We start from the raw sequence: 112,841 nt of genomic DNA, 5'->3' as shown, positions 1-112,841 counted from the left end.
CATGTCAGCTTCCCGCCGGGAACGCCGGAAGAGATCCGCATCCTGGAGATCCTGTCCGAGCAGTTCGGGCGTGTCTCCAACGAGCGGCTGATCTGCGGCCCCGGCCTGGTCAACATCCATCGCGCAATCTGCGAGATGGCGGGTATCGACCCGGGCCAACTGCAACCGGTGGACGTGACCGCCCGCGCCCTGCACGGCGATCCACAGGCGATGCGTACCGTGGATGTGTTCTGCGCGGTGTTCGGCGCCATTGCCGGTGATCTGGTGCTGACCCAGGGCGCCTGGGATGGTGTGTTCCTGACCGGTGGGCTGACTCCGAAGATGCTCGATTCATTGCAGCACTCCGGTTTCCGCCAGCGCTTCGAACACAAGGGCCGGTTCTCTTCGATCATGGCGCGGGTGCCATCGCTGGCCGTGATGCATCCCCACGCCGGACTGCTGGGCGCCGCTGCCTATGCTGCCGACGCCGAACGTGACGCACCAGGAGTTGCCGCATGACCCCCATCTTCCAGGACGACCGTATCGACTTCATCAACCATGGCGATGCCGATGGCTGGATCGAAGCGGTTGCAGCCGAAATGGCGCAGGCGATCAACCACGACATCACCGAACTGGGCCGCGCACGCATCCTGCTGTCCGGCGGTACTACGCCGGCCCCGGTATACCAGGCGCTGGCCGAGCTGGACGTGCATTGGGACCGCGTTGAAGTGAGCCTGGCCGACGAGCGCTGGTTGTCGCCGCAGGATCGCGACAGCAATGCATGGCTGGTGCGCGAGAACCTGCTCACACGTGCCGAAGGTGCGCACTTCGATCCGCTGGTGCGGATCGGCAAGCCGCTGCCCGAATGCGTGTACACCGCCAACCTGCAGGCCCAGCACAGCCAGGCGCCAAGCCTGGTCGCACTGGGCATGGGCAACGACGGCCATACCGCCTCGCTGTTCCCGGGCTCGAAGGACCTGACCCGCGCGCTGGAAAGCACCCTGCCGTACGCCGCGCTGGATGCCACCGGATGCCCCGGTGCCAACCAGTGGCCGCTGCGCATCACCCTGACCCCGCGCGGCCTGGCCCAGTGCCGCCAGCGTCTGCTGCTGCTGCGCGGCAAGCAGAAGCTGCAGGTGCTGCGCCAGGCATTGGACAGCAACGACCCGCAGCAGTATCCGATCCTCAACGCGATCAACCTGGAAGGCGCGCGCCTGCGCGTCCACTGGGCTGATTGATGTCGGCGGCGGCGCCTTGCTGCCGCTTGCCTCTCGCCACCTCGAACGCCGGTAGCCAATGAGCCTCCATCCGCAACTGCAAGCCATCACTGAGCGCGTCATCCGCCGCAGCGCCGCTTCGCGCGCCGCCTATCTGGCAGCGATCGACGCCTCCCTGCGCGATGGCCCGTTCCGCAGCCGCCTCAGCTGCGGCAACCTCGCCCACGGTTTCGCCGCCTGTGGTGGCACCGACAAGAGCCGCCTGCGCGGCGGCGTGACGGCCAACCTGGGCATCATCACCGCCTACAACGACATGCTGTCGGCGCACCAGCCGTTCGAGACCTATCCCGAACAGATCCGTGCGGTGGCCCGCGAACTGGGCGCGACGGCACAGGTTGCCGGCGCTGTGCCGGCGATGTGCGACGGCGTCACCCAGGGCCGTGGCGGCATGGAGCTGTCGCTGTTCTCGCGCGATGTCATTGCCCAGGCCACTGCGATCGGGCTCAGCCACGACATGTTCGATACCACCGTGTACCTCGGTGTGTGCGACAAGATCGTGCCGGGCCTGCTGATCGGCGCCCTCGCCTTCGGCCATCTTCCGGCGGTGTTCGTGCCGGCCGGCCCGATGACGCCGGGCATTCCCAACAAGCAGAAGGCCGAAGTGCGCGAGCGCTACGCCGCCGGCGAAGCCACCCGCGAAGAACTGCTGGAAGCCGAATCGGCGTCCTACCACGGCGCAGGCACCTGCACCTTCTACGGCACCGCCAATTCCAACCAGGTGCTGCTGGAAGCGATGGGCGTGCAGCTGCCGGGCGCATCGTTCGTCAATCCGGACACAGCGCTTCGCGATGCACTGACCCGCGAAGCCACCGAGCGCGCACTGGACATCACCGCGCTGGGCGACGACTTCCGTCCGCTGGGCCGGATCATCGACGAGCGCGCGATCATCAACGCGATCATCGCGCTGATGGCCACCGGCGGCTCGACCAACCACACCATCCACTGGATCGCGGTGGCACGTGCGGCCGGCATCGTGCTGACCTGGGACGACTTCGACGAGCTGTCGCAGCTGATCCCGCTGCTGGCGCGCGTCTATCCGAACGGCGAAGCCGACGTGAACCGCTTCGCTGCAGCGGGTGGCCCGGCGTTCGTGTTCGGTGAACTGATCAAGGCCGGCCTGATGCATGGCGACCTGGTCAGCGTTGCCCGTGGCGGCATGGCCGACTACGCGCGCGAGCCGCAGCTGCGCGATGGCAAGCTGGTGTACCTGCCGGGCCTGGAACGCAGCGCCGATGAAGAAGTGGTGCGCGGTGTCGACAACCCGTTCGAGAGCCAGGGCGGCCTGCGCCTGCTGCGCGGCAACCTCGGCAAGTCGCTGATCAAATTGTCGGCAGTGAAGCCGCAGTACCGCACCATCGAAGCGCCGGCCGTGGTGGTTGATGCGCCGCAGGTGCTGAACAAGCTGCACGCCGGCGGCCTGCTGCCCGAGCATTTCGTGGCGGTGGTGCGTTACCAGGGGCCGCGTGCGAACGGCATGCCGGAACTGCATTCGCTGGCGCCGCTGCTGGGCCTGCTGCAGAACCAGGGCCGGCGTGTGGCGCTGGTCACCGATGGTCGCCTGTCTGGTGCGTCGGGCAAGATTCCCGCCGCCATCCACGTGACGCCGGAAGCTGCACGCGGTGGTCCGCTGGGCAAGGTGCGCGAGGGCGACATCATCCGCCTGGATGGTGAGGCCGGCACGCTTGAAGTGCTGGTGGACGCAGCCGAATGGGCCGCGCGTACACATGCGCCGAATACGGCGCCGGCCGCCAATGACCTGGGCCGCAACCTGTTCGCGATCAACCGGCGCGTGGTGGGTCCGGCCGATCAGGGCGCGATCTCGATTTCGTGTGGTCCGGCGGCGGCTGACGGTGGGCCGTGGGACTACGACGCGGAGTATGAGCTGGGGCACGATGCTGCTGCGGCGGCGGCGCCGCATGAGACGAAGGACGCCTGAGGGATTGAAGCGCGTTGCGGGTATGTGGCGGCGGTTGGTTTCCAGGGGGCGGCGAAGGGCAGGCCGTCGCCAGGACACGCCGTAAATACATCCCTGTAGGCTCGATCGCGCCATCCATGGCGCGAACGGTCCTGGCGACGCCCTGCCCTCCGCCGCATCACAGTTTCCGGCGCCGATACGCCGCGAAGTGATCATTGAAAGCACAACTAGAGCGAAAGCAAAGGCAGAAGCAGAGCTATGGGTATCGAACAACATCAGGTGCGGGCGGCGGAGCTGTTGCATGCGGCCGGCATCCTGCCGGTGGTGACGATTCATACGCTGGACCAGGCACGTGCGGTCAGCGCGGCGCTGCTGGAAGGCGGATTGCCGGCGATCGAGCTGACGCTGCGTACGCCGGTGGCGATGGAAGCGCTGGCGATGCTCAAGCGTGAGCTGCCGGATGTGGTGGTCGGCGCCGGTACGGTGCTGACGGTGGAGCAGATGCAGCAGTCGATCGATGCGGGCGCCGATTTCCTGGTGACCCCGGGCACGCCGCCGGGGCTGGCCGATGCGTTGGCTGCGGCACCGCTGCCGGTGGTACCGGGTGCGGCGACGCCGACCGAACTGCTGGCGCTCTACGCGCGCGGTTTCCGCGTGTGCAAGCTGTTCCCGGCCACGGCCGTGGGCGGCCTGGCGATGATCAAGGGCGTAGCCGGCCCGATCGCCGACCTCAAGCTGTGCCCGACCGGTGGCATCACCGAGAACACCGCCGCCGAGTACCTGGAGCAGAAGAACGTGGTCTGCATCGGTGGCTCGTGGATGGTGCCGGGCAGCTGGATCGAGGCCGGCCAGTGGGACAAGGTGCGCGAAAGCGCCGCGCAGGCCGCGAAGATCGTCAAGCGCGTACGCGGCAACTGACGCACTGCGGGGTCAGAGCCCTTTCCCGCCGGGAAAGGGATCCGCCCCAAGCGCGCAAAGCGCGCGACCCGCTCCTTCCGTTCCCTTCTTCATTCTGCGGTGGCAGCGCACGGAACCTGTCCGTGGCCCTGCGGAGGGATCGCGCAGGGGCGTAAGCGCCATGGATGGCGCGCCCGAGCCTCCAGGGATGGATTCACGGCGTCCCCTGCGCGATCCCTCCGCAGGGCCAACCCCACGAACTCCGTCCCACCACCGCGAGGGGCTCAGCCGTTGGCTGAAATCCTTACAGCGGCCGTGCCGGATCCACCAGCCCGTACTGGCTGGCCATCCGCGCCAACGCGATGTTGTCGTGGATTCCCATCTTCTCGAACAACCGCGCCTTGTGCGTGTTGACCGTCTTCGCGCTCAGGCTCAGACGACGGGCGATATCTTCCTGGCGCAGGCCCTGGGTCAGCAGCAATGCCACTTCCAGCTCACGCGGCGACAGGTTGTCGAACGGCGAGCCGTTGCCTTCCACGGTGGACAACGCCAGGTTCTGCGCGATGCTCGTGCCCAGGTAGCGCCGTCCGGCAGCTACGTCGCGCACCGCACGCAGCAGTTCCTGCGCATCGCAGCCCTTGCCGATGTAACCGGCGGCGCCGGCCTCGAGCAGGCGCTTGGGCAGCGGACCGTCTTCCAGCACCGACACGATCACCACCCGCGTGCTGCGGTGGCCACGGACGATGCGCTCGGTTACTTCCATCCCGCTCACGCCGGGCAGGTGCAGATCACACAGCACCACGTCCGGTTGCAGCTGGCGGATCGCGGGCAGCGCGTCTTCGCCCGTTTCGGCCTCGCCCACCACTTCAATGTCGGTTTCACTCGACAGTATCATTTTCATCCCGGTGCGGACCAACGCATGGTCATCCACCAGGTAGACTCGAATCGTCATTCACGTACCTCTTCGAATGCGGCCAATACGGGTCAACCTAGGCAGGAGCACCTGACCACTGCAAGCGCGGATGTTGCGCAATTCCGGCGTTCTGCCTTGCGCATCACATTCTTCACGCACTGATCGTGCCCCTTGCCCTGCAGAACCCGTTACAACGAAACAACCCGTCCCTCAGGTAGACGCCCTTGGGAGGGCATCCACGTCACTCCCCTTGCGTGATCGCTTCGCTGGCCGTCGCTGGCGGCGAACCGTGCCGTCGCCATGGATGACGGCGGCTGAACATGACCAGATAGCACCCTACCACCCAAACCAGCGCGGCACACCACCCGGCGAGGATGTCGGAGGGGTAATGCACCCCCAGATAGACCCGGGAAACGCTTACCAGCAGGCTGAACGACGGCGCCAGCAGCAGTACCGGCCAGCGCCAGCGGGTATTCCAGGCCAGCAGCACCAGGGTGACCGCCAGGGTCATCGAGCCCATCGCGTGGCCACTGGGGAAACTGAACGTGGATTCCGGCGCGATCGATTCCCACAGGCTGGGCCGGTCACGCTGGAAGAAGTGCTTGCTGCCCATGTTGAGCAGCGCCGACCCTACGAAGCTCACGGCCACGAAGGTCGCTTCACGCCAACGCCGGTGCCAGGCCAGTGCACCGACAATCAGCACATCGGCCGGGATCAGGAACCACTCGTAGCCCAGCTTCGACAGCAGCACGAACACATGGTCCAGCCACGGCGAATGCAGGCCGTGCATCTGCCACAGCAGCGGCGCATCGAAATGGAAGGATTCGAACTCGTGCACCTCGTCGGCCAGGGCGACGAATCCGGCCAGCGGCAGCAGCACGCCGGCAAACAGCAGCAGCAGCCGCCAAGCATTGCGCGCCATCCAGTGGCGGAAGCCGGAGGCGGGCTCCGGTGCAGCGAGGATCGTCGGCTTACCCGGCGCTTCGGACATAGGTGCGTTCAACGTAATCATCGATCAGGGCGACGAATTCCTGGGCGATGTTCTCGCCACGCAGGGTCACCTTCTTCTCGCCATCGACGAACACCGGTGCCGACGGTGCTTCACCGGTGCCCGGCAGCGAGATGCCGATGTTGGCATGCCGCGACTCACCCGGCCCGTTAACCACGCAGCCCATCACCGCCAGGGTCATGTTCTCCGCACCCGGGTGCTGGATCTTCCACAGCGGCATCTTTTCGCGCACGTGGTTCTGCACCACCTTGGCCAGCTCCTGGAAGAATTCCGAGGTGGTACGGCCGCAGCCCGGGCACGCCGTGACCAGCGGAGTGAAGGCGCGCTGGCCGGTGGTCTGCAGCAGTTCCTGGGCGACGATCACTTCCTGCGTGCGCGACTGGCCCGGTTCGGGCGTCAGCGAAATGCGGATGGTGTCGCCGATGCCTTCCTGCAGCAGCACGCTGAGCGCCGCCGCCGAGGCGACGATGCCCTTGCTGCCGATACCGGCTTCGGTCAGACCCAGATGCAGGGCGAAGTCCGAACGCTGGGCCAGGTCGCGGTAGACCGCGATCAGCTCCTGCACGCCGCTGACCTTGGCCGACAGGATGATGCGATCGCGCGGCAACCCCAGCTCGACGGCCTGCTCGGCCGAATCCAGTGCCGAACGGATCAGCGCCTCGCGCAGCACGCGGCCGGCGTCCCAGGGCTGTTCGCGGTGGTTGTTCTCGTCCATCAGCTTGGCCGCCAGGGCCTGGTCCAGCGAGCCCCAGTTGGCGCCGATGCGCACCGGCTTGTTGTAGCGGATGGCGAACTCGATCAGCTGCGCGAACTGCAGGTCCTTCTTCTTGCCGAAGCCTACGTTGCCCGGGTTGATGCGGTACTTGGCCAGTGCTTCGGCGCAGGCCGGCTCGGCCGTCAGCAGCTGGTGGCCGTTGTAGTGGAAGTCGCCGATCAGCGGTACGTCGATGCCCATCATCGCCAGCTTGTCGACGATGCGCGGGATCGCCGCGGCCGCTTCGACCGTGTTGACGGTCAGGCGCACCATTTCCGAGCCGGCACGCCAGAGCTCAGCGACCTGCTTGACGCTGGACGCCACATCGGACGTGTCGGTATTGGTCATCGACTGCACCACGACCGGCTTGCCACCGCCCACGGTGACTCCACCGATCTGGACCGCTTGGGTCAGGCGACGGGGCCAGGAAGTGGCATCGGAGGGGGCTGTAGGGCGGGTGACGGCGTCATGCATGCGGGCATTCTAACGCCCGCCCCGACCTTCCGGGTGTGTCGCATTCAGGCGACAGTCCGGCTGCGGCCGATTGTCGCAGGCAGCCGTCCCCGCGAACGCATACGATGGGCGCGAATGACCGGTCCCGACGCCCCGTTTCTCCGAACCCTGTGCAGCCTGCGCTGGTTGGCCGTGGCTGGCCAGGCGGCCACCATCCTGGTTGCGACCTGGGTGCTGGGACTGCCCTTGCCGCAACTGCCGCTGTGGTCGGGCGTTGCCGTGCTCGCCGTATTCAACCTGTATACGCAGCTGCGCCCGGAGCCGGCCGATACCGCGCCGCTGACCGCCTTCGGCCACATCCTGGTGGACGTGATCATCCTCACATGGATGGTCAGCTGGAGCGGCGGCATCGCCAATCCGTTCGGCTCGCTGTTCCTGATCCTGATCGCCCTGGCGGCCTTCGCCCTGCCCCTGCGCTGGGCCCTGGCCGTGGCCAGCGCCTGCCTGCTGGGCTACGCCGCCAGCGGACTGTTCGGGCAACCGCTGCCGGCGGGCTATTTCAACGCACTGGACCTCAATCGCTGGGGCGTGATCGCCACCTTCCTGCTGTCCGCTGCGGTCGTACTGATCTTCTCTACCCGGCTGGCGATCGCGCTGCGCGAGCGCGAGCTGGAACTGTCGGCACTGCGCGAACGCTTCGCGCGCAACGAGGGCATCGTCGCCCTGGCCACGCATGCAGCCTCGGTGGCGCATGAACTGAACACGCCGCTGGCGACGATGACCCTGCTCGCCGACGACGTGGCCGAACGCAGCGAAGAACCGGAAGTGCGCGAGGACATGGAAACCCTGCGCGAACTGCTGGTGCAGTGCCGGGAGCGCGTGCTGGCCCTGGCCGCCCCGGCCTCCAATGACGGCCCCGGGCGCGCCCACTCCACGGCCCAGCAGGTGCTGGAGCAATGGCGGCTGGTGCGCCCGACCATCGACCTGCATCGCAACGACGACGCACCCCTGCGCCTGCCGCTGGACCCGGGCGTCGGCCACCTGCTGATGGTGCTGCTGAACAACGCGGCCGATGCCGGCGAGCAGGCCGGCCGACCGCGCGTCGATCTCAGCCTGCGCATCGAAGGCGACGACCTGATCGGCGAAGTGCGCGACTACGGCCATGGCTTCAACGCCCGCGCCGCCGTGCTGCCGGGCAAGCTGTTCGGCAGCAGCAAGAGTGAAGGCATGGGCGTCGGTCTTGCCCTGTCCCATGCCACCATCGAACGCCTGGACGGCGAGATGTGGATGCGCCCGGCCCAAGGGGCCGGTAGCCGCGTCGGCTTCCGCCTGCCGTTGGCCCCCCGCGAGGAATGACCATGACTGCTTCCACCCTTGGCCTGCTGGTCGACGACGACGAACTCTACCTGCGCACCCTGCAGCGCAGCCTGGCCCGCAAAGGGCTGGAGACGCAGACCGCACAGGATGCCGCCAGCGCGCTGGCACTGGCCCGCCAGCATCCGCCGGCGTTCGCGCTGATCGACCTGAAGCTGGGCAGCGATTCCGGGCTGGCCCTGATACAGCCGTTGCGCGCGCTGCGCGCAGACATGCGGATCCTGCTGGTGACCGGCTATGCCAGCATCGCCACCGCAGTGGAGGCGATCAAGCTGGGCGCCGACGACTACCTGCCGAAGCCATCGACGGTGCCGATGATCCTGCGTGCGCTGGGCGAGGAAGACGATGGCCCCGCCGATGACGGCGAGATGGAAGTGCCTGATGCGATGACCCCGATCAGCCGCCTGCAGTGGGAACACATCCAGCAGGCGATGCATGAAACCGGCGGCAATGTGTCGGCGGCCGCGCGGCTGCTCGGCATGCACCGGCGTTCGCTGCAGCGCAAGCTGGCCAAGCGGCCGAGCCCGGAACGCGATCCGAGCCGGTGATGCGTCGTCGTATTCGCCGGGCATGGCCCGGCGCTACCGGCATGACGAAGGGTAGCGCCGGGCAATGCCCGGCGGCATTCCCCGCCCGCGTCAGCCCCTCAGCTGCGCCAGCAGCTCACGGGTCAGCGGATCATTGATCTGGACATCCTCGCCCTGCCTGGCCTCGGCGTCCACTTCTGCAACCCATTGATCCACCCCACCACGCATCAGATCTGCCCGACTGGGCAGGACGTCGCGCGCAGGGCTATACAGATCGAGCAGCAGTCGGTTGCGGGCCTCGACTGTCATGTCCGCGCCGCCAGACCGCTCGACGATGATGTCAGCCCGCGCCAGGCCCTGCTCATCCACGCACCGCTCGCCATGACGCAGCAGAACCAGCACCGGCACATCTGCGCCCTCCTGCACGGCGGCCTGCAGCCGGTCGTGTCCGTCCAGCACCACGTGTGCCTGCAGGCCACTGATCCACATCAGCAGCACCGGTGGCAGTGATCCTGCCCGGGCCTGCCTGGCCCAGGCCTTGACCCGCCCATCCGTGGCCAGTGACGGTGCCCGCAGCAGGACAGGAGGCAGGCATTCGCCGTGCGTCACGCTCGACCAGTCCAAGGTATCGACCGCCGGTCGGGCCAGCGCATCTGACGCGAGCGTGAGCGGCATCCGCGCACGCTCCAGGCCATGCAGCGTCGGCTGCAGCAGCCATTCGCCCTGTGCCAGCGGAGATCGATCCGAACGGGTAAGGGCCCGTGCGAAATGACGTGCCCACGCTGCGGCAGTCCGCACCGGATCATCCGAATGCAACGCCCGCGCCTCGGCAGCCGTGATCGGTGGAATGATCGCCGGCGAGGCCGGGGAGGCGCTGCGAAGCAGGTCCACGCCGAAGTAGTCGGGCTCCACCCTCGCCCACAACATGGGGCGTTCCTCGGTACCCACCCGTATGCGGTCCGGCGGGCAGACCGAAACCACAAGCGCAGGGCGCACGGGGGCCTGCACGGTCAGGTGCAGACCCGCCCACACCTCGGGCTGCCTTCGTCGAACGAGGTCGCGCCAGTGCATCGACGCACGCATCCGGCGCGCCGCGCTCAGCCCTTCAGCTGAGCCAGCAACTCACGGGTCAGCGGATCATTGATCTGGACATCCTCGCCCTGCAGGGCCGGCAGCAGGCCACTGGCCAGCTGCTTGCCCAGTTCGACACCGAACTGGTCGAAAGCGTTGATGTTCCAGATCACCGACTGCACGTACACCGCGTGCTCGTACATCGCGATCAAGGCGCCCAGCGCCTGCGGGGTGAGCGCGTCGAGCAGGATCATCGTGCTCGGGCGGCCGCCCGGGTAATCGCGGTGCGGATCGTCGCTGCCCTGGCCGTTGGCCAGTGCTTCGGTCTGCGCCAGCAGGTTGGCCATCAGCGCCTGGTGGTTGACCGTATACGGATCATCGTTGTGCACGCAGCCGATGAAATCGGCTGGGATGATGCTGGTGCCCTGGTGCAGCGCCTGGAAGAAGCTGTGCTGCACATCGGTGCCCGCACCGCCCCACCACACCGGCACGGTGTCGGTGGTGACCGGCTGGCCATCGCGCTGCACGCGCTTGCCCAGGCTTTCCATCACCAGCTGCTGCAGGTAGGCCGGCAGCAGCGCCAGGCGCTGGTCGTAGGTCATCACCGCATGCGTGGCGTAGCCCAGCAGATTGCGGTTCCAGATGTCGGTCAGGCCGTGCAGCACCGGCAGGTTGCGCTCCAACGGTGCGTCCAGCGCATGCGCATCCATCTGCGCGGCACCTTCCAGCAGCTGCTCGAAGCGCTCGAAGCCGATGGCCAGTGCGATCGGGAAACCGACGGCCGACCACAGCGAATAGCGGCCGCCCACCCAGTCCCACATCGGCAGCACGCGCTCGGCGGCAATGGCGAAGGCCTTGGCGGCGCGTTCCGGATTGGCGCTGACCGCGTACAGACGGTCGCTGCCGCCCAGCCAGTCATGCAGGATCTGGCCGTTGAGCAGGGTTTCCTGGGTACCAAAGGTCTTGGAAATGAGGATGCCGGCGGTCTTCGCCGGATCCAGCGTGGCCAGCGTGCGCTGCATGGCGGCGCCGTCCACGTTCGACACGAAATGCACGCGCAGGCGTGCGCCTGTGACCGGGCGCAGCGCATCGGCGACCAGTCGCGGGCCGAGATCGGAACCGCCAATGCCGACGCTGACCACATCGGTCACGCCGCTGTCTTCCAGCGCGCGCACCAGCACGCCCATGCGCTGGCGGATGCCGCGCGCGGTGGCATAGGCCTCGGCCGCCACCGGCGCATCGACTACATCACCGCGCAACGCGGTATGCAGCGCAGCGCGGCCTTCGGTCAGGTTGACCTGCTCGCCACGGAACAGGCGCGTGATGGCGCCGCCGACATCACGTTCGGCAGCCAGCGCCAACAGCGCCTGCAACGCTGCGGCATCGTATTTCTGCCGGGCGAAGTTGACATACAACGGACCGACCCGCAGCGCCAGGTCCTGTACACGGCCGGGTTCGGCGGCGAGCAGGCCGGGAATGCTTGCGCCCTTCAGGCGCTGGGCGTGGGAATGCAGCGAGTCGAATCCGTTGTTCGTTGTCATGCGGCCTGGGTCGGGATCGTGTCGTTGGTGTGGGAAATCTGGTTGTTGCCATCCACGTACACCAGCTTCGGCTTGAAGCTGTCGGCTTCCTGCTCGGTCATGCTGGCGAAGGCGGCAATGATGATGATGTCACCGACCTGCACGTGGCGCGCGGCGCCACCATTGAGCGAGACGACGCCGCTGCCGGCTTCGGCGCGGATCGCATAGGTCGAGAAGCGCGCACCGTTGGTCACGTCCCAGATGTGCACCTGCTCGAACTCACGGATGCCGGTGGCAGCCAGCAGGTTGTCATCGATGGCGATGGAGCCTTCGTAGTTCAGCTCGGAATGGGTGACGGTGGCGCGGTGGATCTTGGTCTTGAGCAGGGACAGGTGCATGGGGGCGCTGCAACGGCAAAGGAAAGAGCGGATTCTAGCACCCACGCGGCAACCGTCAGGTAGCGGCCGCAGGATGCTGAAGACCGTTCAGCCGGTGCGCTGCTGTGCGCCCGGCGATGGCGCCGCGGCACCGGCCAGCACGGCCCGGAACACGGCATGGAACGCCAGTCCGGCCATCAGGCCGAATCCGGCCGCCACCAGTACCGAGAAGGCATAGCTGGCCCAGTCGAAGTTGCCCGCAGAGGACAGCGGGCTCATCAGAGCGCCGCCAGAGCCGTCGGGCCAGGCACAAGTGGCCATGGCCAGCGCGCCCAGCCCTGCCCCGACCAGCGCGAACCACACCCAGCGCAGGCGGCCGGAAGACAGCAGGATCAGGCCCATCGGCAGCAGCACCGCCACGGCGTGGGCGAAGGCCAGCACGAACATCAATGCGGCCGCCAGCGCGGCCGTGGCCACTTCCTGGCCGAGACTGAGACCGGCGATCAGGCCACCGATCACCAGCGAAGGCAGCAGCGCGGCGGCGAACACCGCCAGGATCGCCGCCACGGCGCGGCGGCCGGGGCTGGCTGGAAACGAGGTCATATCGGCAGGTCATCCTTGCCCGGCGAACACGGGCGCCCACTGCGGGCGCCCTGCACAACCGCGCGGGGCGGTTCAGAACTCCAGGTTGTCGATCAACCGGGTGGTGCCCAGGCGCGCGGCGATCAGGGCCACGCGGCCGCCGCCATCGAAACTCGGCTCGGCCAGCTCCGGAGTGCGCAGTACCGCGTAATCCACCTGGAAGCCCGCTGCCTGCAGCGCAGCGACGGCGTCGGCCTCGATGCGTTCACGCGCATGCCCGGCCACATAGCCTTCGCGCATGCCCAGCAGGGTGCGGTGAAGGGTGGTCGCCAAGGGGCGCTGCTCGGCGCTGAGGTACTGGTTGCGCGAGCTCTTGGCCAGGCCATCCTCATCACGCACGATCTCGGCACCGACGATCTGGATCGGGAACGACAGCTCGGCCACCATCTGCTTGATGACCGCCAGCTGCTGGTAGTCCTTGCGGCCGAACACGGCCACATCCGGCTGTACCTGCAGGAACAGCCGCGCCACCACCGTGCACACGCCATCGAAATGGCCCGGGCGGCTGGCGCCTTCCAGTACCTCGCTGACGCCAGGCGCATGCATCTGCGTGGTCTTGTCCACGCCCAGCGGGTACATCGCTTCGACGCTGGGCAGCCACACCGCATCGCAGCCCACCTGCTCCAGCCCGGCTACATCGGCTTCGGGGGTGCGCGGATAGCGGCTGAAATCCTCGTTCGGCCCGAACTGTGTCGGGTTGACGAAGATGCTGGCCACCACCTTGTCGGCGTACTGCTTTGCCAGGGTGACCAGCGCGTGGTGCCCGCCGTGCAGGTTGCCCATGGTCGGCACCAGCGCCACGCGCAGGCCCTCGCCCTTCCACTGCGCGATCTGCGCGCGCAGCGCACCGAGTTCGTTGAAGGTCTGGATCATTGGGCGTACGCGTGTTCTTCGTCGGGGAAGCTGCCATCGCGCACGGCATCGGCGTAGGCACGGGTGGCGCCGGCCACCGAACCGCCTTCAGCCAGGAAGTCCTTGACGAACTTCGGGCGACGGTGGCCGCTGTCCAGACCGAGGAAATCGTGCAGCACCAGCACCTGGCCGTCGCACTGCGGACCGGCACCGATACCGATGGTCGGCACAGGCACTGCGGCGGTGACGGCGGCGGCAACCGGGGTCGGCACGCATTCGAGCACCATGATGCTGGCACCGGCTTCAGCCACGGCCTTGGCATCGTCCACCAGCTGGCGCGCGGCATCACCACGACCCTGGATCTTGAAGCCACCCAGGCGCAGCACCGACTGCGGGGTCAGGCCCAGGTGCGAACAGACCGGGATCTCGCGCTCGACCAGGTAGCGGATGATGTCGACCTTGAAGCCGGCGCCTTCGATCTTGACCATCTCCGCACCCGCCTGCAGCAGCTGCAGCGAAGCATCCAGCGCGCGTTCCGGGGTGGCATCGGCGCCGAACGGCAGGTCGGCGATCAGCAGCGCACGCTGCAGCACGCGGGCGACTGCGCGGGTGTGATAGACCATGTCGGCGACGGTCACCGGCAGGGTCGAATCGTGCCCCTGCACGACCATGCCCAGCGAATCGCCGATCAGGATCAGGTCGACGCCATTGGCATCGAAGGTGCGGGCGAAGCCTGCGTCGTAGGCGGTCAACATGACCAGCTTCTGGCCATTGCGCTTGGCCTCGGCCAGGGCGGGAACGGTCCAGGGCTTGCTGTCTGCGTGGGTGCTCATGTGCTGATAACCGGGGGAGATAACCCGGGCATTATCACCCTAACGGCGCGATCCCGCAGGCATCCACCCGCATCACTGCATCCCGTACGCGACCGTGGCCGGGAATGGCCAGATCGGCGGCGATTTCGGCCAATGGCACCAACACGAACGCACGCTCGTGCAGGTAGGGATGCGGCACCTTCAGCTCGGGCAGGTCCAGCACCTGCTCGCCGAACAGCAGCAGATCCAGATCCAGCGCACGCGGCCCCCAGTGCACGGCGGGATCACGTACGCGGCCGAAGCGCTGCTCCAGCGCGAGCATGGCCTGCAGCAGCTCGACGGCGGGCAGATCGGTGTCGACCGAGGCCACTGCGTTGACGAACGGTGGCTGGTCCTCGTTGCCCCATGCCGGCGTCGCGTACAACCGCGAGGCCTGCCTCAGCCGGGTTCCGGGCAGCTCGTCCAGCGCGGCAATGGCCGCGCGGACGGTGTTGGCTGCGTCGCCAAGATTGGCGCCCAGCCCGATCCAGGCACCGGTCATGGATTACTCGGCAGCACCGGCAGCTGCGCCATCGGGACGACGACGGCGACGACGACGCTTGCGCGGCGCTCCACCCTCCTCATCGCCGGCATCGCTGTGCAGGGAATCCAGCGACGAATCCAGCTCATGCCCGGACTGCGCCTGCGCTTCGCGCCAGAACGCGACGTCGGCTTCGTGCTCTGCCGATGCCACCTGGCGCAGGGCCAGGAAATCGAAGGCGGCACGGAAACGGGGGTGGCTGAGCGTGCGCATCACGCGCTTGCGCTGGCGCGAACTGAAGCGCGCCTGCAGCAGCCAGATCTCCTGCATCGGCAGCGAGAAACGGCGCGGCAATGCAATGGTGCTCAGCTGCTGCACGGTGACACGGTCGGCGGCACGACGCTGTGCCTCTTCCGGTGCCACGCCCTGCTTGAGCAGCGTTGCCTGTGCGCGGCAATACGCCGGCCACAGGAGCAGCGCGAACAGGAACGCCGGCGACACGGGCTCGTCATTGGCCACGCGTGCATCGGTGTTGGCCAGGCCCTCGACCAGCATGCGACGCAGCGCGCCGGTGCGGTTCGACTTCAGCGCCTTGGCGCTTTCCGGGAACAGCACGTCGAACAGGCCGTAGCGTTCCAGTCCTTCGAAGCTGGCAACGCCATGCCCGGACAGGAACAGCTTCAGGACTTCCTCGAACAGACGCGCCGGTGCGGCTTCGTTGAGCAGGCCGGCCAGCTGCGGGATCGGTGCGGCGGTTCCCTCTTCGATCTGGAAGCCGAGCTTGGCCGCCAGGCGGACCGCACGCAGCATGCGCACCGGGTCTTCCTGGTAACGCTGCACCGGGTCGCCGATGAGCTTCATCAGGCGTGCCTGCACGTCTTCGAAGCCGCCGGTGTAGTCACGCACCGAGAAGTCCTCGATGGCGTAATACAGGGCATTGCAGGTGAAGTCGCGGCGGATGGCGTCGTCTTCGATGCTGCCGTACACGTTGTCGCGCACGAGCATGCCGTTTTCCATCTCGCGGTCGCCGCTGCCGTCATCGATGTTGGCACGGAAGGTGGCGACTTCGATGATCTCGCGGCCGAACACAACATGGGCCAGGCGGAAACGGCGGCCGATCAGGCGGCAGTTGCGGAACAACTGCTTGACCTGTTCGGGCGTGGCATCGGTGGCCACGTCGAAATCCTTGGGTTGGCCATTGACCAGCAGATCGCGCACCGCGCCGCCGACAAGGTAGGCGCCGAAGCCGGCATCGCGCAGTCGATAAAGCACGCGCAAAGCGTTCGGGCTGATGTCCTTGCGGGAGATCGTGTGCTGGTCGCGCGGGATGACGCGCAGGCTGAACGGTGATGTAGCAGAGGAAATGATGTTGGCGCTTCCGGTTGAAGTTTCGGGATTGCCCAATGGCATCGAGGTGCATATACTAGCGCTCCTGCACCGGCAGCGACACACTGCTCCCTTCGTCTAGTGGTTAGGACGTGGCCCTCTCAAGGCTAAAACAGGGGTTCGAGTCCCCTAGGGAGCACCAGTCGCCGCAGCAGGAACCGAAAAAGCCCGCCTTGTGCGGGCTTTTCTGTTTTCCGGAATCGTGTCGCCGACTGGGCTGGTCGCTTGAGCGCCTCCTTGTTCCTGCGAGGGAGGGGGCGGGCCACCCTGTCCTGGACACGCAAAAGCCCATCCATGGTGCTCGATGGCGCCATCCATGGCGCCAACGGTCCAGGACAGGGTGGCCCGCCCCCTCCTGACAATTCCCGCGCCGGCGGCAAGATCAAGAACAGCCTCGCTCCTCCGAAGCAGATCAGCCCGGACGCGCTTGCGTGTGTCCGCCACCCGCGATCTGTCGAAAGGCGGCAGGCCAGCCGCTCCAGGGCCGTTGGCGCCATGGATGGCGCCATCGAGCCCCCATGGATGGGTATACGGCGTGTCCTGGAGCGGCTGGCCTGCCGCCTCCCCTCGGAACAGGGAGGCGCTGAAATTCAGGCCAAGCCATCAGCCTTCCATCTGCTCCAGCTCTTTGCCCTTGGTCTCGCGCACGTAGCGGACGACGAAGATGATCGAGAGGATCGCGGCCACGGTGTAGATGCCGTACGCACCGGCCAGGCCGATGCCGGCCAGCAGCATCGGGAAGGTCACGGTGATCGCGAAATTCGACGTCCACTGCGCCGCACCGGCCACGGCCAACGCCGGGCCGCGGATCTGGTTCGGGAACATCTCGCCCAGCATCACCCACATCACCGGGCCCCACGACATGTTGAAGAACACCACATAGACGTTGGCCGCTACCAGCGCCAGCCGCCCCATGCCGTCGGACAGCTGCAGGCGCCCCTCGGCCAGGCTGCCGCTGGCGAAGGCCACCACCATCAGCACCAGGGCCACCGACATACCGACCGAACCGACCCACAGCAGCGGCTTGCGGCCGATGCGATCGATCAGCATCACCGTCAGCAGGCAGGCGCCGATGCTCAGCGCACCGGACAGGACGTTGATCAGCAGCGCATCGCTTTCCGAGAAACCCACCGCCTGCCACAGCACCGCGCCGTAATAGAACACCACATTGATGCCGACCAGCTGCTGGAACATCGCCAGGCCGATGCCGACCCAGACGATGGGGCGCAGCTTGCCGGTGGCCTTGTTGAGCAGGTCGCCGAATCGCGGCTTGTGCTGGTCCTGGGACAGGCTGGCTTCGATCTCGGCCTGCTTGTTCACCGCGGCACGTTCGCCGTACAACCGGCCAAGCACCGCCCTCGCCTGCGCCTGCCGGCCCTTCATCACCAGGAAGCGCGGGCTTTCCGGGATCACCAGCAACAACAGCAGGAACAGCAGCGACGGCAGTGCCTGCATCCAGAACATCCAGCGCCAGGCTTCCTGCCCCAGCCAGAGCGGCTCGGTCGACGCACCCGCCGCACGGGCCAGCAGATAGTTGCTGAGGAACGCTGCGAACAGGCCGCAGATGATCGCCATCTGCTGCACGGTCGCCAGCCGGCCGCGATAGCGCGCAGAGGCGACTTCGGCGATGTAGGCCGGCGACATCACGCTGGCCGCACCGACAGCGAACCCGCCGAGCACGCGTGCGCAGACGAACAACCAGGAGGCATGTGCAGCGCCGGCGCCCAGCGCCGACACCAGGAACATCACGGCCGCCACGATCAGCACGCCGCGACGTCCCAGCCGATCGCCAAGCCAACCGGCCACGAACGCCCCGATCGCGCACCCCAGCAGCATCGAGGCGACCTCGAAGCCGAGCGCGGCCTCGCTGGAGTTGAAGGCCTGGCGCAGGCCATCGACGGTGCCATTGATGACGCCACTATCGAAGCCGAACAGGAACCCGCCGAGGGTGGCGGCGCAACTGATCAGGACGATGAAGGCAGTGTTCTCACCGCCGTTGGAGGCGGCACCGGGCTGGACTGGCGACATGAAGGATCCTGCAGGGAAGGGAGCCGACCGAAGCGGGCCGGCGGCCCTGGCAGCGTCGCACAGGGCGGGCACGCCGCCAAATGGGCCTCCGGGCCGCCCATCCGCCCCACTTTCACACGGCAACCGACACCGGGGGCCAACCTGTTCTAGAATTGGCAGGTTCAGAAAGCGATTCGCCCTCTACCCATGCCATTTGTCGTCACCGAAAACTGCATCAAGTGCAAACACACCGATTGCGTGGAAGTGTGTCCCGTGGATTGCTTCCACGAAGGCCCGAACTTCCTGGTGATCGACCCGGACGAGTGCATTGACTGCACCCTCTGCGAACCCGAGTGCCCGGTCAACGCGATCTTCCCGGAAGACGATGTTCCCGCCGGCCAGGAAGGTTTCGTCGCCCTCAATGCAGAACTGGCGAAGGAATGGCCGGTGCTGACCGTGCGCAAGGACCCGCCGGCCGACGCCGGTGAGTGGGATGGCAAGCCGGACAAGCTGAAGCTGCTGGAGCGCTGAGGCGCAGGCACCATGGCCGTGGTAGCTGCCAACCTTGGTTGGCGCAAAGGCGCGACCAAGGTCGGCCCCTACCACAACGGGTACCAACCAGCAGGCAATGAAAAGGGCGCCCAGGGCGCCCTTTTCCGTTCTGGCCCTGGTAGCTGCCAACCTTGGTTGGCACAAAAGCGCCGACCAAGGTCGGCCTCCACCACGGCAGGTGCGAACCAGCGGGCAATGAAAAGGGCGCCCAAGGCGCCCTTTCCTGTTCTGGCCCTGGTAGCTGCCAACCTTGGTTGGCACAAAAGCGCCGACCAAGGTCGGCCTCCACCACGGCAGGTGCGAACCAGCGGGCAATGAAAAGGGCGCCCAAGGCGCCCTTTTCTGTTCTGGCCCTGGTAGCTGCCAACCTTGGTTGGGACAAAGTCGCCGACCAGGGTCGGCCTCTACCACGGCAGGTGCGAACCAGCAGGGTCCGCACCCGCCCAACCGGCCATTACGGGGCCAGCTTGGCCTTCAGCGCGGCAATCAGCTTCACCGGGGCTTCGGCGGTGGCCGGCAGGCCACGCGGGTCGACCGCGGAGATGTAGGCGCCGGCGTCGACGGCGACCACGCGGACCAGGAAGTTGCTGCCTTCATAGGCCACGTCGTACGAACCCAGCAGCTGCGCGCGGGTAGCGATGGTCAGGCCTTCCACGCCTTCCAGCGCGGTACCGACCTTGGCGAAGGCTTCATCCTTGCTGCCGGCAATGGTGAAACCGGTGGCGCTGACGGCGGGGGCAGCGGCGGCCGGGGTGGCCGGCTTGGTCGCCGAGCTCAGGGTCGGCACCTGGTTGTTGCCGGCGCCTGCCGGCAGGTTCAGGTCCGGCGGCACTTCCAGCGGACGCACTTCCGGGGCCAGAGCGTAGTCGCCCTTGACGCCACGCTTGAAGCAACCGGTGGTGCCGGCTGCGGTGGCCACGGCAAGGAGCGCGAAGGACAGCACGCGGACGGCGGAAACGGATTGGCGCATGTGAATCTCCTGGATCAGACCAAGACGGAAGGTCAGTGGCTGGAAAGGGCTTCGAGGGCGGCGATATCGCCGGCGAGATGGTCGGCGGCAGGCGCGTGTGCGGCCGAAAGCGGCAGCAGCGGCAGGCGCAGATCGTGACCGATGCCGATCCGACGCAACAGCGCCTTGACCGGAATCGGGTTGGATTCGACACCGCAGAAGTCATGGAACGGCTGCAGGCGAGCGTCCCAGGATTCAACGGCTTCGTGGTCGCGGGCAGCGGCCAGGTCGCACATCCGGCGATAGGCGCCGGGCAGCACGTTGGAACCGACCGAGATCAGACCGTCCATGCCGGCCTGGATCGAACGTGCGGCCGTGCCGTCATCGCCGGTGAGCACGGCAAAGGTCGAGCTGCGCAGGTCCAGCAGTGCCCGCACGCGGCCGGTGTCGCCCACCGCTTCCTTGATGCCGACGATGTTCGGATGGCTGGCGAGCTCGGCCACGGTCTCCGGCAGCATGTCGCAGCCGGTGCGGCCAGGCACGTTGTACAGCACCACCGGCACTCCGGCCTGGTCGGCGACCGCGCGGTAATGCGCGATCAGGCCAGCCTGGGTCGGCCGCACGTACGGCGGGGTGACCACCAGCGCGTGGGTGGCGCCAAGCGCGGCAGCACGGCGGGTCTGTTCGATGGTTTTGGCGGTGCCGGACAGGCCGGTACCGGCCAGGACCGGAACGCGGCCGGCAATGCGTTCGACCGCGCTGGCCAGCAGCTGGTCGTACTCCGCATCGGACAGGGTGGCTGCCTCGCCGGTGGAGCCGGCAACGACAACGCCTTGGACGCCGCCCTCCAGCTGCAGGTGCAGCAGGCGCTGCCAACCGTCGGGGTCGAGTGCGCCGTCGGCCCGGAAGGGGGTCGCCAGCGCGGTGATGAGGCCGGAAAGGGACAAGGACGTGCTGCTCTTGGCTGGGGAGGGAAAACGTCCGCCACGGAAGGGCGCGGGCGTTCTGAATGTTACTTGCGGCGCGAAAGCACGGGCAAGTATGCTGGACACCGGTGGATCCCCGCCTCTGGCGGGCATTCAGACTAACGCATGCATTACCCGGAATCGCCTTGACCGACACCACCCCGCGCCCAGCGCCGAGCGAAAACCACCTCCTGATCAACGCCTATACGACGCATCCGGAGTCCCCCCTGTTGTCCGTCACCCGCCGCATCGCCGACAGCGGGTGCAATCTGGTGGATGCACGCCTGGCCACCGTGGGCCGCGATGTCTCGGTGACCGCGCTGGCCACCGGCTCCTGGGATTCGGTCGCCAAGCTGGAAGCGATGCTGACCCGGCTCGAGCGCGAGGAAGGCCTGAAGCTGGTGTGGTATCGCACCGAAGCCAAGCAGGCGCAGTCCAACCTGCTGCCGTACATCGTCGAGGTGATCGCCGCCGACAAGCCGGGCATCCTGTTCCAGCTGGCCGATTTCTTCGACCGCCAGGGCATCACCATCGAGACCCTGCAGAGCACGCGCTACCGCGCCATGCAGACCGGTGCGGAAATGTTCAGCGCACAGGTCACCATCGGCGTGCCGGCCAACATGCATATCGCCGCCCTGCGCGATGATTTCCTCGAGTTCTGCGACCACTTGAACCTGGACGCGATCATGGACCCGATGAAGTTCTGATTGAAACCCTGATTCTTCGCGCGCTCCTCACGGGCGCGTGGCGTTTCATGCAATTGTCGTAGAAAGAACCCAGGCTCGACAGAAGGACCTCATGAACAACGGCGATACCCTGGACAGCACCACCCTCTCCCTGCCGCTGGCGCTGTCCGGCGGCGCCCAGGCCACCCTCGGCGATTACGCCGGCCAGTGGCTGGTGCTGTACTTCTACCCCAAGGACAGCACCCCGGGCTGCACCACCGAGGGCATCGACTTCAACGCACTGTTGCCCGACTTCAGGAAAGCGGGCGCGGTCGTGCTTGGCGTCTCGCGCGACTCGGTGAAGTCCCACGACAACTTCTGTGCCAAGCAGGGCTTCGCGTTCCCGCTGGTCAGTGATGCCGACGAAGCGCTGTGCAGCGCCTTCGACGTGATCAAGATGAAGAACATGTACGGCAAGCAGGTACGTGGCATCGAGCGCAGCACCTTCCTGATTTCCCCCGACAGCCGCATCGTGCAGTCATGGCGCAAGGTCAAGGTCGCCGGCCATGCCGACGCCGTCCTCGCCGAACTGAAGGCCAATCAGTCCAAGTGAGTCCCATCGCCCACTTTGTCCGCCACCACCCTGCCCTGCAGCAGGCCGTGGTGGTTTTTCCCTGTCCGTAACCAGGAACCGATGATGACCCGAGGCAAGCGCATCTACGTGCTGGATACCAACGTGCTGATGCACGATCCCACCGCGCTGTTCAAATTCGAGGAGCACGATGTCTACCTGCCCATGCAGGTGATCGAGGAGCTGGACAACGGCAAGAAGGGCACGACCGAAGCGAGCCGCAATGCCCGCCAGGTCAGCCGCTTCCTCAACGAGCTGGTGCAGGCTTCGGGCCTGGACAACCTGGCCGAGGGCATTCCGCTGCAGCGGCCGCAGGGCCTGCAGCTGCGCGGCAAGCAGAGCGTGGGCCTGCTGCGCTTCCAGACCAGCCATTTCGACGCGGGCAAGAGCTTTGGCAAGGTCATCCCGGACAACGCCATCCTCGGCGCGATCCTGGCGCTGAAGGAAGAAACGCCGGAGATCCCGGTGGTGTTCGTTTCCAAGGACATCAACCTGCGCATCAAGGCGGCCATCGCCGGCATCGTCTCGGAAGACTACGAGAACGACCGCGCGCTGGACGATTTCAGCCTGCTCTACACCGGCGCCACCGAGCTGCCGGAAGACTTCTGGAAGCGCCACGGCGAGGATCTGCGCAGCTGGAGCGACAAGGGCCGCACGCACTACGAAATCCTCGCCCAGGACGGCGAAGAGTGGTACCCGAACCAGTACGTGTACCTGCCGGGCGAAGACGAAGTCGAGCTGCGCGTCAGCAGGATCGTCGGCGATGGCAAGGTGGTGTTGTCGCTGGTCGATGACTTCCGCCACGGCAGCCATGCCGTGTGGGGCATCAGCGCGCGCAACCGCGAGCAGAACTTCGCACTCAACGCACTGATGGATCCGGAGATCGACTTCGTCACCCTGCTCGGTACCGCCGGCACCGGCAAGACCCTGCTGGCACTGGCCGCCGGCCTGGCGCAGACGATGGACCAACAGCGCTACCGCGAGATCATCATGACCCGCGCCACCGTCAGCGTCGGCGAGGACATCGGCTTCCTGCCCGGTACCGAGGAAGAGAAGATGACGCCGTGGATGGGCGCGCTGACCGACAACCTGGAAGTGCTGACGCACAACCAGGAAGGCGGCACCTGGGGCCGCCAGGCCACCAATGACCTGCTCGCCAGCCGCATCAAGATCCGCTCGATGAACTTCATGCGCGGCCGTACGTTCCTGTCGCGTTACCTGATCCTGGACGAGGCGCAGAACCTGACCCCCAAGCAGATGAAGACGCTGATCACCCGTGCCGGCCCCGGCACCAAGATCGTCTGCCTGGGCAACGTCGAACAGATCGACACCCCGTACCTGACCGAAACCACGTCGGGCCTGACCTACGCCGTGGACCGCTTCAAGAACTGGCCGCACAGCGCGCACATCACGCTGCGTCGCGGTGAACGCTCGCGGCTGGCCGATTACGCCTCGGAGGTGTTGTGAACCGCTGCACCCGTCTGCTGCTGCCATCGCTGGCGGTCGCCATTGCCACGCTGCTCGGTGCCTGCGCGACCACGCAGGGACCGGCCAGCGTGCCGACCACAGAACGCAGTGGCCAGTCCTGGGTGGTCACCCGCCCGATCATCGCCGCGCAGGTGCTCGACACCTGCTCGCGCCCCAGCCCCGGCCGCGAGGCCGGGCGGGTCAGCGGCTACTGGGCACCGAGCCGGCAGCAGGTGGACCAGCTGGAAGCGAAGCTGGCATCGCTGGAAGCGCAGGTGCCACACGTGCTGGATTTCGATCGCCAGTACGTCGGCATCGAGCTGGACGGAAAGCAGGTGATCTACATCAACGCGTTCCATCTGCCTGAAGACAACAGCCTGCGGCCCGCCCGCGAGGCGGTGCGGGTCTGCGATGGCGGCGCGCAGTTCTGGGGCGCGGTCTTCGACCCGACCAGCGGGACCTTCAGCGAGCTGCAGTTCAACGGCGGCTTCGGCGGGCCCTGAGGGGCCTGCCATGGGAATCCGCCTGCCCACCTGGGTCTGGATCGGCGCGGTCGCCCTGTCGTGCGTGGCCGGCATGGTCAATGTGGTTGGCTTCCTCGGTTTTGAACACCAGGCGGTCAGCCACATGACCGGCAGCACCAGCCAGCTCGGCATGGCACTGGCGCAAGGTGACTGGCGCGCGGTCGGCCATTTGTGGGGTCTGCTGATCGCGTTTTCGCTGGGCGCGATGGTCAGCGGACTGCTGATCCAGGACAGCGCACTGCAGCTCGGCCGGCACTACGGCGTGGCGCTGGCATTGGAATCGCTGTTGCTGCTGGCGGCCATTCCGCTGTTCAAGCAGCATCAGATATGGGGCGCATTGGCGGCCGCGATGGCCTGCGGACTGCAGAATGCGATGGCCACCACCTTCAGTGGTGCCGTCGTACGCACCACTCATCTCAGCGGCATGTTCACCGATCTCGGCATCGGCCTGGGCCACCTGCTGCGCGGACTGCCGCTGCAGGTACGACGCCTGACCCTGAGCGGCCTGATCATCAGCGGCTTCCTTGCTGGCGGCGTGATCGGCGCCTGGCTGTTCGTGCGCTGGCAGTACGACGCCCTGCTGGCCCCTGCCCTGCTGACCGGCCTGACCGGCCTGGGCTATGTGTCCTACCAGCAGTGGGCACGCTGGCGGCGTTGAGCATGGCGTCATCCACGCATGGCGTGGATCTACGTTGTCCATCCGATCTTTTCCGCGATATCCACGCATGGCGTGGATCTACTGACCGTCACCAGGAAGCTATCGAAGGCGGGGCGGTGTCGGATTGCGGGGTGTCCGCGCCATGGATGGCGCGGCCAAGCCTACAAGGACGTACTTGCGGCGTCCCCGCAATCCGACACCGCCCCGCCTCCCCCGCAGAAATCCAGAGCCGCTGTTGCTGTTGCCCCGGCTTCTGCCGGTGCCGGGCGCAGCCCGGCAGGCACTACCCCCTGGCAAGGCAGCACGGCACAATCGCTGCATGAGCCCGACCACCCCTGTTTCCGCCCTGACCATCGCTGGCTCCGACTCCGGCGGCGGCGCCGGCATCCAGGCTGACCTGAAGGCCTTCGCCGCGCATCGCGTGCATGGGCTGTCGGTGATTGCCGCACTGACCGCGCAGAACACCCGCGGCGTCCGCGCCGTGCACGTGCCACCGATCGACTTCCTGCGCGCGCAGATCGAAGCCTGCTTCGACGACTTCGACATCCACGCGGTGAAGCTGGGCATGCTGGCCAACGCCGAGGTGATCCACGCGGTGGCCGATGCACTGGAACGCCATCGACCACCGCACGTGGTGCTCGACCCGGTGATGGTGGCCACCAGCGGTGCGCGCCTGCTGGAGGACAGCGCGCTGCAGGCAATGCGCCAACGGCTGCTGCCACTGGCCACCCTGGCCACCCCCAATGCACCCGAAGCGGAGCTGCTGGTCGGCCGCAGCATCGCCAATGGCAACGACGCAGAGCGGGCCGCCGCCTCGCTCCTTGATCTGGGCGCCGGTGCAGTGCTGCTGAAGGGCGGGCACCTGCACGAAGGCAACCGCGTGGTCGACCGCTACTTCGACGGCGTCAGCAGCGAAGAATTCATCCATGCCCGCCTGCCACTGGATGCGCATGGCACGGGCTGCACGCTGGCCTCGGCCATCGCCGCGCAGCTCTGCAACGGGCTGAGCCTGGCCAATGCCTGCGAAGCCGGCATCGACTACGTAGCGCGCGGATTGCAGCAGGGCTATGCGCCCGGTCGCAGCGAGGTGCTGGTACTGGACCACTTCGGCGCGGCGCCCCACGCATGAGCGATTCGCTACGCGCGCTCACTGTGAACAGCGGCGATGGCCACCGTTTCGACGTGATCGCCTGCGTGCCCGCACAGCCGCTGGCACGGCTGTTGTGGCTGCCGGCGCTGGGCGTGGCCGCGCGCCACTACGTACCACTGGCGCAGGCACTTGCAGCCAGGGGCGTGGCGGTCTACCTGCACGAATGGCGTGGCAATGGCAGCAGTTCGCTGCGCCCGTCGCGCAGCCAGGATTGGGGCTACCGGCAGATTCTCGACCACGATCTGCCGGCCAGCCAGGCCCTGCTCGCCGATGCCGATGACGCGCAGGAGGTACTGCCATGGATCATCGGTGGCCACAGCCTGGGCGGGCAGCTGGCCTGCGTGCACGCCGGACGACGGCCACAGGCGTTCGATCGATTGTGGCTGGCCGCCAGCGGCACACCGTTCTGGCGCACGTTCCCGCCACCACGCGGTTGGCTGCTGCCACTGATCTATCGCTTCCTGCCGTGGATCGCGCGGCGCCAGGGCGTGCTGCACGGGCGCCGGCTGGGTTTCGGCGGCACCGAAGCACGCGGACTGATCGCCGACTGGGCACGCGTAGGGCTGAGCAATCACTATGCCGCCGCAGGCATGGACGAGGACCTGGATGCGCAGATGGCGCGCGTGCACGGCAGTGCGCAGGCGGTGCTGATGGAAGACGATTGGCTGGCGCCAAGCGGATCAATGCAGGCGCTGCTGGCGAAACTGCCGAATGTCGCCTCGGAATTACGCGTGCTTTCTGCGCAGGAGCTGGGTACGCAGGCCGATCACTTCGCGTGGATGAAACACCCGGAGGCTGTCGCAGAGGCGTTTTTCATTCAGTTGGGTGAAAATTTTCACAAAAGCGTTGACGACTCGCGCCGACATCCGCATAATTCCGCTCCTGTCGCAGGGCGCCCGTAGCTCAGTTGGATAGAGTACCTGGCTACGAACCAGGCGGTCGGGAGTTCGAATCTCTCCGGGCGCACCACTCGACAGACCTTCAGCATCCGCCGCTGGAAGTGCAGTAAAATTTGATTGTGTACCGCGCGCCCGTAGCTCAGTTGGATAGAGTACCTGGCTACGAACCAGGCGGTCGGGAGTTCGAATCTCTCCGGGCGCACCACACACGATCAACACAACAAGTTTATGTAATTGGCGCCCGTAGCTCAGTTGGATAGAGTACCTGGCTACGAACCAGGCGGTCGGGAGTTCGAATCTCTCCGGGCGCACCATTACACCGAAACAGCAGGCCTCGGCCTGCTGTTTTTTTATGTGTGTTTTTCGGCAGGGCTGCGCCCTGCACCTGCAGAAGCCACTGCGCAAGCGACAGCAACAGCTGGCATTCCGTGGGATGGCGGGGCGGTATGGATAGGCAGGACACGCCGTAAACCCATCCATGGGGGCTCGATGGCGCCATCCATGGCGCCAACGGTCCTGCCTACCCATACCGCCCCGCCCCTGACAGATCACCGCGATCTGCGGTAGATCCACGCCGTGCGTGGATGACTCCTTTGAATTCGAATATTTCGACAGTTGAACGAAGGACATCCATGCCTGGCGTGGATCTACGTGTCGACCAAGGTCGACACCCACCAAGAGCAGGCCAAGCCATTCCGGCAGATCGCGAAAATCTGTCGAAGGCGGGGGGGGGCCGGTTGCGGGAGTGTCCGCGGCATGGATGCCGCGGCCAAGCCCCCATGGACGGGTTTACGGCGTCTCCCGCAACCGGACCCACCCCGCCTCCCCACAGGAAACCAGCTTCTGCTGTTGCTGTTGCTGTTGCTGTTGCTGTTGAGGTTGCCGGCCAGCGGCCGGCACTACTGCAGGTGCAGGGCGCAGCCCTGCCGAACCCTACCCCTCTGCCATCGCCTGCCACCATTGCGCCAGCAGCTCCGGCCGCCGCAGACGCTCGCGCCACCAGCGCAGGGCCGCGCCATCCTCGCCGGTGCGCCAGGCCAACCAGAAGGTCTCTTCCGGCTTGTGCTCCTCGACCTCGCGGATCACCAGCTGGCCGCGCGCCACCGCCGCGCGCGCGCAGGGCTCGGGCAGGAAGCCGAATCCCAGCCCCTGACACTGCAGCTTCAACTTGCTGGCCATGTCCGGCACGGTCAACGTCTCCTGGCCCATCAACAGGCCCACCGTTCGTGGCAGCAGCCGCCGCGCCGAGTCGGACACGGCGATCGCGCAATACGGCGCCAACTGCTCGCGGCCCAGCACACCCGGTACGGACGCCAGCGGATGCCCGGGCGCCACCGCAAACACAAAATCAACGCTGCCCAGTGGCTCGACCACGTAGCCCCCGCCACTGGGACCCTCACCGGGAGCCGCGACCAACAGGTCGGCGCGCCGGTCCAGCAGCGCTTCCCAGGTACCGGACAGTGCTTCGCCAAACAGGCGCAGCCGGGTAGGCGCCGCCACCTCGCGGAACGCGGCGATATCCGGCCCCAGCAGCCAGGTCGGGAACACCGAATCCACCGCCAGGGTCAATTCCGCCTCCCAGCCCGAGGCCACCCGCCGCACCCGCAGCTCGAGCTCCCGGGCCGCACGCAGCAGGTGCCTGCCCTCCTCCAGCAGCGCGCGCCCGGCCTCGGTCGGCTCCGCCCGCGGGCCGATCCGGTCGAACAGCTGCACCCCCAGATCCTCTTCCAGCTTGGCCACGGTGTAGGAAATGGTCGAAGGCACCTTGTGCAGGGCCTTGCCGGCGCCGGCAAAGGAGCCTCGGCGGTCGATCGCATCCAGGATCTGCAGGGCATCGAGGCTGAGCTTGAGCATTCGAAATTTTCGATGATGGCTGTCAAAACTATCCGTTTTTCAAACCCAAGGTGCAAGCGGATACTTCTCTTCAACGGGGAAACACAGCGGCTACCCGCCCACCCCGCCCCATCGAAACCATCGAACAAGGAGATTCCATCATGCTGCAGATCCGCAAGAGCGCTACCCGTGGCCTGGCCGAGCATGGCTGGCTGTCCTCGCGCCATACCTTCTCGTTCGCCAGCTACTACGACCCCCGCTATGTGAGCTTCGGCCCGCTGCGGGTCATCAACGAAGACAAGGTGATCGGCGGCCAGGGTTTCGGCACCCACAGCCACAGCAACATGGAGATCGTCTCCTACGTGCTGGGCGGCGCGCTGGAACACAAGGACTCGATGGGCACCGGTTCGGTGCTGCGCTACGGCGACGTGCAGCGCATGAGCGCAGGCAGCGGCGTCAGCCACAGCGAGTTCAATCATTCGGCCAGCGATCCGGTGCATTTCCTGCAGATCTGGATCTTCCCGGAGGCCGAGAACATCGCGCCGTCGTATGAGGAGACCCACTTCACGCCGGAGAGCAAGCGCGGCCAGCTGCGCCTGATCGCCTCGCCGGATGGCGCCGATGGTTCGCTGCACATCCATCAGGATGCGCGCATCTTCGCCACCATCCTCGATGGCGAGCAGAAGCTGCACCACGCCCTGGCTGCCGGCCGCGGCGCGTATGTGCAGGTGGCGCGTGGCCAGCTGCAGGTCAATGGCATCACCCTGGAAGCGGGTGACGCACTGCAGGTCAGCGACGAGGCACAGCTGACCCTGGAAAACGGCAACGACGCCGAAGTGCTGGTGTTCGACCTGAAGCTGTAACCAGCATGCCCGCGATGCCATCCGGCATCGCGGGCATGTCCTGTTGCAACGCGATCAGAACTTGTACGTCACTGCCAGCCGCACGTTGCGCGGCTCGCCCCAGGTGTAGGTGCTGTACCAGCTGAAGATCGTGTAATAGCGCTTGTCCAGCAGGTTGTTGACGTTGACCGTGGCCGACAGGCGATCGTTGAACTGGTACCGGGCCATGGCATCCAGCAGCCAGTACGGCTGGGTGCGATGAACCACCGACGTGCCACTGGCCGGGTTGGTGATGTCGCCGAACGTGGAGTCCTGCCAGCGCGCACCGCCACCGACAGTCAGGCCCTGCCAGTCGCCGCGCAGGCGGTAGCTGGTGTGCAGGCTGAACTGGTTTTCCGGCTCCAGCGTGGTCACCTTGCTGCCGGCCTGGCGGGCGATCTTGTGCGCAAAGCCGCCCTGCACCTGCCAGCCCTCGGCCAACTGCCCGGACATCTCCAGTTCGTAGCCCTTGGTGCGTACGCCCATCAGTGCGCGATAGGCATCTTCTCCGTTGGGCGTTTTGCCGCCTGTAGGCTGGGCGAAATTGTCCTGGTCGAGCTGGAACAGTGCCGCGCTGGCATTGAAGCGGCCATCGAGGAACTCCGCCTTCAGGCCCATTTCATAGCTGCGGCCTTCCAGCGGATCCAGTGCCTTGCCCTGTTCGTCGCGTTCGCTGTGCGGCTTGAAGATGGTGCTGTAGCTGGCGTAGACCGAATAGTGCTGGCCAAGGTCGTAGACCACGCCGGCATAAGGCACGAACACGCCGGTCTCGCGCGTCTGCGGCGAACGGTAGCTGGCCAGGCGGCTGCCGACGATCACCTTCAACGGGTCGGCCACGTCGAAGCGACCGACCACGTACAGGCCGTTCTCGCGGGTCACCTCATTGTTGCCATAACCGCGCTGCCATTCCGGCTCCGGGATGTCGCCCTTCCAGCTGTTGTAGTCGGCAACGGCGGTCGGGTACCCGGGCTGCGGCGAATAGCCGGTGTTGGTCCAGCGCTTGCGCGAGGCACTGCCGCCGACCACCAGTTCATGCTGGCGACCGAACAGGCCGAAATTGCCGCTCAGATAGAAGTCGGCCGCGTTGCTGACCGTCTTGCCGACGTACTTGCCCAGCCACAACGAGACGCCTTCGCCGGTGACCGGATCGGGATTGCCACCGGCCGCACCGGCCAGTGCCGCATCGTAGCCGTTGACCTGATGGTTGAGCTGCAGCTTGGCTACCCAGTCGTTGTCGAAGGTATGTTCCAGCGTGGCAAAGCCGGTGCGCACGTATTGGCGCCAACCGCTCCAGTGGGTGCCGTTGTTGAACGAGCGCGGCATGTCGTTGAAATTGCCCTGGCTGTCCAGCAGCGGAATACCGCCCCAGGTCGAGCCCTTGGGATCGCTCTCCAGCACGTCGCCACCGACTGTCAGCAGCGTGCGTTCGCCCAGATCGGCTTCCAGCACGGCATAGCCGACCTTGCTGGTGCGCTGGTAGAAATCCAGATTGGAATGCTTGTCCTGCCAGGCACCTACCGCGCGCCCGCGCACGCGGCCATCGGCGGTCAACGGTCCGCCGACATCGACTTCGGCACGGTAGTCGTCCCAGCGGCCGACCCCCAGCGTCGCACTGCCAGCAAATTCCTTGCCCGGCTTCTTGCGCACCAGGTTGATGGTCGCGCCGGGGTCGCCCATGCCGGTCAGCAGGCCGGTGGCGCCCTTGAGCACTTCGATGCGGTCGTAGATCGCGGTATCGCTGAGCGTATTGCCGGCCGAGTACGCCGAGTCGCGTGACATCGGAATGCCGTCGTACTGGAAGTTCTGCACGGCAAAACCACGTGCGTAGTACTCGGTGCGCTCACTGTCGTAGGTGACGATGCTGATGCCCGGGGTCACCCGCATCACGTCATCGATGCCATCCAGACCGAAGTCGTCCATCTGCGCACGGGTGATCACGCTGATGGTCTGCGGGGTCTGCCGAGGGGTCAGCACCAGGCGGGTGGCGGTGGCGATGGTACCCGGCGTGTACGCGCCGCTGCCCTCGGTGATGGTGCCCAGCTGGTTGGCGGTGACCTGTACGGTCTGCAGCGTCTGCGAGGGCGTCTTGCCCTCTTCTTCAGCCGGCGCCGATTGCGCCGAGGCGGCGCCGGCAGTGGCCAGTGTGGTCAGCAGAAGACCATTGGCAAGGGCCTTCGCCAATGGGCGGCGACGCAGGGACAGCACGGAAAAACGAACAGGCACAGACGACACGACGGGACCTCCACGAAGGGGTGGGATCCTCTGGCGGCGGCTCGAGGGGAAGGGGGAAATGCGGCCAAGGGCGGCCGGCGCAGGAGTTTACTCTCCTGCGCCCCCGCTGTCGTGGGGTGGCGCCAGTGCCTGACCTGGGACTGCTGCCTGGCGATAGTCAGCCGTCGACGGCAGCCACGGCCTCCAGGATCAGTGCTGCCACTTCGGAGGGATGCGAGGCCAGCGAGGCATGGCTTGCCTCCAGCTGCAGCAGGCGCTTGGGCTGCATGCGTTCGGCCATGGCCTTCTGGTTCTGTGGCGCGATCATCCGGTCCTGGCTGGAAAGCTGGTACCAGCTCGGCTTGTGCTTCCACGCCGGATCGCTGATCGCATCGCCGAAGGTGCTGGCCAGCGGCGCCTTCTGGGTCACCGCCATCACCCAGCCTTCGTCGGCGCTGAGGTCCTGGCAGAAGCTCTCATGGAACTTGTCGGCACGCAGCCACAGATAGCCATCGCTGTCCGGGGCGAGGTTCGGCGCCGCTTCGGGCAGGTGCTGCTGGGTGATGCCACCGGGGCTCTCACCACTGTCCGGCGCAAATGCGGCGATGTAGACCAGCGCCTGCACATTCGGCTGGTTGCCGGCTTCGGTGATCACCGCGCCCCCGTAGGAGTGCCCGACCAGTACGACCGGGCCATCGATCTGGCGGATCATCCTGCGCGTCCGCTCTGCGTCGTTGACCAGCGAGGTCAGCGGCAGTTCGACCGCCTTCACCTGGTCGTGGCCCTTGCGGTGCAGCTCCAGGATGACCTTGCCCCAGTGTGCGGCCCCGCCCCAGAACCCATGGACGAGGAGGATGGTCGGTGTGGTGCTCATGCGCTGATCTCCGGCGGCGGCCGGGCGGAATGCCGACCGTCGGGCTACTCTCCACTGATGGCGTTAATCAACGGTGACGCATCCGGACCACTGCATTCGTATGCGTCGCCCGATGTCATCCATGGCACTTGCCGATGGCTTCTGAAAACGTTTTCATGAAGGCGATCCTCTGGAGCCTTCCTCGCGCATGACGCCCTCTTCTCCCCGCGCCCAGCAGCACGCGACCCGCGCTGCGTTCTTCATTCCCGGCTTTGCCACCGCTGCCTGGGCACCGATGGTGCCCTTCGCCAAGGCCAAGGCCGGGTTGTCCGACGCCAGCCTGGGCGGGCTGCTGCTGTGCCTTGGCCTCGGCTCGCTGCTGGCGATGCCACTGGCCGGTGCGTTGACCGCGCGCCTGGGCTCGCGCCGCTTGATGATCGCGACCACGGCCTTGATCCTGCTCGCCCTGCCACTGCTGACGCTCGCCCCCACGCCGCTGGCACTGGGAGCAACGCTGTTCGTCTTCGGTGCGGGTGTGGGGGCGATGGACTGCACGATGAACATGCAGGCGGTGGCCGTCGAGCGCGATGCAGGGCGGCCGATGATGTCCGGCTTCCACGCGTTCTACAGCATCGGCGGCTTCATCGGCGCCGGCTGCATGACCGGCCTGCTGGTTCTCGGCACGCCCCTGTGGCTGGCGTCATTGGTTGCCGTGGCGGCGATGCTGCTGGTGGCCCTGTTGTCGGCACCGCACTGGCGCCCGCAGCGCATTCTGCATGACGGCCCGATGCTGGCCCTGCCGCACGGCGTGGTGCTGTTCATCAGCGTGCTCGCCTTCGTGGTGTTCCTGGCCGAGGGTTCGATGCTGGACTGGAGCGCGGTGTTCCTGGCCGAAATACGCCACGTGCCGCGCGACCAGGCCGGTGCCGGTTTTGCCGTGTTCACGCTGGCGATGACGGCGATGCGCCTGTTCGGCGATGGCATCGTCGAGCGCCTCGGCCGAACCCGTACCATCGTCATTGGCGGCATCACCGCTGCGGCCGGTTTCGCGCTGGCCACGCTGGTGCCCTCCTTCGCCATGGCGCTGGTTGGCTACGTGCTGGTGGGCCTGGGCTGCGCCAACATCGTGCCCGCCCTGTTCTCGATGGCGGGCCAGCAGCGCGCGATGCCGGAGAGCATTGCGATCACCGCAGTCACCACGCTGGGCTATGCCGGCATTCTTGCAGGCCCCGCAGCGATCGGCGCGCTCGCCCATGCCACCAGCCTGGGCTTTGCCTTCCTGTGCGTGGCAGCGATGCTGCTGGGTGTAGCGGCATCTGCACGTTCGCTGGCCCGCCGCCTGCCCTGAAGCTCAGCCGCGTGCTGGGGTTTTTGCGGGTGTGTCGACGCCATGCACCAGCCATTCGGCCTGGTCCGGCAACTGCGGTGCCGGACACGCGGCTTTCGGATGGTGCTCGTCGCGCGCCATCCAGTCATCGACCACCCCGGCCAGCAGGTCCAGCCGCAGCGGCAGGGTGATGTGATCTTCGCCGCGCATCTCGATGTAGTGCGCACGCGGATTGGCCTGCGCCAACGCGCGGCCTTGGCTGACCGGAATGTGCTGGTCGCCCTGCCCGTGCAGCAGCAGCACGCAGGCGCGGGTATCGGCCAGCGCGCGGGCAACATCCACCTTGTCCAGATCCACGTCGATGCGGCGGCTGGCGGCGGCCACCACCTGGTTGATGTCCTGGCTGCCGTAGCGCCAGCGTGCATACGAAGCGATGGCCTGTGCCTTCAACCCTTCCGGCTGCAGGGCCATCAGATGCGGAATCATGGTGCGGATCGCAACCCCGGCATTGGCGAACGATTCCATCGCCACCACGCCGGCGACCTGGTCGCCCAGCTTGTCGGCGGTGAACAATGCGGTGGCAGCGCCGTAGGAAACACCGAACAGGTACAGCGGGCCGGTCACTTCGCCGCGCGCGCGCAGTTCGGCGATGACATCCACAACATCGTCCGACTCGTAGGTGCCGTAGCCGGAGGGACCGGCGCCGGACTGGCCATGGTTGCGCAGGTCCAGGGTGATCACGCGGTAGCCCGACTCGGCCAGCTGCAGCGACCATGGCAGCATCGAATCACCGTTCATCATCCAGCCGTGCAGCAGCACCACGGTGCCGCGTGGTGCCTGCGCGCGGAACGGCTGCGGTACGGACAGGCTCAACCCGGTATCCAGCGGCAGGCCGTTCTGGTGCTGCTGCGGCAGGTAGTGGTAGCGCGCACCGTAGTCGCCCGCATCGAAAGCACGCCAGAAGATCGGCACGCCATCACGGCCCGCGGCGAAGCCATGCCGGTTCGGCAGCGCGGCCACAGCTGCGGCGATACGCGGTTGATCAAGCAGGGTCGAGACGCCACCGGGCGCGATCAGGCGGTCGCTGAGCGAGGTGGACGAGGCCGTCATCGAGGAAGAGCATGCAGCCAGCCACAGGCCGGCGCACGCCAGCAAAAGCAGCAGCAGGCGCTTCATGGGCAGTCAGGGGAAAAGTGCGACAGCGTGGCAGGTTAGCGGCCACGCCCAGCGCTATCTATCGCAGCTGGATGACGGGTTGATGACAGCGCAGGATCGATTCAGCTTGTCACAATGTCGCGACCGGCCAAAGCATTGATCCGGATCAATGAACGCCATCGCACGAATGGCCACAGTGCCGGCATGCGCACCCCGTTCAAGCTCGCCATTGCCCTGGCCGCCACCTTGGCCGCCGCTTACGGCATCGCCCGCAGTACACCGTACTGGTTCGCCCCACCGCAACACGCCGAGGTCGACATCCACGACCCGGCCCTGATCGAACAGGGCCGGTACCTGTCGCGTGCTGCCGACTGCGCCGCCTGCCATACCGCACCGGGCGGCAGGCCGTTCGCCGGTGGCCTTGGCATGCAGACCCCGATGGGCACGCTGTACTCGACCAACATCACACCGGACACGGAGACCGGCATCGGCGCATACGACTACGCCGATTTCGAGCGCGCGGTGCGGCGTGGCATCCGCCATGACGGCCAGCCGCTGTATCCGGCCATGCCCTACGCCTCGTACGTGATCGCCAGCGATGCCGAGATCAAGGCGCTGTATGCCTACTTCATGGGTGCGGTGCAGCCGGTCCGGCAGGACAACGCCGACAGCACGATTCCGTGGCCGGCAAACATGCGCTGGCCGCTTGCCTGGTGGCAGCTGTTGTTCGCACGCCCGCGCAGCTTCAGCCCTGATCCCACCCTGGATGCCGGCCAGCAGCGCGGCGCCGAACTGGTTGAAGGCCTGGCCCATTGCGGCGCGTGCCATACCCCGCGCGGGCTGGCCTTCCAGGAAAAGGCGATGGCCGACGATGGCAGCCGCCAGTTCCTGTCCGGCTCGGTGCTGGAAGGCTGGTACGCGAAGAACCTGCGCAATGAACAGACCGGCCTGGCCAACTGGAGCGAAGCCGAAATCGTCGAGTTCCTGCGTACCGGCCGCACCGATCGCTCCGCAGCTTTTGGCGGCATGGCCGATGTGGTCGAGCACAGCACGCAGTACCTGTCCGACGCCGATCTGCTGGCGATGGCGCGGTACCTGAAGCAGCTGCCGGCCCGCGAAGGGCGCAGCGCGCAGTGGACGCCGGGCACCGACACCACTACCGCCGCACTGCGCGGCGGCGACTACCGGGTGGCCGGTTCGCTGGCCTACGCCGAACACTGCCAGGCCTGCCATCGCACAGATGGCCGCGGCATGCCACGGGTCTACCCAGCCCTGGCGGGCAACTCCATCGTCTTCGCCGATGATCCCAGCTCGCTGGTGCAGGTAACCCTGACCGGCGGGCGCACGCCACATACCGCGCACGACCGCATGGCATTCACCATGCCGGGCTTCGAGCAGCTGCCCAATGCGCAGCTCGCCGACATCCTCACCTTCATCCGCAACAGCTGGGGCAACCAGGCCAGCGCGGTCACTGAACTGGACGTAGCGCGCATGCGCCGGGTGGTGCGTGACAAGCCGGCGCATGTGGTCCCGCAGGAGACGGCGCAATGAGGCGTTCGAAGAAGCGTTCGACAGCGTTGATCGCCAGCGCGGTCGTTGTGGTGCTGCTGGCCGGTGCTGGCACGCTGCTGTACCAGCACCTGTACCCGGACCTGGACGCGGAAGTCGCGAGGACCCTGGACATCCTCGACAGCCACGGCCAGGTGGTGGGCCAGTACCACGTGCCCAGTGCCGAGGAGATCGCCAGCCTCGGCAACGCCGACGCGGTGATGTTCGGCCGTCGCCTGCTCAACGAGACCGCACGCCTTCTGCCGGACAACGTCGGCAATGATCTGAACTGCAATTCGTGCCACATGGCCGAGGGCAAGCGACCGTTCGGCAACCACTACTTGAACACCGGAGGCGGCAGCTACCCGCGCTACATGCCGCGACCGGGCAGGGAAATCGGCCTGGCCGAGCGCATCAACGGTTGCCTGCAGCGTTCGATGAACGGCAAGCCGCTGGCCAAGGACGCGCCGGAGATGCGTGCGATGCTGGAATACATGGCGTGGCTGAGCCGCCCGGTACCGGAGGGTGCGCGCGTGGCCGCGCCCAGCGAAGGGCCGATCGACAGCACGCTGACACCGGACCCGATACGTGGACAGGCGCTGTATGCCGCGCAGTGCGCCGCCTGCCACGGCGACAACGGCGAAGGCCGGCGCGACGCCAGCGGCGATATCGCGTTCCCGCCGTTGTGGGGCGAGCGCAGCTTCAACATCGGTGCCGGCATGGCGCGTCTGTACAAGGCCGCAGGCTTCGTCAAGCACAACATGCCGCCGGCAACGACCCGTGAACCGCCACTGGGCCAGCAGGTGATGCCCGACCAGGACGCGGTGGATATCGCCAGCTACTTCATCAACCAGCCGCGCCCGGACTTCGCCGGCAAGGCCAAGGACTGGCCGCGCGATCCGAAACCGAAGGACGCGCGCTACTGAGCAACGCCCCGGTCTTGCCGGCCGTCACACAACACACTCCCTGCATCTGCGCGTCACCGCCATGTCATCGGCGCTGCCGACACTCCCGGACTTTCCTCCCTTGAAGGTCCGGTTTCGATGCGAACGATTGCGCGCTTTCCCCGTATCTCGCTGCTTGCCCTGCTGATTGCTCCCGCACTGGATGCCCTGGCTGAAGCACCGCAGGGCGATGTGGCCGATACGCGAAGCGCCGACGCGCGGACCCTGGACCAGGTACAGGTGATCGGCCAGGCCACCAGTTATGCCAAGACCTCGGTGCGCCAGGAAACGTTGAACCGGCAGACCGTGTTGAGCAGCGTCAATGGCGCGCTCAACGAAGTGCCCGGCGTGGTCGTCAGCGAAGCCGATGCCACCGGTTCCTCGGTGTGGGGCACGCAGATCAGCATGCGCGGCTTTGTCACCAACCGCGACACCCAGCAGATCGGCACCACCATCGATGGCCTGCCCAATGGTGGTTCCGGTTATGGCGGCGGCTCGCTGGCCAACCGCTACATCGACACGCTCGACCTGGAAACGGTGGAAGTGAGCCAGGGCACGGCCGATATCTCCTCGCGCTCGAACGAAGCACTCGGTGGCACCCTGAACTTCCTCACCAGCGACCCGCTGCAGGAGCAGCGACTGCGCATGGTGGTGGGTGCCGGTGACAATGAAGCGCGCAAGTATTACGTGCGCTACGACACCGGCCTGCTTGCAGGACACACCCGCGCGTGGATCAGCGCATCGTCGGCGCGCGTGCATGACTGGATCGATGGCACCGGCCACACCAGCAACGACAACATCGCCGGCAAGTTCATCACCGAGCTGGACCGCTGGACCCTGACTGGCTACCTGTCCTACAACGATGCCGACGAGCCGGAGTACACCAGTGTTTCGCCGAAGGGGTTCGCCACCAACCCCGACCGCGACGGCCTGGTCGGCACCCTGACCGGCATTCCGTACCTGGACCAGAACTACCGCTCCGGTTCGCGCGCACTGCGCGAGAACACGTTCGGCTACCTGCGCGCAGCCTTCGATGGCGGCAACGGTTTCAAGGCCTCGATGGCCGCCTACGGGCACCGCATGCAGGGCCGCGGTGACTGGCTGCCGCCGTACCTGGCCGACGTCAACGACGACGGTGCCGGTCGCCCGCAGTCGGAGTACCTCGGCGGCAGGACGGTCTACGGTGGCAGCAACCGCGGCCAGATCTACTTCGTGAACCCCGACGGCAGTTCCGCCCAGCGCCTGGCCAGCTGCACGCCGCGACTCGGCTTCAGCGCCGAGTACGACCCCAACTGCTACGCCGGCAACGTGCAGGGCGCGCAGTCCTACCGCCATTCCCACTACGACAACGATCGCGTGGGCGTGACCGCCGACGTCGAATGGCGGCAGACCTTCGGCGCCATCGACAACACCGTACGCGGCGGGCTGTGGGTGGAGAAGCTGGACCGTTCCGTGCGCCGCGATTGGCACCGCCTGCTCAACGTCGGCCAGGACATCGCCTTCGACCACCAGCCCTACTGGGTGCAGTTCGAGGACAAGTACAAGGTCGATGAGCAGATGTACTACGTCGAGGACGTGGCCCGCTTCGGCCCGTTCAGCGCGCGCCTGGGCGTAAAGCAGTTCTTCGTCGACCAGTCCCGCCGCCGCGTGATCGGCGCCGCCGAGAATGTGAAGTCCGACTCGAAGTCCGATCCGCTGCTGTCCACCGGCTTCACCTGGGCCCCGGGCGTGGGGGGCTTGGAACTGTTCGCCGGCTACTCGCAGAACTTCGCCGCGATCCCGTCCGGGGTGCTGGGTGAAACCGATCCCCAGCGCTTCCGCAACGTCGAACCGGAGACCGCCGACAACATCGAACTGGGCATGCGCATCAGCCGGTGGCCGCTGACCGCCTCGGTCACCCTGTACAACATCAAGTTCGACAACCGCATCGTCTACCTGCCGGCCGGCCTGGTCAGCGGCATCGACTACCTCGGCGAGACCGATGGCGTCTACGAGAACTTCGGCGGCGTGGAGAGCAACGGCCTGGAAGCGGCCTTCGGCTACGGCTGGGACAATGGCTGGCGCATCAATGCGGCCTATACCTACAACCGTTCCAAGTACCTGGGCAGCGGCAACGACGCGCGCGACACGCAGCTGGGCATCGTCGATGGCGCCAAGGTGATCGGCCAGCCGGAGCAGATCCTGGTGGTATCGGCCGACTGGCAGGGTGAGAACTGGAACTTCGGCCTGTCCGGCCGCTACCTGGGCGAACGCTACCTGGATGCGGCCAACGTCAACAAGCTGCCCTCGGCCACCGTGTTCAACGCCAACATCGGCTTCGACCTGCAGGGCCTGTCGCCGCGCCTGAAGGGCATGGGCGCCAACCTGGTGGTGAGCAACCTGACCGACAAGCGTTATCTTGCAGGGGTGGACGGCCGCGACAACGCCTTCATCGGCGCCCCGCGCACCGTCGGCATCTCCTTCCGCGTGGACCTGTGAGTGTGACCCTGTGACTGATACCGGCCGACGCCGACTGTTGCAGGCCGGCGTCGCCGCCGGCCTTTCGCCGCTGCTGCCCAGCATCGCCCGGGCAGCAGCGATCGCCCCTGCTTCGCGCACGCGCAGCCTGCAGGACCTGCAGCACATCGTGGTGTTCATGCAGGAGAACCGCTCGTTCGACCACTACTTCGGCACGTTGCCGGGCGTGCGTGGCTTCGGTGACCGTTTCGTTGCCCCGGCATCGCCGCTGCCCGGTGGCGACCGCCCGCGCAGCCTGTGGCTGCAGCCCGACGCCAGCGGACAACGCGCCATCGCCCCCTTTCCGTTGGATACCGCTGCGCACTTCGGCTACATGCGGGTGGAAGGCACGCCCCACACCTGGCCTGATGCACAGCAGGCATGGGACCACGGGCGCATGGCGCACTGGCCCAAGGCCAAGCAGAACCATTCGATGGGCTACTTCCAGCGCAGCGACATGCCGTTCCAGTTCGCCCTGGCCGATGCGTTCACGCTGTGCGATGCCTACCACTGCGCGATGCAGGCCGGCACCAACCCGAACCGCGTGTTCCTGTGGACCGGCCACAACGACGCCCAGGGCCAGGCAGGCGGCCCGGTGATCGCCAATTCGCACGACAATTTCCCCGAGCTGGGCGGCCATCCGGACTCGTACCGCTGGGCCAGCTATGTCGAGCGGCTGCAGCAGGCCGGCGTGTCCTGGCAGATCTACCAGGACATGGCCGACAACTTCACCGACAACCCGCTTGCCGGGTTCGAGACCTTCCGCCAGGCGTACCGCGGCGCCCCGGGGCATGACCCGGAGCTGCGCGCGCGCGGCGTCAGTACCCGTGGCCTGGCGCAGCTGCGCGAGGACGCGATCAGCGGGCGCCTGCCGCAGGTCAGTTTCATCATTGCCGACGCAGCCGGCAGCGAGCACCCCGGTCCGTCCAGCCCCGCGCAGGGCGCCGCCTATACTGCGCGCCTGCTGGATGCACTGACCGCCGATCCAGAGGTGTGGAGCCGTACCGCCCTGCTGCTGATGTTCGATGAGAACGATGGCTTCTTCGACCATGTGCCGCCACCGGCACCGCCCTCCCCGCTTGGTGCCGGCTGGGCCGGTGCGTCGGCGGTCAGTACCGAAGGCGAGTACCACCGCCACCCGGCACCAGGCGACCAGAAATACGATGCCGCCGAGCTGCGTGGGCGCCCCTATGGGCTTGGCCCGCGCGTACCGTTGTATGTGATTTCACCGTGGAGCCGCGGCGGCTGGGTCGACTCGCAGGTGTACGACCACACGTCGGTGCTGCGTCTGATCGAGCGCCGCTTCGGCGTCGCCGCGCCGGACATCTCGCCGTGGCGGCGTGCGGTCTGCGGTGATCTGAGCAACGCCTTCGACTTCGCCCAGCGCGACACCCGCCCCTTTGCCAAGGCGCTGCCCGATGTCACCGCTGTCGCCGCGCGCGCCGCCGCCCTGCCCGGCCGTACCGTGCCCGCGCTGCCCGATGGCCTGCATCCGGCCCGCCAGGAGCCCGGCGTACGTCCTGCACGGGCACTGCCCTATCGGCCGCACGTGCAGGCCACATCGGTGGATGGCGCTGGTCTCACCCTGCAGCTGGCCAGCGATGGCGCCGCGGCCGTGCTGCATGTCTACGACCGCCTGCGCCTGGACGCCGTTCCGCGCCGTTACACCGTGGTACCAGGTGCCCCGCTGCAGGATCGCTGGCCGCTGGATGCGCAGGGTCGTTACGATCTCTGGCTGCTGGGACCGAATGGATTCCATCGCCATTATCGCGGCGATGGCACGCTCGCGCCGCTGCACGCGCACGTGGAGCGCGCGGACGGCCAGATGCGCCTGACACTGCGCAATCCATCGCCTTCAGCGCGGAAGGTCCAAGTGCAGGCCGGCGCCTACGCCGGCCACATGCCCACCCGCGAACTGCAGCTGGTGGCCGGCGCGGAAACCGTACTGGCCTGGGATCCCGCACCAACCGCAGGCTGGTACGACCTGATCGTGCGCTCGCAGGGCGTCGAGCAACGCCTCGCCGGACGTGCCGAAGACGGCCGGCCTGGCACCAGCGACCCTGCCATGGGCAGCGAACCGCTGCGCTTCGATCACGGCTGAAAGTGATTCTGTGGAGCCGGGCGCGTGCTCGGCTCCACAGGGTGGAACATCCCGCTCAGGCCTCCTGCAACCCCGGCCGACCGTGCTCCACGGCATAGCGCTTCCAGCTCTGCAGCGCGCCGTTCGGCTGCATGACCGTATCGAGCGTCTTCATGTCACCGATCCAGGCATCACGGGTGACGTCGCACAGCACATAACCACGCTTGTCCGTCGTCGCCTTCAGGTGCGGACTGTGCCGCAGCTGGTTCTCTGCATAGGCATCCACGCCCTGCCCGTCCGCGCCCGACGTGATCGAAGTGGCCAGGAACTCACTGGAAATCACCCCGGAATCGGCATTGTCCTGCACCAGGTCGCTGGCATAGTGGCGGTGCGCATCGCCACAGGCGGTTACCACGTTGCCGAAGCCCACCTTCTGGATGTGATCGAGCAGGCGGCGGCGGCTGGATAGATAACCGGACCACTGGTCGTCGGAGGCCTGCACCACGCCGTCCTTCTCGCGCAGGTAGTTGCCCAGCGAAACCTGGTGGGCGATGGTGTGCCAGCGCGGCGCGGCGTCGGCCAGGCCGTCGAACAGCCATTGCTCCTGCTTTGCGCCAACAATGCTTCGTTCGGGAGATTCCACCTGCCCGCGCTGCGCGATGTCCACCTGCTTGCTGCGGTACTGGCGGGTATCGAGCAGGTGCAGGTCCAGCAGCGTGCCATAGCGCGCGCGCCGGTACATCTGCATATGGCCGTCGCGCGGGAACGACGAAGCACGCAGCGGCATGTTCTCGTAGTACGCCTGGAATGCCTGTGCGCGGCGCAGCAGGAACACTTCACTGGGCGTGCCGTCCTGGTCCTCGGCGCCGGCCCAGTTGTTGTCCACTTCGTGGTCATCGAACGTGACGAACCACGGCGACGCGGCGTGCGCGGCCTGCAGGTCCGTATCGGTCCTGTACTGCGCGTAGCGCCGGCGATAGTCGTCGAGCGTGTAGGTCTGCGGGCCAACATGGTTGCGCAGGTTGGTGAACGGCTGGCCGTTCATCCTGCGCACGCCAGGCTGGCTTTCGCCCTCGTAGATGTAATCGCCGTAATGGAACACGAAGTCGAGCGGCTCCTCGGCAATGTGCCGCCATGCACTGTAGTGCCCCTCCTCGTAGTGCTGGCAACCGGCCACCGCGAAGCGCACGCGGTCGACCCGCGCGTTGGCCGCAGGCAGGGTGCGGGTGCGGCCAATCGCACTGGCATGGCCTCCCACGGTGAAGCGGTACCAGTACGGCCGCCCCGGCAGCAGGCCGTCCAGTTCCACGTGCAGCGCGTGGCCGAGCTCGGGGTGGGCCAGGGCGGTGCCCTGCCGCACCACGGTGCGCATGCTCTCGTCGGCGGCCAGCTGCCATGCCACCGCCATCGGCCGGGTTGGCATGCCGCCGCCGAACACCAGTGGCTCGGTGGCCAGCCGCGTCCACAGCACCACGCCGTCGGCCGACGGATCACCCGACGCCACGCCGAGAGTGAACGGTGTACTGGCAAAGCGCGGCGATGCGAGCAGATTGCGCGGATTCAGCGCTGCCACATCGTTCTGCGCGGCCAGCGCGCGGGCCGTTCCGGCCCACGCACCCAATGCGGAAAGTCCGGACAGGGCAAGGAAACGCCTGCGATTGATCGTATCCAAGACGGTCGCCTTCAGTTGTAGATGATGTGGAAGTAGAAGAAGCGGCCGTAGTCATCGATCTCGGTGCGGAAGCGCCCGTTCGGACCGGTGCTGTAGGTCGGCTGGGTGTTGAACAGGTTCTTGGCCTCGTACTTCAGCGTCACGTGCTTGCTGACCTTGTGGCTGAAGGCCAGGTTGAAGGTCATGTACGGGTCGTAGTACGAATCCAGCCACTGGGTATCGCCGAAGTCGACCAGCATCCGGCTGCGGTAGGTGCCGGATACGCGCAGCTGCGAGCTCTTCCATGGCATGCGCCAGATCACCGAGCCGTTCACCGACCAGTCCGGCTGGTACAGCAGGCGGTCCAGGCGGCGCTCGCTGCCGTCGCTGATGCGGTAGTTGGTCTGCCCGTCCAGGCGGGTGGCATTGAGGTACATGTCGAAGCGGTGGCGGCCCCACTGCAGGTTGCGGTTGGCTACCGCGAACTCGACACCGCGCAGCGTCGACTCATCGGTGTTCATCGGCTGGGTGATCCGGTAGCGGATGTCGCCGACGTTCTCGAACGTGGTCAGGGTGTAGATGTCGTCCTTGATGACCTTGTCGAACAACGCCACCGAGACCAGGCCGTTGTTGCCGTTGAAGTACAGGTCCCAGGCAAGATCGAGGTTGGTCGAGCGGCGCGGCTGCAGCGAGGCATTGCCCTGCTTGATGGTGCAGAAGCCTCCGCCCAGCTCGTCGTCGCCGCAGCTGGTGCTGGTGGCCTGGGCGATGTTGCTGGGCGTCGGCCGGCCCAGCGTGCGGCTGGCGGAGAACCTCAGGCGCTGGTCTTCGCTCAGCTTGAAGGTGGCGTTCAGCGACGGCAGCAGGTTGTTGTAGCCGCCACTGCTCTTGCGGAATGCCGATGTGTAGGTGGTGCCACCATCCTCACTGAACGGGCTGAGCGCATCGAAGGTGGTGTGGTCGTAGCGCAGGCCGCCGATCAGCAGCAGCCGATCCCAGGCGTAATGCGCCGACACGTAGGCGTTGGCAATGTCTTCCACGTACTTGTAATCGCTGGTGAAGTCGGCATTCGGGTACGCCGCATCGTTGTTGCCCAGCTTCGGGTAAAGCTCGTCATGCCACTTGCGGTTGTCGATCAACGGGAAACCGGGAACGCTGCCAAGCAGGGTCGAACCCGGGTACAGATAGTCATTCAAGGTCGCGCTGGTCTTGTAGTAATCGAAATCGATGTCCTGCCAGATCTTCAGGTGGCGATACTCGGCACCGGCAGCCAGACCGAAACCGCGTGCATCGGCATCGATGTTGTAGCTGAAGTCGGCGCGCAGGTTGTCGATGCTTTCCTTGGCGTCGCGCGGCGAGATATAGGCCTGCGCCGGATTGAGCTTGAACGCCGAGCTGGTCAGCAGGCTGGAATCGGAAACACCCACGGCGTTCGGAAAACCATGGCTGTCGTTGGCATAGTCAACGAACAGGTTGCTCGGGTAGGCGCGCACGCCCCAGTAGACCTGGTTGTTGTGGAAGGTCTCTTCGGTGTGGCCGGCACGCAGGGTCAGCCGCGAGAGGTCACCGATATCCCAGTTGAAACTGGCGATCGCGCCGCGGTTGCTGCGGTCCCAGCGGTCGTGGCGGTTCTTGATGTAGATGCTGTTGATCTGGGTGGTGCCGCCGTCCTCGCTCTGGTTGCGTACCGGGAACTTGGCGTTGCCATACAGATCGGTCTTGTTCATCGTCGAGTTCTCGTAGAACCGGTACGAGTACAGCAGGAGAGAGGCATAGAACGGGTCGTCCGATGGCTTCCATTCCAGCTTGGCCGAGCCACCGAAGTTGGTGATGTAGTTGGTGTAGGTGCCGGTGCTGAAGTTGCCCGGCGCGCGCAGGCCGTTCCAGCCTTTCGCCTCGTCGGGGCCGGTGGTTCCATCGGTGAGGTACTTGCCGGCATCGTTGTAGTAGTAGTTCGATTCCACCCAGCGCTTGACGCTGTTGCGCGAGCGCTGTTCATAGCGCGCGACCGCGACGATGCCGAACTGATCATCGCCGCCGAACTGATTGGAGAAAACCGCTTTGGCGCTCTTGCCGAAGTGGCCCAGGGTCTTGTGGTCGCCCCCCGCGCTGCGCCCCACATTGGTCTCGGCCGTGGAATGGATGCCGGCCACATCGGCGAACACGTACTTGCCGGAGCGGTCAAAGGCGCTGCGGCTGATGATGTCGATCACACCACCGATGGCGTCCGGTGCCTGCTCGGCGCTGAAGCTCTTGTAGATGTCGGTGCGGGTGCCGATGTCGCTGGGAATCAGCTGCAGGTTGTTCATGCGCTCGCCGGAGCCACTGCCGCCCACGCTTGCGATCGCGATGCCGTCGATGGTCGTGTAGTTGAGATTGGCCTGCACGCCGCGCACGGTCACGTAACGCGGTTCGCCCGCATCTTCCACCGCACTCAGGCCGGGCGCGGCCATCAGGCTCTCGGCCAGCGTCTCATCGCCATAGCTGTCCATCTCGTCGTAGATCACCGAATCCTTGATCACCGGCGAGGTCTTCTTCTGGTCGATGACCTCATGGGCGGCGATCACCTTGACCGTGCCCAGGGTCGGGGCCACCACCGCTTCCGGTGGGCGCGATGCCGGTGCGGCCTGCCGGCTTTCCCGCGAGACCGGTGCCGCGTCGATGGCGATCACGTTGCCGTCCACCACCGTGTAGCGCAGGCCGGTGCCGGCCAGAAGCGTGTCCAGCGCCTGCTTGACGGTGGCTCCTCGCGGTACCGCGCCCGCCATGGGTGCAGCGCCCGCGCCGGCATACAGGAACTGCACGCCCGAACTGCGTGACAGCTGCTCCAGCGCCTGGCTCAGCGGCTGCGCGGCGATCGCTGCGGTGACCCGGGTCTCAAGCCCATTGGCCGATGCCGCCTGTGCATGCGCACCCAGACAGGGAGACAAGGCCAGTACCACCGACAGATAGAGCTTCTTGCGCATCACGGTTCCTTGGAGGAGAGAGGACTGCTGGTACCGCATCGGCATGCGACGGCGGCTTCTCCCAAGTAAGAGCCGGCATCGGCGGAAGTGGAGAACGCCGATTCGATGAATTTTTTCTGACAACCGTTCGCCGAACCGCGATCAACGGCTGGACACCCATACCGTGTCCGCTTCGCGGCGGATGACGAAGCCTTCGTCCCGCTGCAGGAATGCCTGCAGCGCTGCGACCCGGTGCGCCTCCAGGCTGCCTGACAGGCGCGCCGCGCGCGCCGCGTCATCGGTCAGCCGCACCTGTACCTGGTTGTGGCGGTTGAAGGCAGCCGCCACCTCGTCCAGCCGCTCATCGCGGAACGACACCCGGCGCTGTTGCCAGTCGAGCAGCATGGACATCGGTATTTCCAATGGCTGCACCGCATGGCTGTGGTGATCGACCTGGACCACCTTCCCGGCAGGCAGCTGCGCCAGCCGTCGTTGCCCGCTGCCGGCGGTCCAGACCTCCACTTCGCCGGACACCACGCCGATGCGCGTACTCTGCAAACGGCGCGAGACATCGAACACGGTGCCGATGTCGCGGATCCGCAGATCGCCAACCTGCACCTCGAACGGCCGGTGATCCGCTGCGATATCGAACGTGGCCTCGCCGCTCAGCAGTTCAACCCGACGGCTGAACCAGCCGATGTTCACCCGCAGACGGCTGTCTGCGTTCAGGCGCACCTGCGTCCGGTCAGCCAGCACCACCTCACGCAGTTGCGCGTGGCCGGCGATCAGCATCTGTTCGCGAGGCATCAGCCACGGCACCAGTCCGGCCACCAGCAACAGGCAGCAGGCCACCGCAGCCACCCGCCTCCAGAGTGGCCGGCGTGATCGCGATGCGACCACGGCGCGCGGCACGGGCACCGGTACGGCAAACAACGGCACGACTTTCGCCGCTGCCGGCAGCTCCGGCAATGCGGCCCTGTCCCCCTGCTCCTGTCCGTACGCCACCATCACCGCGCCTACCTGCCGGTGCACGTGCAGGACATGCAGGTACGCGCGTATGTGTTCGGGAGAGCGCTTCATCCATGCCATGAACTCGATGCGCTGAGCGGCGCTCAGGTCACCCTCGCGGTTGCACAGGAACCAGTGCGCGGCCTGCTCGGCCACCTCGTCATCCATCGCTGCAGGCTCCTGCCGGTTCATCCATCCTTCCCGGCGCCGAGCGCCTTCCTGCAGGCATCCAGTCCCTTGCCGATGTGCTTGCGCACCATGTGCACCGACACATCCAGCTGTGCCCCCACCTGCCGGCAATCCAGCCCATCGCGATAGTGCAGCTCCATCACCCGCCGCGTTGTCGGCGGCAGTTGCGCGATGGCGCCGCGGATTCCGCTCCAGCGCTGTGCCCGCTCGAAATCAGCTTCGATGTCCTCCTCGCTGCGCAGTACCTCGGCCAGCAGGTCGACGTCCTCGATCTGTGGCAGGCCGGAGCGCGAGCGTGCCTGTTCACGCGCCAGGTTGGCCGCCACCGCGAACAGATAGGCTTCGGGGTTCTCGATCGCCTGGGCATCTTCGCCGGTACTGCGCAGCAGCCGCAGGTAGACCTCCTGGGCCAGGTCCTCGGCATCGGCAGCCTGTGAACCACGCCGAAGGAAGAAGCCACGCAGCAGGCGGCGCCGCAAGGCGTAGCTCTTCTCCCAGATCCTGACGCTGTTCACAACCGACCAACCACCCCGAGGCTGGAAAACCCAGCAGGGTGCACACCAAGGATGACATCCGCATTGCAACGCCGCATGGCCAAGCGAAGGTTCGCGCAGACCCAATCGTCGCCCGTCTACCGGTCAGCCGATACGGCGCCTACGCTTGTCTCCTCGGCAGCCACCACGGCCGCCCCCGCGCTACGGACCTGCCGGCGCGACTCCGCTCCAGAGCTGTCGCCCTGCCGGCGGTGCCGTGCAGGTGCAGAACCGGCGCTCTCTGGAGACGCAGCATGAACCAGGCACATTTCCCTCTCGACGCCGATCCGCAGGAAACCCGCGAATGGCGCGAGTCCCTGCAGGCGGTGATCGAGGCCGGCGGCCGCCCCCGCGCGCACTATCTGCTGGACCAGCTCGATGCACTCGATGTGCAGCAGCATGGCGACCTGCACACCCGCGCGTGGACCGCCTACACCAACACGATTCCCCCCCAACGCCAGCCCGCCTACCCGGGTGACCTGGCCATCGAGCGGCGGTTGAACGCGATGATCCGCTGGAACGCCATGGTAATGGTGCTGCGTGCCGGCAGGCATTCCAACGTCGGCGGCCACATCGCCACCTACCAGTCCGCAGCAGTCATGTATGACGTGGGCTTCGATCACTTCTTCCGTGGACGGACCGAAACCTTCGACGGCGACATGATCTACATCCAGGGTCATTCGGCCCCGGGCATCTACGGCCGGGCGTACGTGGAAGGCCGCATCAGTGCCGAGCAGATGGACAACTTCCGCCGCGAAGCCGGACGCGAGGGCCTGTCCTCGTATCCGCACCCGCGGCTGATGCCCGGGTTCTGGCAGTTTCCCACTGTGTCGATGGGCCTGGGCCCGCTGACGGCGGCCTATCAAGCCCGCTACATGCGCTACCTGGAATACCGGGGGCTGAAGCAGCACCAGGGCCGAAAGGTCTGGGCCTTCCTTGGTGACGGCGAAATGGACCAGCCCGAATCGCTGGCGGCCATTTCGCTGGCCGGGCGCGAGCGCCTGGACAACCTGGTGTTCGTGGTCAACTGCAACCTGCAACGTCTGGACGGACCGGTGCGTGGCAACGCCAAGGTGATCCAGGAACTGGAAGGCACCTTCCGCGCCGCGGGATGGAACGTGATCAAGGTGATCTGGGGCAGCGGCTGGGACGAGCTGCTGGCACGCGATCACAGCGGGCTGCTGCGCCAGCGCATGATGGAGTGCGTGGATGGCGACTACCAGACCTTCAAGTCGCAGAGCGGCGCCTACGTGCGCGAACACTTCTTCGGGCGCTACCCGGAACTGCTGGCGCTGGTGGCGCACATGAGCGACGACGAGATCTGGGCACTGGCACGCGGCGGCCACGATCCGCAGAAGGTATTCGCCGCCTACCAGCAGGCGGTGAACACCAGCGGTCGCCCGAGCGTGGTGCTGGCCAAGACGGTGAAGGGCTTCGGCATGGGCGAGGCCGGCGAAGGCCAGAACATCAACCACCAGCTGAAGAAGATGAGCGCCGACGCGGTGCGTGCGTTCCGTGACCGATTCGATCTGCCGGTCAGCGACGGGCAGCTGGAAGAGATGCCCTACCTGCGCCCGCAACCGGGCAGCGCCGAGGCGCTCTACTTCGCACAGCGTCGCCAGGCGCAGGGCGGCCAGCTGCCGGCACGGTTGACCCAGGTCGATCCGTTGCCGCTGCCGCCGCTGTCCACGTTCAACGTGCAGTTGCAGGGCAGCGGTGATCGTGGCCAATCCACCACCATGGGCTTCGTACGCATCCTCACCACCCTGCTCAAGGATCCCGAACTGGGCAGGCTGGTGATCCCGATCGTGCCCGATGAATCGCGTACCTTCGGCATGGAAGGGCTGTTCCGCCAGATCGGCATCCATTCCTTCCTGGGCCAGCTGTACACCCCGCAGGACGCCGGCCAGCTGAGCTATTACAAGGAGTCCAAGGACGGCCAGATCCTGCAGGAAGGCATCAACGAATCCGGCGCTATCTGTTCGTGGATCGCAGCGGGCACCGCGTACAGCAACCACGGCCTGGCCACGATTCCGTTCTACATCTTCTATTCGATGTTCGGCCTGCAGCGCGTCGGTGACCTGGCCTGGGCAGCGGCCGACGCGCGCACCCGTGGCTTCCTGCTTGGCGCCACCTCCGGCCGCACTACCCTGATGGGCGAAGGCCTGCAGCACGACGATGGCCACAGCCACGTGCTGTCCTCGGTGATTCCAAGCTGCGTGTCCTACGACCCGACCTACAACTTCGAACTGGCAGTGATCATCCACGACGGCCTGCGCCGCATGTATGTGGACCAGGAAGACATCTACTACTACATCACCCTGCTCAACGAGAACTACCCGCACCCTGCACTGCCTGACGGCGCCGAAGCCGGCATCCTGAAGGGGCTCTATCTGCTGCGTCCCGCCGCTGCCGACAGCACGGCACAGCCTCGCGTGCAGCTGATGGGCAGTGGCTCGATCCTGCGGGAGGTGCTGGCCGCCGCCGATCTGCTGCAGCAGGATTTCGCCATCGCAAGCGATGTCTGGAGTGCCACCAGCCTGACCGAACTGCGCCGTGATGGCCTGGCTGCCGAGCGCTGGAACCTGCTGCATCCGGCCGACGAGCCGCGCGTTCCCTACGTGCAGCAGTGCCTGCAGGACCATGCCGGCCCGGTGGTGGTGGCGACCGACTACATGAAGATCGTCGGCGACCAGATCCGCCCCTTCATCAACGACCGGCGCTTCATCGCACTCGGCACCGATGGCTTTGGCCGCTCGGATACTCGCGAATCGCTGCGCACGTTCTTCGAAGTCGATCGTCACTTCATCGTACTGGCGGCACTGAAGGCCCTGGCCGACGACGGGCATGTGGAACGGGGCCTGCTGCAGCAGGCGATCGACCGGTACGGCATCGACACCGGCAAGCGCGATCCCGCCGCAGCATGACAGAACAGCAACGGCACCCGCAGAGCACGCTTCTGTGGGTGCCGCTGCATCACATCACTACGGCAACCGCTTGAACAGGTTGGTCTGCAGGATCGGCGTGCCGTCATGGCCGAAGAAGGCCTTGGTCTCGGTCATCGTTGAACGATCGGCGGCCACCGTGTACACGCGGGTGGATGCCGGCGCGCCATGATCGACCAGCTGCATCACCAGCGTGTTCGGCGCTGGCAGTTTCAGCGTTGCCTGGTTGGCGCCGTAGCTGCCGGTCAACGCCGCGGGCGTGCCATCCAGTGCCAGCGTACCGTCCGATTTCATGGTCTTGCCATCATGCAGGACGATGTCCACGTGCGAGCTCCACCTGCCCGCACCGGCATCCTTGAATTCCAGCACGACCTGTTGCGGCCGCTGTGCCTCAGGGAGTGCGGAAGTGGCGATCTCCAGCGACCAGCGGCCGAGCAGGGGCGAAGGCAGAGCGTCGGCCGCCTGCGCCGTCGATGCCTGCAGCGAAAGAAGGGACAGCAGCACAGCAGAAAACAGCTTCATGTGAGTCTCCTGTCGAGTGAAGAACCGTCTGCGCAACGTGCACGATCGCCACACTACCCGGACTCTGCAGCCACCGGGGCAGGCGCGTAACGAACTGCATCACAGTCCGGCAGTCCGATCCGGGGCCAGGCCCCACGGAGTGAGCATTCATCGAGGTGATTCCGCCGCGCTCAGCCGTTCCATCCCAGCCCGCGCGGTTCGTTGCTGAAGCCTGCGGCCCGCAGCGCGTCCACCAGCGCGCCGCGATGCACCGGCACATCATTGATCCGTTCCAGGGTGAAGGACAGGCGCCGCCCCCGGCGCAATGCCACCGCCAGGGCCTGTGCAGCGGCAACCAGAGTATTGGCCGCATCCTCTGCCCCGCCCTCGATCCAGCTGGACAGTTGCCGCCCGCCCTGCGCCAGGTACAGCAGCAACCGGCCGTTGCCGATCACCACCATCGCACCGGAACGCCGCAGCGGACGTGCACCGGCCACCGGCTGCGGCCACGGCAGCAGGCTGCCGAAGGGATTGGCCGGATCAAGCGCTGACAGCGCGACGACCGACAGCTCACGCGGCACACGCTCGGACAGCTCGCGCAGATGGTCGATGGTGCCGCGATCTGCAAACTGTGCTCCGCCCAGCCCCGCCACGAAGCGGCCGCGCAGGACCTGCCCAGCATCTTCCATGCCTCGATAGACAGGCTGCAGTGCAGGGAACCCACCGGTTACCGCTTCGGTCATTGCCGCCGCCCGGGTCACCACCCGGTAGCGATCAAGCAGGCTTTCGCCCAGCGCCAGCGCCCGGACGGTGTCGTTGCTGCGCTCGCGGGGCAGCAACGACCATCGCCCCGCCAGGGTCGGCCCGCTGGCAATGGCCGGGTCCAGCGCCGTGGCCCGCGCGTCCAGCATCGGCATGAAGCGGAAACCCCGCGTGCGCCGCGAGGCCGACGCAACGCGCGCCCGCTGCTGGCGCACACCGACCAGGGCCCGCAACGGCGACCACAGGTCGCTGCTCACTTCGCCCCTCCAGGCCAGCTGCCATAGCGCCAGCTGGAAGTCCTCGGCCGCCGCCGCACTGCCGGCCAGGCGTGACTGCACCTGCGTGGCCAGCTGCCGCGCGAAGTAGGCGCCGCCATCGGCCAGGACCTGCACGATGGCGTCCTGCATCGGTGTACGTAGCGCCGGATCCGCTTCCGGCAGCAGCGGCAACGTTTCGGCGGCATGGTCCTGCAGGTGCAGCGACACCAGGCCGTCGTCGTCACCCAGCCGCCCGTGCCCGGCCCACAGCACCATGCCGGTCGCCAGCAGCTCATCAAGCAGGGCCGGTGCGTAGTCGCGCACCCGGGTCGGCAGGACCTGGTGTTCCCAGACCGAAACCGGCAGCGGCAACCCCGCCAGCTGCTCGACCACACGGGCAACGCCGTCGCTGCCCTCAAGCATGGCCGCAACGGCACCATTGCGGGCACGCCCGGCGCCGCCTTCCAGCAATACCCCCTGCCCCTCCAGCAGCAGGCGCACATAGGCTGCCGGTGGCACCGGCCGGGTGGCTTCACGTGCGGCCTGCAGCGAACGCAGGCGCAGACGCTGCAACACATCTTCGCTGACCCATTCGTGCACTACGTCCGGCGACGGATGCACCCGCTCATTTCCCTGCTGTCGCCGCGCTGCGCCGAAATTGCCACGCAGCACCCGCCCCTGCTCCTGCAGCCTTTCCAGCGCGCCGTCGACCACCGCCACACCCAGCCCGAACCGCTTGGCCAGCGCGCTGCTGGTGAAGGGCGCATGCGTACGTGCGTGGCGGGCCAGCAGATCGCCGAGGGGATCGGGCATGTCTGCAAGAAACACCTCGGGCAGCCCGCCCGGCAGCGCCGTACCCAACGCATCGCGCACACGTGCGGCGTCCTCCACGGCGACCCACTGCGTGTGGCCGGCAATTGAAGCCGGGATGGCGCGCTGCTGCGCCTGCAGCGCTGCCAGGTGCACTTCCACGAATTCCGGATCGGACAGGCGCAGCGCCAGGTCCGATGCAGGTAACGGTCCCAGCTCGCGCAGCAGGTCGGACACGCCTTCCATGCCATGGGCCCTGCGCGCAGGTTCCAGCCGCTGCAGTTCACGTTCAACCTGATCGACCACCCCCGCATCCAGCAGTTCGCCCAGGTCTACCTGGCCCAGCAGCTCGGCGAGCAGGCCACTGTCCAGTGACAGCACCGAGGCGCGGCGCTCGGCCAGCGGCACGTCCGCCTCGTACATGAACTCGGCGACATAGCCGAACAGCAGATTGGCCGCGAACGGCGAAGGCACCTCGGTCGCGACGTCCAGCAACTGCACCTGGCCGCGTTGAACGCGTTGCATCAGCGCGTCCAGCGCATCCAGGTCGTAGACATCCTGCAGGCACTCGCGGGCGGTCTCGATCAGGATCGGGAACTCCGCATGGGCCTGCGCGATTTCCAGCAACTGGCCGGCGCGCAGGCGCTGCTGCCACAGCGGCGATCGACGCCCCGGCGTGCGACGCGGCAACAGCAGTGCGCGCGAGGCACACTCGCGGAAGCGCGCCGCGAACAGTGCCGAATGACCGACCGCCGCGGTGATCGTACGGCGCAACCGCTCCGGTTCGAACACGAACATGTCCGCCCCCGGAACGCGCCCGGTACTGTCGGGAATCCGCGCGATGATGCCATCGTCGCTGGCGACCACGGCCGGGTCGATGCCCCAGCGTTCGCGCAATCGTGCTGCCACCGCCAATGCCCACGGATCATGCACGCGGCGGCCATACGGCGAATGCAGCATCACCCGCCAGTCGCCCAGCTCGTCGCGGCAACGTTCCACCACCAGGCGCAGATCGGTGGGCAGCACGCCCGTGGCCTGCCGCTGCTCGGCGACCAGGCCGAGCATGTTGCTGATCGCGTTGGCGTCCAGGCCACTGGCCTGCAGGCGTGCGTGCAGCGCCGTCGCAGGGGTGTCACTGCTATCGATGTGCGCCTCCAACGCGGCGAGAAACGCGCCGATGGCCTGTCCCAGTTCGGCAGGGCGGCCCACACCTTCGCCACGCCAGAACGGCAGGCGCGCCGAACGTCCGGGTGCAGGCGTCACCACCACCTGATCGTGGGTGATCTGGTCGATCCGCCATGAGGTCGCGCCCAGCGTGATCACATCATTCACCCGCGACTCGTGGACCATCTCCTCGTCCAGCTCACCGACGCGGCGCGATCCGGCCCGCTCTTCTCCTTCAGGCAGCACCACGCTGTACATGCCACGGTCGGGAATGGTGCCGCCGCTGGTAACCGCCAGTTGCTTCGCACCAGGGCGAGCGCTGAGCTCACCGCTCTGCCGGTTCCATACCAGCCGCGGCCGGAAGCCGGCGAAATCCTCGGACGGATAGCGGCCGGAAAGCATGTCCAGCACGGCGTCGAAGGCACTGCGCGGGAGTGAGCGGTACGGCGCGGCACGACGTACCCGCGCATACCAGGCATCGGCCTGCCACGGCTCCATCGCCACCGCCGCCACCGTCTGCTGGGCCAGCACATCAAGCGGGTTGCGCGGCGGAGCGATGGCCTCGATGCGTCCGGCCAGCATGCTGTCCACCACCACGGCGGCATCGATCAGGTCGCGCCGCGTACGCGGATACACCAGACCGCGGGACATGCCACCCACCTGGTGGCCGGCGCGACCAACGCGCTGCAGGGCGCTGGCCACCGACGGCGGCGCGGCCACCTGGATCACCAGGTCAACCAGCCCCATGTCGATCCCCAGCTCCAGGCTGGACGTGGCCACCACGCAGCGCAGTGCACCCGATTTCAGCGCCTGCTCGATCTCGCCGCGCTGCTCCTTGGAGACCGACCCGTGATGCGCGCGTGCAATCAGTGCCGGCGCAGCGGAGACCCGGTTGACCGTACTGCCGGTGAAAGAGCCATAGGCCAACCCGTTACCCGAATCTCCACGGATTGCGCCGTCTTCGCCACTGCGTCCGGCGTGCAGCTCGTTCAGGCGTGCGGTCAGCTTTTCGGCTACGCCGCGCGAATTGGCAAAGACAATCGTCGAGCGATGGCGCAGCACGTTGTCGAGAATGCTTGCCTCCACGTGCGGCCAGATCGAGCCGATCCGCGCGCCGCCGTCGCGCTCCCTGGGCGTGCCCTGCGTAGCCAGGCTGGACATGTCTTCCACCGGCACAACGATGCGCATCTGCAGCTGCCGCGCCGAGCCGGGTTGGACCACGCTCACCGGGCGGTCGCCGCGCAGGAACGCCGCCACCTCGTCGACCGGCCGCACCGTGGCCGACAGGCCGATGCGCTGCGCCGGTTCGTGCAGCAGCGCATCCAGCCGTTCCAGGCTCAGCGCCAGATGCGAACCGCGTTTGCCACCGGCCACTGCATGGATTTCATCGAGGATGACGGTCTGCACATCGCGCAGGATCTCGCGTGCCTGCGAGGTCAGCATCAGGTAGAGCGACTCGGGCGTAGTGATCAGGATGTCCGGCGGCCGCCGCACCAGGCCTGCACGTTCACTGCTGGAGGTATCGCCGGTACGCAATGCGACGGTCAGCTGCACCGCCGGCTCGCCGCGTCGGGCGCGCTCGTCGGTGATGCCCTGCAGCGGCACCTGCAGGTTGCGCTGCACGTCGCTGCCCAGCGCCTTGATCGGCGACAGGTAAAGCACGCGGGTTCGTCGCACCGGCTTGGCCAACGGCGCTGCGCGCGCTTGCCGATCACGCTCGGCGAACAGCTGGTCGATGGCATGCAGGAATGCGGCAAGTGTCTTGCCCGATCCGGTTGGCGCGATGACCAGGGTATGTTGCCCGGCACCGATCGACGACCAGGCCTGATCCTGCACCGGCGTGGAGGCGTCGAACGCGGCACGGAACCAGGCCTGCGTCGCGGGATGGAAGCGCTGCAGCGGGTCCTGCGGGGAATCAGGCGGCGTCATGGTGCGTCGATCATACCCAGCTGCGGCCCGTTGGCCGGGCCTTGGCTGGCGCTGGCTGCATCAGGCAGCTGATCCGGGGTCGACAACAAAGGCCCGGAGCGTAGCCATCCTGCCGTCACGGAAACGCCAGACGTCGCTGCAGGAAGGTAGCCTTCTTCGCACTGGTCATCGCGTGCTCCGCTCGGCGGTCATGGTGCGAACCTGGCACCGCGATCGTGGGCCGCAGGTCAACGCGACGCACAAAGAAAACGCCCGCAGATCCAGGATCTGCGGGCGTTCTTTTGCATCTGGCGGAGCGAGAGGGATTCGAACCCTCGATAGAGCTTTTGACCCTATACTCCCTTAGCAGGGGAGCCCCTTCAGCCGCTCGGGCATCGCTCCGGGGTTTTCTCCGCGTCTGGTGCGTTGCACCTCAGCGGGGCGTGAATCATAACGTTAATCACGCGCGAAGGTAAAGCCTTATTCCGCAGAATTTTCACCACCGGTGCTGCCGGCTTCGTCACCACGCTGGATGCGCTGGTAGATCTCTTCGCGATGCACGGCGACGTCCTTCGGCGCAGTGATGCCGATACGCACCTGGTTACCCTTGACGCCAAGCACGGTGACGCTGACCGAGTCACCGATCATCAGGGTTTCGCCGACGCGGCGAGTCAGGATCAACATTTTTTTAAGTCTCCATGGAACCGTGTGGAAGGGTATCCCCCACCGGCTTGACGCTCCGTCAAGAAGCGCGCCCACGACAAAGGGAAAAGATTCGCAATGGTACCGTCAGCCGTCCCGCTCCTACAAGGAGGGGGACGGCAGGGATTCATCACAGGCGGGGGCTGACCCATTCGACGACCGCAGCCAGCGCGGTAGCAAGGGCGGGCCCGTCCTCGCCACCACCCTGGGCGAGGTCCGGGCGTCCGCCGCCCTTGCCCCCGATCTGACCGGCGATATGGGACAACAGTTCCCCGGCCTTGACCTTGCCCATTGCACTGCCGTTCACGCCCGCGACCAGCGCCGCCTTGCCGTCCTGGGCACCGGCCAGCACGATCACCGCGTCGCCCAGCTGCTGCTTCAGGCGGTCCATGGCATCGCGCAGGGCCTTGGCGTCGAAGCCTTCCAGGCGGACAGCCAGAACCTTCACGCCGGCGACCTCGACGGCCTGGCCGGACAGGTCGGCGGTGGCGCCGGCGGCTACCTTGGCCTTCACGGCCTCCAGCTCGCGCTCCAGCTGCTTCTGGCGCAGGCCCAGCGCACGGATCTTTTCGACCACGTCGGCAGCACTGCCACCCAGCAGCTCGGCGGCCTCGGCCAGACGGGCCTCCTCGGCATCCACGTAGTCCAGCGCGCCCTGGCCGGTGACGGCCTCGATACGACGCACACCGGCCGAGACACCGCCTTCGGAGGTGATCTTGAACAGACCGATGTCACCGGTCCGGTTGACGTGGGTGCCACCACACAGCTCGGTGGAGTAGTCGCCCATCTTCAGCACGCGCACGTTCTCGCCGTACTTCTCGCCGAACAGGGCCATCGCGCCGAAGTCCAGCGCTTCCTGCATGCCCATGTTGTGCACTTCGGCGGCGTTGTTGGCGCGCACCTGCTGGTTGACCTTGCGCTCGATGATCGCCAGTTCCTCGGCGCTGATCGGCTGGAAATGCGAGAAGTCGAAGCGCAGGCGGTCCGGCGCCACCAGCGAGCCCTTCTGCTGCACGTGGGTGCCCAGCACTTCGCGCAGGGCAGCATGCAGCAGGTGGGTCGCCGAGTGGTTGAGGATGGTCGCGCCACGGCGCTCGCCATCGACCTGGCCGGACAGCACGTCACCGATCTTCAGGCTGCCCTGGGTGATCTTGCCGACGTGGCCATGGAACTGGCCCGCGAACTTCTGGGTATCGCTCACCTGCAGCTGTACGCCGGCAGCGTACAAGGTGCCGGTGTCGCCGACCTGGCCGCCGGACTCGGCGTAGAACGGGGTCTGGTTGGTCAGCACGATGACCTCGTCACCGGCCTGGGCAGCGTCCACCGGGCGGCCATCCTTGAGGATCGCGACCACGCCGAGGCCGTCGGCCTGCAGGCGGTCATAGCCCAGGAAGACAGTCGGCTTGAGCGTGGCGACCAGATCGGCCGACAGCGTCACGCCACCGCCGAACTTGCCGGCGGCACGCGCGGTCTCGCGCTGCGTCTCCATCGCGGCGTTGAAGCCGTCGATGTCCACGGTCAGGTCACGCTCGCGGGCGATGTCCTGGGTCAGGTCGAGCGGGAAGCCGTAGGTGTCGTACAGGCGGAACGCGTCCACGCCCGGGATCACGCCATTGCTGACCTTGGCCGCAACGTCGTCGAAGATCTTCATGCCCGAGTCCAGCGTCTCGGCGAAACGCTCTTCTTCTGCCTGCAGGGCACGCACCACGGTATCGGCCTGTGCCGGCAGTTCCGGGTAGGCCTCGCCCATCTGCTCGACCAGGGTCGGCACCAGCTTGCTGAAGAACGGCTGGCGCACGCCCAGCATCCAGCCGTGTCGCAGTGCGCGGCGGATGATCCGGCGCAGCACGTAGCCGCGGCCTTCGTTGGACGGCAGCACGCCATCGACGATCAGGAACGAACAGGCGCGGATGTGGTCGGCGATCACGCGCAGCGACTTGTTTTCCAGATCAGCGGTTCCGGTCAGCTCCGATGCCTTGCGGATCAGCGCCTGGAACAAGTCGATCTCGTAGTTGGTATGCACGTGCTGCAGGATCGCAGCCAGGCGTTCCAAGCCCATGCCGGTGTCCACGCACGGTGCCGGCAGCGGCATCAGCGTGCCGTCCTGCTGGCGATCGAACTGCATGAAGACCAGGTTCCAGATCTCGATGAAACGGTCACCGTCCTCGTCCGGCGAGCCCGGCGGGCCACCGGCGATATGGTCACCGTGATCGTAGAAGATCTCGGTGCACGGACCGCAGGGACCGGTATCGGCCATCTGCCAGAAGTTGTCCGAGGCGAACGGCGCGCCCTTGTTGTCGCCGATGCGGACGATCCGGTCTTCCGGAATGCCGATCATGTCGCGCCACAGTGCGTAGGCCTCGTCGTCGGTCTGGTAGACCGTCACCAGCAGGCGCTCGGCCGGCAGCTTCCAGACCTGGGTCAACAGCTCCCAGGCCCAGGCGATCGCATCCTTCTTGAAGTAATCGCCGAAGGACCAGTTGCCCAGCATTTCGAAGAAGGTGTGATGGCGGGCGGTGTAGCCCACCTGGTCGAGATCGTTGTGCTTGCCACCGGCACGCAGGCAGCGCTGGACGTCGGCCGCGCGCACGTAGCTGCGCTTTTCCGCGCCCAGGAACACGTCCTTGAACTGCACCATGCCGGAGTTGGTGAACAGCAGGGTCGGATCGTTGCCCGGCACCAGCGGCGCCGACGGCACGATGGTGTGGCCTTTGCCCTTGAAGAATTCAAGGAAGTCGCTGCGGATCTGGGATGTCGTGAATTTGGCGGATGCGTTCATGGGGGCTGGCAGTCTGCGGGCCGGGGCCCGTGCCGCCGGCCGCAGTGGCCAGGGTCGAACGGACCGCCGAAACCCCAAAGGGTATCAGGCCCGGCGCCATCAGTCTCAGTCGTCCGGATCGTAGCGGGTCGCGCGGCGGATGCTGTCGCCATCGAAGCCCCGGCGGGCCAGCAGATCGGCGGCCTTGCGGCGCTGCGCGAGGTCCTGCGGACCGGCCTCACCAAAGCGGCGACGGACCAGATCCCGGGCATTCTCCGTCCAGTCGCCCTCGAAGGTATCCATCGCAGCAGTGATCTGCTCGCTGTCCAGCCCGTGGGTTCCCAGCTCGGCACGTACATGGATGGGGCCATAACCCGTATTGGCGCGCATGCGCACCAGATTCTCGGCAAACCGGGTGTCGTCCTGCCAGCCGGCCTCGGTCAGCTTGTCGACCGCCGCCTGCGCGACCTCGTCCTCGATGCCCCGGGACGTCAGCTTGCGGGTCAGCTCCTTGCGCGAGTGCTCACGACGGACCAGCAGGCCCAAGGCGCGCTGGACAGGCGTCTGTTCGCGTACGCGGCGCTTACGGCCGGGTGCCGGGGCGTCGGAATCGTTCATTCTCGCCTTCAATCAAATGCGCCGTCCCTGGCGCGTCCCCCGTCGGGGAAACCGAATCTGCAGGACAGGGCGACGTCACTGACGGCGCCGCCCTGCCCCACAGCAAGCCTTTACTCGTCGTCGCCTTCGTCTTCGCCTTCCTCACGGACGGCTTCGGTCGGCTGGAACTTCTCGCGCAGCTCAGCCTCAAGCTTGGCGGCAACCTGCGGGTTGTCGCGCAGATAGCCACGGGCGTTGTCCTTGCCCTGGCCGATGCGCTCTTCACCGTAGCTGTACCAGGCACCGGCCTTCTCGACCAGCTTGGCTTCGACACCCATATCGATCAGCTCGCCTTCGCGGCTGATGCCTTCGCCGTACAGGATCTCGGTGATGACCTGCTTGAACGGGGGCGCCAGCTTGTTCTTGACGACCTTGATCTTGGTCTGGTTGCCGATGATCTCGTCGCCCTTCTTGATCGCGCCGATACGGCGGATGTCCAGGCGTACCGAGGCATAGAACTTCAGCGCGTTGCCGCCGGTGGTCACTTCCGGGCTCTGGCCCGGCATCATCACGCCGATCTTCATGCGCAGCTGGTTGATGAACACCACCAGGGTGTTCGAGCGCTTGATGTTGCCGGTCAGCTTGCGCAGCGCCTGGCTCATCAGACGCGCCTGCAGACCCGGCAACTGGTCGCCCATCTCACCTTCGATTTCAGCCTTGGGGGTCAACGCGGCGACCGAGTCGACCACCAGGATGTCCACCGAGCCGGAGCGCACCAGCATGTCGGCGATTTCAAGCGCCTGCTCACCGGTATCCGGCTGCGACAGCAGCAGATCGTCGACATTGACGCCCAGCTTGCCTGCGTAGATCGGGTCCAGCGCGTGTTCGGCATCAATGAAGGCGGCGGTGCCACCCAGCTTCTGGCACTCGGCGATGGCCTGCAGGGTCAACGTGGTCTTGCCGGAGGATTCCGGACCGTAGATTTCCACCACGCGGCCCTTGGGCAGGCCACCAATGCCCAATGCGATATCCAGCATCAGAGAACCGGTCGGGATCGCCTCGACGGGCTCGACCACGCGGTCGCCCATGCGCATCACCGAGCCCTTGCCGAACTGCTTTTCGATCTGGCCCAGAGCTGCAGCGAGGGCGCGCTTCTTGTTCTCGTCCATCGGATTGGTCCTTGCAGAGGTCACGTCGTTGGAGGTGCTGTCTTTGGAAGTCTTCTTGGCCATGGGTTCACTTTAAGGCTGGCGTATCGCACAGGCTGAGATTCTGCCCGGCGTTCGGAAAAAAATTATCGGACATCCGTACCAACCTCAGCAGAACCAGAGAATCGCCACAAAAGACCGCGGGAATTGCAGGATGAATCGTCAACGGTTCGGTCGCAGCAGCCCGCAGTACAGGCCCTCGATCGAGAAATCCTGGTCCGGAAGCACGTCAATCGGCTTGTAATCGGGATTGCGCGGCAGCAGGCGGATGCGATCCTTGGCGATCTTCAGCAGCTTGACGGTGATCTCGTCATCGATGCGGGCCACCACGATCTGCCCGGAATGGGCATCGCGGGTCCGGTGCACACCGATCAGGTCGCCATCGAAGATGCCTTCGTCGATCATCGAATCGCCCTGCACTTTCAGCAGGTAGTCCGGTGCCGGCGAGAAGAACACCCGGTCCAGCACCACGAAATCATCCGAGCCGATGTCGGCGCCGATCGGCAGACCCGCAGCAACCCGACCCAGGATCGGCAGACGCAGGACGCTGTCGGGCAGGCCCGGCTCGGCCAGCTTCTCCACCGGCGGTGCCTGCACCAGACGGATGCCGCGGGCCTGGCCCGGCACGCGACGGATCGCCCCGGCCTGCTCCAGCGCCTCCAGGTGATACTGCGCTGCGCGTACGCCCTTGAAGCCGAAGGCACGCGCGATTTCAGTCTGCGAAGGGGGTGCGCCTTCGCTCTCGATACGCTCGGCGATCAACTGCAGGATCGCCTGCTGGGTGTCGGTCAGGTCCATGGTTAGTAGTATTACTACTAACACCCAGGACTGCAAGTGCCGAGGGCGATTCCGGCAGGAGCGAAAGCCGCGGTGCATGGCCCGGCGCTACCGGGAATGCGGCGTGGCTGGTTGGGGGCGGCAAAGGCAAAAGCAGCCGACCCGCGGTCGGCGCTACAGGAATCGCCGCGCGATGCCGCGGTTCCCGGCGGGAACCGCCGCAGTACGCACACTACGTGTGCTTGCCGCTTCTCCAGATCGAGAACAGGATCCACACCCCACAGAACCCTGCGCCGATGAAACCGCACACGCCCAGCGCCAGCAGCCAACGGCTGGAAACGCCTCCTACGCTGTGCATCACGATCGAGGAGCCGATGATCAAGGCTGCCGTGACGATCCCCATCACCAGCCGGTTCGCGGCGCGGTTGACCTGGTCGCCGAAGCCCTGCAGCGCGTTGGTCTCGACCTTCAGCTGCAGCCGGCCACGGCGCGCCGCCTGGACCAGCTTGCGCAGGTCCCGCGGCAAATCACCGGCGAAGTCGATCATGCCGAGCAGGCTGCGTCGGCCACGCTTGAACAGCGCCCGCGGCGCATAGCGCTGCAGCACCACCCGCTCCAGGAACGGGCGCGCGGCGCTGGCCATGTCGAAATCCGGGTCGAGCTGGCGGCCCATGCCCTCCAGCGTCAGGAAGGCCTTGATCATCAGCGCCAAGTCTGCCGGCAGGGTCAGGTTGTAGCTGCGCAGCAGCTGGGTGATGTCGCCCAGCATCAGGCCGATGCGCAGGTCCTTCAGCGGCACGCCGCGGTACTGGTCGACGAACAGGCTGATGTCATGCTGCAACCGGTTCTCGTCCACTTCCACGCCGCCGGCCCAGTCCAGCAACACATCGGCCACGCCCTGCGGATCCTGTTCAACCAGACCATGCAGCAGCTGCGCGACCTGGAAGCGGCGCACCTCCGACAACGCGCCGACCATGCCGAAATCGATCACGCCGATGCGGCCATCGCGCAGGTAGATGATGTTGCCCGGGTGCGGATCGGCATGGAAACTGCCGTCCTCCAGCACCATCTTCAATACGATGTCGGCGCCACGCCGGGCCAGTTCACGGCGGTCGATGCCGGCCGCATCGACACCGGCCAGATCACGTCCGGCAATGCCGTCGACGAAATCCTGGACATTCAGGCTTTCGCAGGTCCATTGCCAGTGCACCGCCGGAATCAGGATGTCGTCACGCCCCTCGAAGTTGCGCGCGATGCGCTCGGCGTTGCGGCATTCCGCGGCAAAATCCAGCTCGCGGCGCAGCGACACGGTGAACTGCTGCACCACCTCGGCGGGCCGGTAGCGCCGCAGATCCGGCAGCCGAGCCTCAACGATCTCGGCCAGCCGTGCCAGCAGGCGCAGATCGGCTTCAACCACGTCACGGATACCAGGGCGGCGCACCTTCAGCACCACTTCGCGGCCATCATGCAACCGCGCCCGATGGGCCTGGGCCAAGGAAGCAGCCGCCATCGGGGTTTCATCAAGGAAGGCAAACACCTGCGACGGAGACGCACCGAGGTCGGCCTCGAGCTGTTCGCGGATCTTCTCGTAGGGCAATGCCGGGACCGCGTTCTGCAATTCGGAGAGTTCGGCGATCCAGTCCGGCGGCAGCAGGTCGACGCGGGTGGCGAGCACCTGGCCCAGCTTCACGAACGTCGGCCCGAGATCCTGCAGGGCGCTGCGCACGCGCACCGGCGCGGTCATCCGCAGCATTTCCTGCCGCTCCTCGTTCCAGTGCAGCAGGCGGCCGGCACGTTCCAGTACCGTGGCCAGGCCGATGCGCCGCACGACGTCGCCGAAGCCGTAGCGGATCAGGACGGCGGCAATTTCCTGCAGCCGGCCAAGGTCACGGACGGTGCCCAGCGTCTCCCACATCGTTGCCTACTCCGGTTGATTGCCGGAGCAGCATGTCACAGCTGGGCGTCGATGCCGTGCAATGCCGCCGCTACGGTCTGCCGGCGGATGGCTTCACGGTCACCATCGAACTGGAACAGTTCGGCCCGGGCATAGCCGCCACGGCGCTTCCAGCCGATCCAGACACTGCCGACCGGCTTGTCCGGGCTGCCACCGCCCGGCCCTGCGATACCGGTCACCGCCACCGCGATGCCGGCACCGGAATTGACCAGCGCCCCGGACACCATCTCCAGCACGGCTTCGCGGCTGACCGCACCGAACTGCTCCAGCGTCTGCGCGCGCACGCCGAGCAGGCGCTGCTTGGCTTCGTAGCTGTAGACCACCATGCCGCAGTCGAAGAACGCCGAGGATCCGGCGATGTCGGTCATGCACTTGGCGATCCAGCCGCCGCTGCAGCTTTCAGCAGTCACCAGCTGCAGCGAAGCCTGTTGCAGGCGCTGGCCCAGCGCAGCGGCCTGGGCATTGAGTTCGGCGTCGGTCGGGAAGGCCATCGGGGTAGCTGAAAAGTGAAGAACCTGCACGTTGTACCGCAGATGGCAGGGTGGTGTCGCGGCCGCAGGACATGCCGGCCAACGGCCGGCACTGCCTCACCATTCGGGCAGCTTCTCCGGCAGCAGGGCCCGGATCGGCTCGCCATCGGCGCTGGCCGCCAGCTTCTCGGCCTCGGCGATGGGAAGATCGACCTGCAACAGCCAGCCTTCTTCATCAGCCTCTTCACTGCGCACCACTTCCAATTGGTGCAGGCGAGCGCGAAGGCGGCCGGCACTGGGTGGCAGGCGCAACTCGCCGGTGACGTGCTGCAGACCCAACCGCTTGCCGAGCACGGCCTGCAACAGCTCGATGCCCTGCCCGTCGCGTGCGGAAATCCACACCCGCTCACGCCGTGATTCATCCGGCACGCCGTCCTGGCCGTCGTGGCGCACGTCGGCACCCTCGATGCGGTCGATCTTGTTGAACACCAGCAACTGCGGAAGGTCGCCGGCACCGACGGCGGTCAGCACTTCGTCGACCTGGGCGATGCGCTCCTCGCGGTGCGGATCGGCGGCATCGACAAGGTGCAGCAGGAAATCCGCTTCCCGCGCTTCAGACAGGGTCGAGCGGAAGGCCGCCACCAGGTCATGCGGCAGGTCGCGTACGAAACCAACCGTATCGGCCAGCACGACGTTGCCACCGGGCACGGCGATCCGGCGTACGGTCGGATCCAGGGTGGCGAACAACTGGTCGGCCGCATAGGCCTCGGCGCCGGTCATCGCATTGAACAAGGTCGATTTGCCGGCATTGGTGTAGCCGACCAGGGCGACGCGCGGCAGTTCGCTGCGCACACGCGCACGACGCATCTGGGTGCGCTGTACTTCGACCTTTTCCAGCCGCTTCTGCAGCTGTTCAACCCGCTTCTGCAGCAGGCGACGATCGGTTTCCAGCTGGGTTTCACCCGGGCCGCGCAGGCCGATCGAACCACCACGCTGGCGCTCCAGATGGGTCCAGCCGCGCACCAGCCGTGTCGACATATGCCGCAGCTGGGCCAGCTCGACCTGCAGTTTGCCTTCATGGCTGCGCGCACGCTGGGCAAAGATGTCCAGGATCAGGCCGGTACGGTCGATCACCCGGCGCTCGAGGAAACGCTCCAGATTGCGCTCCTGGCCCGGGCTCAACGCGTGGTTGACCAGGATCAGGTCTGCGCCGGTGGCTTCGGCGGCGGCCTTGATCTCATCCAGCTTGCCGCTGCCGATCAGGGTCGACGGGTTGGGGCGATCCAGCCGCGCGGTGATGGTCACCGCGATGCTGGCCCCGGCCGAGCGGGCCAGATCACCGAATTCTTCCAGCACATCGTCTTCCAGCTTGCCGAAATGCGGCTGGATCAACAGGGCGTGTTCGCCCTTTTTCGAGCGGTCAAACATTCACCGCTCCAACATCATTCGTCTGCTTCATCACCCGCCTGACCATCCTCACCTGATTGCACGTACCCACCACCCGGGCCGACCTTGACGTTGCGCGCCGGCACCACGGTGGAAATGGCGTGCTTGTAGACCATCTGGCTGACGGTGTTGCGCAGCAGGACCACGAACTGATCGAACGATTCGATCGTGCCCTGCAGCTTGATGCCGTTGACCAGGTACACCGAAACCGGCACGCGCTCGCGCCGCAGTGCATTCAAGAAAGGATCCTGCAGCGATTGCCCCTTGGACATTGCACACTCCTGATTATTGTTCTTATTGGTAGCCGGCGGTTGCCGCGACCCCCGAGCCGCTTTCCGGCCCATGATGGTACACGGCCAGCGTCGGTTCAGCGTGCAACGAAGGTCGACACCGCGCCTGCGAGGCGCTCCCCATCCATATGGGGGTCGAACCAGCGCGCATCAAGCTCGCCGCGCAGCCAGGTAAGCTGGCGCTTGGCCAGTTGCCGGGTGGCGAAAATGGACTTGTCCCGGAAGCGGGCCGCGTCCCCGTCCCCGTCCAGGTACTCCCAGGCCTGGCGATACCCCACCGCGCGGACGGCGGGCAGGTCCAGCGGTGCGGCCACCGCCCGCATTTCCGGCAATGCACGCAGGGCGCGCACTTCGTCGAGGAAGCCCTGCGCGAGCATGGCGTCAAAGCGGGCCTCGATGCGCTGGTGCAGGACGGCGCGGTCGCGCGGCGCCAGAATCAGCTTCAACGTGCGCACCGGCAACGGGGCCACCCCGGGGCGGCGCTGCCATTCACTGATCGGCGTGCCGGTCAGCCGGTAGACCTCCAGCGCCCGCTGGATGCGTTGCGGGTCGGTGGCATGGATGCGTGCTGCGGCGGCGGGGTCAACGGCGGCCAGCTCGGCGTGCAGCGCCGCCCAGCCTCGCTCGGCGGCGTCGGCGCTCAACACGGCACGCATCGCCGGGTCGGCCTCCGGCATCGGCGACAGACCCTGCAACAGCGCGCGGAAGTACAGGCCCGTGCCGCCGGCCAGGATCGGAGTCTTGCCTCGGGCGACAATATCGGCCACCACACGGGCGGCGTCGGCAGCGAACTCGGCCGCCGAATAGGTCTGCCAGGGATCACGCAGGTCCAGCAGGTGGTGCGGTGCCTGTGCGCGCTCGGCCGCATCCGGTTTGGCCGACCCGATATCCAGCCCGCGATAGACCAGCGCCGAATCAACGCTGACGATTTCACCGTCCAGCTGCTGCGCCAGCGTGATCGCGGCGGCGGTCTTGCCGCTGGCGGTCGGCCCCATCACGGCGATCGCCAGCGGCCGCTGATCCACTGCCATCAGTCTTCGTCCGGCCAGCGGAGGGTCGGCTTGGCGTCCACCCGCACGGCAGGTACCGCCTCGACCGCCTGCCAAACCTTCAATGCATCGACCGTCGCTGCCACATCGTGCACGCGCACGATACGGGCGCCGCGCTGCACGGCGATCAGGTGTGCGGCCACCGACGCAGCGACACGCTCTGCCGGTGACTGACGACCGGTCAGCTCGCCCAGGCTGCGCTTGCGCGACAGCCCGGCCAGCATCGGCACGCCCAGTTCAAGGAAACGCTCCGAGCGGGCCAGCAGCGTCATGTTGTGGGCCGTGGTCTTGCCGAAGCCAAAGCCGAGGTCGATCACCAGATTCTTCTTGGCGATGCCGGCCATCTCCGCGGCGAACAGCCGCTGCACCAGGAAGCCACGGACCTCGGCGACCACATCGTCGTACTGCGGGTCAGTCTGCATGTGACCCGGTTCGCCCTGCATGTGCATCAGCACCACCGGCACGCCTGCGTCCGCCGCCGCGTGCAGCGCACCGTCCTGGCGCAGGCCGAAGATGTCGTTGATCATCCCGGCGCCTGCAGCAACCGCGGCACGCATCACCTCCGGCTTGAAGGTATCGATGCTGATCGGCACCGTCGTGCGCGCTGCCAGCTGCTCGATGACCGGCACGACGCGACGCAGTTCCTCGTCGATCGACACCGGCGCCGCGCCCGGACGGGTCGATTCGCCGCCGATGTCGAGCAGGTCGGCGCCCTCCTCCACCAGCTTCAGGCCATGCGCGACCGCCGCCTCGGTGGTGTCATGGGCACCACCATCGGAGAACGAATCCGGGGTGACGTTGACGATACCCATGACCCGGGCACGGTCCAGGCGCAGGATGCGGCCGGCGCAATCGAGCTGGGGCGAGATGTCGAACATGGCAGATCCTGCGGGCAACGAAGGTTAGTTTAAGGCGGCAGGGCTGCGCCCTGCACCCGCAGAGGCGGTAGTGCCGGCCGCTCTCGACAATTGAACGAAGAGCATCCACGCATGGCGTGGATCTACCGTGTCGACCAAGGTCGACACCTACCAACAGCAGCCCAACAGCAGCGGGAAATTGTCGGAGGCGGGGCTGCGCCCTGCCGGCAAACCTCACCGCTGCCGGCGACGCTTCCGGTCCACGTACAGCGTCTTGATGATGCTCAGCAGGATACCCACCGCGATACCCACGCCACAGCCGAGCAGCAGATTGTCCACGGTCAGGCCGACAGCGACGCCGACTACGGTGGCGATCACCATCTCGGCGGTGTGGGAAATCGGTTCAGGCTTGGGGGCGGACATGCGGACTCCAGCGGACTGTCAGGATCGGATGGGCCGGGGCCCGGAAACAACAAGGCCGGGTTGCCCCGGCCTCGTCTTGCATTGCGTACGGCAGGCCGTCAGATCGATTCGGCCGGACCGGCGATCGGCGGCAACGGACGGGCATCGCCGCCCTTGTCGTTGTTGCCGCCATCCTTGTTGGACTTGTTCCAGCCCATCGGCGGCGGCGGATCACGACCTTCCATGATCGCGTCGATCTGCGGCGCATCGATGGTTTCGTACTGCAGCAGCAGCTGCGACATCGTATGCAGCTTGTCGATGTTCTCGGTCAGCAGCTCGGTGGTGCGGGCGTACGCCTTGTCGAGGATGTTGCGCACTTCCTCGTCGATGCGACGGGCAGTGTCGTTGGACACGCTCTTGTGCTGGGTCACCGAACGGCCCAGGAACACCTCATCGTCCTCTTCGCCGTAGGCGATCGGGCCGAGCTGCTCGGACAGGCCCCACTTGGTGACCATGTTGCGGGCCATCTTGGTGGCACGCTCGATGTCATTGGAAGCGCCGGTGGTGACCTTGTCGGTACCGAAGATCAGTTCTTCCGCCACGCGGCCACCGTACAGCGAGCACAGCTGCGACTGGATCGCCACGCGGTTCATCGAGTACTTGTCGCCTTCCGGCAGGTACATGGTCACGCCCAGCGCACGGCCGCGCGGAATGATCGTGACCTTGTAAACCGGGTCATGTTCCGGCACCAGGCGGCCAACGATGGCATGGCCGGCTTCATGGTAGGCGGTGAGGGTCTTCTCCTCCTCGCTCATGGCCATCGAGCGGCGCTCGGCACCCATCAGGATCTTGTCGCGGGCACGATCAAAGTGGTCCATGCGGACCTCCTTCTCGTTGCCACGAGCGGCGAACAGGGCGGCCTCGTTGCAGAGGTTGGCCAGGTCGGCACCGGAGAAGCCCGGGGTACCACGCGCGATCACCATCGGCACGACGTCGTCGGCCAGCGGCAGCTTGCGCATGTGCACCTTGAGGATGTGCTCGCGGCCCTTCACGTCCGGCAGACCAACCACCACCTGGCGGTCGAAGCGGCCCGGACGCAGCAGCGCCGGGTCCAGCACGTCAGGACGGTTGGTGGCGGCGATCACGATCACGCCTTCGCCGCCTTCGAAACCGTCCATCTCGACCAGCAGCTGGTTCAGGGTCTGCTCGCGCTCGTCATGACCGCCGCCCAGGCCGGCACCACGGTGGCGACCGACGGCGTCGATTTCATCGATGAAGATGATGCACGGCGCGTGCTTCTTGGCCTGCTCGAACATGTCGCGCACTCGGCTGGCGCCGACGCCGACGAACATTTCCACGAAGTCCGAACCGGAGATCGAGAAGAACGGCACCTTGGCTTCGCCGGCGATGGCCTTGGCCAGCAGCGTCTTGCCGGTACCCGGAGGGCCGACCATCAGCACGCCGCGCGGGATCTTGCCGCCGAGCTTGGTGAACTTGGACGGGTCACGCAGGAAGTCGACCAGTTCGCCGACCTCTTCCTTGGCCTCGTCGCAACCGGCAACGTCGGCGAAGGTGACCTTGATCTGGTCTTCGCCCTGCAGCTTGGCGCGCGACTTGCCGAAGGACATTGCGCCCTTGGCACCGCCGCCACCGCCCTGCATCTGCCGCATGATGAACAGCCAGAAGCCGATGATCAGGATGACCGGCAGGAAATTCATCAGGATCGCGCCGAGGGAGATGCCGCTGGACGGCTCTTCCTGCACGATCTCGACGTTCTTGGTGCGCAGCACGTTGATCAGGTCGCGATCGAACGGTGCGGTGATGGTGGACGACTGTCCACCACGGGTGGTGTAGGTGATCTGGCTGGTACCGCCGCGCGTATCGCCGCCGAAGGCGACCTTCTGCACGTTGCCGGTGTCCACCTGGTCCAGGAACTGCGAGTACGAAGCGCCCTGCGCCCCGGCCCCCGAGGTCTTGGGCGAGAAGCTCTGGAAGACCACCATCAGCACGACGGCGACGACCACCCATAGCAGGAGGTTCTTGGTCAAGTCGTTCATCCTCATTGGCTCCGGTGTTCCTCTTAGTGCTGGCGTTGCGTTGGGGTCGAACTTACGGGGTCGAGCTTACTTCATGTGGGCGCGTTTTCCCTGACCCAAGGCATACACCTCGGGAGAGCGCTTGCGCGAGGCTTCCGGCTTGCGGATGGAGACCTTGTCGTAGCGGCGGCGCATGTCGCGCACGTAGTCGTCAAAGCCTTCGCCCTGGAACAGCTTGATCAGGAACGCCCCACCAGTCTTGAGGTGGTTGTCGGCAAAATCCATGGCCAGCTCCGCCAGGTGCATCATCCGCGGCTGGTCGACCGCGTCCACACCACTCTTATTGGGGGCCATGTCCGACAGCACAAGGTCTACCGGCTGATCCCCGAGCATGGCTTCAAACTGCGATAGGACGGTTTCTTCCCTGAAGTCACCGTGAAGGAACTCCACGCCGGCCAGCGGCGGCATGTCCAGGATGTCCAGGGCCAGCACGCGGCCGGTATCGCCGATCTGTCTCCGCACCTGCTGAGACCAGCCACCTGGGGCCGCGCCGAGGTCGACCACCACCATGTGCGGCTTCAGCAGGCGGTCACGTTCGAGCAGTTCTTCAAGCTTGTAGGCCGCACGGGAGCGCATGCCTTCGGCCTGGGCCTTCTTCACGAAGGGATCGGAGAAGTGTTCCTTGAGCCAGCGCTGGCTGCTTTTGCTGCGGGTAGCCATTGGAAATAGGGGCTGATGGGGTCGCCATGATACCCTGATCGTCCCATTCAACCGTGTTTTCTGCATGCCCACTGCCTTGACCCCTTCCCAGACCCGTTTCCTGCGCGGCCAAGCCCACGACCTGAAGGCCCTGCTGCAGACCGGCGGCAAGGGCGTCACTCCGGCCTTCCTGACCGAGCTGAACGAAGTGCTGGAACGCCACGAACTGGTCAAGGTGAAGGTTGCCGCCGAAGACCGTGACGCCCGCGACGTGATGATCGGCGAGATCGTGCAGGCCACCGACAGTGCGCTGGTGCAGCGTATCGGCCATGTTGCCGTGCTGTATCGCCCGAGCAAGGAACACCGCCAGATCGTGCTGCCGCGCGGCTGATCGGACCCTGCCATGCAGCTGAACCACGAACTGCCCGACTACGCCTACAGCCTGCGCGCCGCTGACGGTCGCTCGGCACGGGTCAATGATCGCGTTCTGGGCAACAGCTTCTACCTGACCCCGGACCAGCTGGTCGAACAGTGGCCGGTGACCGATGTCGCGGCGCTGCAGGTGGCTGACCTGGAGCCGATCCTGGCACTGAAGCCGGCGTTGATACTGCTCGGCACCGGAGAGCGCCAGGCGTTCCCGCCGGCGGTTGTCATGGCCGCCTGCCTGTCGCGCGGCATCGGACTGGAAGTGATGAACAATCCGGCTGCCGCACGCACCTTCAACATCCTTGCCGGCGAAGGCCGCAAGGTGGCGGCCGCCTTCATCCTGGAAGGCTGAGGCCCGAGGCCGCCGGGCATGGCCCGGCGCTACCTGAAACACACGTTGCGCATATGCAAGCGTCCGAGCCCATGCTCGGGCAGTGCTGCATTGCGGCGTACAGCCGCCGGGCATGGCCCGGCGCTACCCGTATCTGCCCGCGCTAGCGCGCCGGCAGATACTGCTGCGGGTCGACCGGCTTGCCGTTGTAGCGGATCTCGAAGTGCAGCATGTCCCGGTTGGCGCCGGTACGGCCCATCTCGGCGATCTGCTCGCCGGCCTTCACGCTCTGCCCTTCATTGACCAGGCGCTTGCGGTTGTGGCCATAGGCCGACAGCCACTGGTCGCTGTGCTTGATGATGATCAGCTCGCCATAGCCGACCAGGCCGGCGCCGGAATACACCACCACGCCATTGGCCGTGGCCTTCACCGGCGCGCCGCTGGTGCCGGCGATGTCCACGCCCTGCTTGGTTGCATCGCCGGCCACGTAGCGGCCCACGACTGCGCCATCGGCCGGCCAGCGCCAGGCGATGTTGCTCTTGACCGGACCGGCCGGACCCGGCGTCGGCGCGGTACTGCCGCCAGACGTGCTGCCAGCCGGACGCGGCGCGGTGACCACGGTGGTCGGCGCACGGCCGCCACCGGAACCGGCCGGATACAGGCGGATCACCTGCCCTGGGTAAATGGTCGACGGATTGTCCAGGTTGTTCCAGGCGATCAGGTCGGCCGGCGTGATGTCGTGGATGCGGGCCAGCGCATAGATGGTGTCGCCCTTGCGCACGACCACCGTCTGCCCCGGCTTGGGCACCGACGTCTTCGGCGTGCTGACGCCACTGCTGCCGCCGCCACTGGGCCGGACCACGGTGGCGGTGCCACAGGCGGCCAGGGTGGATACCAGCAACGCCAGCGCGCCGATGCGCACTCCCTTGCTCAGACGATCTGCACTCATGCGAACTTCGACCTCCATACAAGCCAGGCGATCAGCACCACCACCAACGCGGTGGCGATCCAGCCCAGCGGTTCAATCCATCGGCGCAGCGCTGCTTCGGCGCGCGCACCACCGATACGGATGACCGCAGCCAGCACGAAAACGCGCTTGCCACGACCGATCAACATGCTCAACAGGTACTGCGGCATCGGCACGCCGACGATACCCGATGCCCACGTGAAGACCTTCATCGGAATCGGCATGAAGCCGCCCAGCACCAGGAAAGTGAACACCGCCCAAGGCGACTCCACCATCTTGGCCTGCACGGTAGCAATGCCCTGCTCGATCGCCGGCAGCATGCCCAGCGCCTCGAACACCGGCTTGACCGCTTCGAATGCATAGTGGCCCAGCGCGTAGCCGATCAGCGCGCCGACCATCGAGCCGGCCAGGCTGAGGGTGGCGAACCACCAGCCGCGCTTGGGCTGGGCCACGCACATCGGCGCCAGCATCACTTCCGGCATCACCGGGAAGATGATGGCTTCGAAAAAGCTCAGCACCATCAGATAAGTCGGCGCGCGCTCATGCGCAGCCCACTTCATTGCCCGCTCGTACAGCGGCCCGAAAATCTTCATGCAACCCTGCTCCGTGGATTCAATCGAGCATGCCAGACAGCAGCGGCACGAAGGTGACCGGCGCCAGCACGCGTTGTTCGATGCTGCCGTCGTCCTTGCGGTCGAGCTGCACCAGCGACTGTGCGCCGGCGCCACCGACCGGGGCGACCAGACGGCCACCTGCAGCCAGCTGCTCAACCAGCGCATCGACCAGTGCCGGTGCGGCGGCGGTAACCACGATGGCGTCGAACGGGCCATGCTCGGCCCAGCCCACGCGGCCGTCGTCGTGCTTGGTGCGGATGTTCATGCCCAGCGCGCGGAACCGCTTGCGCGCCTGCCGCAGCAGGTCACCGATGCGCTCGACGGTATAGACCTCCAGCCCCAGCGCGCCGAGCACGGCGGCCTGATAGCCCGAGCCGGTACCCACTTCGAGCACCTTCTTCGGCGCCACCTGCAGCACGGCCTCGGTCATCCGCGCCACCACCCACGGCTGGGAAATGGTCTGGCCGTGGCCGATCGGCAGCGCGGTGTCTTCATATGCGCGCGAGGCCAGGGCCTCATCGATGAACAGATGGCGCGGCACCACCCGGATCGCGTTCAGCGTCGACTCGTCGACGATGCCGGCTTCGCGCAGGCGGTCGACCAGGCGGTCGCGCACGCGCTGCGATGTCATGCCGATGCCGACTGCTTCCGGCTGCAGGCGCAGGCGTGGGCTCATGCCGGCCGGTCCAGCGCGGCGCTGAGGCCACCGACCCAGCTGGCGACCTTTTCCAGTGCCTGGTAGCGGGTCAGGTCAACCTGGATCGGGGTGATCGAAATGTGGCCGGTGCGTACCGCATGGAAATCGGTGCCCGGGCCGGAGTCCTGCTCGCGGCCGGCCGGACCGATCCAGTACACCTCGTTGCCGCGCGGGTCTTTCTGCGCGATGCAGCCTTCGGCGCGATGACGGTTGCCCAGGCGGGTGACTTCGAAGCCCTTGACCTCGCTCCACGGCAGGTCCGGCACATTGACGTTGAGGATGGTGTCGGCCGGCAGCGGATCGGCCTTGAGGCGGGCAACAATCTCCACTGCGGCACGCGCCGCCGTCTCGAAATGCTTGGGGTCGTGGTTACGGGTCACCAGCGACACCGCCACCGCAGGCAGGCCGAGGAAACGACCTTCCATCGCCGCCGAGACGGTGCCGGAATAGATCACGTCGTCGCCGAGGTTGGCGGCATTGTTGATACCGGACACGACAATGTCAGGCTCGAATTCGAGCAGGCCGGTCAGCGCAAGGTGCACGCAGTCGGTGGGCGTGCCGGCCACCGACACGGTGTAGTGGTCGATGCGCTTGAGCCGGATCGGCAGATCCAGGGTCAGCGAATTGCTGGCACCGGAGCGGTCGCGGTCGGGTGCGACCACCGTGACTTCGTGCCCGGCCTCGCGCAGCACGGATGCAAGCATCCGGATGCCCGCCGCGTCGACACCGTCATCATTGCTGACCAGGATGCGCATCTTCGATTTAACCGCTTGATTTTCCAAGAATTCGATCCCGTCACCTTGCAACGTGGGCGAAGCCGGCCCGTCTCCTCCAGGGAGGCGGCAGCTCCGCAAGTGCGCCGACTATTGTGCCGCAAGCGGGCGCTGGGTCCTACCCTGTCTGCGGTCACGGCCGACATCCAACGGTCATAGGCAGACCCGCGCAGGCGGTTTAACCTGTGCGCATGTCGCACCCTGAAGACGAAGATCCGGCTGCATTGTTCCGTGCCGCCATCGGCGAAGTGACGCCGCTGCGCAAGGAAGTGGAGCCCGCCCCTGCTGCGCCGCGGCCCAGGCCGCGTGCGCGCATGGCCGAGCGCGACGACGCAGAGGCCGCCGGTGAGTTCGCCCGGCTGCTGCGCGACAACGCCCCGCTGGAAGCGGGCGACGTTGCCAGCTACCGGCGCGACAACCTGCCGCCACGCCTGTTCCAGCGCTTGAAGCGCGGACAGTACTCGGTGCAGGACGAACTGGACCTGCACGGCGCCACCGCCGCGCAGGCCGAGATGATGCTGCGCCAGTTCCTGCTGGAGGCGCACGCCCACGAGTACGGCTGCGTGCGCATCATCCACGGCAAGGGCCTGCAGTCCGATGGCAGTGCGCCGGTGCTGAAGAACCTGGTGGACCGCCTGCTGCGCCTGCGCAACGACGTGCTGGCGTTCCATTCCGCCCCGACCGGGCAAGGCGGGACCGGCGCCATGCTGGTGCTGCTGGCGCGGCGCTGAGGTAACGCATCCACGCATGGCGTGGATCTACTGTGGCGGGTGGAGGAAAGTGGATCCACGCCATGCGTGGATGCTCTTCGCCTCCGCCACCATTTCCGTCAGGCCTGCGACGCGTCCTCGACCGGCCCGAGCTCGTGCAGGACCGCGGTGGCATAGCAGCCTGGCGGCAGCGCGAAGGACAACTCCAGTACGTCAGCGGCCAGCCACTGGCGCTGCAGCAGCGCCGGACGCAGCCGCAGCGCGCGCCGCTCCTGCTTCAGCCGCGCCTCTTCCAGGCCGGTGCGCAGCGCCTTTGATTCGTCATCATCCAGCGCTGCCAGTTCCAGCTCACGGGCGGCGTCGCTGCTGCGCAGCTCACCCTCGCCCCACAACGGAGCACTGGGGTGGATGTCGAAACGTGCCAGGCGCTCGGCCAGCACGTCGCTGTAGGGCTCGGGGCCGAACACGCTGCGGCTGCCATCAAGCATCCACACTTCGCCCTGCAGCGGCTGGTCCCAGCTGCCCTGCTCCACGCGTGCAGCGAGCACGCGGTTGAACAAGGCCGAACGCGCCGCCGACAACAGCAGCGAACGCTGGTCCTTGCGCATGCGCCGGCCACCGAACATCGCCAACGCAGCGGGAACGTTGCCGCCATCGCGACCGAAGCGCTGCTCCCCGAACCAGTTCGGCAGGCCACGCGCGGCGATCTGCTGCAGGCGCTCGTCGATTGCCGCCGCGTCACCCTGCACATCGCGCAGCACCAGCCTGAAGCGGTTGCCCGCCAGCGCACCGCGCTGCAGCTTGCGGTTGTGCCAAGTGGAGTCGATCACCTCGATCTCGTCACTGGCCAGCTCGGCCAGATCGGGCGCGACGCGCTTGGGCAGATGTACGCTGAAACGCTGGGTGGTGACCGCGTTGCGGTCCTTCATGCCGGCATAGCTGACCGCCATTTCCGGCAGGCCTGCCCACTTGGCCAGTACCTTGGCCACGTGCACCGTATTGGCGCCACGCTTGCGGATATGCAGCAGCAGATGCTCGCCTTCACCGGTCGCTTCGAAAGCGGGCAGCTCATCGACCTGGAAATCTTCCGGCGTGGTGCGGATGCGCGCCTGCAGCAGCGGTGCACCGAACGCGAGCGGCAACGGGATCATGCGGCCACCAGCAGCACGACCGCCTGCGCAGCGATGCCTTCGCCACGGCCGGTGAAGCCCAGCTTCTCGGACGTGGTGGCCTTGACGCTCACCGCATCCAACGGCAGCTGCAACAGTTCACCGATGCGCTCGCGCATGGCCAGCGCATGCGGGCCGACCTTGGGCCGTTCGCAGATCACGGTGATGTCGGTGTTGCCGACACGCCAGCCGCGCTCGCGCAGCAGGCCATCGCAATGGCGCACGAATTCGCTGCTGTCCGCGCCCTTCCAGCGGTCGTCAGTGGGCGGGAAGTGCTGGCCGATGTCGCCCAGCGCGATCGCACCGAGCATGGCGTCGCACAGCGCGTGCAGGATGACGTCGCCGTCGCTGTGCGCAAGCACGCCGCAGCTGTGCGGCACCGCGATGCCACCGAGCATGATGTGGTCGCCTTCACCGAAGGCATGGACGTCGTAACCCTGGCCGATACGGACGGGCGGGAACGGGGAGGTGCTCATGGATGCAGCCCTTGCAGCAGGGCCGCGCGGGCGGTCAGCCGGCGCGGCGGGAGAGTACGAATTCGAAACGATCGAGATCGGCCGGCGTGGTGACCTTGAAGTTGTCCTCGCTGCCTTCCACCAGCAGCGGGCGCTGGCCCTGGCGCTCCATGGCCATGGCATCGTCGGTCACATCGACACCGGCGGTAGCGGCCTCGGACAGTGCGCGGATCAACTGGTGGCGGCGGAACAGCTGCGGCGTCAGTGCACGCCACAGGCGCTCACGCGGCTCGGTGCCGTCGATGCCACCATCATCACCAGCACGCTTGAGCGTGTCGCGTACCGGCGCGGCCAGGATGGCGCCGACCGGATCGGTGCGGCCCACTTCCAGCAGGCGGCCAAGATCGGCCTGCGACAGGTTCGGACGCGCCGCGTCATGCACCAGCACGAATTCATCGGCACGCACGCTGTCCGGCAGGGCCTGCAGCCCCGCCAGCACCGAGGCGGCGCGGGTGGCGCCACCGGTGCAGGTCAGCACCGGCTTTCCGGCCCATTCGCTCCAGCCCGGCCAATCGGCATCGTCCGCACCGATCACCACCATCGCCCCGGCCACGGCCGGGTGTGCCAGCAGTGCGTCCAGGGTGTGGGCGAGCAGGGTCTGCCCGCCCGCCTGCAGGTACTGCTTGGGCAACGGCGCACCAAAACGCGTGCCGCGCCCTGCGGCCGGAACTACCACCCAGATCGCCGCGCTCATGGCACGTCCGCCGGATGGTCACCGGCCGGGGCCGTAACCGGCGCAGGCTGCGCCGGACGCGTCGGTGCATCTTCCACGACGCGATAGAACTTCTCGCCGGGCTTGATCATGCCCAGCTCGCTGCGCGCGCGTTCTTCGATGGCGGACTGGCCTTCCTTGAGGTCCTTCACTTCGGCAGCAAGCGCATCGTTGCGCTGCTGCAGACCGTCATTGTCCCGCTCCTGGTTGGCGACCTGGGCTTCGAGCATCATCACTTCACCCGAATTGCCCGGGCCGAACCAGAAACGGTACTGCAGCCATGCCAGCAGCAGGGCCAGCAACAACAGCAGCCAGCGCCAGTCGCGCATCGGCTCAGCGCTTCAGCGACACGAACGCGTCACGACCAGCGTAACGCGCGCCGGCACCGAGGGCTTCCTCGATGCGCAGCAGCTGGTTGTACTTGGCCACGCGATCGCTGCGGCACAGCGAGCCGGTCTTGATCTGGGTGGCGGTGGTCGCCACCGCAATGTCGGCGATGGTGGTGTCCTCGGTTTCACCCGAACGGTGCGAGACCACGGCGGCGTAACCGGCACGGTCGGCCATGGCGATCGCTTCCAGCGTTTCGCTGAGGGTACCGATCTGGTTGACCTTGATCAGGATCGCATTGGCGGTGCCCGAATCGATGCCTTCCTGGAAGATCTTCGGATTGGTGACGAACAGATCGTCGCCGACCAGCTGCACCTTCTTGCCGATGCGATCGGTCAGCAGCTTCCAGCCCGCCCAGTCGTTCTCGGCCAGGCCGTCTTCGATGGTGATGATCGGGTACTGCGCGGCCCAGTCAGCCAGGAAGTCGACGAACTGCTCGGAGGTCAGGCGCTTGTTCTCGCCGACCAGGTTGTACTTGCCGTTCTCGAAGAATTCGCTGGAGGCCACGTCCAGGCCCAGCAGCACGTCTTCACCGGCGGTGTAGCCGGCCTTGCCGATGGCTTCGAGGATGGTGTCCAGCGCTTCGACGTTGCTGCGGAAGTCCGGCGCGAAGCCGCCTTCGTCGCCCACCGCCGTGCTGAGGCCGTGGCCCTTCAGCACCGACTTCAGCGAATGGAAGATTTCGGTACCGGCACGCAGCGCTTCGGAGAACGAGGTGAAGCCGACCGGCAGCACCATGAACTCCTGGAAATCGACGTTGTTGTCGGCGTGCGCGCCGCCGTTGATGATGTTCATCATCGGCACCGGCAGCGACGGGGTCGCGCCGGTCTTGGCGGCCAGGTACTGCCACAGTGCCTGCTTGCTGGAGGCAGCGGCGGCGTGCGCGGCAGCCATGGAAACACCCAGCAGTGCGTTGGCACCCAGGCGGCCCTTGTTCTCGGTGCCATCCAGATCGATCAGGCGACGGTCCAGGCCGGCCTGGTCGGTGGCCTCGAAGCCCTTCAGTGCGTTGGCGATGGCGCCGTTGACGTTGTCGACGGCCTTGCGCACGCCCTTGCCGAGGTAACGGGTCTTGTCGCCGTCACGCAGCTCCACCGCTTCCTTGGTGCCGGTCGATGCGCCGGAGGGAACCGCGGCGCGACCGAACGAACCGTCCTCCAGGGTGACTTCGGCTTCCAGCGTGGGGTTGCCACGGCTGTCGAGGATTTCACGGGCATGGATGCTGCGGATCGTACTCATGGTCGGGCCGGTTACCTGTATGGAGAGGGGGCGACAAAAACGAATGCCGCGTGATTATCCCCGGCTACCCCTCACTTGCCAAATGGCGTGATGGGCATCAGCCCCAGCTGGACCCGATCACGATCAGCAGCAGCGACACCAGCATCACCAGCAGGGCACCGGCAATGGTCGCGCACACCGGCCCGCGCCGACGTCGCCAGGCCATCACCATCGCCACCAGGCTGCCCACGAAGGACAGCACCAGCGTGACCAGCGCGCCCAGCATCCAGTACTGCATGGCCTGCACGCCGTTGTTGCCATCCCCCGGCGGACGGAAGCTGGCGGCGAAGGCCAGCACGCCCACGAGCAAGCCGCCCCAGGCGAGCACCGACAGCAACAGGGCGACCAGGCCCCACGGCCAGCTGCGCGAGGGTTCAGGCATCGTATTCATCAAAGAAGATCGTGCAGCAGGATGCCCGCCCACAGCGACAGCAGGACCATCGCCAGTGCAGCGGTAACCCTGCCCCGGTTCAGGCGCCAGCCGAGCACTGCGGCGAAAAGCCCTGCGGAAATGGTCAGCACTTCGGCCACCGCCAGGGCGATGACGAAGGGCATCAGGTTCACTACCGGACCGCCGGCACTCGACGGGCGCATGCCGGCACCGAACAGCATGCCGATGGCGAATACACCGGACACCGACAGCAATGCCAGGCCGAGTGCAATCGGGCCCCACGGCCATTGCCGCCAGCGCCGGCGACGACGCTGGATCTCCAGCGCCGCCTGCGGGTGCTGACTCACGCGAAGCGCGAGAAGCCGTGCTTCTTGGTCACCGCATCGAGCTCCATCAGGGTCTCGAGCAGGGCTTCCATCTGGTCCAGCGGCCACGCGTTGGGGCCGTCGGACAGCGCCTTGGACGGGTCCGGATGGGTTTCGGCGAACAGGCCGGAGATGCCCACGGCAACCGCGGCACGCGCCAGCACCGGCACATGCTCGCGCTGGCCGCCGGAACTGGTGCCCTGCCCACCCGGCAACTGCACCGAATGGGTGGCGTCGAACACCACCGGGCAGCCGGTATCGCGCATCACCGCCAGCGAACGCATGTCGCTGACCAGGTTGTTGTAGCCGAAGCTGGCGCCACGCTCGCAGACCATGATCTGCTCGTTGCCGGTGGCCTTGGCCTTCTCGACGACAGGCTTCATGTCCCACGGCGCCAGGAACTGGCCCTTCTTGATGTTGACCGGCTTGCCGGCCGAGCACACCTTGCGGATGAAGTCGGTCTGGCGGACCAGGAACGCCGGGGTCTGCAGCACGTCCACCACCGAGGCCACTTCATCCATCGGGGTGTATTCGTGCACGTCGGTCAGCACCGGCACGCCGATCTGCTTCTTGACCTCGGCCAGCACCTTCAGGCCCTCTTCCATGCCCGGGCCACGGAAGGCCGTGCCGGAGGTGCGGTTGGCCTTGTCGAAGCTGGACTTGAAGATGAAGTTCACACCGAGCCTGTCGGTCACTTCCTTCAGCTTGCCGGCGGTATCCAGCTGCAGCTGCATCGACTCGATCACGCAGGGGCCGGCGATCAGGAACAGGGGCTGGTCCAGCCCGACCTCGAATCCACACAGTTTCATGGCGTTTCCTTGTTGTCCGCTACACCGGCAGTGCCGGTGCGCTGGGGTTGAAGCGAGCAAGATGGGGGCCGGCGGCCCCCATGACAAGTCAGGCGCGCACTTCCTGCAGCAGCTTGCCACCGGCCTTGCGCTCGCGCGCGGCACGGATGAAGCCAATGAACAGCGGGTGGCCGTCACGCGGGGTGGACAGGAATTCCGGGTGCGCCTGGCAGGCCAGGAACCACGGATGCTGGTCGCGCGGCAGTTCAACCACTTCCACCAGGGTGTCGTCCATCGACTTGCCGGCGATCACCAGGCCGGCGTCTTCCAGCTGGGTGCGGTAGCGGTTGTTGAACTCGTAACGGTGGCGGTGGCGCTCGGCGACCACGTCCTTGCCGTACAGTTCGCGGGCCAGCGTGCCCGGCTTCAGGCGCTGCTCCTGCAGGCCCAGGCGCATGGTGCCGCCCAGGTCACTCTTGTCGTCACGCTTTTCCACGTCGCCGGTGGCAGTGCGCCATTCGGTGATCAGGCCGATCACCGGGTTCGGCGACTGGCGATCGTTCTCGGTGCTGTTGGCGTCTTCCAGGCCCACCACGTGGCGCGCGTAGTCGACCACCGCAGCCTGCATGCCGTAGCAGATGCCGAAGTACGGCACCTTGTGCTCACGGGCGTACTGCGAGGTGAGCACCTTGCCTTCGAAGCCACGGTCGCCGAAACCACCCGGCACCAGGATGCCGTCGACATCGGCCAGCGCGGACATGTCGCTGCCTTCCAGGTCCTGCGCTTCCAGCCACTTCAGGGTGACCTTGGTGCGCTGGCGCAGGCCACCGTGCTTGAGCGCTTCGCCGACCGACTTGTAGGCGTCCTGGTGGTCGATGTACTTGCCGACCACCGCGATGGTCACCGCATCCAGCGGATGCAGGGTGGCATCGACGGCGTCTTCCCACATCGACAGGTCGGCCGGGCCGGCCTTGTCGGCCAGCTTCAGCTGGTTGATGACGATCTCGTCCAGGCCCTGTGCGTGCAGGCCCATCGGAATGCGGTACAGCACATCTACGTCGGGCACGCTGATCACCGCGCGCTCGGAGACGTTGGTGAACTGGGCGATCTTGCGACGCTCCGAATCCGGTACCGGCTGTTCCGAACGGCACAGCAGCACGTCCGGCTGGATGCCGATCGAGCGCAGTTCCTTCACCGAGTGCTGGGTCGGCTTGGTCTTCAGTTCACCCGCGGCGGCGATGTACGGCACCAGGGTGAGGTGCATGAACAGCGCCTTTTCCGGGCCGCGCTCGGTGCGTACCTGGCGGATCGCCTCCAGGAACGGCAGCGACTCGATGTCGCCGACGGTGCCGCCGATCTCCACCAGGGCCACGTCGAAGCCCTCGGTGGCTTCGTCCATGCAGCGACGGATCTCGTCGGTGATGTGCGGAATGACCTGCACGGTCGCGCCCAGGTAGTCGCCGCGGCGCTCCTTGCGGATCACTTCCTCATAGATGCGACCGGTGGTGACCGAGTTCTTGCGGCTCAGGCGGGTGCGCACGAAGCGCTCGTAGTGGCCCAGGTCGAGGTCGGTTTCGGCGCCGTCGTCGGTGACATACACCTCACCGTGCTGGAACGGGCTCATGGTGCCCGGGTCGACGTTGATGTACGGATCGAGCTTCATCATCGTGACCTTCAGGCCACGCGCTTCGAGAATGGCGGCCAGTGACGCGGCGGCAATACCTTTGCCGAGCGAGGACACCACGCCGCCGGTTACGAAAATCAAGGGAGTCATGGCTGCAAGCATCCTGTCTGGAAATGGAAAACGGCAGCGCCACGCCTGCCCGGGGGGCGGGCGTGGAGCAGAAAGGGGGTTTTCCGGTTCGCTGGAGCAGCGAGGGAGGTGCGGGCCCGGCCAGCGCAATGCGCCAGCGGGGAACCACCCTGCGAGGTCGGGGCGGCCGTGCCGGTCACTTCGACCGTCACCTGCGACCCGCTTTGCTGGAGGCCACGCTTGGCCGTGCCAGCCCATTCGCAAATGGTGGACACGCACTTACTCCCGGAAAGCCATAGTTTACAGATAGATGGCCGCCAACCCAAGGGGCAGATGGCGCCATCGGCAAAAAGAAACGCCCCGCTGGGCGGGGCGTTCGAGGGGGAAACCCTTGTGGCAAGGGCCTCGGAGGGGCAGAAGAATTACTTCTTCTTGCGTGCCTCTTCCTCTTCTTCCTGCTGCGGCACCGGCTGGCCCTTGGCCTTCATCTCGGCATTGGCCTGCGCGCGGCGCTTGGCCTTGGCCTCGGCTTCGGACTGCGCCTTGTCGGCCTGGTCACCCTGCTGCGGAGCAGGCTGGCCGGCGTTCTGCGCCAGCACCATCGGCACTGCAACAGCGGCGGCAGCCAGGATCGCAATGGTCAGCAACTTCTTCATGGAGTCCTCCTCGCGGTATGGCTCGGATGTGGGGGGCGCCGGTGTTCGGTTCCAGCGGTTGCCATTTTACCCCCTCCCCGCCAACGAGGCTGAACCGCAGGCGTGCAAATTCCCGGTCCAGACCGCACACTTGCCCGTCGCTCCACGCTTTCGAAGACAGATGAACGCCCGCTATAACGCCGCCGATATTGAAGTCCTGTCCGGCCTTGACCCGGTCAAGCGCCGCCCCGGCATGTATACCGACACCGCGCGCCCGAACCACCTGGCGCAGGAAGTGATCGACAACTCGGTGGACGAGGCCCTCGCCGGCCATGCCCGCTCGATCGAGATCACCCTGTTCAAGGACGGCAGCGTGGAGGTCAGCGATGACGGCCGCGGCATGCCGGTGGACATCCATCCGGAAGAGAAGATCCCGGGCGTCGAGCTGATCCTGACCCGCCTGCATGCCGGCGGCAAGTTCAACAACAACAACTACACCTTCTCCGGCGGCCTGCATGGCGTCGGCGTCAGCGTGGTCAATGCGCTGTCGACCCTGGTGGAAATCCACATCAAGCGCGAAGGTGCCGAACACCGCATCACCTTCCGCAACGGCGACCGCGCCTCGCCGCTGGAAGTGGTAGGCACCGTCGGCAAGAAGAACACCGGTACCCGCCTGCGCTTCTGGCCGGACCCGAAGTACTTCGATACGCCCAAGTTCGCCGTGCGTGCGCTCAAGCACCTGCTGCGCGCCAAGGCCGTGCTGTGCCCGGGCCTGACCGTCAAGCTGACCGACGAAGCCACCGGCGAGGTCGACACCTGGTACTACGAAGACGGCCTGCGCGATTACCTGAAGCTGGAGCTGGGCGATCGCGAGTCGCTGCCGGCTGATCTGTTCGTGGGCAACCTGAAGAAAGACACCGAGATCGTGGACTGGGCCGTGGCCTGGCTGCCGGAAGGCGAGCTGGTGCAGGAAAGCTACGTCAACCTGATTCCCACCGCACAGCATGGCACCCACGCCAACGGCCTGCGCACCGGCCTGACCGAAGCGCTGCGCGAGTTCTGCGACTTCCGCAACCTGCTGCCGCGCGGCGTCAAGCTGGCCCCGGAAGACGTGTGGGACCGCGTGTCGTTCGTGCTGTCGCTGAAGATGACCGACCCGCAGTTCAGCGGCCAGACCAAGGAACGCCTGTCCTCGCGCCAGGCCGCCGGTTTTGTCGAAGGTGCCGCGCACGATGCGTTCAGCCTGCTGCTGAACCAGAATGTGGAGCTGGGCGAGAAGATCGCGCAGATCGCCATCGAGCGCGCCAGTGCGCGCCTGAAGACCGAGAAGCTGGTCGTCCGCAAGAAGGTCACCCAGGGCCCTGCCCTGCCCGGCAAGCTGGCCGACTGCATCAGCCAGGACCTGTCGCGCACCGAACTGTTCCTGGTCGAGGGCGACTCGGCAGGCGGCAGCGCCAAGCAGGCCCGCGACAAGGATTTCCAGGCGATCCTGCCGCTGCGCGGCAAGATCCTCAACACCTGGGAAGTGTCCTCCAACAGCGTGCTGGCCTCGGAGGAAGTGCACAACCTGGCGGTGGCCATCGGCTGTGACCCGGGCAAGGAAGACATCAGCGGCCTGCGCTACGGCAAGGTGATCATCCTGGCCGACGCCGACTCCGACGGCCTGCATATCGCAACGCTGCTGACCGCACTGTTCCTGAAGCACTTCCCGGCGCTGGTCGATGCCGGCCACGTGTTCGTGGCGATGCCGCCGCTGTTCCGCATCGACGTGGGCAAGCAGGTGTTCTACGCCCTGGATGAGGAAGAAAAGCGCTCGATGCTGGACAAGATCGAACGCGAGAAGATCAAGGGCGCCATCAACGTGACCCGCTTCAAGGGCCTGGGCGAGATGAATCCGCCGCAGCTGCGTGAATCGACCATCCATCCGGACACCCGTCGCCTGGTGCAGTTGACCATCGACGATGGCGAGCAGACCCATTCACTGATGGACATGCTGCTGGCCAAGAAGCGCGCGTCGGACCGCAAGGGCTGGCTGGAGAGCAAGGGCGATCTGGCTTCGCTGGAAGTCTGATTCCCGGACCGGTGGTAGTGCCGGCCGCTGGCCGGCTGCTTTTCGTGAACCAGCGGGATACCTGGGTTGCCGGCCAGCGGCCGGCATTACCGGGCCGTTGGATCGGCCGCCATCGGCAAACCCTGCGGGTCCATAATGCGCGTTCATCCGCGTGGACGACCCCATTGCCCGCCAACTCACTGCTGTTCCCCGGGCTGCCGCTGCACAGCGCGCGCCTGGTGCTGAGCCCCATTCGCCGCGATGACGCCGCGGCCCTGTTCGCCCTGCAGTCCGACCCGGATGTGATGCACTGGTGGAACCACCCGGCGTGGACGCGTCCGGCCGAAGCACGCGCGCAGATCGACGACGACCTGGCTGCACAGGCCACCGGTACGCAGTTGAAGCTGGCCCTGCGCGAATCGGTGGACGGCCCGCTGCTGGGCATCTGCGTGGTGTTTGCCCTGGATCGGGACGCGGCGCGCGCGGAAATCGGCTATCTGCTGGCACCTGGCAGGCAGGGCCACGGCTACATGCATGAAGCGCTGCAGCAGGTGCTGGCCTATCTGTTCAACACCCTGCAACTGCACCGGGTGGAAGCGGAGATCGATCCACGCAACCGCGCCTCGGCACACGTGCTCGAACGCCTGGGCTTCCACCGCGAAGGCCTGCTGCGGCAGCGTTGGCGTATCCAGGGTGAACTGGCCGACTCGGCCGTGTATGGGCTGCTGGCCGACGACGCGGTGCGCTCAGCCACCGTCGCTTGACCGGATCAGGCCACAACGCCGGCCCATGCCTTTGGACACATACGGTGCGCGGCACCCCGCCCTAGCATCGGGGTCCCTTCCGCTGCCGTTCCGGTGCCATGAAGTTTCTGCTGCACTCTGCCGCGCTCTGCGTCGGCCTGCTGATCGCCCCTGCCTGCGTGCTGGCCGCGCCTGCTGCTGACGGCGCCTCCGAAACGAAAGAAGAAAAGACCGAAGCCACTCCCCTGCCGGCCGATGCGTCGGCTCGCCAGAGCATGCGTTTGGCGGGCCGCACCCTCGACTACACCGCCACCGTCGGCACCCTGCCGGTACGCGATGCGAAGGGCAAGGTGATCGCCGATGTGGTGTTTACCGCCTACACGATGCCGGGCAAGGACCGGCCGGTGACCTTCGCTCTCAATGGCGGCCCCGGCGCGTCTTCTGTGTACCTCAACCTGGGCGCCATCGGCCCGAAGGTGGTGACCTTCGGTTCGGAAGGCGACAGCGCATCGGCGCCGGCGAAGCTGCACGACAATCCCGGCACCTGGCTGGACTTCACCGACCTGGTGTTCATCGATCCGGTCGGTACCGGCTTCAGCCGCGCCCGCATCGGCGATGAGGAAGCGAAGAAGCAGCTGTATACGCCCAGTGCCGATGTCGAATACCTCTCGCGCACGATCTACGACTGGCTGCTGCGCAACCAGCGCATGGCCTCGCGCAAGTACCTGACCGGCGAGAGCTATGGCGGCTATCGCGGCCCGCGCATCACCCACTTCCTGCAGACGCGCCTGGGCGTGGCGATGAACGGCCTGGTGCTGGTGTCGCCTTACCTGAGCCCGACCCTGGAAGACAACGCCGATGTCTCGCCGATGGCGTGGATGCAGACCCTGCCGTCGATCGCTGCCGCGCACCTGGAACGCCAGGGCAAGCTGACCGACGCGGCGATGCGCGAGGTGGTCGAGTACACCCGCGGTGACTACGCCACCGCGCTGATGAAGGGCCGCAGCGATCCGCAGGCGACCGAGGCGATGCTGCGCCGGGTAGCCGAGTTGACCGGCCTGGACCCGCAGTTCGTGCGCCGCGCCGGCGGTCGCCTGGAAACCCAGGCCTACCTGCGTGAGGTGTTCCGCGACAAGGGCACGCTGGGCAGCCGCTACGATTCCAACGTCACTGCGTTCGATCCGTTCCCGAACGATCCGGAGCAGCGCGCCAACGATCCGCTGCTGGACAGCATCATCGCCCCGACCACCACGGCGATGGTCGACTTCGTTACCCGTGAGGTCGGCTGGAAGGTGGATGCGCGCTACCAGGCACTGAACTACGACGTGAACCGTCTGTGGGATCGCAATGGTGACCTGCGCGAGGGCGCGGTGACCCAGCTGCGCCAGGCCGTGGCGATCGACCCGCATCTGCAGGTGCTGATCGTGCACGGCTGGAATGACCTGTCCTGCCCGTTCATGGGCTCGATCCTGACGGTGGACCAGATGCCGACGATGGGCAGCAACCCGGACCGCGTGCAGGTGCGCAGCTATCCGGGCGGGCACATGTTCTACAGCCGGGCTGACAGCCAGGCGGCGTTCCGCAGGGATGTGCAGGCGTTGTTCCAGCGCAATTGAGGGGTTGTCGGCCGGGCCTGCGGCCCGGCACCCGCGGACAGCAACGGCAACGGCAACGTCAAAAGCGGGCTTTCCGTGGGTTGGCGGGGTGGGCCCGGTTGCGGGGGACGCCGTAAACCCCCAGACCGGCCCAGCCGCTGGCGGCTGTGCGTTCGGGCGCTTGCGAAGCAGTGCCTCGCAAGCAAAGCGCCCTCACCCTTGGGGGCTTGGCCGCGGCATCCATGCCGCGGACACCCCCGCAACCGGACCCACCCCGCCTTCGACGGGTTCCGGCTGCTGTTGGTGGGTGTCGACTTCCTGCTGCTGTTGGTAGGTGTCGACCTTGGTCGACACTGTAGATCCACGCCATGCGTGGATAACGGAAACCGGATGCTTCATGAAATGAAAAAGCCCGCCGGAATCCGGCGGGCTTTTTGTTTGCAGCGTTGGCGTGGAACTCAGGTCCAGCCGAGCAGCTCGAACAGCTTCAGGATCAGGTAGGCGCAGCCGCCTGCCGCCGGGATGGTCAGGATCCAGGCCCAGACGATGCGTTCGATCACGCCCAGGCGCAGCGAACGCGGGTTCTTGGCGAAGCCTACGCCCATGATCGCGGTGGAGATGCTGTGGGTGGTCGATACCGGCATGCCGAAGTGCGCCGCCAGGGTCAGCACGGTGGCCGAGCTGGTTTCTGCGGCGAAGCCGTGGATCGGGTGCAGCTTGACCATCTTGTGGCCCAGGGTCTTGATGATCTTCCAGCCACCCGAGGCGGTACCGGCGGCCATCACCACCGCACAGGTCAGCACGATCCACATGGCAATGCCGTCGCCGGCGTGCGCGTCCGGATGCATGAAGGCCAGCCACGACGGCAGGTCGTTCAACGCGCCGGTCGCCTCGGCACCGATCAGGGTCATCGCGATGATGCCCATGGTCTTCTGCGCATCGTTGTGGCCGTGGGCAAAGCCCATGTAGGCCGCCGAAGCGATCTGTGCCTTGCCAAAGAACGCATTGACGATGCGCGGACGTGCCAGCCGGCCGATCGCGCCGCCGATCTTGGCCAGGCCTGCGATCAGCGCCCACAACAGCACCATCACTGCGATGCCGAGCAGGAAGCCGGCGATCGGCGAGGTGATCATCGGCACGAACACCTTCCACAGCAGGCCCTTGTTCTGCGCCCAGCTGCCAAGCCGTTCGGACCAGATCAGCGCGTCCCAGTTGTTGTGGGCCGCAGCCAGGCCGGCGCCGCACAGGCCACCGATCAACGCGTGCGAGGACGAGGACGGCAGGCCCTTCCACCAGGTGATCAGGTTCCAGATGATGCCGCCGAGCAGCGCGCACAGGATCACCTGCGGGGTCACGTCGACCACGTTGGTGTTGAGCAGGCCCGACGCGATGGTCAGTGCGACCGCGGTGCCGGTCAGGGCACCGATGAGGTTCATGAAGGCGGCAAGCATCACCGCCCAACCGGGCGACAGTACTTTGGTTGCCACCACGGTAGCGATGGAGTTGGCGGTATCGTGGAAGCCGTTGATGAACTCGAAGACGAGCGCGGCCAGGATCACCACCAGGACTAGGGTGAGCATCGGTACCGGCCCGTCAGCTGTTCTTCAACACGATCTGGTACGCCACCACACCGGCCTCGCGGCAGCGGTCGATGGCCTTTTCCAGGATCTCGAAGAATTCCTTGAGCAGGAACATCTGCAGGTTGTCCAGGCGACCGGAGTAGATGTCGCGGTACAGCTCGAGCATCAGACGGTCGGCCTCGTTTTCCAGCGAGCGCAGGCGCTCGTTGAGCGCGGTCATCCGGTCCAGGTTCATGTGGCGCAGGTCGGCGACCATCTCCACCACCACGCCAGCGGCCTGCTCGAGCATCGCCGCGCGCGGCGCGAAGTCGATGTGTTCCAGGTGGGTGGTGGCCAGCGAATAGCGATCGGCGAACTTCTCGATCTGCTTGGGAATCTTGTACAGGGCCGAGCCCAGCGCTTCGATGTCTTCGCGCTCGATCGGGGTCATGAAGCTGTCCACCAGCGCCTGGCTGATCTTGTCCGAGGCCGCGCGTTCGCGCAGACGGGCCAGCTTGAAGGCATCCAGGGCGGGCTGGCGATCGGCGTCGCGCAGCATCGAATGCAGTGCCTTGGCGGCATCGGAAGCCGCGACGGCAGCCTCATCGAGCAGGGTGTAGAACTGTTTGCCGGAACCGAAAATGGTCTGCAGAGAGAACATTGAGAAACCTGTCAGCCGTCGCGGGAAGGACGGCACCAGTGCGAATTATGACGGCTAGATGACCATCACGGGTATCCCTGCCCCTTTCCGGGGGTCGGGACGCCCAAAACTGAACAGGCATTTGCCACCCAGCCACGGCCCTTTGCTAAGATGCCAGCGCGCCTTCGGGCGCACCTTATGGACGACGACCCTTATCCCCCAGCGCCGCGCCGGACCCCGTTCCTGAGCGCCTGCCGCCATCGCAAGCACCCGCCCTCCCTGCCACCAACCGGGGACGATGCCCGTGTTTGAAATGATCCTGATTGTTTTCGCGCTTGTTCTGCTGAACGGCTTCTTTGCCATGTCCGAGATGTCGGTCATGACCTCGCGCAAGAGCCGGCTGAAGCAGCTGGCCGGCACCTCCAAGCGCGCGGCCAAGGCCCTGGAGCTGTCGGAGAAGCCGGAAGCCTTCCTGTCCACCGTCCAGATCGGCATCACCGTGATCGGCGTGCTGACCGGCTTCCTCGGCGGCGAGGCACTGGGTGAAGCCATCGGCGGCTGGATCCAGGGGCTGATGCCGGGCTTCGCCTACGCCGGCGGCATCGGCAAGGCCCTTGCAGTCACCTTCATCACCTTCATCACGCTGATCTTCGGCGAACTGGTGCCCAAGCGCCTGGCCCTGACCCGCTCGGAGGACATCGCCGGCCTGGTGGCGCTGCCGATGAGCTGGCTGGCCAAGCTTGCCTTCCCCTTCGTCTGGCTGCTGTCCAAGACCACCCAGCTGGTGCTGCGCCTGTTCGGCCTGGGCAAGGACGAGGTCGCGTCGGTGACCGAAGAGGAGATCCGCATGCTGGTGGCCGAGAGCCACGAGGCCGGCGTGATCGACAGCCACGAGCGCGACATGATGAACCGCGTGATGCGCCTGGGCGACCGTACCGCCGACAGCCTGATGACCCCGCGCAACCGGATCGCCTGGCTGGATACGCTGGGTGGCCTGGACAAGAACCTGGAGATCATGGCCGAGCACGAGTTCTCGCGGTACCCGGTGTACCGCGACAACGACATGGACGTGGTCGGCGTGCTTGAGCTGAAATCGCTGGCCACGCGGATGGCACGCGGCGACAACGCGCTGTTCCAGACGTTGCGCGAACCGCTGTACGTCTCCGAATCCACCCATGCGATGAAGCTGCTGGAGATCTTCCGCGAAGAACAGCAGTCGATGGCGCTGGTGGTGGACGAGTACGGCGAGATCCAGGGCCTGGTAACCATCAGCGATTTGATGGGCGCGGTGGTCGGCCGCCTGCAGGCAACGGAAAATGCCGACGAGGACGCGCTGGTGGTGACCCGTGAGGACGGCTCGCTGCTGGTGGACGGCTCGCTGCCGATCGAGGACCTGCGCGAGCTGATCGGCAGCAACGACCTGCCCGACGCCGAGGATGGCGATTACTACACCCTGGCCGGCATGTGCATCCACTTCTTCGGCCGCATCCCGCACGCGGGCGAGTACTTCGACTGGGCCGGCTGGCGCTTCGAGGTGGTCGATCTGGACGGTGCGCGCGTGGACAAACTGCTGCTTCGCACCCTGTCCGACGAGCAGGCCGATGAGCTCACCGCCTGACGCCGGCCCCGGCGCTGCATCGCCGGAGTACCGCAACGAGGGCATCCGGACCCTGCTGGCGATGTTCGCCTTCGGTGACCCGGCCCAGCACATGAAGCTGGGGCAGATCCTGCAGGATCTGCAGCAGAGTGCCTTTGGTGTATTCCTGTTCGTCGCCATCCTGCCGGCCTTCATCCCCATCCCGGGGCTGGGCGGCGCAGTCAGCGGTCCGTTGGTGATCCTGATCGGCCTGCAGATGCTGTTCTGCATGCGCCGGCCCTGGCTGCCCGGCTTCATTGCCCGTCGCGGGCCGAAGCGCGGCACCATGCACCGGTTCCTGGATCGCATCGATGGTGCCCTGCGCCGCCTCGACCGCATGCTCAAGCCGCGCATGCCGCAACTGCTGACCCCGGCTCCCGCCCACGCCTTCAGCGGCCTGCTGCTGGTGCTGCTGGGCCTGCTGCTGTCGCTGCCGATTCCGTTCACCAACTATCTGTTCGGCTTCCAGTTGCTGCTGTTCGCGCTGGCCCTGCTTGAACGCGACGGCGCGCTGATGTTGTTCAACTGGGTGGCTGCGCTGGTGGCGATCGCTTTCTTCGGCTTCAGTTCCGGGCAGTTGGTGGGCTACACCGTCGACCTGTTCCAGCGCTGGTTCTGAGCGCCTGCCGCTGCGCTCGCCGGGCATGGCCCGGCGGGTTACTGCAATCAACGCAGATCGATGAATCCGTTGTCGCCCAACCGTGCCGGCTCATCCTGCACCGCCGACAACACGAAACTCAACGCCGAGCCGAGCAGCGTGCCCGGTCCGTCCCAGTACTCGGCGGTCTCTGCACGCACGTGGATCAAGCGCAGGCTCGGGTCATCCGGGCCGCCGGGGAAGAACAGCTTCATCGCCGGCGACCACAGCTCTTCGACCTTCGCGCGGTCATCGATGATCCGTGCCACGCCGGCTACCGACACATACGTATTCTTCGATGGCGAGGCATAGGCCACGTTGACCCGCGGGTCGAGCGCGATCTCGGCCACCTTCGGGCTGTCGGCCGCAGTGGCGAACCACAGGTCGCCATCGAAGGCGACCTGCTGGGTGCCGAGCGGACGGCTGTAGAGGCGCCCATCGACACCACGGGTGGTGAACATCGCCACCTCCACGTCCTTGATCAGTTCAGCCAGCTGGGCAATGTGCTCGGTACGCGATTCGTCCATGGGGGACTCCGGAAGTGGGAGTCCCCATCAGACGCGTCCGCACCGCAAATTGCCGTGACGCAATTGTTCAGCCCGCGTGGCGGGCATGCCAGGCTTGCATTGCCAGTTCGAACGAGCGAAGGCGCGCGCGGTGGTCGTACAGGTTGGCGGTAAGCATCAGTTCGTCGGGCTGATGGCGCTCGACGAACGCCGCAATGCCATCGGCGACCTGCTGCGGATCACCCAGCACGGTGCACGCCAGTGCCCGCTCCACGCCCAGCTTCTCGTGGGGTTCCCAGAACGCTTCGATGTCATCGATCGGCGCCGGAATCTTGCCCGGACGGCCGCGACGCAGGTTGACGAAGCTCTGCTGCTGGCTGGTGAACAACCGCCGCGATTCGGCCTCGCTGTCACTGGCCACCACGTTCAACGCCAGCATCGCGTGCGGCTGCTTGAGCGTGGCCGAAGGGCGGAATTCGCGGCGATACACCGCAAGCGCTTCATCCATGGAATCGGGGGCGAAGTGCGAGGCAAATGCATACGGCAGGCCCATCGAGGCGGCCATGCGTGCCCCGAACAGGCTGGAACCGAGGATCCAGGTCGGCACCCGCAGGCCGCCACCCGGTACGGCCTGCACCGCCTGCCCAGGCTGCACCGGTTCGAAGTAGTGCAGCAGCTCGCGTACGTCCTGCGGGAACTGGTCGGCACTGTCGAAATAGCGGCGCAGGGCGCGGGCGGTCGGCTGGTCGGTACCCGGCGCGCGGCCCAGGCCCAGGTCGATGCGATCGGGGTACAGCGAGGCCAGGGTGCCGAACTGCTCTGCCACCTGCAACGGCGCGTGATTGGGCAGCATGATGCCGCCGGCGCCGACGCGGATGCGTTGGGTGCCACCGGCCACATGGCCGATCAGCACCGCCGTGGCGGCACTGGCGATGCCAGGCATGTTGTGGTGTTCGGCCAGCCAGTAGCGGCGGTAGCCCAGCGCATCGGCATGCTGGGCGAGCTCAAGCATGTTGGCAAAGGCGGCAGTGGTATCGCTGCCCTCGCAGACCGGGGCCAGGTCGAGAATCGACAACGGGATCATCAGGCGGTTTTCCGTCACAAGATCCCCGTTTGATGGGGTCGCCCTGCCCTCACGGCCAGTGCCGGTGGCGGGACGCTGATTCCTGCCTGGCCGGTTCAGGCCCGCAGGCCAATGTGGAAGGGTCAGAACGCGCTGGGGCGTGGCCCGGGCAACGGCTCGTCCAGCAACGGCTTCAGTTCGGCATCCAGCGCCACCCGTTCGTCGAACACGAAACAACGACCTTCGTAGCCCTCACCGCCGACTTCCTCGAAGTAACCGAGGATGCCGCCATCGAGCTGCAGCACGTTGTCCATGCCGTCGTTGAGCATCCACAGCGCTGCCTTCTCGCAGCGGATGCCACCGGTGCAGAAACTGACCACGGTGCTGTCCTTCAGCGCTTCACGATGGGGCGCCAGCGCCTCGGGCAGATCGGTGAACTTGTGGATGGGCAGTACCAGCGCATCCTTGAAGGTGCCGTACTCGATCTCCTGCAGGTTGCGCGTATCGAGCATCACCACGCGCTTGCCAGCATCATCATGCCCCTGCCGCAGCCAACGCTGCACGGTGGCAGGATCGATGGCCGGCGCGCGCGGGTAGTCCAGCGGCTGGCCATCGTCACGACGGAAGCTGATGATCTCGTCCTTGACCTTGGCTTTCAGCCGCGCGAACGGCTGGTGCTCGCTGAAGCTGGTCTTGACCCGCATATCGGCGAAGCGCGCATCAGCACGCAGTTCCGCGTAGAAGCCATCGATCGCGGACGGCGCCCCCGCCAGGAACAGGTTCAGCCCCTCGCCCGCCACCAGGATCGTCCCCTGCAGGCCGGACGCCTCGGCACGCGCCTGCAGCTGGTCGCACAGGGCCTGGGGGGCGTCGATGACGGCGAAATGATAGGCAGCGGTATTGGCGATCATCCCGCCATTTTAGCGCCTGACCGCCCCCGCATCAGCCTCCACCGTTCATCCACGCATGGCGTGGATCTACAGACGCCGGAAACTGTCGAAGGCGGGGCAGTGTGGGGTTGCGGGGTGTGAGCCGCATGGATGCGGCGACCAAGCCCCCAAGGATGGGTTCACGGCGGCCCCGCAAACCCACACTGCCCCGCCATCCCACGGAAAGCCGCTTGTGATGTTGCTTGAAGGCCTCTGCGGGTGCCGGGTGCAACCCGGCCGGACCCCTACCCCCGCAGCAGCATGAACGGCAGCAGCACCAGTGCCGCCGCCACCGCCATGCCCAGCAGCACCAGCACCACGAACACAGGGCGGCGGCGCAACAGGCTGCCAAAGGTCTCGGCAGTGCCGTCGCGCAGGGCCTGTTCGCGCTCGGCACGGACCCGCACGCCGCGGGCCGCCTGGTAGTCGGCCATCAGCGCCTTGGCACGCGGCTGGTCCGCATCCTCGCGCAGCCACAGGCCACCATTGGAGATGCCCCACGGACTGGGTTCGGTGCGGTACCAAGCGATGCCGTGCTGGTCCAGCAGCGTGCAGACATCGGCATATTCGTCGTTGCCGACATTGCGCAGATTGAGCAGGAGTTTTGCCATGCCACCATGATACCCGGCGCCGATGCGCTAACCTTGCCGCCCTCGACTCATCGCCCCTGGAGACGCCTGATGCGCCGCCTGCTGCTTCCCCTGCTGCTGTCCCTCGCCGCCGTTGGTTGCTCGTCGGAGCCGTCCGGCCCGCCGCCGGGAGGCACCATTGCCACGTTCGAGCGCATCGACACCCAGCTGGGCAGTGGTGCCGAGGCCGTGCCGGGCAAGAAGGTCAGCGTGCATTACACCGGCTGGATCTACGACGAGCGCGCCGACAACAAGCACGGCAGGACCTTCGACAGTTCGGTCGAGCGCGGCGAGCCGTTCACCTTCACACTGGGCGCAGGCCAGGTCATCCGCGGTTGGGATGAAGGCGTCGCCGGCATGAAGGTCGGCGGCAAGCGCACGCTGATGATTCCGCCGGAATTCGGCTATGGCGACCGCCAGGTCGGCCCGATTCCGGCAGGTTCGTCGCTGGTGTTCGACGTCGAGCTGCTCAATGTCCAACAGTGACGTCCGCCCGTCGCGCCGCATCGCCATCATCGGCGGCGGCCCGGCCGGGTTGTTTGCCGCCGAGCGGCTGCGCGCGGCAGGCCTGGATGTCGATCTGTACGAGGCCAAGGGCTCGCCGGGCCGCAAATTCCTGATCGCCGGCAAGGGTGGGCTCAACCTCACCCATTCCGACCCACGTCCACTGTTCGACAGCCGCTACCGCGAGCAGGCAACCCGCGTCGGCCGCTGGCTGGATGGTTTCGACGCGCAGGCGTTGCGCGACTGGGCCGCTGGCTTCGGCGTGGAGACCTACGTCGGCAGTTCCGGCCGGGTGTTCCCGGTCGACCGCAAGGCGGCACCGTTGCTGCGCGGCTGGGTCCGCCGGCTGAAGGAACAGGGCGTGCGCTTGCACGTCAACCATCGCTGGCTGGGCTGGAGCGACGACGGCGCACTGCGTTTTGCCACCGACAACGGCGAACTGGAGGTGCGCGCCGATGCGACCGTACTGGCACTGGGCGGCGGAAGCTGGCCACAGCTGGGCAGTGACGGTGCATGGGTTCCGACGTTGCAGGCCCGCGCCGTGGACATCGCGCCGCTGCAATCGGCCAACTGTGGATTCGATATTGCGTGGACACCGTTCTTCGCGCAGCGCCATGCGGGCGCACCACTGAAGCCGGTCGTCGCACATTGGCATGGCCTCGACGGTGAGCCGCACACCCTGCAAGGGGAGTGCGTGGCCAGCGAGTACGGGATCGAAGGCAGCCTGATCTACGCCCTGTCGGCCGATCTGCGCGAAACCCTCAACCGCGACGGCCACGCCACGCTGTGGCTGGACCTGGTTCCGGGCCGCGACGAGGCACGGCTGCTGGCCGACCTTTCGCAGCCGCGCAAGGGGCGAAGCTTCGGCGAGCACCTGCGTCGCCAGGCTGGACTGGACGCAGTGAAGACCGCACTGGTGTTCGAAACACTGGGCAAGGATGCCGGCAACGATCTGGCCGCGGTGATCGCCACGTTGAAGCGCCTGCCACTGCGCCTGCTGCGCCCGCGGCCGATGGCCGAGGTGATCAGCACCGCCGGCGGCGTGCGCCTGGACGCGCTGGACGAGGGCCTGATGCTGCGTGCCTTGCCCGGCGTGTTCTGCGCCGGAGAGATGCTGGACTGGGAAGCACCGACCGGCGGCTACCTGTTGACGGCGTGCTATGCCAGCGGGCTGCGTGCGGCAGAGGGCGTGACCGCGTGGTTGGCCACGCGTTGATCAACGCGCGATAGCGCCGGAAATTTCACCCCGGCCGGCGCATCTTCACCGACGCCAATGCCACGCCACTGGGATGCGGATACAGTTCCTCGCGCTCGGCGACGAAGCCCTGCCGCTGGTAGAACGGCACGGCGTTGAGCGAGGCCGACAGCACCACCTCCCGCGTCGGGTCGGCCAGGGCCAGCAACCGCTGCATCAGCGCCTGGCCGATACCCTGCCCGCCCCGATCCGGATCAACGAACAGCGCATCGATCTCGTTGCCCTCGGTATCGAACACACCGAACCCCAGCACATTGCCCCGGTCATCCTCGGCTACGACGCAGCCGCCCTGCCCCAGCAGCCGCGAATACTGCACCGGCGGCGGCGATGCCGACCAGGGTGCAATCACCTCCGGCGGATAGTGGCTGCTGCACAGCTCACGCACGCAGCGCGTTCGCAGGGCCCACAGCGTGCCCACATCATCGTCGGTACCCGTCCTGAACTGCATGCAGCCTCCTTGCATGGATGGTTTTCGTGCAATCGAGCATGGGCTCGGTCCTGCAACGCGGGTCATCGCGACTTGCTGGCCCGCAGCGCTTGGATCTTCGGTGGCGGCTGGAACGAATCGCTGCGTGCGTCCGCCCAGAACGAATGGAACACCGCGTGGTCGGGCACCTTGTGCAGCAGCTCGCCCGGTTCCAGGTAGCGATACAGCGAGGCCAGCGAACGGATCTCGACCGGCGACACCCGACGCAGAATGTGTTCCGGGCCGAGCTCGGCCGGATCGTTCAAGCCCGCCGCGCACAGCAACTCCTTCAGCGCGTGCAGGGTGTGCTCGTGGAAGCTGTACACGCGCGTGGCCTTGTCCGGTGCATCCAGATGCTTCCAGCGTGCCGGATCCTGGGTCGCGATGCCGGTCGGGCACTTGTCGGTATGGCAGCTGAGCGACTGGATGCAGCCCAGCGCGAACATGAAACCGCGCCCGGCATTGCACCAGTCGGCGCCCATCGCAATGGTGCGGGCGATATCGAACGCGCTGGTGATCTTGCCGGCAGCGCCGATACGGATGTGCTCGCGCAGGTCCAGGCCGACCAGGGTGTTGTGCACCAGCAGCAACGCTTCGTGCATCGGCACCCCCACGTGATCGACGAATTCGGCCGGTGCCGCGCCGGTACCGCCTTCGGCGCCATCGACGACGATGAAATCAGGCAGCAGACCGGTCTCGTGCATTGCCTTGGCGATGCCGAACCATTCCCATGGGTGGCCGATGGCCAGCTTGAAACCAACCGGCTTGCCACCGGACAGTTCACGCAGGCGGACCACGAACTGCAGCAGTTCAACCGGGGTGGAGAACGCCGAATGGCGCGATGGCGACACGCAGTCCACGCCCATCGGCACGCCACGCGTCACCGAGATCTCGGCGGTGACCTTCGGCGCCGGCAGCACCCCGCCATGGCCAGGCTTGGCACCCTGCGACAGCTTGATCTCGATCATCTTCACCTGATCGTGGTTGGCATTGGCAACGAAGCGTTCCTCGCTGAAGCCGCCCTTCTCGTCACGGCACCCGAAGTAGCCCGAGCCGATCTCCCAGACCAGGTCACCGCCCATCTCACGGTGATACGGCGAAATCGAGCCTTCGCCGGTATCGTGGTAGAACCCCCCCAGGCGTGCGCCTTCGTTCAATGCGCGGATCGCATTGGCCGACAGCGAACCGAAACTCATCGCCGAGATGTTGAACACGCTGGCCGAATAGGGCTTGGCACAGTTCGGACCGATCAGCACGCGGAAATCATGCTTGGCGATGGTGGTCGGCGCCAGCGAATGGTTGATCCATTCGTAGTCCACCGCATATGTGCTGCGCAGGGTACCGAAGGGCACCGTGTCCATCTGGTTCTTGGCGCGCTGGTAGATCAGCGCACGCTGCTGCCGCGAGAACGGCACATCCTCCAGATCGCTCTGCACGAAGTACTGGCGGATCTCCGGGCCGATCGATTCCAGGCCATAACGGAAGTGCGCCATCACCGGATAGTTGCGGCGCAGGGTGCTGCGCTTCTGCAGCAGGTCCCAGGTCCCCAGCGCCACCATCGCAGCTGTAATGCCGACGCCCCAGTACCAGGCCGGCCAGATCGTGGCCAGCCACAGGCAGATCGGAAACATCAGGATGGCGAGCAGGTAGACGATATACCGGTGCATGGCGTTCCTCGGTTGCAACTGCCCCGAGTCTACCGCGCAAGCACCTACAGGCGATCGTCGACCACGCTGCGCGGCCAGGCGGACTTCACGTCATAGACCAGCCCACCGGGCGCCAACAGGCTGCGGATATGGGCATCGTCCATCGCCTTGAAGCTCTCATGCGCCACCGCCAGGACCACCGCGTCGTAGCTGCCGGGCACCGGCTCGGCCAGCCAGTTCACGCCTTCATCCGCCATGGCAGCCGGCCCCACCCACGGATCGCTGACGTCCACCTGCGCGCCGCTGCCGGCCAGCCGCTGGGCCAGTTCCAGCGCGCGGCTGTTGCGCAGGTCCGGGCAGTCCTCCTTGAAGGTCACGCCCAGCACCAGGATGCGCGAGTGTGCTGGCATGCGGCCACGTTCGGCCAGCATCGCCAGCACGCGCTTGGCCACATGCTCGCCCACCCGGTTGTTGACCTGCCGGGCGGTGTGGATGAGGTCGGGGTGGTAGCCCATGCTTTCGGACTTGTGCAGCAGGTAGTACGGGTCCACGCCGATGCAGTGGCCTCCCACCAGCCCCGGCCGGAACGGCAGGAAGTTCCATTTGCTGCCTGCGGCGTCGAGCACATCCTGGGTGTCGATGCCGAGGCGATCGAAGATCAGGGCCAACTCGTTGACCAGCGCGATGTTGACGTCGCGCTGGATGTTCTCCACCACCTTGGCCGCTTCGGCGACCCGCATCGACGGCACCGGGAACGTACCGGCGGTGATGATCCGCTGGTACAGGCCATCGACCACCGCAGCCACGTCCGGCGTTGAACCGGAGGTGATCTTGCGGATGTCGGCCAGGCGCCGCTGGCGGTCACCCGGGCTGACCCGCTCGGGACTGTAGCCGCAGTAGAAATCCTCGTTGAAGCGCAGCCCCGAGCCCTGTTCCAGCAGCGGCACGCAGACTTCTTCGGTGGTACCCGGGTAGACGGTGGATTCGTAGATCACCAGATCACCGGCGCGCAGATGGCTGGCGATCAGTCGCGTCGCCGAGCGCAAAGGCTCCAGATCAGGCTGCTCGTAGGCATCGATCGGCGTGGGCACGGTGACGATGTAGACGTTGCAGGCGTCGAGCTGCGCCGGATCGCTGCTGTAACGCAGCAGCGACGCGCTGGCCAGTTCGTCCGGCTCCATTTCCAGCGTGTGGTCCTGCCCACCGGCCAGTTCGGCGATGCGCGCAGCATCGATGTCGTACCCCAGGGTAGGCAGCTGGCGGCCGAACGCCACTGCCAACGGCAGCCCGACATATCCCAGGCCGATGATGGCCGGGGACGGGCTCTGTGCTGCGCCGATCGGCGCACTCATGCGCGGCGTCCAACAGGCGGCGATGGTGTCCACTGGGTCATGCGAGGATCCGGGAGCAGGCAAACGTGCCGACAAGGTTAACCGCGGCAGCGGCGCCAGACCACGCCCGGATCAGGATCCGAGGCTGACGGCAGCCGGCTCGAGTTCGCCGTGCCGCCCCGTCCAGGCCCGCAACAACAGGCAGAAGCCATGCTCCGGAGGCTCCTGCCCCAGGCTGAAACCATGCCACGGGGCCGCCACGATGCTGCCCAGCGTCGCCGCATCCACGTGCCGGTTGGCCATCGTCCAGCGCGGGAACCAGCGGCTCGGGATCGGGCCTGCGGCAAGCTGGATGATGCTGCCGTGGCGACGCGCGTTGCCGATCCGCGCATGCACCGAAGCCAGCCCATCCCGTGGGCCTTCGATGTACTGCAGGAAACGGCTGCCATCGAACATCAGCGCCCCGGTCACCCCGGCCATGCGGTTGAACGCGGTCGCATCGGCCAGCAATGCATCGAGCTCGGGCACGTCCAGTCCCTCCCTGGCCGTGCTGACATAGGCGTACGCATGCAACGGCATGTCCATCACTCCCCTCCTGAGTGCAGAGGAATATGACAGGAAGCACGAGGACTTCAAGCGTTGGTTATTCCGGCGGCGACTCGACCTGATAGCCGCGTTGCATCAGCGCATCCAGATAGCCTTCGCCCAGCAGCAGGCTGACCGGCACCGTCGCGAAGGTGCCTGGATGACGGCTCAGCGCCGCATCCACGCCCTGCAGCCAGCGCGTGCGTACCTGCTGCGGCATATCGCTCCAGCCGCGCCGGCGCACGAAGGCCGAATCCTGCAGCAGTTCGCGGCAGGTCTGGGCCATCGCCGAACCCGACAGCCGGCGCAGTGCTGCGACATCCCCCAGCGCCCAGGCGTTGGCGCGCTCGCGCAGCACCGGTGCCTGGAATTCCACCGTGTCGAGCGTGCGCTCGAAACACGCGCGGTCATCGACTTCGGTGGCCTGCAGCTCCTTCAACGTGCCACGGATATCGTCGACCTTCAGCTTGACCTGCACGTCTTCCGGCTTCAGATCGTGCGCCTTGTACGCGCGCCCGAGTGCTTCCTTGACCTGCTTGCCATCGCGCAGGCCGTTGCGCTTGAGGAAAGCCTGGTACAAGCGGCCGGAGGCCACCAGCGGACGGTCCTTTTCCACGCCACGGTCATTGCCCAGGTAGGTCTGTTTCAGGCCGAGCCAGCGCGCGTGCGTTGCCGGCGGCAGGATCTGGTCAAGCGTGCGCCCCTGCGGATCGCGCGCGGTCTTCAATGCCAGTGGCAGCAGGGTCAGACCCTTGAACACGCCGATCTTCGCATCGAGGGCGAAACCCGGATCGCCCAACACATGGTCGACGCTGGCAATGGTCCGCTCGACTTCGTCGGAGCGCCATTGCACACCGCTCGGCAACGGCGAGACCGTGCCCAGGATCCACAGCACATTCCCCTGTGGAGCGGTGACCTTCCAGAGGCCGGGGCCGGGTTGTTCGCCGGTCACCTGCACCGTCGCCATGTCCACCACCGCCCCGGTGGGCGCAGGCACCTGCTGCGCGGCGACCGGGCCTATCGCCAGCATCAGTCCCAGCACGGCACTGCATCCGATCCATCGCCTGCCACGTGCACGCATATCGCCATTCCCGGGAACGTTGGCGGACTGTACCCAGCCCCGCGCCCGACTGCGTAAAAGCCGCGTTAGCCGGCGGCAGCGGCGGCGATTCCGTTACAATCGGCGCGCGCTGCAGGCCCGGATGGCGAAACTGGTAGACGCATCGGACTTAAAATCCGCCGGGGGCAACCCCATGCCGGTTCGATTCCGGCTCCGGGCACCACCCAATCAAGCATCGACGCCCCCGCAATGGGCCAACGCACCGCTGGTTCAACAGCAGCCCGTTGAAAGCGATGCGGCCATTCGGCTGACGTCGCTGCGATCAAGACGGCTCCAAGCCGGCATGGCAGAATCGAACGCCCCGGCCGCCGAACCGCGCACAAGGAGATCAGCCATGAAGTGGATAGGGATCGCGTCATCGCTGGCGCTGTTCGCGATGCTCGCCCAGGCCAACGCACCGGCATCGGCGCAGAGTCGTTCGGACAGCCACCGCAATCTCGACGGAAGCCTGGATATCCGCAACAGTGACGGATCGTCCAGCCGCATCAAGCGCGACCTGTCCGGCCGGGTGACCGCCGAGCACAGCAACGGCAGCCGTTCGACCACCACCACGGATCTGAGTGGCCGCAAGCGCACCACCCACAGCGATGGCAGCTACTCCAACAGCAGCACTGACCTGAGCGGCAACATCCGCACCCAGTACAGTGACGGCAGCTACTCGGTCAGCAAGCGTGACCTGAGCGGCAGGTGGCGCACCGAGTACAGCGACGGCTCCTACTCCACCAGCGTGCGCGACCTGAGCGGCAACTGGAACACCACCTCCAGTGGTGGCATGGCCGCGCGCCATCCCGAACGCGGCGTCGGCAAGCGCTGAGGCCCGCGCTCAGATCGCCCGCGAGTAACGCGGCTGCTCCTGCGCAGCGCGCAGATAGGGATCGAAGCACATCGCCAGCAGGCGCAGCAACGGCCGCCCGGGCTCGCTGGCACGCACCACGCCATCGCGGTACTCGGCCAGGCCATCCTGCTGCAGGCGCTGCACGGCCTGCAGGTCTTCGGCGAAGTAGGTCTCGAAATCAATGCCGTGGCGCTGGGCCAGTGACATTCCATCCACCTCACCCTGGCACATCAACTGCTGGATCAGCTCGGCGCGCAGCTGGTCGTCGGCACTGAGTGCGACGCCGCGCCAGACCGGCAACTGTCCCTGGTCCACCGCGCTCTCCCACGACGGCAGGTCACGCGGATTCTGGCTGTAGGTGGCACCGATGTGACTGATCGCACTTACGCCAAGGCCGAGCAGATCGGTGTCTGCGTGGGTGGTGTAGCCCATGAAGTTGCGATGCAGCTGGCCGGCGCGCTGGGCACGCGACAGATCTTCTTCCGGCAATGCGAAGTGGTCCATGCCGATGTACTGGTAGCCGGCTGCGGACAGGCGCTCCACCGCCAGGCCCAGCAGCGCCAGCTTGTCTTCCGGCGAAGGCATCCGGCTTTCGTCGATCTGTCGCTGCGCACGGAACAGGTGAGGAAGATGCGCATAGCCATACACCGCCAGTCGATCCGGACGCAGCGCCAGCACCAGTTCCAGGGTGCGGCCGAAGCCCTGCAGACTCTGCCCTGGCAGGCCGTAGATCAGATCGACGTTGATCGAACGCATGCCGCTGTCGCGGCACGCACGCAGGATATCCAGCGTCTGCCGTACGCCCTGCACCCGGTTGATCGATTCCTGCACCTGCGGGTCGAAATCCTGCACGCCCAGGCTGGCGCGGTTGAAGCCCAGCCGGGCCAGCATCGCCACATCGCTGGTGTCGATGAAACGCGGGTCCAGTTCGATGGAAAAATCACGCTGCGACGAACCGCTGAAATCGAAGCGGCGGCGCAGGCCCTCGACCAGTGCGGTCATCGCATCGGCATCGAGGAAATTCGGCGTACCACCGCCGAGGTGCAGCTGGATCACTTCACGACCATCGGCGAACTGCGGTGCCAGCAGGTCCGCCTCGGCCAGCACGCGTGACACGTAACTGTGGCCACGCCCGCGGTCGCGGGTGATCACCCGGTTGCAGCCACAGTAGAAGCAGGGGCTGGAGCAGAATGGCACGTGGACGTACAACGACAACGCGCGCGCCAACGGGTTGCTGTCGGCGATCGCCTGGCGCAGCGCGGGTGCATCGAAGCCGTCATGGAAGTGCGGCGCGGTGGGATAGGAGGTGTAGCGCGGGCCGGGACGGTCATGCCGTCGCAGCAGATCGGGATCGAAGGTCCAGGCCAGGCCACCGGCAGCGGGAGAGAACGTGTCCATGGCGCCAGCATCGCCCTAAGCCTGCCGGTGCGCCTTGACCCAGATCAATCCTTGGTGGGCACGCCCAGCACCGGCAGCATGACCTGCGGCCAGCGCAGCATCTGGTAGCGGCGCCAGAAGGTGTCGGCGATGCGGGCGGCCACATCGTCGGCCAGCGCCTGCATGGGCGGGTTGTTGCATTCGGCCGTGGTGATGTGGAACAGCACCAGCCAGCGGTCGAACAGATCCTTTTCCAGATCGATCGCCATGTGCTTGGACATCGGCGAGCCCTTGAACCTGCGGGTCCCGCGCAGCATCGCCGACCAGAAATCGACGAGCTGGGCCAGGTGTTCCGGCCAGTCGCGCACATGCCCTTCGAATACCGGCCCCAGACGCTCCTCTTCACGCACGCGCGCATAGAAATCATGGACCAACCGGGTCACTTCCTCCTCGCTGCACAACTCTGGCGAAGCAATGGGAAGGGCTGTCGTGGGCGTTGCGTTCATCAGGGCACCAAGTGCGGATCGGCAGTGTGCCGCATGCCGCCACCACCGCTGTTGATCCAGATCAATGTCAGCGCACTGCGGCGCACCTAGGCTGGCACGCTTGCAGGAAGCATGCCCTGCGGATGCTGCGCCAACCACGGCGAAGTATACGCGCCGCCCTCTTCTTCAACCCGAACCCGCATGAACACACCGACTTCCAGCCGCCAGCGGCGTATCCAGCATTGGGGTGCAGTCCTGTGGCCCAGCTTCATCGCCGCCGGCCTGGCCTGCGTGGTGTTCTTCGCCTTCGTCGATCCACTGCGGCTGCAGGCGATCAGCTTCCCGGGTACGGCCATCAGCCGTGAGCTGGGCTACACCGCAGGTTTCTTCATGTTCTGGGCGGTCACCGCACTTTCCAGCGCGGTGACCGGCTACCTGCTGCGGCCGATGCCGAACGAAGAGGATGAGGAGCTGCCACTGGGATGAGCATCACCGCATCCTCGCCCCTGCGCGCATGGCGTTGGCGCCGCACCCTGGGCCTTGCGTTGCTGGTCCTGTTCCATGCGCTGCCGTGGCTGCAGTGGGATGGACGGCAGGCCCTGCTGCTGGACCTCAACGCGCGCCGCTTCGACCTGTTCGCCTGGACCCTGTGGCCGGATGACATCGGTGTGTTGCTGGGGCTGCTGGCGGTGATGGCGGTGGGTCTGGCCCTGCTCACCCACTTGGCTGGTCGCGTGTGGTGCGGACATGCCTGCCCGCAGACGCTATGGACACGAGCGTTCGACGGAATCGCGCAGGCATTGGCCCGCGTGATGCCGGCGAAGCTGGCGCGGCCGGCCACCCAGCTGGCCTGGTTGCTGCTGTCGCTGTGGACCGGGATCACGTTCGTCGGGCTGTTCAGCCCGATCCGCGAACTGGTCACCGGCGCGTTCGATGGCGCATGGAGTGGCTGGGAGACCTTCTGGGTGCTGTTCTATGCCGGCGCCACGTGGGGCAATGCCGGGTTCCTGCGCGAGCAGGTGTGCCGATCACTCTGTCCGTTCGCGCGCATGCAGCCGTTGCTGACCGACCCGCACACCCCGCGCATGTTGTATGACCCACGCCGCGGCGAGCCGCGCGGCGCCCGCCCGCCGGCATTGGGCGGCGTGCTCGGCCGCGGTCGCGGCCTGCTCGATCCCACCACCGCGCAGGACTATGTCTTCCGTGCCGCGCATCCGCTGCTGGCCGGACCGATGCCCACCTTCAGCGCGGATCGGCTGGGCGACTGCCTCGATTGCATGGCCTGCGTGCGCGCGTGCCCGATGCAGCTGGACATCCGCCATGGCCCACAGGCCGACTGCCTGGCCTGCGGTGCCTGCCTGGAAGCGTGCACGCAGCAGCAGCATCAGGCCGGTTTCGGCCCAAGCCTGGTGCGCTACTGCAGCCCGCAGGTGATGGCAGGCCAGCCGCGCCGGTGGTGGCGCCCCCGCACCACGGCCCTGGCTTCGTTGCTGCTGGCGCTGCTGGTGTGCGGCGCTTGGCGCCTGCTCTGAATCAGCCCGGGTCGCCCGGGCGCGGCGGTACCAGCTGGGCGCGGCGGACGATGCCCAGTTGTTCGATGATCAGCGCCATTTCATTGGTGACATCGGTTCGCCCGGTCCCCTGCGGAACCAGACGATCAAGCACCTGCTGGTAGGTATCCCAGAACGCCGGACCGCATCCGTGTTTGTGATAACTGGCTTCCAGTTCGCGGCGTACCCGTTCAGCCAAGCCATGCATGCCGTATTCCATACGACCTCCGTTGGACTTGTTCTGCATCGTTGACGGTCGACCGATTCACTTGCGAGCTACTGAAAGACTCCCGGCCTTCACAGCCGGTTGATGCCAATTAGTCATAGATTTCACGACACGTCAATTACAGGCCGCGACTTTCGCGATTGAAATTATTAATCGTTCATGAAAGGCCGTAGCGACCGGGATCCGAAACGTCCGTGCCGATGTCGACAAAGCCAGCCGGCGAACCAAGGTATCCATCACAGATCGGACCATCGCTGGGGATACGTCGATCGATTCTGTCTATGTTGCTAAGCATACTTAGCAAATCGATCTTGGCGGCCTGTCTGCGACAACCATCGACGCATCTCATGCGGTTTCGTCGTGCGAGTCGTCATCCATCGGGAACAACGCAGGGTATCGCTGCTGCAGGATGTAGCGCCTCAGCGGCGGGATGGGAAAGCCTCTGGGCCATTGCGAGACAGCGGATCTGCTGATTCCAAACAACCTGGCGAGCTCTGCGTCGGTGGAAAAGCCCAGCCGCGTGCGGACCTGCCGCTTGCTCCAGAATTCGTCCATTTTCGATCCCTTTCATCATCAAACTTATTCTTGCGCCAAGGCCTCTTTCGCTTCCACGCGTTAAGCTGGCTTGCATAGATGAATACTCTTGGACAACGACTCGCGGTCGCCATGAAGGACGCCGGGCATGCACGCCCTGCCGACCTGGCGCGTGCCGCCGAAACGACGACGGCAACGGTCAGCAACTGGCTCAATGACCACGTCAAGGCCAACCACGTGAAAGCCGAACAGCTGTTCCGCATTGCCGATGCGGTGAAGCTGGACCCACGCGAGCTGCTCTTTGGCCCGCTGGGACGGGGAGTCGGCGAGCGCGGCACGGCCTACATGCACATGCCCAGCGAAGCCCATCTGGATGTCTGGCAAGCGGCCTATGAGCTGGTCGCCCACATCCTTGACGAGCGCGGACTTGAGGTGGGCTACCGTCGCGAGGCCACGCTGGGGTTGATGGCCCATGACCTGCTGATGGAGGGCGTCAGCCGCGGCAAGGTCGCACGCGTGGTGATGACTGCCCTGCCCTGACCCATCGCGGGCTGGTAGCATGGCCGTCGATGGGGATGGGGCTCCCCCGATAACCGCCTGAGATGGCTGATGGCTCCTGCTGAGACGAACCCGGCGTTCGTCGATGGCAGGCCGTGCCCGCCATTGCGTCCGCCGTCGAACCTGCGAACACGCACTCGAGGCAAGCAATGCAGACGTTCAACAACTATGTGCTGGTATTCCTGGGCGGCGGTGTCGGCGCCTGCCTGCGCCATGCCTGCAATCTGATCGGCGCCCGCGTGGCCGCCGGCAGCACCTGGCCCTGGTCGACGTTCCTGGTCAACATCAGCGGCGCCGTGCTGATGGGCGTGGTGGTGGAGGCGTTTGCGCTGCGCAACGGCGCGTCGCCGCAACTGCGCCTGCTGCTGGCCACCGGCATTCTTGGTGGCTACACCACGTTCTCCACCTTCTCGCTGGAAACCGGCCTGCTGCTGCAGCGGGGCCAGCATGGCCTGGCCGCACTGTACGCCGGCGGCTCGGTAGCCCTGGGCCTGGCCGGGCTGTTCGCCGGCATGAAGCTGACCCGGCTCGCGCTGGGGTAACAGTCAGCCGGCAGCAGCGCGCGCCTGTCCGCGCCACTGCCGTGGCGATTGCCCGGTGTGTGCCTTGAACGCCCGAGACAACGCGGCCTCGCTGCCATAGCCAACCTCGTCGGCGATCCGTTTCAACGGCCGCCCCTGCCGCAACGCCTGCTGCGCCAGGCCTACCCGCCAGCCCTGCAGATACTGCCCGGGCGTGGTTCCCATGGCCTCGCGGAAACTGGCGGCGAACACGCTGCGCGACATGCCTGCAACGTCGGCCAGATCTTCCAGTGTCCAGGCCTGGGCGGGGGCCTCGTGCATGGCCACCAGCGCCAACCGCAGCCGTGGATGGCCAAGCCCGGCGAACAGGCCGCCGCGCATCTCGCCCCCCTCCATCAACTGCCGCAGCACCTGGATCATCACCACCTCGAACAGGCGGTTGACCATCACCGTGCGACCGCAGCGCTGCTCGAATGCCTCCTCGAACAACAGCTCCAGGGCGGCATGGCCGCCATACAGTTCGGCCAACGGCAGGCAGATGAAATCGGGCAGCGCGGCACTGATCGGGTTGAGCCTGCCGCCCTCGAAATGGAGGTTGGCGCAGGCCATGTCGGCGCCGTGCTGAGGATCGGTGTGGAAGCGATGCGGCAGCGGGCGCGGATACAGCAGCAGGCTGGGAACGTCGACCTGCACCGTCTGCGTGCCATGACTGACCTGCAACGGACCGCGCCGCACCAGGTGCAGCTGGCCGGCCTCGCCCTCTCCTTCGAGACTGTTGATGCCACACAGCGCGCCGGCATGAAACACCGAGGCGGTGACCGCGAAGCGTTCGAGCAGGATGGCGAGGCGATCGACCATGGCGGGACCCCAGATCAAATGGAAGGGAGCAGATACGGCAGATCGTATCGAATTCGATTGCATTGCGTCAGGGGCTAGCCACCGTGCAGGGGCAGCGCTATACAGGCGGCACCTTCCGCGCAGACCGCACCGGCCAGGGCAAAGACCATGATGCGAACCTTCCACCGGCTGGTCCTGGCACTGGTCCTGCTGCTTCCGCACGTGTCGCAGGCCGCCGCGCCGCCCGCCCCGCCACGCACCTCCAGCGGTGAACTGCAGGGCGCGCGCTGGCGCCTGGACGTGCCCGCCGGCTGGAACGGCGAACTGGTGATGCTGGCGCATGGCTATGAACCAGTGGGCGTGCCGCAGCCATCACCGATGCCGGCCAACGACAGCACCGCCAGCCTGCTTGCAGCGGGCTATGCCGTGGCGCAGAGCGCCTATGCCAGGCAGGGCTGGGCGGTGGCAGATGCGATCGTGGACATGGAGCGCCTGCGCGCGCACGCCCTGTCCGAATTGAAGGACGTGCGTCGCACCTGGATTCTCGGCTTTTCGATGGGCGGTGCGGTGGCCATCGCCACCCTCGAACGCCTGCCACAGCACTACAACGGCGGCGTTTCGCTGTGCGGGGCCAACCTGCCCGGCGAACAACTGGCCAATGACCTGCTGACCACCCTGGTGGCGTTCGACTATTTCGTCCCCGAGCCCAAGGGACTGCCTCGGCAGGGCTTGGCATCGGCGGAAGCTGCGGCACTGCCGCAGATGGAGCTCTATCAAGGCATCGCCGCCGCGCTTCAGACCCGGCCGGCCGTCGCTGCGCAACTGGCTGCACGGCTGCAGGTAAGCGTGGAGGCATTGCCGGGCACGATCAGCCTGCACGCGATGATCCTGCACGAACTGGCCACGCGCGCCGGCGGCATGCCGGTCGGCAACGTTACGTCCGTCTACCGCGGATTCGGTGACGACAAGGCGTTCAACGCGGGCGTGCAGCGGCTGGCACCTGCTGCGCCGGCACAGCGATACGTGCGCGAAAAGCTGGCGTTGACCGGCGCGCTCAAGCGACCGCTGGTGATCCAGTTCAACAACAACGACCCGAGCATCGTGCCGCGCATGCAGGCGGTGTATCCGCAACTGGCCGAGCACGCTGGCGCCACGCCATTGCCGCGCGTACTGCCTGCGGTGGGCGAAGGCCACTGCGGCTTTGCGGATTCACAGGTGGTCGAGGCGTTGAAGGCAGCCGCGGCTCCCTACTGAGCAGCCGACAGCATCAGTGGCCGAGCGTACCCATGGTGAAGGTGTAGCCGGAGCGCATGAGGAAGTCGCGCATGCGCAGTTCGGCGCGGCGCGGAGACGGAAGATCCGGCGGGCCATACAGGGCATAGACCACGCCAGCGCCCTCGATACTCTCCCGGCGCACATCACAATGACGGCTCTCCGAGGCGACGACCCAGCCATCCTTCAGTTGATCGGGGCCGATGGACTGCCCGTTCTTCAGCCGGAAAGTAAGCCAGCGCACATCTGCGGTTGACCTGCTCATTGCCGACCAGCCGCATCGTGCATGCGGCCCCTCATGTCCTTGCCTGCCATTGCTGCTCCCGAAGACCAGGACTCCGACCATACCCCGTCGCAATGTCGTGGCCGGCTGAGACTGCCGGCGGCGCGCGGCGGGCTTCAGGCGCGTACGTCGAACAGCCTGCGGAATGCCTCCTGCCCGGCAGGTGTGACCTGCAGGTCGCGCCGCCCCGCGAGGCGACGCAGCCAGTGGTTCTGCAGGAAACTCTCCAGCAGTGCTTCACCCACCATGCCGGCCATGTGCGGGCGCCGCTCGGTGCAGTCCAGGCAGCCGCGGCAGTATCGCGCGGGCGTCACCTGTGGCGATCGCGCGATCAACGCTTCCAGCGGATGACCCACCGCGCGCAGGACGTCAGCGCCATGAGCCGTCATCTGCCAGTGGTCTGCCGCCGCGGTAATCGCTCCGGTGCTCAGCAGGTGGTCACAGATGGCGACAGCGTATTCACCCGCCAGGTGCCGGTAGCAGGTGCGCGCCCTACGGAAGCCGGCATCGACCCGTACGTTTCGTGGAGAAAGCGGTAGCCGTTGATCGCTGAAACGCAGGATGCCTTCCAGCATGTCGGCGACCTCGGTTGAGGCAATCCGGTGATAGCGGTGGCGTCCCTGCACCTCCACGGCCAGGATGCCGCCGTCGAGCAACCGCCGTAGATGACTGCTTGCCGTCTGCGGCGAGATGCCAGCCACGCCGGCCAGCTCGGACGCCGTGTGCGCCCGGCCATCCATCAACGTCAACAGCATGGCCGCGCGTGCATGGTCACCGACCAGCGTGCCGACATGGATGAAGGAGCGGGACGTCTGGACCATGGCCGCATTGTGGCATGCCGCTTTCCGCGCATCCTTCGACCCGGATCGAAGCATGCGCGCCCCTGCACAGTGCACAGTCATCGCCCGCACCCCACGAGCTCAGGCATGCCACCGGAAGATTTCCAACGCCGCTGCATCACCCCCTC

108 protein-coding genes, 6 tRNA genes and 1 riboswitch (2 of these 115 running past the window's edge) are annotated in these 112,841 nt (G+C 66.5%); of the genes, 43 read left to right on the top strand and 71 right to left on the bottom strand.

Annotated elements, in window-relative coordinates:
• From glk to eda, 4 genes are all read left to right on the top strand, one after another.
• Positions 1-498, top strand: the 3' portion of a protein-coding gene (gene glk / locus CR918_RS06390; protein ID WP_025878808.1) for a glucokinase. The gene continues 510 nt to the left of window position 1, outside the view; only the last 498 of its 1,008 coding nucleotides appear in the window; its start codon lies off the left edge, out of view; it ends in the stop codon at positions 496-498.
• Positions 495-1,217, top strand: coding sequence for a 6-phosphogluconolactonase (gene pgl / locus CR918_RS06385; protein WP_025878807.1), 723 nt, complete (start codon positions 495-497; stop codon positions 1,215-1,217). Before glk ends, pgl begins: the two co-directional genes overlap by 4 nt.
• A gap of 58 nt (positions 1,218-1,275) precedes the next feature.
• The gene (gene edd / locus CR918_RS06380) at positions 1,276-3,192 is read left to right on the top strand and encodes a phosphogluconate dehydratase (protein WP_099842273.1); all 1,917 of its coding nucleotides are present in this window, start codon (positions 1,276-1,278) and stop codon (positions 3,190-3,192) included.
• A 237-nt stretch (positions 3,193-3,429) separates the two neighbouring features.
• Positions 3,430-4,089, top strand: a complete 660-nt coding sequence (gene eda / locus CR918_RS06375) for a bifunctional 4-hydroxy-2-oxoglutarate aldolase/2-dehydro-3-deoxy-phosphogluconate aldolase (protein ID WP_099842272.1) — start codon at positions 3,430-3,432, stop codon at positions 4,087-4,089.
• A gap of 283 nt (positions 4,090-4,372) precedes the next feature.
• Here eda and CR918_RS06370 read toward each other — a convergent pair whose 3' ends face one another.
• The 3 genes from CR918_RS06370 to ispG all read right to left on the bottom strand — a co-directional run bounded on the left by CR918_RS06370 (position 4,373) and on the right by ispG (position 7,218).
• Complete coding sequence (locus CR918_RS06370) at positions 4,373-5,020, bottom strand: response regulator (protein WP_025878804.1); 648 nt, start codon at positions 5,018-5,020, stop codon at positions 4,373-4,375.
• 202 nt (positions 5,021-5,222) lie between these two features.
• Positions 5,223-5,972: a phosphatase PAP2 family protein gene (locus CR918_RS06365; RefSeq protein ID WP_025878803.1), complete on the bottom strand. Its 750-nt coding sequence runs from the start codon at positions 5,970-5,972 to the stop codon at positions 5,223-5,225.
• Entirely contained in the window at positions 5,953-7,218 is a 1,266-nt protein-coding gene (ispG, locus tag CR918_RS06360; RefSeq protein WP_025878802.1) for a flavodoxin-dependent (E)-4-hydroxy-3-methylbut-2-enyl-diphosphate synthase, read from the bottom strand. Before ispG ends, CR918_RS06365 begins: the two co-directional genes overlap by 20 nt.
• 114 nt (positions 7,219-7,332) lie before the next feature.
• Here ispG and CR918_RS06355 point away from each other — a divergent pair, with 114 nt between their 5' ends.
• Together CR918_RS06355 and CR918_RS06350 are read left to right on the top strand one after the other, a co-directional pair.
• Complete coding sequence (locus CR918_RS06355) at positions 7,333-8,553, top strand: ATP-binding protein (protein WP_032952097.1); 1,221 nt, start codon at positions 7,333-7,335, stop codon at positions 8,551-8,553.
• A complete protein-coding gene (locus CR918_RS06350) occupies positions 8,550-9,119 on the top strand; it encodes a response regulator transcription factor (protein ID WP_032952096.1) in 570 nt (189 codons plus the stop codon). Before CR918_RS06355 ends, CR918_RS06350 begins: the two co-directional genes overlap by 4 nt.
• 90 nt (positions 9,120-9,209) lie before the next feature.
• Here the strand turns inward: CR918_RS06350 and CR918_RS06345 are convergent, their stop codons facing one another.
• From CR918_RS06345 to pcnB, 8 genes are all read right to left on the bottom strand, one after another.
• Positions 9,210-10,169, bottom strand: coding sequence for a hypothetical protein (locus CR918_RS06345; RefSeq protein WP_133119671.1), 960 nt, complete (start codon positions 10,167-10,169; stop codon positions 9,210-9,212).
• A 26-nt stretch (positions 10,170-10,195) separates the two neighbouring features.
• Complete coding sequence (gene pgi / locus CR918_RS06340; protein WP_099842270.1) at positions 10,196-11,710, bottom strand: glucose-6-phosphate isomerase; 1,515 nt, start codon at positions 11,708-11,710, stop codon at positions 10,196-10,198.
• Entirely contained in the window at positions 11,707-12,087 is a 381-nt protein-coding gene (panD, locus tag CR918_RS06335) for an aspartate 1-decarboxylase (protein ID WP_004153087.1), read from the bottom strand. Before panD ends, pgi begins: the two co-directional genes overlap by 4 nt.
• An 87-nt stretch (positions 12,088-12,174) precedes the next feature.
• Positions 12,175-12,669: a hypothetical protein gene (locus CR918_RS06330; protein ID WP_033830829.1), complete on the bottom strand. Its 495-nt coding sequence runs from the start codon at positions 12,667-12,669 to the stop codon at positions 12,175-12,177.
• Positions 12,670-12,741: 72 nt separating this feature from the next.
• The gene (gene panC / locus CR918_RS06325; protein WP_032977891.1) at positions 12,742-13,581 is read right to left on the bottom strand and encodes a pantoate--beta-alanine ligase; all 840 of its coding nucleotides are present in this window, start codon (positions 13,579-13,581) and stop codon (positions 12,742-12,744) included.
• Entirely contained in the window at positions 13,578-14,393 is an 816-nt protein-coding gene (gene panB, locus CR918_RS06320; protein ID WP_025878796.1) for a 3-methyl-2-oxobutanoate hydroxymethyltransferase, read from the bottom strand. Before panB ends, panC begins: the two co-directional genes overlap by 4 nt.
• 34 nt (positions 14,394-14,427) lie before the next feature.
• A complete protein-coding gene (folK, locus tag CR918_RS06315; RefSeq protein ID WP_080149163.1) occupies positions 14,428-14,913 on the bottom strand; it encodes a 2-amino-4-hydroxy-6-hydroxymethyldihydropteridine diphosphokinase in 486 nt (161 codons plus the stop codon).
• 3 nt (positions 14,914-14,916) lie between these two features.
• Positions 14,917-16,296 (bottom strand): polynucleotide adenylyltransferase PcnB, encoded by a 1,380-nt coding sequence (pcnB, locus tag CR918_RS06310; protein WP_033830828.1) that lies wholly within the window; start codon positions 16,294-16,296, stop codon positions 14,917-14,919.
• A 49-nt stretch (positions 16,297-16,345) separates the two neighbouring features.
• Between pcnB and CR918_RS06305 the strand changes: the two genes are divergently transcribed.
• Positions 16,346-16,420 (top strand) — tRNA-Glu (locus CR918_RS06305).
• A 461-nt stretch (positions 16,421-16,881) separates the two neighbouring features.
• On the opposite strand, the gene CR918_RS06300 is transcribed toward CR918_RS06305, so the two are convergent.
• A complete protein-coding gene (locus tag CR918_RS06300; RefSeq protein ID WP_099842269.1) occupies positions 16,882-18,306 on the bottom strand; it encodes a sugar porter family MFS transporter in 1,425 nt (474 codons plus the stop codon).
• A gap of 186 nt (positions 18,307-18,492) precedes the next feature.
• Between CR918_RS06300 and fdxA the strand changes: the two genes are divergently transcribed.
• Positions 18,493-18,816, top strand: coding sequence for a ferredoxin FdxA (gene fdxA, locus CR918_RS06295; RefSeq protein WP_005409054.1), 324 nt, complete (start codon positions 18,493-18,495; stop codon positions 18,814-18,816).
• Between the two features lie 475 nt (positions 18,817-19,291).
• Here fdxA and CR918_RS06290 read toward each other — a convergent pair whose 3' ends face one another.
• On the bottom strand, positions 19,292-19,807 hold the full coding sequence (locus CR918_RS06290) for a hypothetical protein (protein WP_025879442.1): 516 nt from the start codon (positions 19,805-19,807) through the stop codon (positions 19,292-19,294).
• Positions 19,808-19,839: 32 nt separating this feature from the next.
• Complete coding sequence (gene dapA / locus CR918_RS06285) at positions 19,840-20,733, bottom strand: 4-hydroxy-tetrahydrodipicolinate synthase (protein WP_099783591.1); 894 nt, start codon at positions 20,731-20,733, stop codon at positions 19,840-19,842.
• A 164-nt stretch (positions 20,734-20,897) separates the two neighbouring features.
• On the opposite strand from dapA, the gene CR918_RS06280 reads away from it, so the two are divergent.
• From CR918_RS06280 to CR918_RS06235, 10 genes are all read left to right on the top strand, one after another.
• Positions 20,898-21,458: a glycine cleavage system transcriptional repressor gene (locus tag CR918_RS06280; RefSeq protein ID WP_025879444.1), complete on the top strand. Its 561-nt coding sequence runs from the start codon at positions 20,898-20,900 to the stop codon at positions 21,456-21,458.
• Between the two features lie 91 nt (positions 21,459-21,549).
• Positions 21,550-22,029 carry a peroxiredoxin gene (locus CR918_RS06275; protein WP_032977901.1) on the top strand — a complete coding sequence of 160 codons (480 nt, stop codon included), beginning with the start codon at positions 21,550-21,552 and terminating at the stop codon, positions 22,027-22,029.
• A gap of 84 nt (positions 22,030-22,113) precedes the next feature.
• Entirely contained in the window at positions 22,114-23,514 is a 1,401-nt protein-coding gene (locus tag CR918_RS06270) for a PhoH family protein (protein ID WP_025879446.1), read from the top strand.
• Complete coding sequence (locus tag CR918_RS06265) at positions 23,511-24,017, top strand: hypothetical protein (RefSeq protein ID WP_099842268.1); 507 nt, start codon at positions 23,511-23,513, stop codon at positions 24,015-24,017. The genes CR918_RS06270 and CR918_RS06265 overlap by 4 nt, the downstream gene beginning before the upstream one ends.
• A gap of 10 nt (positions 24,018-24,027) precedes the next feature.
• Positions 24,028-24,696: a YoaK family protein gene (locus CR918_RS06260; RefSeq protein WP_099842267.1), complete on the top strand. Its 669-nt coding sequence runs from the start codon at positions 24,028-24,030 to the stop codon at positions 24,694-24,696.
• A gap of 319 nt (positions 24,697-25,015) precedes the next feature.
• Positions 25,016-25,825 carry a bifunctional hydroxymethylpyrimidine kinase/phosphomethylpyrimidine kinase gene (gene thiD / locus CR918_RS06255; RefSeq protein WP_099842266.1) on the top strand — a complete coding sequence of 270 codons (810 nt, stop codon included), beginning with the start codon at positions 25,016-25,018 and terminating at the stop codon, positions 25,823-25,825.
• Entirely contained in the window at positions 25,822-26,748 is a 927-nt protein-coding gene (locus CR918_RS06250; protein WP_099842265.1) for an alpha/beta hydrolase family protein, read from the top strand. Before thiD ends, CR918_RS06250 begins: the two co-directional genes overlap by 4 nt.
• Positions 26,739-26,815, top strand: a tRNA-Arg gene (locus tag CR918_RS06245). The genes CR918_RS06250 and CR918_RS06245 overlap by 10 nt, the downstream gene beginning before the upstream one ends.
• Before the next feature lie 58 nt (positions 26,816-26,873).
• Positions 26,874-26,950 (top strand) — tRNA-Arg (locus tag CR918_RS06240).
• A 32-nt stretch (positions 26,951-26,982) separates the two neighbouring features.
• A tRNA-Arg gene (locus CR918_RS06235) sits at positions 26,983-27,059 on the top strand.
• Between the two features lie 619 nt (positions 27,060-27,678).
• Here the strand turns inward: CR918_RS06235 and CR918_RS06230 are convergent.
• Positions 27,679-28,599 carry a LysR family transcriptional regulator gene (locus CR918_RS06230; RefSeq protein WP_025878941.1) on the bottom strand — a complete coding sequence of 307 codons (921 nt, stop codon included), beginning with the start codon at positions 28,597-28,599 and terminating at the stop codon, positions 27,679-27,681.
• A gap of 140 nt (positions 28,600-28,739) precedes the next feature.
• On the opposite strand from CR918_RS06230, the gene CR918_RS06225 reads away from it, so the two are divergent.
• Positions 28,740-29,441 carry a pirin family protein gene (locus tag CR918_RS06225; RefSeq protein WP_025878940.1) on the top strand — a complete coding sequence of 234 codons (702 nt, stop codon included), beginning with the start codon at positions 28,740-28,742 and terminating at the stop codon, positions 29,439-29,441.
• A 54-nt stretch (positions 29,442-29,495) separates the two neighbouring features.
• On the opposite strand, the gene CR918_RS06220 is transcribed toward CR918_RS06225, so the two are convergent.
• Entirely contained in the window at positions 29,496-31,691 is a 2,196-nt protein-coding gene (locus CR918_RS06220; protein ID WP_099842264.1) for a TonB-dependent siderophore receptor, read from the bottom strand.
• Positions 31,692-31,848: 157 nt separating this feature from the next.
• Entirely contained in the window at positions 31,849-32,544 is a 696-nt protein-coding gene (locus CR918_RS06215) for an alpha/beta hydrolase (RefSeq protein WP_033830819.1), read from the bottom strand.
• A 187-nt stretch (positions 32,545-32,731) separates the two neighbouring features.
• Between CR918_RS06215 and CR918_RS06210 the strand changes: the two genes are divergently transcribed.
• Positions 32,732-33,871, top strand: coding sequence for an MFS transporter (locus CR918_RS06210; protein WP_032976527.1), 1,140 nt, complete (start codon positions 32,732-32,734; stop codon positions 33,869-33,871).
• Between the two features lie 3 nt (positions 33,872-33,874).
• On the opposite strand, the gene CR918_RS06205 is transcribed toward CR918_RS06210, so the two are convergent.
• The gene (locus CR918_RS06205; protein WP_099842263.1) at positions 33,875-35,026 is read right to left on the bottom strand and encodes an alpha/beta fold hydrolase; all 1,152 of its coding nucleotides are present in this window, start codon (positions 35,024-35,026) and stop codon (positions 33,875-33,877) included.
• Between the two features lie 183 nt (positions 35,027-35,209).
• Between CR918_RS06205 and CR918_RS06200 the strand changes: the two genes are divergently transcribed.
• The 4 genes from CR918_RS06200 (at position 35,210) to CR918_RS06185 (ending at position 42,094) form a co-directional block, all read left to right on the top strand.
• Positions 35,210-36,556 carry a c-type cytochrome gene (locus tag CR918_RS06200; protein WP_099844258.1) on the top strand — a complete coding sequence of 449 codons (1,347 nt, stop codon included), beginning with the start codon at positions 35,210-35,212 and terminating at the stop codon, positions 36,554-36,556.
• A complete protein-coding gene (locus CR918_RS06195) occupies positions 36,553-37,479 on the top strand; it encodes a c-type cytochrome (protein ID WP_099783575.1) in 927 nt (308 codons plus the stop codon). Before CR918_RS06200 ends, CR918_RS06195 begins: the two co-directional genes overlap by 4 nt.
• 117 nt (positions 37,480-37,596) lie before the next feature.
• Entirely contained in the window at positions 37,597-39,975 is a 2,379-nt protein-coding gene (locus CR918_RS06190; protein ID WP_099842262.1) for a TonB-dependent receptor domain-containing protein, read from the top strand.
• A 10-nt stretch (positions 39,976-39,985) separates the two neighbouring features.
• Positions 39,986-42,094: a phosphocholine-specific phospholipase C gene (locus CR918_RS06185; RefSeq protein ID WP_099842261.1), complete on the top strand. Its 2,109-nt coding sequence runs from the start codon at positions 39,986-39,988 to the stop codon at positions 42,092-42,094.
• A gap of 55 nt (positions 42,095-42,149) precedes the next feature.
• On the opposite strand, the gene CR918_RS06180 is transcribed toward CR918_RS06185, so the two are convergent.
• The 4 genes from CR918_RS06180 to CR918_RS06165 form a co-directional block, all read right to left on the bottom strand.
• Positions 42,150-43,745, bottom strand: a complete 1,596-nt coding sequence (locus CR918_RS06180) for an alkaline phosphatase D family protein (RefSeq protein WP_099842260.1) — start codon at positions 43,743-43,745, stop codon at positions 42,150-42,152.
• Positions 43,746-43,756: 11 nt separating this feature from the next.
• Positions 43,757-46,690, bottom strand: coding sequence for a TonB-dependent receptor (locus CR918_RS06175; protein WP_099842259.1), 2,934 nt, complete (start codon positions 46,688-46,690; stop codon positions 43,757-43,759).
• A 141-nt stretch (positions 46,691-46,831) separates the two neighbouring features.
• Positions 46,832-47,869 (bottom strand): FecR family protein, encoded by a 1,038-nt coding sequence (locus tag CR918_RS06170; RefSeq protein ID WP_099842258.1) that lies wholly within the window; start codon positions 47,867-47,869, stop codon positions 46,832-46,834.
• Positions 47,866-48,381, bottom strand: a complete 516-nt coding sequence (locus CR918_RS06165) for an RNA polymerase sigma factor (RefSeq protein ID WP_025878928.1) — start codon at positions 48,379-48,381, stop codon at positions 47,866-47,868. The genes CR918_RS06170 and CR918_RS06165 overlap by 4 nt, the downstream gene beginning before the upstream one ends.
• A 272-nt stretch (positions 48,382-48,653) precedes the next feature.
• On the opposite strand from CR918_RS06165, the gene aceE reads away from it, so the two are divergent.
• Positions 48,654-51,326, top strand: coding sequence for a pyruvate dehydrogenase (acetyl-transferring), homodimeric type (gene aceE / locus CR918_RS06160; RefSeq protein ID WP_099842257.1), 2,673 nt, complete (start codon positions 48,654-48,656; stop codon positions 51,324-51,326).
• A 57-nt stretch (positions 51,327-51,383) separates the two neighbouring features.
• On the opposite strand, the gene CR918_RS06155 is transcribed toward aceE, so the two are convergent.
• The 17 genes from CR918_RS06155 to rlmE all read right to left on the bottom strand — a co-directional run bounded on the left by CR918_RS06155 (position 51,384) and on the right by rlmE (position 72,012).
• On the bottom strand, positions 51,384-51,866 hold the full coding sequence (locus CR918_RS06155; RefSeq protein ID WP_099842256.1) for a LuxR family transcriptional regulator: 483 nt from the start codon (positions 51,864-51,866) through the stop codon (positions 51,384-51,386).
• Between the two features lie 170 nt (positions 51,867-52,036).
• The gene (locus tag CR918_RS06150; RefSeq protein WP_099842255.1) at positions 52,037-56,767 is read right to left on the bottom strand and encodes an ATP-dependent helicase; all 4,731 of its coding nucleotides are present in this window, start codon (positions 56,765-56,767) and stop codon (positions 52,037-52,039) included.
• Positions 56,768-57,055: 288 nt separating this feature from the next.
• Positions 57,056-57,148, bottom strand: a tRNA-Ser gene (locus CR918_RS06145).
• Between the two features lie 78 nt (positions 57,149-57,226).
• Entirely contained in the window at positions 57,227-57,430 is a 204-nt protein-coding gene (gene csrA / locus CR918_RS06140) for a carbon storage regulator CsrA (protein ID WP_025878924.1), read from the bottom strand.
• A gap of 148 nt (positions 57,431-57,578) precedes the next feature.
• Complete coding sequence (gene alaS / locus CR918_RS06135) at positions 57,579-60,227, bottom strand: alanine--tRNA ligase (protein WP_099842254.1); 2,649 nt, start codon at positions 60,225-60,227, stop codon at positions 57,579-57,581.
• A gap of 105 nt (positions 60,228-60,332) precedes the next feature.
• The gene (recX, locus tag CR918_RS06130) at positions 60,333-60,824 is read right to left on the bottom strand and encodes a recombination regulator RecX (protein WP_099842253.1); all 492 of its coding nucleotides are present in this window, start codon (positions 60,822-60,824) and stop codon (positions 60,333-60,335) included.
• A gap of 110 nt (positions 60,825-60,934) precedes the next feature.
• Complete coding sequence (gene recA, locus CR918_RS06125; protein WP_025878921.1) at positions 60,935-61,972, bottom strand: recombinase RecA; 1,038 nt, start codon at positions 61,970-61,972, stop codon at positions 60,935-60,937.
• Positions 61,973-62,173: 201 nt separating this feature from the next.
• Complete coding sequence (gene lexA, locus CR918_RS06120; RefSeq protein WP_025878920.1) at positions 62,174-62,809, bottom strand: transcriptional repressor LexA; 636 nt, start codon at positions 62,807-62,809, stop codon at positions 62,174-62,176.
• A 211-nt stretch (positions 62,810-63,020) separates the two neighbouring features.
• Complete coding sequence (ubiB, locus tag CR918_RS06115; protein WP_099783555.1) at positions 63,021-64,703, bottom strand: 2-polyprenylphenol 6-hydroxylase; 1,683 nt, start codon at positions 64,701-64,703, stop codon at positions 63,021-63,023.
• 35 nt (positions 64,704-64,738) lie between these two features.
• Positions 64,739-65,233, bottom strand: coding sequence for a CinA family protein (locus CR918_RS06110; protein ID WP_025878918.1), 495 nt, complete (start codon positions 65,231-65,233; stop codon positions 64,739-64,741).
• 96 nt (positions 65,234-65,329) lie between these two features.
• Positions 65,330-66,640 carry a ribosome rescue GTPase HflX gene (gene hflX, locus CR918_RS06105; protein ID WP_025878917.1) on the bottom strand — a complete coding sequence of 437 codons (1,311 nt, stop codon included), beginning with the start codon at positions 66,638-66,640 and terminating at the stop codon, positions 65,330-65,332.
• Between the two features lie 14 nt (positions 66,641-66,654).
• Positions 66,655-66,930 (bottom strand): RNA chaperone Hfq, encoded by a 276-nt coding sequence (hfq, locus tag CR918_RS06100; protein ID WP_025878916.1) that lies wholly within the window; start codon positions 66,928-66,930, stop codon positions 66,655-66,657.
• 95 nt (positions 66,931-67,025) lie between these two features.
• Positions 67,026-67,979: a tRNA (adenosine(37)-N6)-dimethylallyltransferase MiaA gene (miaA, locus tag CR918_RS06095; protein WP_099842252.1), complete on the bottom strand. Its 954-nt coding sequence runs from the start codon at positions 67,977-67,979 to the stop codon at positions 67,026-67,028.
• On the bottom strand, positions 67,979-68,875 hold the full coding sequence (folP, locus tag CR918_RS06090; RefSeq protein WP_099842251.1) for a dihydropteroate synthase: 897 nt from the start codon (positions 68,873-68,875) through the stop codon (positions 67,979-67,981). Before folP ends, miaA begins: the two co-directional genes overlap by 1 nt.
• A 213-nt stretch (positions 68,876-69,088) precedes the next feature.
• The gene (locus CR918_RS06085) at positions 69,089-69,277 is read right to left on the bottom strand and encodes a hypothetical protein (protein WP_025878913.1); all 189 of its coding nucleotides are present in this window, start codon (positions 69,275-69,277) and stop codon (positions 69,089-69,091) included.
• Between the two features lie 98 nt (positions 69,278-69,375).
• Positions 69,376-71,313, bottom strand: a complete 1,938-nt coding sequence (gene ftsH / locus CR918_RS06080) for an ATP-dependent zinc metalloprotease FtsH (protein ID WP_025878912.1) — start codon at positions 71,311-71,313, stop codon at positions 69,376-69,378.
• 66 nt (positions 71,314-71,379) lie between these two features.
• Positions 71,380-72,012, bottom strand: coding sequence for a 23S rRNA (uridine(2552)-2'-O)-methyltransferase RlmE (gene rlmE / locus CR918_RS06075; RefSeq protein ID WP_025878911.1), 633 nt, complete (start codon positions 72,010-72,012; stop codon positions 71,380-71,382).
• 64 nt (positions 72,013-72,076) lie between these two features.
• Here rlmE and yhbY point away from each other — a divergent pair, with 64 nt between their 5' ends.
• Positions 72,077-72,382 carry a ribosome assembly RNA-binding protein YhbY gene (gene yhbY, locus CR918_RS06070; RefSeq protein ID WP_025878910.1) on the top strand — a complete coding sequence of 102 codons (306 nt, stop codon included), beginning with the start codon at positions 72,077-72,079 and terminating at the stop codon, positions 72,380-72,382.
• Positions 72,383-72,394: 12 nt separating this feature from the next.
• Positions 72,395-72,769, top strand: coding sequence for an Mth938-like domain-containing protein (locus tag CR918_RS06065; protein ID WP_059063756.1), 375 nt, complete (start codon positions 72,395-72,397; stop codon positions 72,767-72,769).
• A 142-nt stretch (positions 72,770-72,911) separates the two neighbouring features.
• On the opposite strand, the gene CR918_RS06060 is transcribed toward CR918_RS06065, so the two are convergent.
• From CR918_RS06060 to surE, 4 genes are read right to left on the bottom strand one after another with little or no spacing between them, the layout of a single operon-like run.
• Positions 72,912-73,697, bottom strand: coding sequence for a peptidoglycan DD-metalloendopeptidase family protein (locus CR918_RS06060; RefSeq protein WP_025878908.1), 786 nt, complete (start codon positions 73,695-73,697; stop codon positions 72,912-72,914).
• The gene (locus CR918_RS06055; RefSeq protein ID WP_025878907.1) at positions 73,694-74,308 is read right to left on the bottom strand and encodes a YqaA family protein; all 615 of its coding nucleotides are present in this window, start codon (positions 74,306-74,308) and stop codon (positions 73,694-73,696) included. The genes CR918_RS06060 and CR918_RS06055 overlap by 4 nt, the downstream gene beginning before the upstream one ends.
• 19 nt (positions 74,309-74,327) lie before the next feature.
• Complete coding sequence (locus tag CR918_RS06050; protein ID WP_025878906.1) at positions 74,328-75,005, bottom strand: protein-L-isoaspartate(D-aspartate) O-methyltransferase; 678 nt, start codon at positions 75,003-75,005, stop codon at positions 74,328-74,330.
• Positions 75,002-75,781 (bottom strand): 5'/3'-nucleotidase SurE, encoded by a 780-nt coding sequence (gene surE, locus CR918_RS06045; protein WP_025878905.1) that lies wholly within the window; start codon positions 75,779-75,781, stop codon positions 75,002-75,004. The genes CR918_RS06050 and surE overlap by 4 nt, the downstream gene beginning before the upstream one ends.
• Positions 75,782-75,990: 209 nt before the next feature.
• Between surE and CR918_RS06040 the strand changes: the two genes are divergently transcribed.
• On the top strand, positions 75,991-76,530 hold the full coding sequence (locus CR918_RS06040) for a Smr/MutS family protein (protein WP_032976509.1): 540 nt from the start codon (positions 75,991-75,993) through the stop codon (positions 76,528-76,530).
• A gap of 98 nt (positions 76,531-76,628) precedes the next feature.
• Here the strand turns inward: CR918_RS06040 and truD are convergent, their stop codons facing one another.
• The 10 genes from truD to CR918_RS05990 form a co-directional block, all read right to left on the bottom strand.
• Positions 76,629-77,660: a tRNA pseudouridine(13) synthase TruD gene (gene truD, locus CR918_RS06035; protein WP_099842250.1), complete on the bottom strand. Its 1,032-nt coding sequence runs from the start codon at positions 77,658-77,660 to the stop codon at positions 76,629-76,631.
• Positions 77,657-78,154: a 2-C-methyl-D-erythritol 2,4-cyclodiphosphate synthase gene (ispF, locus tag CR918_RS06030; RefSeq protein ID WP_025878902.1), complete on the bottom strand. Its 498-nt coding sequence runs from the start codon at positions 78,152-78,154 to the stop codon at positions 77,657-77,659. The genes truD and ispF overlap by 4 nt, the downstream gene beginning before the upstream one ends.
• A gap of 34 nt (positions 78,155-78,188) precedes the next feature.
• Entirely contained in the window at positions 78,189-78,887 is a 699-nt protein-coding gene (gene ispD, locus CR918_RS06025; protein WP_025878901.1) for a 2-C-methyl-D-erythritol 4-phosphate cytidylyltransferase, read from the bottom strand.
• Positions 78,884-79,234, bottom strand: a complete 351-nt coding sequence (ftsB, locus tag CR918_RS06020) for a cell division protein FtsB (RefSeq protein ID WP_099842249.1) — start codon at positions 79,232-79,234, stop codon at positions 78,884-78,886. Before ftsB ends, ispD begins: the two co-directional genes overlap by 4 nt.
• Positions 79,235-79,238: 4 nt before the next feature.
• Positions 79,239-80,531, bottom strand: a complete 1,293-nt coding sequence (gene eno, locus CR918_RS06015) for a phosphopyruvate hydratase (RefSeq protein WP_080149197.1) — start codon at positions 80,529-80,531, stop codon at positions 79,239-79,241.
• 97 nt (positions 80,532-80,628) lie between these two features.
• Entirely contained in the window at positions 80,629-80,961 is a 333-nt protein-coding gene (locus CR918_RS06010) for a hypothetical protein (RefSeq protein WP_033830798.1), read from the bottom strand.
• On the bottom strand, positions 80,961-81,308 hold the full coding sequence (locus tag CR918_RS06005; protein WP_032976504.1) for a hypothetical protein: 348 nt from the start codon (positions 81,306-81,308) through the stop codon (positions 80,961-80,963). Before CR918_RS06005 ends, CR918_RS06010 begins: the two co-directional genes overlap by 1 nt.
• On the bottom strand, positions 81,305-82,135 hold the full coding sequence (gene kdsA / locus CR918_RS06000) for a 3-deoxy-8-phosphooctulonate synthase (RefSeq protein WP_012510652.1): 831 nt from the start codon (positions 82,133-82,135) through the stop codon (positions 81,305-81,307). Before kdsA ends, CR918_RS06005 begins: the two co-directional genes overlap by 4 nt.
• An 88-nt stretch (positions 82,136-82,223) precedes the next feature.
• Positions 82,224-83,888, bottom strand: a complete 1,665-nt coding sequence (pyrG, locus tag CR918_RS05995; RefSeq protein WP_025878896.1) for a CTP synthase — start codon at positions 83,886-83,888, stop codon at positions 82,224-82,226.
• A 401-nt stretch (positions 83,889-84,289) separates the two neighbouring features.
• Complete coding sequence (locus tag CR918_RS05990) at positions 84,290-84,523, bottom strand: hypothetical protein (protein WP_025878895.1); 234 nt, start codon at positions 84,521-84,523, stop codon at positions 84,290-84,292.
• A gap of 160 nt (positions 84,524-84,683) precedes the next feature.
• Between CR918_RS05990 and parE the strand changes: the two genes are divergently transcribed.
• From parE to CR918_RS05975, 3 genes are all read left to right on the top strand, one after another.
• Entirely contained in the window at positions 84,684-86,573 is a 1,890-nt protein-coding gene (gene parE, locus CR918_RS05985; protein ID WP_099842248.1) for a DNA topoisomerase IV subunit B, read from the top strand.
• 164 nt (positions 86,574-86,737) lie between these two features.
• Complete coding sequence (locus CR918_RS05980) at positions 86,738-87,316, top strand: GNAT family N-acetyltransferase (RefSeq protein ID WP_099842247.1); 579 nt, start codon at positions 86,738-86,740, stop codon at positions 87,314-87,316.
• Positions 87,317-87,414: 98 nt separating this feature from the next.
• Positions 87,415-88,911, top strand: coding sequence for a S10 family peptidase (locus CR918_RS05975; protein WP_059063743.1), 1,497 nt, complete (start codon positions 87,415-87,417; stop codon positions 88,909-88,911).
• 437 nt (positions 88,912-89,348) lie between these two features.
• Here the strand turns inward: CR918_RS05975 and CR918_RS05970 are convergent, their stop codons facing one another.
• Together CR918_RS05970 and CR918_RS05965 are read right to left on the bottom strand one after the other, a co-directional pair.
• A complete protein-coding gene (locus CR918_RS05970; protein WP_025878891.1) occupies positions 89,349-90,470 on the bottom strand; it encodes an inorganic phosphate transporter in 1,122 nt (373 codons plus the stop codon).
• A gap of 13 nt (positions 90,471-90,483) precedes the next feature.
• Positions 90,484-91,110 carry a DUF47 domain-containing protein gene (locus tag CR918_RS05965; protein WP_025878890.1) on the bottom strand — a complete coding sequence of 209 codons (627 nt, stop codon included), beginning with the start codon at positions 91,108-91,110 and terminating at the stop codon, positions 90,484-90,486.
• A gap of 292 nt (positions 91,111-91,402) precedes the next feature.
• Between CR918_RS05965 and CR918_RS05960 the strand changes: the two genes are divergently transcribed.
• The gene (locus CR918_RS05960; RefSeq protein ID WP_032952108.1) at positions 91,403-92,707 is read left to right on the top strand and encodes a hemolysin family protein; all 1,305 of its coding nucleotides are present in this window, start codon (positions 91,403-91,405) and stop codon (positions 92,705-92,707) included.
• Positions 92,691-93,344, top strand: a complete 654-nt coding sequence (locus CR918_RS05955) for an exopolysaccharide biosynthesis protein (RefSeq protein WP_025878888.1) — start codon at positions 92,691-92,693, stop codon at positions 93,342-93,344. The genes CR918_RS05960 and CR918_RS05955 overlap by 17 nt, the downstream gene beginning before the upstream one ends.
• Positions 93,345-93,391: 47 nt before the next feature.
• Here CR918_RS05955 and CR918_RS05950 read toward each other — a convergent pair whose 3' ends face one another.
• From CR918_RS05950 to CR918_RS05935, 4 genes are all read right to left on the bottom strand, one after another.
• Complete coding sequence (locus tag CR918_RS05950) at positions 93,392-93,889, bottom strand: pyridoxamine 5'-phosphate oxidase family protein (RefSeq protein ID WP_025878887.1); 498 nt, start codon at positions 93,887-93,889, stop codon at positions 93,392-93,394.
• Positions 93,890-93,956: 67 nt separating this feature from the next.
• Positions 93,957-94,952: an LLM class flavin-dependent oxidoreductase gene (locus CR918_RS05945; RefSeq protein WP_099783538.1), complete on the bottom strand. Its 996-nt coding sequence runs from the start codon at positions 94,950-94,952 to the stop codon at positions 93,957-93,959.
• A 122-nt stretch (positions 94,953-95,074) separates the two neighbouring features.
• A complete protein-coding gene (locus CR918_RS05940; protein ID WP_099842246.1) occupies positions 95,075-95,842 on the bottom strand; it encodes a sulfurtransferase in 768 nt (255 codons plus the stop codon).
• 263 nt (positions 95,843-96,105) lie between these two features.
• Positions 96,106-96,471, bottom strand: a complete 366-nt coding sequence (locus CR918_RS05935; RefSeq protein WP_032976499.1) for a DUF6164 family protein — start codon at positions 96,469-96,471, stop codon at positions 96,106-96,108.
• A 69-nt stretch (positions 96,472-96,540) separates the two neighbouring features.
• Here CR918_RS05935 and CR918_RS05930 point away from each other — a divergent pair, with 69 nt between their 5' ends.
• On the top strand, positions 96,541-96,975 hold the full coding sequence (locus tag CR918_RS05930; RefSeq protein WP_099842245.1) for an FKBP-type peptidyl-prolyl cis-trans isomerase: 435 nt from the start codon (positions 96,541-96,543) through the stop codon (positions 96,973-96,975).
• On the top strand, positions 96,962-98,209 hold the full coding sequence (locus CR918_RS05925; protein ID WP_099842244.1) for a TIGR03862 family flavoprotein: 1,248 nt from the start codon (positions 96,962-96,964) through the stop codon (positions 98,207-98,209). Before CR918_RS05930 ends, CR918_RS05925 begins: the two co-directional genes overlap by 14 nt.
• A gap of 25 nt (positions 98,210-98,234) precedes the next feature.
• Here CR918_RS05925 and CR918_RS05920 read toward each other — a convergent pair whose 3' ends face one another.
• The 5 genes from CR918_RS05920 to CR918_RS05900 all read right to left on the bottom strand — a co-directional run bounded on the left by CR918_RS05920 (position 98,235) and on the right by CR918_RS05900 (position 103,318).
• On the bottom strand, positions 98,235-98,696 hold the full coding sequence (locus CR918_RS05920) for a GNAT family N-acetyltransferase (RefSeq protein WP_025878881.1): 462 nt from the start codon (positions 98,694-98,696) through the stop codon (positions 98,235-98,237).
• A gap of 62 nt (positions 98,697-98,758) precedes the next feature.
• Complete coding sequence (locus tag CR918_RS05915) at positions 98,759-100,381, bottom strand: FMN-binding glutamate synthase family protein (RefSeq protein ID WP_099842243.1); 1,623 nt, start codon at positions 100,379-100,381, stop codon at positions 98,759-98,761.
• 44 nt (positions 100,382-100,425) lie between these two features.
• On the bottom strand, positions 100,426-101,712 hold the full coding sequence (locus CR918_RS05910) for a nucleotide sugar dehydrogenase (protein ID WP_025878879.1): 1,287 nt from the start codon (positions 101,710-101,712) through the stop codon (positions 100,426-100,428).
• A 111-nt stretch (positions 101,713-101,823) separates the two neighbouring features.
• Positions 101,824-102,276 carry a BLUF domain-containing protein gene (locus CR918_RS05905; RefSeq protein ID WP_223482232.1) on the bottom strand — a complete coding sequence of 151 codons (453 nt, stop codon included), beginning with the start codon at positions 102,274-102,276 and terminating at the stop codon, positions 101,824-101,826.
• A gap of 58 nt (positions 102,277-102,334) precedes the next feature.
• On the bottom strand, positions 102,335-103,318 hold the full coding sequence (locus CR918_RS05900) for a TraB/GumN family protein (RefSeq protein ID WP_157804347.1): 984 nt from the start codon (positions 103,316-103,318) through the stop codon (positions 102,335-102,337).
• A 154-nt stretch (positions 103,319-103,472) separates the two neighbouring features.
• Here CR918_RS05900 and CR918_RS05895 point away from each other — a divergent pair.
• Both CR918_RS05895 and CR918_RS05890 read left to right on the top strand, forming a co-directional pair.
• Positions 103,473-103,559 (top strand) — tRNA-Leu (locus tag CR918_RS05895).
• A gap of 171 nt (positions 103,560-103,730) precedes the next feature.
• Positions 103,731-104,210 (top strand): hypothetical protein, encoded by a 480-nt coding sequence (locus CR918_RS05890; RefSeq protein ID WP_099842241.1) that lies wholly within the window; start codon positions 103,731-103,733, stop codon positions 104,208-104,210.
• Between the two features lie 9 nt (positions 104,211-104,219).
• On the opposite strand, the gene hemN is transcribed toward CR918_RS05890, so the two are convergent.
• Together hemN and CR918_RS05880 are read right to left on the bottom strand one after the other, a co-directional pair.
• Positions 104,220-105,629: an oxygen-independent coproporphyrinogen III oxidase gene (gene hemN / locus CR918_RS05885; RefSeq protein WP_099842240.1), complete on the bottom strand. Its 1,410-nt coding sequence runs from the start codon at positions 105,627-105,629 to the stop codon at positions 104,220-104,222.
• A 44-nt stretch (positions 105,630-105,673) separates the two neighbouring features.
• The gene (locus tag CR918_RS05880; protein ID WP_032976493.1) at positions 105,674-106,114 is read right to left on the bottom strand and encodes a group III truncated hemoglobin; all 441 of its coding nucleotides are present in this window, start codon (positions 106,112-106,114) and stop codon (positions 105,674-105,676) included.
• A gap of 180 nt (positions 106,115-106,294) precedes the next feature.
• Between CR918_RS05880 and CR918_RS05875 the strand changes: the two genes are divergently transcribed.
• On the top strand, positions 106,295-106,579 hold the full coding sequence (locus tag CR918_RS05875) for a hypothetical protein (protein WP_032976492.1): 285 nt from the start codon (positions 106,295-106,297) through the stop codon (positions 106,577-106,579).
• The gene (locus CR918_RS05870; protein WP_059063731.1) at positions 106,576-107,625 is read left to right on the top strand and encodes a 4Fe-4S dicluster domain-containing protein; all 1,050 of its coding nucleotides are present in this window, start codon (positions 106,576-106,578) and stop codon (positions 107,623-107,625) included. Before CR918_RS05875 ends, CR918_RS05870 begins: the two co-directional genes overlap by 4 nt.
• Position 107,626: 1 nt before the next feature.
• Here the strand turns inward: CR918_RS05870 and CR918_RS05865 are convergent, their stop codons facing one another.
• Positions 107,627-107,863, bottom strand: coding sequence for a hypothetical protein (locus tag CR918_RS05865; RefSeq protein ID WP_025875165.1), 237 nt, complete (start codon positions 107,861-107,863; stop codon positions 107,627-107,629).
• 351 nt (positions 107,864-108,214) lie between these two features.
• Positions 108,215-108,424 carry a helix-turn-helix domain-containing protein gene (locus CR918_RS05860; protein ID WP_025875167.1) on the bottom strand — a complete coding sequence of 70 codons (210 nt, stop codon included), beginning with the start codon at positions 108,422-108,424 and terminating at the stop codon, positions 108,215-108,217.
• Positions 108,425-108,502: 78 nt separating this feature from the next.
• Between CR918_RS05860 and CR918_RS05855 the strand changes: the two genes are divergently transcribed.
• Together CR918_RS05855 and crcB are read left to right on the top strand one after the other, a co-directional pair.
• Positions 108,503-108,943: a helix-turn-helix domain-containing protein gene (locus CR918_RS05855; RefSeq protein ID WP_223485056.1), complete on the top strand. Its 441-nt coding sequence runs from the start codon at positions 108,503-108,505 to the stop codon at positions 108,941-108,943.
• Between the two features lie 22 nt (positions 108,944-108,965).
• Positions 108,966-109,029, top strand: a riboswitch (Fluoride riboswitch).
• A gap of 81 nt (positions 109,030-109,110) precedes the next feature.
• A complete protein-coding gene (gene crcB, locus CR918_RS05850; RefSeq protein WP_025875171.1) occupies positions 109,111-109,503 on the top strand; it encodes a fluoride efflux transporter CrcB in 393 nt (130 codons plus the stop codon).
• A gap of 3 nt (positions 109,504-109,506) precedes the next feature.
• On the opposite strand, the gene CR918_RS05845 is transcribed toward crcB, so the two are convergent.
• Positions 109,507-110,340: an AraC family transcriptional regulator gene (locus tag CR918_RS05845; protein WP_099783521.1), complete on the bottom strand. Its 834-nt coding sequence runs from the start codon at positions 110,338-110,340 to the stop codon at positions 109,507-109,509.
• Between the two features lie 150 nt (positions 110,341-110,490).
• Between CR918_RS05845 and CR918_RS05840 the strand changes: the two genes are divergently transcribed.
• Positions 110,491-111,573 carry an alpha/beta hydrolase family protein gene (locus tag CR918_RS05840; protein WP_099785979.1) on the top strand — a complete coding sequence of 361 codons (1,083 nt, stop codon included), beginning with the start codon at positions 110,491-110,493 and terminating at the stop codon, positions 111,571-111,573.
• Positions 111,574-111,586: 13 nt separating this feature from the next.
• Here CR918_RS05840 and CR918_RS05835 read toward each other — a convergent pair whose 3' ends face one another.
• Entirely contained in the window at positions 111,587-111,856 is a 270-nt protein-coding gene (locus CR918_RS05835; protein WP_025875177.1) for a hypothetical protein, read from the bottom strand.
• Positions 111,857-111,990: 134 nt separating this feature from the next.
• Complete coding sequence (locus CR918_RS05830; protein WP_243379156.1) at positions 111,991-112,776, bottom strand: ArsR/SmtB family transcription factor; 786 nt, start codon at positions 112,774-112,776, stop codon at positions 111,991-111,993.
• Positions 112,777-112,800: 24 nt separating this feature from the next.
• On the opposite strand from CR918_RS05830, the gene CR918_RS05825 reads away from it, so the two are divergent.
• A protein-coding gene (locus tag CR918_RS05825) for a flavin reductase family protein (protein ID WP_243378981.1) crosses the window boundary here: on the top strand, positions 112,801-112,841 show its start. Its footprint extends 601 nt past the window's final position; only the first 41 of its 642 coding nucleotides appear in the window; the start codon lies at positions 112,801-112,803; its stop codon lies off the right edge, out of view.

This window comes from Stenotrophomonas indicatrix (genome assembly GCF_002750975.1).
GTDB lineage: Bacteria > Pseudomonadota > Gammaproteobacteria > Xanthomonadales > Xanthomonadaceae > Stenotrophomonas > Stenotrophomonas indicatrix.
The sequence above is the reverse complement of the archived record's forward strand: the minus strand, read 5'-3'. Positions and strand labels throughout refer to the sequence as shown.

Bases quoted from the DNA above. Each gene is read 5' to 3' on its own strand.
- pgl (WP_025878807.1), top strand. From the start codon at position 495: ATGACCCCCATCTTCCAGGACGACCGTATCGACTTCATCAACCATGGC.
- edd (WP_099842273.1), top strand. From the start codon at position 1,276: ATGAGCCTCCATCCGCAACTGCAAGCCATCACTGAGCGCGTCATCCGC.
- eda (WP_099842272.1), top strand. From the start codon at position 3,430: ATGGGTATCGAACAACATCAGGTGCGGGCGGCGGAGCTGTTGCATGCG.
- CR918_RS06370 (WP_025878804.1), bottom strand. From the start codon at position 5,020: ATGACGATTCGAGTCTACCTGGTGGATGACCATGCGTTGGTCCGCACC.
- CR918_RS06365 (WP_025878803.1), bottom strand. From the start codon at position 5,972: ATGTCCGAAGCGCCGGGTAAGCCGACGATCCTCGCTGCACCGGAGCCC.
- ispG (WP_025878802.1), bottom strand. From the start codon at position 7,218: ATGCATGACGCCGTCACCCGCCCTACAGCCCCCTCCGATGCCACTTCC.
- CR918_RS06355 (WP_032952097.1), top strand. From the start codon at position 7,333: ATGACCGGTCCCGACGCCCCGTTTCTCCGAACCCTGTGCAGCCTGCGC.
- CR918_RS06350 (WP_032952096.1), top strand. From the start codon at position 8,550: ATGACCATGACTGCTTCCACCCTTGGCCTGCTGGTCGACGACGACGAA.
- CR918_RS06345 (WP_133119671.1), bottom strand. From the start codon at position 10,169: ATGCACTGGCGCGACCTCGTTCGACGAAGGCAGCCCGAGGTGTGGGCG.
- pgi (WP_099842270.1), bottom strand. From the start codon at position 11,710: ATGACAACGAACAACGGATTCGACTCGCTGCATTCCCACGCCCAGCGC.
- panD (WP_004153087.1), bottom strand. From the start codon at position 12,087: ATGCACCTGTCCCTGCTCAAGACCAAGATCCACCGCGCCACCGTCACC.
- CR918_RS06330 (WP_033830829.1), bottom strand. From the start codon at position 12,669: ATGACCTCGTTTCCAGCCAGCCCCGGCCGCCGCGCCGTGGCGGCGATC.
- panC (WP_032977891.1), bottom strand. From the start codon at position 13,581: ATGATCCAGACCTTCAACGAACTCGGTGCGCTGCGCGCGCAGATCGCG.
- panB (WP_025878796.1), bottom strand. From the start codon at position 14,393: ATGAGCACCCACGCAGACAGCAAGCCCTGGACCGTTCCCGCCCTGGCC.
- folK (WP_080149163.1), bottom strand. From the start codon at position 14,913: ATGACCGGTGCCTGGATCGGGCTGGGCGCCAATCTTGGCGACGCAGCC.
- CR918_RS06300 (WP_099842269.1), bottom strand. From the start codon at position 18,306: ATGTCGCCAGTCCAGCCCGGTGCCGCCTCCAACGGCGGTGAGAACACT.
- fdxA (WP_005409054.1), top strand. From the start codon at position 18,493: ATGCCATTTGTCGTCACCGAAAACTGCATCAAGTGCAAACACACCGAT.
- CR918_RS06290 (WP_025879442.1), bottom strand. From the start codon at position 19,807: ATGCGCCAATCCGTTTCCGCCGTCCGCGTGCTGTCCTTCGCGCTCCTT.
- CR918_RS06275 (WP_032977901.1), top strand. From the start codon at position 21,550: ATGAACAACGGCGATACCCTGGACAGCACCACCCTCTCCCTGCCGCTG.
- CR918_RS06270 (WP_025879446.1), top strand. From the start codon at position 22,114: ATGACCCGAGGCAAGCGCATCTACGTGCTGGATACCAACGTGCTGATG.
- CR918_RS06260 (WP_099842267.1), top strand. From the start codon at position 24,028: ATGGGAATCCGCCTGCCCACCTGGGTCTGGATCGGCGCGGTCGCCCTG.
- thiD (WP_099842266.1), top strand. From the start codon at position 25,016: ATGAGCCCGACCACCCCTGTTTCCGCCCTGACCATCGCTGGCTCCGAC.
- CR918_RS06250 (WP_099842265.1), top strand. From the start codon at position 25,822: ATGAGCGATTCGCTACGCGCGCTCACTGTGAACAGCGGCGATGGCCAC.
- CR918_RS06230 (WP_025878941.1), bottom strand. From the start codon at position 28,599: ATGCTCAAGCTCAGCCTCGATGCCCTGCAGATCCTGGATGCGATCGAC.
- CR918_RS06225 (WP_025878940.1), top strand. From the start codon at position 28,740: ATGCTGCAGATCCGCAAGAGCGCTACCCGTGGCCTGGCCGAGCATGGC.
- CR918_RS06215 (WP_033830819.1), bottom strand. From the start codon at position 32,544: ATGAGCACCACACCGACCATCCTCCTCGTCCATGGGTTCTGGGGCGGG.
- CR918_RS06210 (WP_032976527.1), top strand. From the start codon at position 32,732: ATGACGCCCTCTTCTCCCCGCGCCCAGCAGCACGCGACCCGCGCTGCG.
- CR918_RS06205 (WP_099842263.1), bottom strand. From the start codon at position 35,026: ATGAAGCGCCTGCTGCTGCTTTTGCTGGCGTGCGCCGGCCTGTGGCTG.
- CR918_RS06200 (WP_099844258.1), top strand. From the start codon at position 35,210: ATGCGCACCCCGTTCAAGCTCGCCATTGCCCTGGCCGCCACCTTGGCC.
- CR918_RS06195 (WP_099783575.1), top strand. From the start codon at position 36,553: ATGAGGCGTTCGAAGAAGCGTTCGACAGCGTTGATCGCCAGCGCGGTC.
- CR918_RS06190 (WP_099842262.1), top strand. From the start codon at position 37,597: ATGCGAACGATTGCGCGCTTTCCCCGTATCTCGCTGCTTGCCCTGCTG.
- CR918_RS06175 (WP_099842259.1), bottom strand. From the start codon at position 46,690: ATGCGCAAGAAGCTCTATCTGTCGGTGGTACTGGCCTTGTCTCCCTGT.
- CR918_RS06170 (WP_099842258.1), bottom strand. From the start codon at position 47,869: ATGAACCGGCAGGAGCCTGCAGCGATGGATGACGAGGTGGCCGAGCAG.
- aceE (WP_099842257.1), top strand. From the start codon at position 48,654: ATGAACCAGGCACATTTCCCTCTCGACGCCGATCCGCAGGAAACCCGC.
- CR918_RS06155 (WP_099842256.1), bottom strand. From the start codon at position 51,866: ATGAAGCTGTTTTCTGCTGTGCTGCTGTCCCTTCTTTCGCTGCAGGCA.
- CR918_RS06150 (WP_099842255.1), bottom strand. From the start codon at position 56,767: ATGACGCCGCCTGATTCCCCGCAGGACCCGCTGCAGCGCTTCCATCCC.
- csrA (WP_025878924.1), bottom strand. From the start codon at position 57,430: ATGTTGATCCTGACTCGCCGCGTCGGCGAAACCCTGATGATCGGTGAC.
- alaS (WP_099842254.1), bottom strand. From the start codon at position 60,227: ATGAACGCATCCGCCAAATTCACGACATCCCAGATCCGCAGCGACTTC.
- recX (WP_099842253.1), bottom strand. From the start codon at position 60,824: ATGAACGATTCCGACGCCCCGGCACCCGGCCGTAAGCGCCGCGTACGC.
- recA (WP_025878921.1), bottom strand. From the start codon at position 61,972: ATGGACGAGAACAAGAAGCGCGCCCTCGCTGCAGCTCTGGGCCAGATC.
- lexA (WP_025878920.1), bottom strand. From the start codon at position 62,809: ATGGACCTGACCGACACCCAGCAGGCGATCCTGCAGTTGATCGCCGAG.
- ubiB (WP_099783555.1), bottom strand. From the start codon at position 64,703: ATGTGGGAGACGCTGGGCACCGTCCGTGACCTTGGCCGGCTGCAGGAA.
- CR918_RS06110 (WP_025878918.1), bottom strand. From the start codon at position 65,233: ATGGCCTTCCCGACCGACGCCGAACTCAATGCCCAGGCCGCTGCGCTG.
- hflX (WP_025878917.1), bottom strand. From the start codon at position 66,640: ATGTTTGACCGCTCGAAAAAGGGCGAACACGCCCTGTTGATCCAGCCG.
- hfq (WP_025878916.1), bottom strand. From the start codon at position 66,930: ATGTCCAAGGGGCAATCGCTGCAGGATCCTTTCTTGAATGCACTGCGG.
- miaA (WP_099842252.1), bottom strand. From the start codon at position 67,979: ATGGCAGTGGATCAGCGGCCGCTGGCGATCGCCGTGATGGGGCCGACC.
- folP (WP_099842251.1), bottom strand. From the start codon at position 68,875: ATGTTCGACATCTCGCCCCAGCTCGATTGCGCCGGCCGCATCCTGCGC.
- CR918_RS06085 (WP_025878913.1), bottom strand. From the start codon at position 69,277: ATGTCCGCCCCCAAGCCTGAACCGATTTCCCACACCGCCGAGATGGTG.
- ftsH (WP_025878912.1), bottom strand. From the start codon at position 71,313: ATGAACGACTTGACCAAGAACCTCCTGCTATGGGTGGTCGTCGCCGTC.
- rlmE (WP_025878911.1), bottom strand. From the start codon at position 72,012: ATGGCTACCCGCAGCAAAAGCAGCCAGCGCTGGCTCAAGGAACACTTC.
- yhbY (WP_025878910.1), top strand. From the start codon at position 72,077: ATGCCCACTGCCTTGACCCCTTCCCAGACCCGTTTCCTGCGCGGCCAA.
- CR918_RS06065 (WP_059063756.1), top strand. From the start codon at position 72,395: ATGCAGCTGAACCACGAACTGCCCGACTACGCCTACAGCCTGCGCGCC.
- CR918_RS06060 (WP_025878908.1), bottom strand. From the start codon at position 73,697: ATGAGTGCAGATCGTCTGAGCAAGGGAGTGCGCATCGGCGCGCTGGCG.
- CR918_RS06055 (WP_025878907.1), bottom strand. From the start codon at position 74,308: ATGAAGATTTTCGGGCCGCTGTACGAGCGGGCAATGAAGTGGGCTGCG.
- CR918_RS06050 (WP_025878906.1), bottom strand. From the start codon at position 75,005: ATGAGCCCACGCCTGCGCCTGCAGCCGGAAGCAGTCGGCATCGGCATG.
- surE (WP_025878905.1), bottom strand. From the start codon at position 75,781: ATGCGCATCCTGGTCAGCAATGATGACGGTGTCGACGCGGCGGGCATC.
- CR918_RS06040 (WP_032976509.1), top strand. From the start codon at position 75,991: ATGTCGCACCCTGAAGACGAAGATCCGGCTGCATTGTTCCGTGCCGCC.
- truD (WP_099842250.1), bottom strand. From the start codon at position 77,660: ATGATCCCGTTGCCGCTCGCGTTCGGTGCACCGCTGCTGCAGGCGCGC.
- ispF (WP_025878902.1), bottom strand. From the start codon at position 78,154: ATGAGCACCTCCCCGTTCCCGCCCGTCCGTATCGGCCAGGGTTACGAC.
- ispD (WP_025878901.1), bottom strand. From the start codon at position 78,887: ATGAGCGCGGCGATCTGGGTGGTAGTTCCGGCCGCAGGGCGCGGCACG.
- ftsB (WP_099842249.1), bottom strand. From the start codon at position 79,234: ATGCGCGACTGGCGCTGGCTGCTGTTGTTGCTGGCCCTGCTGCTGGCA.
- eno (WP_080149197.1), bottom strand. From the start codon at position 80,531: ATGAGTACGATCCGCAGCATCCATGCCCGTGAAATCCTCGACAGCCGT.
- CR918_RS06010 (WP_033830798.1), bottom strand. From the start codon at position 80,961: ATGAATACGATGCCTGAACCCTCGCGCAGCTGGCCGTGGGGCCTGGTC.
- kdsA (WP_012510652.1), bottom strand. From the start codon at position 82,135: ATGAAACTGTGTGGATTCGAGGTCGGGCTGGACCAGCCCCTGTTCCTG.
- pyrG (WP_025878896.1), bottom strand. From the start codon at position 83,888: ATGACTCCCTTGATTTTCGTAACCGGCGGCGTGGTGTCCTCGCTCGGC.
- CR918_RS05990 (WP_025878895.1), bottom strand. From the start codon at position 84,523: ATGAAGAAGTTGCTGACCATTGCGATCCTGGCTGCCGCCGCTGTTGCA.
- parE (WP_099842248.1), top strand. From the start codon at position 84,684: ATGAACGCCCGCTATAACGCCGCCGATATTGAAGTCCTGTCCGGCCTT.
- CR918_RS05975 (WP_059063743.1), top strand. From the start codon at position 87,415: ATGAAGTTTCTGCTGCACTCTGCCGCGCTCTGCGTCGGCCTGCTGATC.
- CR918_RS05970 (WP_025878891.1), bottom strand. From the start codon at position 90,470: ATGCTCACCCTAGTCCTGGTGGTGATCCTGGCCGCGCTCGTCTTCGAG.
- CR918_RS05965 (WP_025878890.1), bottom strand. From the start codon at position 91,110: ATGTTCTCTCTGCAGACCATTTTCGGTTCCGGCAAACAGTTCTACACC.
- CR918_RS05960 (WP_032952108.1), top strand. From the start codon at position 91,403: ATGATCCTGATTGTTTTCGCGCTTGTTCTGCTGAACGGCTTCTTTGCC.
- CR918_RS05955 (WP_025878888.1), top strand. From the start codon at position 92,691: ATGAGCTCACCGCCTGACGCCGGCCCCGGCGCTGCATCGCCGGAGTAC.
- CR918_RS05950 (WP_025878887.1), bottom strand. From the start codon at position 93,889: ATGGACGAATCGCGTACCGAGCACATTGCCCAGCTGGCTGAACTGATC.
- CR918_RS05945 (WP_099783538.1), bottom strand. From the start codon at position 94,952: ATGATCCCGTTGTCGATTCTCGACCTGGCCCCGGTCTGCGAGGGCAGC.
- CR918_RS05940 (WP_099842246.1), bottom strand. From the start codon at position 95,842: ATGATCGCCAATACCGCTGCCTATCATTTCGCCGTCATCGACGCCCCC.
- CR918_RS05935 (WP_032976499.1), bottom strand. From the start codon at position 96,471: ATGGCAAAACTCCTGCTCAATCTGCGCAATGTCGGCAACGACGAATAT.
- CR918_RS05930 (WP_099842245.1), top strand. From the start codon at position 96,541: ATGCGCCGCCTGCTGCTTCCCCTGCTGCTGTCCCTCGCCGCCGTTGGT.
- CR918_RS05925 (WP_099842244.1), top strand. From the start codon at position 96,962: ATGTCCAACAGTGACGTCCGCCCGTCGCGCCGCATCGCCATCATCGGC.
- CR918_RS05920 (WP_025878881.1), bottom strand. From the start codon at position 98,696: ATGCAGTTCAGGACGGGTACCGACGATGATGTGGGCACGCTGTGGGCC.
- CR918_RS05915 (WP_099842243.1), bottom strand. From the start codon at position 100,381: ATGCACCGGTATATCGTCTACCTGCTCGCCATCCTGATGTTTCCGATC.
- CR918_RS05910 (WP_025878879.1), bottom strand. From the start codon at position 101,712: ATGAGTGCGCCGATCGGCGCAGCACAGAGCCCGTCCCCGGCCATCATC.
- CR918_RS05905 (WP_223482232.1), bottom strand. From the start codon at position 102,276: ATGGACATGCCGTTGCATGCGTACGCCTATGTCAGCACGGCCAGGGAG.
- CR918_RS05890 (WP_099842241.1), top strand. From the start codon at position 103,731: ATGAAGTGGATAGGGATCGCGTCATCGCTGGCGCTGTTCGCGATGCTC.
- hemN (WP_099842240.1), bottom strand. From the start codon at position 105,629: ATGGACACGTTCTCTCCCGCTGCCGGTGGCCTGGCCTGGACCTTCGAT.
- CR918_RS05880 (WP_032976493.1), bottom strand. From the start codon at position 106,114: ATGAACGCAACGCCCACGACAGCCCTTCCCATTGCTTCGCCAGAGTTG.
- CR918_RS05875 (WP_032976492.1), top strand. From the start codon at position 106,295: ATGAACACACCGACTTCCAGCCGCCAGCGGCGTATCCAGCATTGGGGT.
- CR918_RS05870 (WP_059063731.1), top strand. From the start codon at position 106,576: ATGAGCATCACCGCATCCTCGCCCCTGCGCGCATGGCGTTGGCGCCGC.
- CR918_RS05865 (WP_025875165.1), bottom strand. From the start codon at position 107,863: ATGGAATACGGCATGCATGGCTTGGCTGAACGGGTACGCCGCGAACTG.
- CR918_RS05860 (WP_025875167.1), bottom strand. From the start codon at position 108,424: ATGGACGAATTCTGGAGCAAGCGGCAGGTCCGCACGCGGCTGGGCTTT.
- CR918_RS05855 (WP_223485056.1), top strand. From the start codon at position 108,503: ATGAATACTCTTGGACAACGACTCGCGGTCGCCATGAAGGACGCCGGG.
- crcB (WP_025875171.1), top strand. From the start codon at position 109,111: ATGCAGACGTTCAACAACTATGTGCTGGTATTCCTGGGCGGCGGTGTC.
- CR918_RS05845 (WP_099783521.1), bottom strand. From the start codon at position 110,340: ATGGTCGATCGCCTCGCCATCCTGCTCGAACGCTTCGCGGTCACCGCC.
- CR918_RS05840 (WP_099785979.1), top strand. From the start codon at position 110,491: ATGCGAACCTTCCACCGGCTGGTCCTGGCACTGGTCCTGCTGCTTCCG.
- CR918_RS05835 (WP_025875177.1), bottom strand. From the start codon at position 111,856: ATGAGCAGGTCAACCGCAGATGTGCGCTGGCTTACTTTCCGGCTGAAG.
- CR918_RS05830 (WP_243379156.1), bottom strand. From the start codon at position 112,776: ATGACTGTGCACTGTGCAGGGGCGCGCATGCTTCGATCCGGGTCGAAG.